We start from the raw sequence: 115,343 nt of genomic DNA on the forward strand, positions 1-115,343 counted from the left end.
CGGCCGGCAAATACCTGGGCGAAGGTTTCCATCGCGCGGGCGGCGTGCCATCGGTCATGCATGAACTGCAAAAAGCCGGGCGCCTGCACGAAGACTGCGCCACGGTCAGCGGCAAGACGATCGGCGAAATCGTCAGCTGCAGTCTGACCAGCAACGCTGACGTGATCTATCCCTTCGAGACCCCTCTCAAACATCGCGCGGGCTTCATCGTTCTCAGCGGTAACTTCTTCGATAGCGCAATCATGAAAATGTCGGTGGTCGGCGAGGCGTTCCGCAAGACCTATCTATCCGAGCCAGGCGCAGAAAACAGCTTTGAAGCACGGGCAATTGTGTTCGAAGGACCGGAGGACTATCACGCCCGAATCGACGACCCGGCGCTGGAAATCGACGAGCGTTGCATCCTGGTGATTCGTGGTGCCGGCACCGTGGGCTACCCCGGTAGCGCCGAAGTGGTGAACATGGCGCCACCGGCAGCACTGATCAAGCAAGGCATCGACTCTCTGCCGTGCCTGGGCGACGGTCGCCAGAGCGGCACCTCGGCCAGCCCTTCGATCCTCAACATGTCTCCGGAAGCCGCTGTCGGCGGAGGTTTGGCGCTGCTGAAAACCAACGACCGCCTGCGTGTGGACCTCAACGCAAGATCGGTAAACCTGCTGGTCGACGAAGCCGAAATGGCCCGCCGTCGCGCCGAGTGGACGCCCAACATCCCCGCGTCCCAAACGCCCTGGCAAGAGCTGTACCGGCAATTGGTTGGACAGTTATCGACGGGCGGATGCCTGGAGCCGGCCACCCTTCATATGCGGGTCATCGCTCGAAGTGGCGGCGAGCCGCGTCATTCGCACTGACAGCTTTTGCGCAGCCCTGCTATTTCGGCCGGGCAGAATCTGCTGATCGATGGCGGCGCGATTCGCTCAAGTCAGTAGGTCCGCCGCTGCGCATCGCTCCTCGAGCAAACGCACGAACATGGTCAGGCTTTGCGACACCGTCCCCCGGCGCCACACCAGCCAGGTTCGCAAATAGCGAAAGGACTCAGACAACGGCCACACACTCACGGTGGTGCAGCCCGGCATGCTTTCGAGCATGCTGCGCGGCATCAGCGCCAGGCCAGCCCCGGAGCTGACACAGGCCAGCATGCCGTGATAGGACTCCATTTCGAAAATCTTGCCGGGCACTGCGGCGTCCTTGGCGAACCAGCTTTCAAAGTGGTGGCGATAAGAGCAATTGGAACGAAAGGCGTAGATGTTTTCGCCGTTCACGTCTTGCGCGCGGTGGATCGGGGCATGGTTGAGCGGCGCGATCAGCACCATCTCTTCCTCGAAGGCCGGCACGCCCTCCAGTGCCGGGTGCAGCACCGGCCCGTCGACAAACGCAGCGGCCAATCGACCCGAGAGCACGCCGTCGATCATGGTTCCGGAAGGACCGGTGGACAAGGCCAGCTCGACTTTGGCGTGCTTCTGGTTATAGGCGGCCAACAGCCCAGGAATACGCACCGCCGCCGTGCTCTCCAGCGAACCGAGGGGAAACGATCCTTGCGGCTCTTCCCCGGCAACCGTCGTGCGGGCCTCCTGGACCAGGTCGAGGATGCGTCGGGCATAGTCGAGAAAACTCCAACCGGCCGGCGACAGCCGCAGGCGGCTTTTCTCGCGGATAAACAGGTCCACGCCCAGATCCTGCTCCAGTTGCTTGATCCGCGTCGTCAGGTTCGACGGCACCCGATGGATATGCTGAGCGGCCACGCTGATGCTGCCGTGCTCGGCGACAGCTTTGAAAATTTCGAGCTGAACCAGATCCAAGTCATTCTCCAAACGTGAACGGTACGATCAGTATTATTCAGTTTCCAGAAAACAAATGCCACCGTAGTCTGAACCCATCCCCACCCCGCAGGACGGTGCCATGACCCATGTTTCCAGCCTCACCCATGCCATTTCGATCAACCCCGCCAACGGCGAGCAGATCGGCCACTACCCTTTTGAATCCGATGCGGCGCTGCAATCCGCACTGTCACGCGCTGCGGCCGGGTTTCGTGCCTGGCGCGGCACACCGGTGGCGCAACGCGCGCAACGGCTGATCGCCCTGGCCAGCGTCTTGCGCAACAACGCAGAAGCGATGGCAACCATGATCACCCTGGAGATGGGGAAGCCGATCAGTCAGGCCCGTGGCGAAATCGAAAAGTGTGCGCAGCTCTGCGAATGGTACGCCGAGCACGGCCCGGCCATGCTCAACGCTGAACCGACACTGGTTGAGGGCGGGAAAGCGCGCATTGAATACCGCCCGCTCGGCCCGATTCTCGCGGTAATGCCATGGAACTTCCCGATCTGGCAGGTACTACGTGGCGCCGTTCCGGTACTGCTCGCCGGCAACACCTACGTGCTCAAACACGCACCAAACGTGATGGGCAGCGCTTACCTGTTGCTGGATGCCTTCAAGCAAGCCGAATTCCCTGAAGGGGTTTTCGAAGTCATCAACGTCACGCCGGACGGCGTTTCCACGGCGATCAAAGATTCACGCATTGCAGCGGTGACCCTCACCGGCAGCGTGCGGGCCGGCATGGCCATCGGCGCGCAGGCCGGTGCAGTGTTGAAAAAATGTGTATTGGAGCTCGGTGGTTCCGACCCTTTTATCGTGCTCAACGATGCCGACCTCGACGATGCGGTGAAAGCCGCCGTCATTGGCCGTTATCAAAACACCGGGCAAGTCTGCGCAGCGGCCAAACGCCTGATTGTCGAGCAAGGCATCGTCGAGGAGTTCACACGCAAGTTCGTCGAAGCCACGCGCAAACTGGTAGTCGGTGATCCACTCGCCGCCACCACGTACGTCGGCCCGATGGCCCGCTTTGATCTGCGTGATGAACTGGATCAACAAGTGCGCGATACCCTGGAAGAAGGCGCGACATTGTTGCTGGGTGGCAAGAAAGCAGAAGGCCCCGGCAACTTCTACGAGCCAACGGTTTTCGCTGATGTCACCGACCAGATGACCTCGTTCAAGCAGGAACTGTTTGGCCCGGTCGCGTCGATCATCACCGCACGCGATGCCGCCCACGCGCTGGAATTGGCAAATGACAGTGAATTCGGCCTCGCTGCGACTATCTACACCGGCAACGTAGAACGTGCCCAACAGATGGCCGGCGAACTGGAAACCGGTGGCGTATTCATCAACGGTTACTGCGCCTCCGATCCGCGCGTCACCTTCGGCGGCGTGAAGAAGAGCGGTTTTGGTCGCGAGCTTTCGCACTTCGGCGTGCGGGAATTCTGCAACGCGCAGACGGTGTGGCTGGATCGTCACTAAGTGCAGGGATGAAGCCTTGAAAGCTGGCTACAGGTGAATTTTGTGGCGCCTTCAAGGCATAAAAAAGCTGCCGCTTCATAAGCGGCAGCTGATGGTTTATCGGCTGGAGGTTCGCTGCGGGACTGAGCAAAACCAAGGCATGACCATTCTTCAAAAGCGCAGGATTTACTCAAGAAGCGCCTTGGACAACTCACGGACATGCACGCCAACCACTCTGGCCGCCTTCGACAGCGGATGCTGGTGGGTAAACGCCAAGGCAATCGTCCGTTTGATCTCCGGCCTGGTGATTCGCACGGCATCGAGCAACCCGCGTTCGACATCGTCCTGCACCGCCAGAAAAGGCAGGATGGTGAACGCTCCGCCTGTCGTCGCCACATCCTTCATTGCGTTCAGCGTGTCGACTTCGATAGCCACGTTCAACGAGAGCTGATGTTTGCGCGCCAACTGGTCCAGGGTGGTCCGTAACCCGTTGGGGCGAGAAGGCAGGATCAGCGGAAAATCCGCCAACGCAGCAAACTCGATCGATTGCTTGAGCCCATTGAGGCTTCCCGCTTTACCCACCAGGTACGTATCAACGACGCCCAGGGTTTCTTCGTCACGCGCGTTGGATATGCCGTAGCGATTAACGACTATCAGGTCCAGCGCACCTGCTGCCAGTTGCTCATCAAGATCACCGCTGAAGCCCTCGACCACATGCAGGCGGACGCCGGGGGCATGGGTTTGCAGCTTGGTGAACAGCATGGGCAGCAACCTTCTCGACATCGACGGCAGCACACCGATGTGCACCGTCCCTGCCGGCACGCCTGAGGACTCCCTGACCAACGTTTCCAGGCGCTCGGCCTGAGCGAGCAGCAAACGAATCTCCGGTAGCACAAGCCGCCCAAAATCCGAGACGACCAGACCACGCCCAGTGCGCACGAATAGCTGATCGCCCCACTCGACCTCCAGTTGCGCCAGTTGCCGGCTGACCAGCGACTGAGCGGTGCCCAGCGCCACTGCGGTTCGGGAAATAGACCCGAGCTCGTCCATCAGCAACACGCTTTGTAGCTGTTTCAGATTCATCAACCTCGCCCTCAGCGCCCTCTTCCAGTGCTCGAAACATAAACGACAGCCTTGCATCAAGCCATCACTATTTGATGTATCTGATATCGCCTTTATGACACTTCCAGATGGGTATGGCGCTCCCTAGACTCGTATCAGACCTGAAGCCAACGAGAGCCCCCATGGCCCATAACAATAAAATCAGCCCGGCAGCGTTATCGCTGTTCGACCCGTCCAGCGTCGCCGTCATCGGCGCATCCGAAGACCCGAACAAAGTCGGCGGACGGCCCATCCATTACATGCTCAAGTTGGGTTACGCCGGCACAATCCTGCCGATCAACCCCAAGCGCGAGTCGGTTCAAGGCCTGCGCTGCTATCCCGATCTGGGTGCGCTGGATACCGTTCCCGAGGCAGCAATCATTGCCGTCTCGGGCACTGCGGCGGTGGAAGCGATCAAGGCGTGCGCCCGTTTGGGTGTGAAGACGGCAGTGGTCATGGCTTCCGGGTTTGCCGAGACCGGCGAAAGCGGTCGCCAGTTGCAGAATGAACTGGTGGACTTCGCATGCCATCACGGCATGCGTCTGATCGGCCCCAACGCCCAAGGATTTGCCAATTTCGCCAACGGCGCGGTGCTGAATTTCAGCACCATGTTCATGGAAGTGGCGCCCACCGACGGACCTATCGCCATTGTCAGCCAAAGCGGTGCGGCGAGCGTCATGCCGTACGCGATGTTGCGTGAGCAGGGTTATGGCGTTCGCTACCTGGCAGCCACTGGCAACGACGCTGACCTGGGCGTGTCGGAGCTGACTCGCGTCCTCGTGGACGACCCGCAGATCCGCCTGATTCTGGTGTACGTGGAAACGGTTTCGAACCCGATGCTGCTCGCGGAGGCGGCACACATCGCTCGTCAAAACGGCTGCCACATCGTGCTGCTCAAAGGCGGCGTGAGTAACAAGGGCGCTGCTGCCGCCGCGTCCCACACCGGGGCCATGGTGGGCCAGGATGGCGCCCTCGATGCGTTTCTCGACAAGCATGGAATCTGGCGTGCACACGATATCCACGAACTGGTCAACGCAGCACCGCTGTACCTGAGCGGTTTTGCTCCGGGTGCTGGTCGAGCGGTCGTGATGAGTCACAGCGGTGCAGTGGGTGTGCTGTGCGCTGATGCCGCCGAACGTGTCGGCCTGCCGCTGACCGAGCTGGCGCCGCCAACCCTGGAACGCCTGAAAGGTCTGATTCCTGACTTCGCCAGCGCCGCAAATCCGCTGGACCTCACCGCCGCCCTGCTCGGCAACGGCGGGATGTTTCCTGCCGTTCTCGATGTGCTTGGCCAAGACCCGGAAGCGGACATGTTTCTCATCGGGATCCCCGTGGCAGGCCCTGGCTACGATGTGCCGGGGCTGGCTCAGACCACTGCGAGGTTCATGCAACACACCGGCAAACCCGTGGTAATGACCGCGCCTCAAGCGGATGTCCGGGCGCAATTCCAGCAAGCCGGAGTGCCGGCATTCCGCAACGAAAGCGAAGCGGTAGCGGCGCTTCGTCAGTACGCCCGGCATTGCCAATGGCAAGGCTCGCCACTCCCCGCACCCACGGCAACAACCGTGAACGCCTGCGCCGGCCTGCTTGATGAGGCAGACAGCCTGGCCCTCCTGGCAAACGCCGGGGTGCCGGTCGTCGAGCATCGGGTTTGCCATGACGCGGATAGCGCGGCCCGTATCGCCGCTGATTTCGGCGGGCGCATCGTCATCAAAGGCTGCGCTGCGCAGGTTCCCCACAAGAGCGAGCACGGTCTGGTTCATCTCAACCTCGCCGACCCGCAAGCGGTTCAGGACGCGGCGCATCGTTGCCTGGGCGCCCTGGACACGCTGGGTGTTCCCCACGGCCGGCTGATCGTCGCGCGCTCGGTCAAAGGGCTGCATGAATTCATGCTTGGCGTCGTCGTAGATCCATTGTTCGGCCCGCTGGTCGTGATCGGTGAAGGGGGAACCCTGGTCGAGATCCGCAAGGACACCGTTTCGCTGCTCGCCCCGTTCACTGAGGCACAAGCGCTGGAAGCGATCGATCAACTGCGCATTGCCCCGGTACTCAAGGGCGCACGCGGTCAACCACCACTCGACGCCAAGGCCCTGGCCCGGGCAGCGGTGGCGCTGGGTGATTTCGCCCTGCAACACCAGGCAAACCTGCTGAGCGTCGACGTCAACCCGGTCATGGTCATGGCCGAAGGCGTAGTAGCGGTCGACGCCGTTATCGAATATCGGGAGGCACCATGAGCATCAGTCATATCGATCAACAGCGCAGCGTCCTGGTTGAAATCGAGAATCAGGTGGCGCTGGTCACGCTCAACCGCCCCGCCAACCTGAACGCAGTGAATCAAAACCTGCGCAGCGCATTGATCACGGCGCTGACACAACTCAATGACGACCCGGCTGTTAAAGCGGTCGTTCTGACGGGTGCCGGTGACCGGGCGTTTTGTGCGGGTCAGGATCTGGAAGAAGCCAGCGCGGTCGACTGGAAGCAGATTGCGCCTTGGCTGAACGCGCAACGCGCCATGTACCAGGCCGTACGCGACCTGGACAAACCCTGCGTGGTCGCCATCAACGGCGTCGCCGCTGGCGCAGGCATGCAACTCGCGCTGTGTGGCGACTGGCGGGTTGCCACGCCGGACGCCCGCATCGGTCAGCCTGAAGTGAAAGCGGGCCTGGCGAGCATCGTCGGCTCCTACTTGCTCTCTTTGCATGTCGGCCTGACCCATAACGCGCAACTGTCCCTGTCCGGCGAACTCATCAACGGCCAGCGCGCTCACGAGATCGGGCTGGTGACAGAGCTTGCGTCAGACGTCCTGGGTGCAGCCATCGTCCGCGCACACTCGCTGGCGCAGCTACCCGCGACGGCCATCCGCCTGTCCAAACAACGCTTCCGGGCGCTCACTCAACCCGGTTTCGACGACGCCTGTACCGCCGGCATCCGCGCCCAACTCGAATGCTATGCCAGCGGTGAGCCACAGACCTTGATGAGCGCGTTTCTCGACGCCCGTGCACGCAAAGGAAATACACCATGACTGCCTATCAACATCACCTGATCAACGGACGCTGGACGCCCGCACAATCCGCCGACAGCACTCGCGTCTACGACTCGGCGAGCGAAGCCGGGCTGGGCCAGGTCGCCCATGGCACATCATCGGAAATCGACCTCGCCGTCGAGGCCGCAAAAAATGCCTTTGCCTCGTGGTCAACGCTGCCTGTCAGCACACGGGCTGACTTCGTGCGCGGCATCGCCAATCAACTGGAAGAACACGTTGCTCAGCTTGCGCAGGGGATCGCCGCCGAGGTCGGCATGCCGCTCAAGCTGTCGCAGCGCATACAGGTGCAGGCACCGATTCTGGCGTGGCGGGCGACGGCTGATCTGGCGGTCGATTGCCTGACGGATGCCCAGGTCGGCAACTCCACCATCACCCATGTCCCGGTCGGCGTCGTCGGTGCTATCACCCCGTGGAACTACCCGTTGCACCAGATCACCGGCAAGGTCGCCGCGGCATTGGTCGCCGGTTGCACCGTGGTCCTCAAACCGTCGGAACTGGCGCCTTGCACAGCACGTGCACTGGGTGAAGCCGCGCTGGCCGCCTGCCTGCCCAACGGGGTGCTGAACATTGTTCTGGGCGACGCGGCGACCGGCCAGGCTTTGGTCGATCATCCAGACATCGCGCTGCTCTCATTTACCGGTTCCACCGCTGTGGGCCGACGTATCGCCGCCTCGGCAGGCCAGGCACTGAAGCGGGTTTCACTGGAGTTGGGTGGCAAATCAGCCTGCATCGCGACAGCGGATGCCCCTGCCGAAAACGTCGTACGCCACGTGGTCGCGTCATGCTTTCTGAACTCGGGCCAGTCGTGCAACTCGCTGACTCGCTTGCTCGTCCCCGTCGAGTTGTATGACACCTACCGTGCCTTGCTGGCTGACGCGGTGACTCGCCTGACGCTAGGCGACCCCATGGAGGCGACCACGCGCATGGGGCCCCTGGTGTCTGCGGCGCATCGGGACCGTGTTCACGCCATGATCACTGATAGCGAATCCCAGGGTTTTGACCTGATTGCCGGCGGCAGCCAAGCGCCAGTGCCGGCGACCGGTTACTACATTGCGCCGACTATTTTCGGCCGCGTTCCGCCTCAATCGGCACTGGCACAGCAGGAAGTGTTTGGCCCTGTACTCAGCGTGACCACCTATGAAAGCGAACAGCAGGCCGTCGAGATTGCCAACGGCACAGCGTATGGCCTGGCCGGCGCGGTGTGGGCGGCCGATACCGATCACGCCCTGAGCCTCGCCCTTCAACTGCGCGCCGGTCAGGTCGACGTCAATGGCGCGCCCTATAACCCGGCAGCGCCGTTCGGTGGCTTTGGTGATTCCGGCCTTGGTCGTGAGGGCGGTACGTACGGAATCGAGGAGTTTGTGGAAATACGCGCCATTCAAATGCCCGTCGCCAGCACGAGGGAAAAATCATGAATTTCAATCAGATCGAACTCAGCCGTTTCGGCGCTCAAGAGCACGTTGCCGTCGTGACCCTGATGCGCCCCGAGAAAATGAATGCACTGACCAAGGTGATGGAGGCAGAGCTGCGCGAAGCGTTCGCTCAACTGGATCGCGACGACACCGTTCGCGTCATCGTATTGACCGGCAACGGTCGTGCATTCTGCGCCGGCATGGACATCGATGAACTTGAGGTGCTGCCACCCGACGACATCAGTGAAATGGCCTGGATGCGCGCCTATGACATGAACCGTCGCGCCGACTACCAAAGCCGTTACTCGTATTTCCCCGGCGTCCGCAAACCCGTCATCAGCGCAATCAACGGCGCCGCCGCCGGCTTGGGGTTGGTACTGGCGCTGTACAGCGACATGCGTTTCGCCAGTGAAACCGCGGTGTTTTCCACGGCTTTCGCCAAACGCGGGTTGATTGCCGAACACGGCATTGCCTGGCTGTTGCCGCGCATTGTCGGGCCAGGGCACGCCGCGGATTTGTTGCTTTCGTCACGCAAGGTGTCGGCGCAGGAAGCACTGAGCATGGGCCTGGTCGAACGCCTGTTTGCTGCGGACGCCCTGCTGGATCAGACCCTGAAATACGCCGAAGAACTGGCCCTCAATGTCTCGCCCCGCTCTGTACGCGTCATCAAACAGCAGTTGGGCGAGTCGCCTTTCCAGACACTCACCGAGTCCATCGCCCAGGCCAACCGGGAGATGTTCCTGAGCATCCAGAGCGATGACTTCAAGGAAGGCGTGGCGCATTTCATGGAACGACGACCGGCACGCTTTAGCGGCACCTGATTTATCCAGACAACCTTCAGAGCTGCCACAATCGCCAGAGTACAGCCGCTTCGACTGCTCGCTGGCGATCACAGGGCATTGATATCACGAGCACTCCATAAAAATAACAAGGAGTCAGCGATGACTATCCTCAATACCGCAGAACAGCACATCGGCGTACAGGACCCTGCCCTCGCCGAATCAACGTTCAAGAAAATCATGTGGCGGTTCATGCCGCTGTTGTTCCTTTGCTATGTCGTCAGTTACCTGGACAGGATCAACGTCGGCTTTGCCAAGCTGACCATGCTCAACGATTTGTCCTTCAGCAATGCGGTCTACGGCCTGGGCGCCGGTGTTTTCTTCATTGGCTACTTCTTCGCTGAAGTGCCCAGCAACATGATCCTGCACCGCGTCGGCGCGCGACGCTGGATCGCCCGGATCATGATCACCTGGTCGCTCATCTCGGCTGCGACTGCACTGGTTCAGACGCCGATGCAGTTCTACATCGCCCGGTTTTTCCTGGGCATCGCCGAAGCAGGCTTTTTCCCCGGCATCGTGCTCTATCTCACCCTTTGGTTTCCGGCCCATCGCCGGGGCAAGATGGTCGCGCTGCTGATGGCGGGCAATCCGGTGTCCGGCATCCTCAGCGGCCTGGTGTCGGGCTACATCATGCACACCATGAACGCGGTCCATGGGCTGGCCGGCTGGCAATGGCTGTTCATTATCGAAGCCGCACCGGCACTGATACTGGGTTTTGTCGTGATGTTCTTTCTCACCGACAAAGTCGACGACGCTCATTGGCTGAGCAAAGAACAACGCGCCTTGGTTGCCGAAGAAATCAGCCAGGACAACCGCTCCAAAACCCACAGCTCGGTGCGTCAAGGATTGCTCGGCGGTCGGGTCTGGCTGATGTGCGCCATTCTGTTCCTGCTCGTGATGGGCACCAGCACCATTGGCTTCTGGCAGCCAAGCATCATCAGCAACTCCGGCATTACCGACCCGCGAACGATCGGGATCATTTCGGCGGTGCCCTATCTGGCGGCACTGCTGGGCATGTACCTGGCCGGTAAAAGCTCTGATCGCCATCGGGAGCGCCGTTGGCATGCAATCATTCCGCTGTTGGTGGCCGTGCCTGGTTTTCTGATTTGCGCGTTCTTCCCGTTGACACCCTGGCTGGCCATTACCGGTCTGATCATCGCGACTGCCGGGATCATCACCTCACTGCCCATGTTCTGGGCGCTGCCGACCTCGTTTCTGGGCGGTGCAGGTGCGGCGGCCGGAATTGCGCTGATTAACTCCACGGGCAATCTGGCCAGCTTCGCCGGCCCTGCAATGCACGGTTACCTGAAGGACCTGACGCAATCGATGACCACAGGGTTGGTCATTGTCGCGGGCTGCGTGTTCGTCTCGGCCATGATCATCCTGGTGTTCGTACCGGCGAAAATGGTCAACCGATAGTCACCACTTCCCGTTGTACCCCCCCTCGCAGCTTCTGACGGCAATCCAACAGAAGCTGCGTCAAAGGATCAAAGATCGAGGTGATAACCGTGAACAGCACATTCAGGATCGATGCAGTAGACGCCGTGCCGACAAACGAGCGGGAAGCCGAATATTTCGAGTACAGCAAAGCGGCGAATCCGATCAGCGCCAAGCTCATTACCCGCGTTCCCTACCACAACTTTCCAGCGTCACTCTGTGCCACTGGCCCCTCGCGGATCGTGCCGCTGGACCTGAGCGAAGCACTGGGCTGTGAAGGGCCGGCAACCGGGCCCGGGCTTTGTGCAAACTTCATCCGCCTCAATGCGGGCGATAACCTTACGCTCCAGCCCAACGCCACCTCGCAGGTTTTTTATGTGATTGCCGGCGCAGGCGAAGTCACCCAGGGCGAGCACACCCTTGAATGGTCCAAGGGCTGCTTCATCGCACTGCCAGGTCTTCTGGACGCCCGTTTCAGCGCGACCGAGGATGCCCGTCTCTACTACGTGCATGACGAACCACTGCTGCGTTATCTCGGCGTGACCCGCAGCATCGATCGGTTCATGCCTACGTTGTATCCGGCGCATACAGCCAACGCGAAGCTGCGTGAAGCGGCCGATGACCCGCGCGCGCAAGACCGCAGCCGTATCAGCATTTTGTTGGCTAATCGCAATTTTCCTCAAACCCGAACCGTGACCCATGTGCTCTGGGCAATGTATGGAATCTTGCCTGCCGGCTCGATCCAGAAGCCTCACCGGCATCAGTCCATTGCGCTGGATTTCATCATCGACTGCCCGGCAGGTTGCTACTCACTGGTGGGCACCGAGCTGGATGCCGATGGCCAGATACGTAACCCGGTTCGTGTGGATTGGGCCCCGGGGTTGGCTTTTGTAACGCCACCTGGCTACTGGCACGCCCACTTCAACGAGTCGGATCAGGAAGCGTTCCTGATCCCGATCCAGGACGCGGGGCTGCAGACGCATCTTCGCTCACTGGATATTCGCTTCAGCTGATACAGGTTGTTCATTGCCCCCGCTCGCCCTGCACGAGCGGGGGCAACACCGGTTTAATCACCTGAAAGCCGGGTTACTTGAAAACGGGCACGCTGGCTGACCCGCTCGGCTTTTTCAGGTATTCACGCAGCCGTGCACCGATCTCGGCAATTTTCGCCTCCCCCGCCCGCAAGGCTTGCGGGTTGGTATGCACCGAGTAACTTCCCAGCGCGAGATCATAAGGATGTGGCTGCGCGGAGCCGATCACGAAGACCGTTTCCTTGTGCATGGCCTTGAGCGTAACGGTGCCGCTACCGGGTTCGAAAACGACCATTTCTCCCGCCATGACCAGCTCCGGAGCGCAAAGCGAGCCGCGACTGACACTCAACCACAACGACTCATGACCCGTGGGCGGCACATAACTCCAGGATTCTCCGGCAGGTAGCGTGACCAGCAGGTAGTTCATGCCGGCGGGAGCGCGAACCGGGCTTTGGACACCCTGGTATGCACCTAGAATCACACGCGCCGGCCCCACTTCTGGCATCACGCCTGACTCCAGGTATTGGCTATCGACACTGGCGTTTTCCAGTGCCGGCGGGAGTGCAACCCACAGTTGAAAACCCTGAATGCGCTTCGATGTACCGACCGACATTTCCTTGCCATGCCAGACCCCGCCACCGGCGCGCATCCATTCGACACCACCATAGTCAATCATCCCCGAACCCGAATCCGCCTCCTCAAAACGCAAATTCCCTTCGGTAATGACGGTGACCGTGGCGATGCCGGAATGCGGATGCATCTGCATGCCGTTGATGAACGAGCTCTCGCCTTCAAACAGGTCAAGGAACACAAAAGGCTTGAGCAGTTGGCCGAGGTCTGAGGGGCTCATCAACCGGACAATCGCGCCATGCCCATTGCCGGTGGTGCGGTAACGGATGGCCCGCTGGGTAACGGTTTCTTGTGTAGCGAACTGAGGCTGTTGCTTTAAAGACATCTTGATGACTCGAAGTTGGAAGCCTTTCGGCCCGATGCTCCAGACAATAGGCCCGGAACGATTACTTGATAAACCGGTACAATTGGATTGCACTCGTCCACCAGCATCAGGAATTACTCGCCATGCTCGACCTCAATGACATCGCCATGTTTGTGCAGGTAGTACGTTGCGGCAGCTTTGCAGAAGCCGCGCGACAGCTGGGCATGCCCCCCAATACCGTGAGTCGGCGCATCCAGCAGCTCGAAACGCAGCTCGGCACTCGGCTGATGCAGCGCTCCACTCGCAAGCTCACGCTCACCAGTGCCGGCCTTGGCTTTCATGAGCGTTGCGTGGGCGCTGTCGATGGCCTGCTTGAAGCGGGACAGGCGTTGATGACGGGCAGTCACGAGCCCAGTGGTCGGGTGCGCGTGGCGGCCCCGGCTGACTTTTTCGACTTTTTTCAGATGCAATGGGTGACGGAGTTTCTGACCGCGCATCCGCGCGTGCGACTCGACTTTGTGCTCAGCGACGCGAAGGCCGACCTGATCGCCGAGCAGATCGACGTCGCCTTTCGTGGCGGCCCCTTGCGCGATTCAGGCTATGTCGGTCGTCAGATCCTTGACCCGCGCAGCGTCGGGATGGTCGCCAGCCCCGCCTACCTCGCGGCGCGCGGTTCACCCCGCACGCTGCAAGACCTGGTAAACCACGATTGTGTGATCTCGGCGCATGCAGGCGGCCATGCCACTTGGCGCTTGGTCGGCCCGAACGGTGAGGAAGAAGTGCAAGTGAGCGGACGCTTCAGCGGCAATACCGCCCAGGCGTTGCGCAAGGCCGCCGTCGCGGGCCTCGGCATCGCGCTGCTGCCGCCGGTGATGGCCAAGCTTGAAGTGGAGGCCGGCGCACTGGTCCCGGTGTTGCCTCAATACCAGCCCAACGGTTACGGCCTGAACGTGCTGTATCCGAGCCGCCGACAGTTGCCGCTGGCGGTATCAGCGTTCATCGAGTTGGTCATCCAGAAGATGAATGCGGCCGACTCTTCGCCTGAGCATCAGTAACGGCACCCATTGCAGGCAACCCGTCACGGCAGTGCCAGGCCTCTACACCTCGCGATAAAGAATCATGCCCGCGTGGTACAGAATCCCGTCGCGGAAGTCGCCATCAGCCGTGAACCCGGTGTCATCGACGTACTCGATGTGGTCACCTTCCAGCCAATACCGCCCCTGGTAGGCACTCGCCTTCCGGCCCCGGGCTTCATCGTATCGGCCACCCGGCAAGAGCTCATGGCGGATGAGCCCGTCTGCCGTGACCCACATACCGACGTACTTGTCCTGATCAGCGGATTTTTTTACCGTCATGTTCAAGTCCTCGGTTCAGTACGCGCTGGCAGTCGGGCGGACAATCAGCTCACTGACGTCCACATCGGCAGGCTGTTCGATGGCGTAAGCGATAGCGCGAGCGACGGCCATTGCCGGGATGGCGATCTTGCGGAACTCGCGCATCTCGGCACGCCCGCCTTCATCGGAAATGCTCTCGGCCAGCTCGGACTCGGTTACGCCGGGTGAAATCACCGTGACACGAATGTCCCCGCCGACCTCCTGACGCAATCCCTCAGATATGGCGCGCACTGCAAACTTCGTCGCGCAGTAGACCGACGCCGTTGGGCTGACGGTGTAGGCGCCAATCGATGCAATGTTGATGAACTGGCCTGATTTCTGTTTTTGCATCAACGGCAAACCTGCCGCGATACCGTGCAAGACGCCGCGAATATTGACGTCGATCATCTGATCCCATTCCGAGACCTTCAGCGCCTCGAGTTTCGACAGCGGCATGACCCCGGCGTTATTGACGAATACGTCGACCCGGCCATGCAGGTTCAACGCAAAATCCACGAACGCTTGTACGTCGGTCAGACGGGTGACATCCAATGCCTGGAAGTGGGCACTTCCCCCGCTGGAATTGATCTGCGCGCAGAGTATTTCGAGGCGCTCCGTACGACGTGCCCCGAGCACGACATGTGCACCGCTACTGGCCAACAGGCGCGCTGTCGCCTCGCCTATTCCGCTGCTCGCGCCCGTAATCAGAACGACTTTTTTCGAGATATTCGACATGACCCTAATCCCTCACTTGAGTGGCTGGTGACGCGAGAGCGGTGTCTCGCTGCCAGTCCAGATTAGGGATAACGGTGGGCAGCCAGTTAGTCAGATCCTTCTGACAACTTGCCTGATCCTGTCGGGATAACAGGCTGCGACTTACCGGTTCAACGACGGCGAGCGTCGAGGCTGAAGCGACCGGCACCGAAGGCCACGACCTGCAACAGGCCACCAGCCATCGCGATGTTCTTGAAGAAGTGGATGAACTGGTTTTGATCGCCCAGTGCGTTATGGAAAGCCAGTGCGGTAAATACGCTGAACACGGCCAGTACAGCGGCAACGGTGCGAGTGCGGTAACCGGCGATCAGTGCCAGGCCACCACCGACTTCGACAATGATCGCCAACGCCAGCGCCAGTTCCGGAAGCGGAAGACCCACGGAGCTGATGTAGCCGACCATCATCGCGGGAGCGGCCAGTTTCGAAAAACCGGAGAGAATGAAGATTGCGCTGAGCAGTACGCGGCCGATCAACGAAGCCGAGGCTTGGGTCACGTCGCGGCGGCTCTGTTCAGAGCCGGTGGAATGAGCGATGTTTGCAGAAGTAGTCATGAGGTATTTCCTTCAAAGTTTGTGCGACTCGCCATGAATCGCTGCTGTGAAGAAATTTTGCGTCTTGTCCTCTCATCTGAATAGCCGACTAATTTAGATCATTAGATTCGAATAAATAGGCAAGTAATTCACCCCATCAACAGGGAGTTCAATCGTGCAAATCGTTGAGCGAACCTCTGCAACAGGCCTGGAATCGCACATTCGCGGTCAGCGCCTGGCCGCCTCCGAGGATGTATTTTCCAACGATGTGCTGGTGCAGATCTTTACCCGGGAAAGGATCGAACAGAGCTTTGTCGTTCCCGCCGTGGCTGAACCGCTGATTGTCTGGGTGCTGTGCGGGAGCGCCACCATTGAAGAACGGGAGCCCGGCAAAGAGTGGCTGGCGAGTGAGGTGACAAAGGGTGATTTTTTCCTGACCACCAGTGCTGTGCCCTACGAAATGCGCTGGCACGTGAACAGTGCGGAGCCCTTCGTGGTGATGCACATTTACCTCGGTCTGCCATTGCTTGAACGTGCAATCCAGGAAACCCACAAAGAGGTCACCGGTGCGATTTGCCTGCGGGAAATATCCGGCGGTCGAGATGAAGCGCTGTCAGTGCTGTTCGAACAATTCAGAGTTGAACTGACTACCCAGGGAGAATCCAGCCCCCTGCTGATGCAAGGCATCGCCCAGTGCATCGCCGTGCATCTGGCGCGCCGGTACCTTGATACGCAAGCGGACAACATCGTGCAGCGCAACGCCCTGCCGGCCTTCAAGCTCAAGCGTGTGCTGAACGCGATGGAGAGGTCATTGAGTGAGGCGTTTTGTCTGGGTGACCTGGCCGACGAAGCCGGCATGAGCGAGTACCACTTCAGCCGCCTGTTCAAACGCGCCACGGGGCTTTCACCCTCGCGCTACTTCATCAGGTTGAGAATGACCAAAGCCAGGCAACTGCTGATTGAAACCGACATGAGCATCATCGATGCCGGACTGGAAGTCGGGTACAGCAGCGCCAGCCATTTCTCTCAAGCGTTCAAACGGGAAGTCGGCGTCCTGCCCAGTCACTACCGCAAATGAAAAACGCGACACGGCGTGCACCGTGCCGCAGGTACAACCGCCCTATCAACCGCCCACGGGAATGCTCATGCCGCCATCGGCCATGACCACCGAGCCGACAATGAAACTGGCGCGCTCGGAGGCCAGGAATGCCACGATTTCGGCGATCTCCCCGGGCGAGGCGGCACGGCCAATGGGGGCGGATTTCCCGTGCTCTTGCAGGAAACCCGGGCCGTCTTCCATGAAGTGATTGAGCAGATTGGTGACCACGTCACCCACGCCAATCGCGTTGACCCGGATACCGTGTTCTATCGCTTCCAGCGCCTGGGTCCGGGTCAACTGCGCCAGTGCCCCTTTCGACGCGGTGTAGGCCGCGATACCGGGGAAGGCAAAGTAAGAGGCATAGGAGGCAATGTTGACGATAGCGCCTGACTTTTTCTTCATCATTTCTTTCGCCGCTTCGCGGGAATGGAGAAATGCGCCCGTCACGTTTGTCTCCATCTGCCAGCTCCAGTCCTCGCGGGTCATCTCGACCAGAGGCTTGTAGATGATCCGTCCCGCATTATTGACCAGCACATCGAGCGTGCCGAAGTGTTGAACGGCCAGTGCAACAGCCTGTTCAGCCGAGCCATCGACCGTGATATCCGCCACCAAAGGCACCAGCCCCGGGCGCTCAAGTGCATTCACTTCAGGGTTGATGTCTTCGGCTATGATCCTGGCGCCACGGGCATGAAACAGCTCGACGATGGCACGGCCGATACCGCTGGCGGCGCCCGTCACAATCACGACTTTGCCGGCGATCTCGTTGGGGGTAGGAATGAAATCAGTCATCTTGTTTCTCCTGTTAAGAGCGCAGCTGAATAATTCCAGCCGCTGCGCATACGCCTGAACGTATGGGGGTGTCGCAATCGACGACTCAACTGTCGCCGATTGCGACCCGCCACTCTTTAGGAGCCTTGCTCACCCTGTCGGGGCTTTGCGCTTATCTGTCTGGCGTTTCAGTTTCCCTGAGGGTCGGGTTGAAACCGCAAGCCGGGCAGGCAATCCAGGCTGATGAAACGGTTAGCAATACCGGGATAATATTGATCATTACGTTCGAGGAAACACGCATGATTTCTGATCCCGGAACACCGACACTGGACCAACTGCGCGTGTTCCTGACGGTCGTTGAAGTTGGCAGTTTTGCAGCGGCTGCCAGAAAGCTGCATCGAGCCACTTCGGTCATCAGCTACTCGATTGCCAACCTGGAAATGCAGCTCGGCGTGTCGCTGTTTGACCGTCAGACCACACGCAAGCCGCAGCTCACCGACGCCGGCCGCACCGTTCTGGCCGAAGCCCGGACCATCGCCAATGGCATTCATGGTTTACGTGCCAAAGTGAAAGGGCTGCTTCAGGGGCTTGAAGCCGAAGTCCACGTGGTGCTCGATGTGATGCTTCCCCCGGAGCGCGTGGTCGACGCACTCAAATCCTTTCGCGAAGAATTCCCTACGGTTGCCCTGCACTTGCATATGGAAGCGCTCGGCGCCGTCACGGAACTGGTGATCAACCGTGGTGCTATCGTCGGCGTCAGTGGGCCGATGAACGAAGGCATCGACGGTATCGAAAGAATTGGCGTCGGCAGCGTGGAGCTGATTCCGGTGGCAGCCCCGAATCATCCACTGGCTTCAAGCGACTCGAATGTGCCCGGTGCCGGGCGAGAGTTCACGCAACTGGTGCTGTCCGATCGCTCGCTTCTGACCAAAGGCAAGGATTTCGCCGTGCTCAGTAACCGCACCTGGCGCCTGGCGGACCTGGGTGCCAAGCACATGCTGCTGCGTGAAGGCATCGGTTGGGGGAACATGCCGTTGCCGATGGTCCAGGAAGATCTGGAGAGCGGCCGGCTTGTGCAATTGAACATACCGGAATACAAAAGCGGCCAATATACCTTCGACGTAATCTACCGTACGGATCTGCCACCGGGCCCTGCGGCAAGGTGGTTGATCGACCGGTTCGTACAACAAGGCTCGGTGCTGGATAGCGCCGCTTGAGGACGATTTCGCCCTGCCTGCATCAGCTCTCGAACGGATGCTGGCAGGGCTGCGTGAAACCATTGCCCATGACGACCACTTGCTCGCTGCTGCAAGCGCCATCTTCGACGGCCTGCTCGACGAATTTGTGAAAGAGGAACAACCCGATGAGTAAGGTTTCCACATTGGAAGTTGACGAGAATCTGTCGAGGCCTCAGCCGGTCAGTTTGCGTGAGGCGTTCTGGTTCTGGCTAAAGCTCGGCTTCATCAGTTTCGGCGGGCCGGCAGGACAGATCTCGATCATGCACCAGGAGTTGGTAGAACGGCGGCGCTGGATTTCGGAGCGCAGATTTTTGCATGCCCTCAACTACTGCATGTTGCTGCCCGGGCCTGAGGCTCAGCAGTTGGCGACCTACATTGGCTGGCTGATGCATCGGACATGGGGAGGAGTCATTGCGGGGGCACTGTTTGTGTTGCCCTCGCTGTTCATCCTGATTGCGTTGTCGTGGATGTACATCGCGTTCGGCGATATACCCGTGGTGGCCGGGCTCTTCTATGGGATAAAGCCCGCCGTGACGGCCATCGTGGTGCAAGCGGCACACAGGATCGGCTCTCGGGCACTGAAGAACTATTGGCTGTGGGCGATAGCGGCGGCGTCATTTACCGCGATCTTCGCATTCAACGTTCCATTCCCGCTGATCGTGCTGAGCGCCGCTTTGATCGGCTATGTCGGAGGGCGCCTGGCGCCCGAGAAGTTCAGGACCGGGGGCCATGGTTCCGCCAAAAAATCCTTCGGGCCAGCCTTGATCGATGACGACACCCCCACCCCTGAGCATGCCCGTTTTAACTGGCTGAAACTGGCGTCGCTCGCACTTATCGGCGCCACGCTCTGGGCATTGCCGATGGGCATCTTGACCCTCCTCTTCGGCTGGGAAGGCACCTTGACTCAAATGAGCTGGTTCTTTACCAAAGCCGCGTTGCTGACCTTTGGCGGTGCGTATGCCGTGCTTCCGTATGTCTACCAGGGCGCGGTCGGACACTATGGCTGGCTGACCCCGACACAAATGATCGACGGGCTGGCCCTGGGGGAAACCACACCGGGGCCGCTGATCATGGTCGTGGCCTTCGTCGGCTTTGTCGGCGCCTATGTCTCGCAAGTGTTCGGAGCCGATCAGGTGTTTCTGGCCGGGGCCGTGGCGGCCTCGCTGGTGACCTGGTTCACCTTCCTGCCCTCGTTCCTGTTCATCCTCGCGGGTGGCCCGCTGGTGGAGTCGACCCACAACGAACTCAAGTTCACGGCACCGCTTACCGCCATAACAGCCGCCGTGGTTGGAGTGATCCTCAATCTGGCGTGTTTTTTCGGCTATCACGTGCTTTGGCCAACAGGCTTCAGCGGCAACCTCGACTGGCCCTCCGCGCTGATCGCGATTGCGGCGGCGGTTGCCTTGTTCCGCTTCAAGCGGGGTGTCATTCAGGTGTTGATGGCCTGCGCGCTCGTCGGTTTGACCGTGCATCTGTTGCGTTAGCCTGGTGCAAGGAATGCGAGGGTGAATAGCATAAATGGCCTTCACCCACGCCCTGAACAGACTAAACCCGAAATTGCTGCATCAGCCCCTGCTGATGGTTGGCCAGGCGGTTCAGCGCCTGGCTCACCTGGGCCGATTCCTCGGCCTGCCCCGACAGGGATTCGGTGACATCGCGGATGGTCGCCACGTTGGTATTGATCTCTTCGGCCACGGCGCTCTGCTCCTCGGCGGCGCTGGCAATCTGCAGGTTCATGTCGGAGATGACCGATACCGATTCGCCGATTCGACGCAAGGCGGCGACCGCCTGTTCGACGTGTACGACGCTGCCCTGTGCTTGCTGGTAGCTGCTGTTCATTGAACTGGCGACTTCGCGGGTCCCCTTCTGCAAACCTTCGATGACCTGACGGATTTCCTCCACCGAGTCCTGGGTCCGCTTGGCCAGGTTGCGCACCTCGTCGGCAACCACCGCAAAGCCGCGCCCGGCTTCACCGGCACGCGCAGCTTCGATGGCGGCATTGAGGGCGAGCAAGTTGGTCTGCTCGGCGATGCTGCGGATCACCTCAAGCACCAACCCAATCTGTTCACTGTTGGCCGCCAGACCTTCGACCTGCGCCATGGCACTGCTCATGTCGCGCGCCAGGGCATCGATGGCGCTGGTGGTGTGGCCAATGATGCCGAGGCCTTCGCGGGTGGCGAGATCGGCACCACGCGCCGCTTCAGCGGCCTGCGCCGCGCTGCGGGCGACATCCTGGGCGGTGGCGCTCATCTCGTTGGAGGCCGTGGCCACCTGGTCCACTTCGCGATATTGCTGCTGCATGCCGGAGCTGGTCTGGCTGGCGATCGCCGCGGACTGATCGGCGGTGCTGCGGGCGTCCTGCACCGAGCGTTTCACGTCGGCAATCACCGGTTGCAGCTTGTCGAGGAAGCGGTTGAACCAGCCGGCCAGTTCGCCCAGCTCGTCCTTGCGCGAGTAGTCGAGGCGACGGGTCAAGTCGCCTTCACCGCTGGCAATGTCCTTGAGCATGCTGGCGACCCCAAGGATCGGTCGGGTCACGCCACGCGCGGTCAGCCACACCAGGAGCAGACCGGCGATGGCGGCGGCTATTCCGAGCAGCAGTTCCAGCCAGGTTCCCTGGGAGTTGCGCACGTCCAGATCGTTCTGCAAGGCCATGGCAGGCGCCAGCAGGGTCGTCATGGGCACGTCCAGCAACACGGCCCAGGGCTTGGCATCTGGAATGGGTTGCAGCGGTGCCAGCACCTGCAAGTGGTGGTTCGTCTGCTGCTCATGTCCTTGCCCCTGACGTTGCAAGTCCAGCAGCTCGGCCGCTTCGCCTGGGTAGGCCTTGGACAGGCTCTGGCCGAGCAGGCCGGCGTCCACGCTGTGACCGGCCAGCAAGCCGGCCGGGCTGAGGATACTGATGGCGCCCTGCCCCTGATAAAGGCCCTGACTGCCCGCCGTCGCCAACTGCTGAAGATTGCTCAGGCTGATGTCCATGCCGACCACCGCGATCATGCGACCGTTCTCGATCACCGGAAAGGTCAACGTGGTGATCAGCGTCTTCTGCCCGGAAGCGTCATCAAAGTAGGGATTCAACAAGCAGGGTTTAAGGCTTTGCTTGGGGCAGTTGAACCAGGTATTGAAAGGGCTGCCGTCGAGCATGGGCGTGGCGTCGCTGATCATGTCTTCGGTCACCGCCAGGGTGTTCAGGCTTGCACCGCGCTGCGCCCAGTAAGTGGCGAAACGGCCTTGTTCGTTACTGCCCGTTTCGGCACGGCCGGCAAAGGCGGAATCGTCACCGCCCAGCGCATCCGGTTCGAACACCAGGTAGAGGCTGAGCAGTTGCGGGTTGGCCTGCAACGCCTCTTTGATCTGCTGGTTGAGCGAATCACGCAGGGCCTGGCCGTCCAGATTCAGTTTCTGCGCCTGGCGCCGCTGGCGCATTACTTCGCGGGATAAGTTCAGGCCATCCTGGTAGGCCGACATGAAGTAACGCTGGATGGTCAACGCCTGAACCTTGCCCTCCCCTTGCATGCGTTCGCGGGCCGACGCTTCGAGCATCTGCGCACTGCTCGCCTTGACCAGCGTGGTCCCGGCCCCCATGCGGTAGAGCGAGATGCCGATGAGCATGGCAACGATAGCCACCAGACAGAAGCCGGTCAGCAAGGTGATCTTCCATTGGATGGAAAGTCGGTCAAGAGGCATTGAAGCAGTCCTTGTGCGGAGATACTGGTTGAGGTCCGACGATGCGCGCATTGACGGCGGAACCCGACGGCAACGTGGATCGGGTCAGCTCAGCAAGCAGTACTGGCCCCCTGACATCAATCACCAGCACTTTTCACGCCAAAGACATAAAATCCTTAAATTACAATTACTTAATAAGAAAATTGGAACCTCCTCGCCGCAGACAGAGGGCCCCTGTGTAAAATTTTGCGACAGACTATCTCTACTTGAATCACTACCTGACCAACCTCCACATGCGCGGCTTGCGAGACAAGGCGGCAACGGACATGGCAGCGAGAGCCAGAGCTGGCCCCCGCTGCTTGCAGTCAATGTCAGCGCTTGAGTTTGCGCTTGTTGCGGTATTGGTCGATAACCACTGCGACCACGATGATCAAGCCCTTGATGATGTCCTGGATGTAGGCATCGACCCCGACGAAAGTGAACCCGCTGGCCATCACCCCAAGGATCAGTGCGCCGATGACCGTGCCGGTGATGCGCCCCACCCCGCCCGCCAGGCTGGTGCCGCCGATGACCGCTGCGGCAATCGCATCCAGTTCATAGGACATGCCCATCCCGGCCTGCCCGGTGGCGGCACGGGCCGAAGCCACCACGCCCGCCAGCCCCGCCAGCAACCCGGCGATGCTGTAGACGATGACCAGATGGCGTTTGACGTTAATACCCGACGTGCGCGCAGCCTGCATGTTGCCGCCGATGGCGTAGGTGTATTTGCCGTACTTGGTGTAGCGCAGCGCGATGTGGAAGATCACCGCCACCACCAGGAAAATGATCACCGGCATCGCACCGTGACCAATCGCCGTGTAGGAATCCGACAGCATGCTCACTGGCTGGCCTTCGGTGTAGTAACGCGCCAGGCCACGGGCCGAGACCATCATGCCCAGGGTGGCAATGAACGGAGGAATCCCGGTGATGGCAATGATGCTGCCGTTGATTGCCCCCGCCAACAGCCCGACGCCGAGCCCGACAATCACTGGAATCCACACCGGCAAGTCAGTCAGCGACGGGAATACCGCCCGAGTGAAATCCGAGGTCTGCGCCAGGCTGGCAGCGATCATCGCCGACAAGGCCAGCACCGAGCCCGACGACAGGTCGATGCCGGTGGTGATGATCACCTGGGTCACGCCAATCGCCAGCAGGCCGATGATCGACACTTGCAGGATCATCAACACCAACCGCTGGGAGTTCATCAGGAAGCTCTGGTCGCGCACGATCCAGCCGAACATTTCAAATACCAGGCCGATCCCGATCAGCACCAGGAAGATGCTCAGCTCGGTCGGAAAGCGCCGGCGACTCTTGGCCGGTGCCGCTGCCGGTTTGTTTTCCAGTATCGCGTTCATAGCCACTCACCTTTCTATTGCGTCATCGACGGCGGCCGTAGCCACCACCCGCATCATTAATGAACCGAGGACATGCCCGAGGCCAGTTGCATCACTCGTTCCTGAGTCGCTTCGCTGCGGTCGAGGGTGCCCATCAGTTCGCCCTCGTGCATGACCATCACCCGGTCGCTCATGCCGAGCACTTCCGGCAGTTCCGAGGAAATCATGATCACCGCCATGCCTTCGCCTGCGAGGTAGGAGATGAGTCGGTAAATCTCGGCCTTGGCGCCGACATCGATACCGCGGGTCGGCTCGTCGAGAATCAGGATTCGTGGGTTGGTCATCAGCCAGCGCGCCAACAAGGCCTTCTGCTGATTGCCGCCGGACAAGGTGTCGATGCACTGCTCCAGTGAAGGGGTTTTCACCCGCAGCTTCTTGCACATGTCTTCGCACAACACCCGCAAGGCTTTCTGCTGAATGAAGCCGTGGCCGGCGTAGTGCGGCAGCACCGCCATTTCCATGTTCTCCAGTACCGAAAGGCATGGGAACAGGCCGCTGAGCTTGCGATCCTCGGTCAACAGTGCGAAACCCTTCTCGATCGCCATGTGCGGATCGCTGATGCGCACCACTTCGCCATCGAGGCGAATCTCGCCACTGTCGCTCGGGGTAATGCCGAAAATCGCTTCGGCCACGTTGGTCCGTCCGGAGCCCATCAACCCGGCAATGCCAAGGATCTCCCCGGCATGCAGGTCGAAAGAGACGCCTTTGAAGATGCCATCCAGCTTGAGGTCGCGCACCGACAGCAACAGATCGCCAATCGGCTCGTCGCGCACCGGAAACAACTGGCTCAACTCACGACCGACCATCATCGAAATCAGGCTGTCGCTGTCCATGCTGTCGGCCCGCTGCAGGCCTATGTAGGCGCCATCGCGGAACACCGCCACTTCATCGGCGATAGCGAACACTTCGTTCATTTTGTGGGTGATATAGATGATGCCTTTGCCCTGGCTTTTCAGGTCGGCAATGATCGAAAACAGGTGGGCGACCTCCTTGTCGGTGATGGCCGAAGTCGGTTCGTCCATGATCAGGATATCGGAGTCATAGGACACGGCTTTGGCGATCTCGACCATCTGCCGCTCGGCGATGCTCAGGTTGCCGACCAGCTCTTCGGGGTCGAGGTTGATCCGCAGGCGCTCCAGCAATTTCGCCGTGCAGCGGTGCATTTCCCGGTGGTCGATCATGTGGAAGCCGTTGAGCTGCTCACGACCGATCCAGATGTTTTCGGCGATGCTCATGTGCGGCATCAGGTTGAGTTCCTGGTGGATCATTGCGATCCCGGCCTGAAGCGCCGCCAGCGGCGTTTCAAACACCACCGGCTTGCCCCGCAGGCGCAGTTCGCCGGCGTCTGGCTGGTAGATGCCGGCGATGATTTTCATCAGGGTGGACTTGCCAGCGCCATTTTCGCCCATGAGCGCCAGCACGGAACCGGGGCGCACCCGCAGCTGCACATCGGACAACGCCACTACACCGGGAAAACCCTTGCTGACGTTGACGATCTCCAGCAGGTACGGCTCATCGACAGGTGTTGCAGTGGGCTGGGCACCTTTCAAAGGGGTGCTCGAAGCAGTCGCTGAAGCGAACATGATCAGGTACTCCATCAGCAAGGTCGCGCTCGCCACCTTGCGTACTTATTGTTGTTATTGAACGGACGGACTATTTGAACTGGTCAACGTTTTGCGGTGTGATCAGGCGGAACGGCACCCAGACAGCCGACTCGACCGGCTCGTTTTTCGCCATTCTCACTGCAGTATCGATGGAACCGTCGGCCTGCCCCTTGGCATCCTGAAACACCGAAGCCGCCAGCGAGCCTTTCTTCACGGCATTCAAACCGTCCGGCGTACCATCGACACCCGCAATCAACACACTGCCTTTTTCGACGCCCGCCTGTTGCAGGGCCATCGCGGCGCCAATGGCCATTTCGTCGTTGTTGGAGACGATCGCGTCAAACTTGCGGCCCTGGGTCAGCCAGTCGTTGACCAGGGTCATGCCTTTATCCCGCAGCCAGATACCGCTCTGCTCTTGCTCGATTTTGATGTTCGGGTATTTGGCCAGTACTTCCTTGACGCCCTTGGTGCGATTGGTGGTGGAGTTGTTCGCGAGGTCGCCCAGCAAAATCACAATATCGCCCTTGCCGCCCATCTTGTCCGCCAGGTACTGCATTTGCATTTCACCGGCCTCCAGGTCGTTGGAAGCGACAGTCACCACACCTTTGGGCAGGTTCAGGTCATCGGGGCGGCGGTTGACGTAGACCAGCGGAATACCGGCCTTCACGGCGGCTTCAGTGATTTTTTTGGTTGCGGCCGTATCCACCGGGTTGACCACGATGGCATCGACTTTCTGGCTGATAAAGCTTTCGACCTGGCTCAGTTGCTTGACCACGTCGCTGCGGGCATCTTCGAATTGCAGCTGGACGCCGTCGGGGTAGGACTTGGCTTTCTTGTCCATGGATTCACGCAGGTAGGTCAGCCAGGTGTCATCGAACTGGGACATGCTGACGCCGATCTTCACATCGGCCAGCACAGCGCCGCTGGCGACCATCAGGGACAGGGCAAGTGAGGCAAAACGGATCTTGGTCTTCATGAAAAGTCTTTCTCCACATTCTTGTTGGTTTTATGGATGAGGCGTGACGATTTCAGTAAGCGGACAAGCAGGAAAAGTGTTGAAACATAACGCGAGGCAGCTCGCTGGAAATGACTTTATTGGAAAATATTTTCTATATCAACCAATTTTAGAATTTTATTCTGATTTTATTCCATGGCTTTCGAACGGGCTCAACTCCACCGCTTGATGGCGCTTGAAACTCAGCCGCGCGGCGTCTAGCACACGGGTGGTCGCCAGTGCATCACGGGCGTCCACAGGCAGTGGGCCACCGCTCTGCAACGCGGTTTGTAGCTGTAAATAGAACTGATTCCAACAGCCCCGCTCGGAGGGAACCCGTTCGCGCTCTTCGCCCTGCTCGAACCAGCCCCAGCGTCGGTGCTCCTCCACGCCCCAGCGTTCGCCTTCGGTTTTAGGCGAGAGCCCGGCAAGCGCCGACGCCTCCTGCCCGTCCAGACCATCGACGCTGTAACAGCCTTGTGTGCCGGTCACCCGAAAGCGCGGGCCGGGGGTGTTTTGCAGGCAACTGCCACCCAGGTGCGAGGTCACACCGCTGGCGTGAGTCAGGGACATAAAAAAGCCGTTATCGAACGTCTGGCCTTTCTCTAGGTAATCCAGTTCGGCATAGACCCGTGTCACCGGACCGAACAGCAACAACGCCTGATCCACCAGATGGCTGCCCAGATCCCGCAGGAAGCCGCCGCCACTGCCGTTGTTCACCGACTGCGGCGAGTAGCGCTCGATCCGCGACTCAAAACGGGTGACCTGGCCCAGCGCGCCGGACTCGATAAGTTTGCGTACGGTGAGGAAATCCGAATCCCAGCGCCGATTCTGATAGACGCTGAGCCGCACACCCTGGCGCTCGGCCATGGTAATCAGGGTTTGTGCCTGTTGCGCATCGGCAGCAAACGGCTTGTCGCTGACCACTGCCACGCCGTACTCAATGCCGTCGAGCACCAGTGCCGGGCGGCCCTTGAGTGGTGTCGACACCACCAACACATCGATTCCGGCTTCCACCAATTGGCCGATGCTGTCGAAGGCTGGCACGCCGGGATGCTCCGCGGCCAGCAATTGTCGGCGCTCGGGGGAGCGGGTAACCACGCCCACGAAGGTCGCCGTTGGCAAACTGCTGATCAGCGGAGCATGGAAAAACCGGCCGCCATGGCCGTAACCGACAAGTCCGATGCGCATACACGTATTTCCCCTGAAAGAACGTGGACCCTGTGGGAGCGGGCTTGCTCGCGAAGGCGGTGTGTCAGGCACCATCTTTGTCGACTGAAGGACCGCTTTCGCGAGCAAGCCCGCTCCCACAGGTATTGCGGTTAGCCGTAGAAGCGGGGGCGATCAGGGAGTGCGACGTTGACGATCGCCCCGCTGTTTTGCGCTTCGATGCACGCATCAGCGGCGACAGCGGCAGCAAAGCCATCCCACGCCGAAGGCCCACCCACCTGCCCGGCCCTTACACCATCAATGAACGCCTGCAACTCGACGTCGTACGCCGCGATGAAGCGATCCTTCCAGTCCATCAGAATCGCGTTGGACAACTTCGCCCCGCTGCGCAATTGAACCTGGGACGGCTCCGGCAGTTTGGCGATGCCGGTCTCCCCCACCACTTCGCACTGGATGTCGTAGCCGTACTGGCAATTGACGAAAACTTCCACGTCGATGCGTGTGCCCTTGGCGGTTTCCAGCAGAACGATCTGCGGGTCTTTCAAATGCGCGAGGGCCTTGCTGCTTTTGCGCGGGAACACCACCTGCACCGAAACGTAATCGTCGTCGAGCAACCAGCGCAGCACGTCCAGCTCATGGATCAGCGTGTCGGTGATCGCCATGTCGGTCTTGTAGTTCTCGCCCACCGTGGGGTTACGGTGAGCGCAATGCAGCATCAACGGTTCGCCGATCTGGCCACTGTCGATCACTGATTTCAACGCGCGATACCCTTCATCGTACGGACGCATGAAACCGACCTGCACCAGCCGCTTGCCATGGGCCACTTCGGCCTCGACGATCTTGCGGCAGCCTTCGGCGGTGACCGCCAGCGGTTTCTCGCAGAACACCGGTTTGCCCGCGGCAATCGCTGCCAATACGAACTCTTCGTGGCTCGGCCCCCAGGAGGTGACGAGGATCGCTTCGACTTCCGGCGCCTTGATCAGCGCATGACCGTCGGGATAGACCTCGGCAGTCAGTTTCAGATCGGAAACGACCTTGGCCGCTTGCTGCAAATTGATGTCGGTGACCGCGACCACCTGACTGTTGAGCAAGGTCTGGCTGCAACGACGGATGTGGTCCTGGCCGATGGCCCCGGTGCCGATGACGCCAAGCTTCAAAGACATATAAACACTCCTGTTTGTTCGTTTCAGGGCAATCAGTACTGACGGGCCTTGGCCAGTCGTTCGTTCAGGGTCTTGGCCACCGCATCGGTGCGGGCGCTGGTGGAGACTTGCGCCACGCCGACCCGCCACCAGGACAGGTAGCCGTGAATCATGGTTTTGGGCAGGACCTTGATATCGATCAGGGTCGACACGGTCTGCAAGCGCGCATCCGCCAATGCGGCGTGCAACTCTTCAACGGTGTTCACTTTGTAGGTCTTGCAGCCATAGGCCGCCGCGCTCATGGCGAAATCCACCGGCACAAAACCGCCGTCGAGCTTGCCGGTTTGCGGGTTGCGGTAACGGAACTCGGTAGCGAAGCTGTCCATGCCGTTGCCCATCTGCAGGTTGTTGATGCAGCCGAAGGTCATGTTGTCGAGCAGCACCACGTTGATCTTGCGTCGCTCCTGAATCGAGGTCGCCAATTCCGAGTGCAACATCATGTAGGAGCCATCGCCCACCAGCGCATAGACCTCGCGCTCAGGCTCGGCGAGTTTCACCCCCAATGCGGCATTGATCTCATAGCCCATGCACGAATATCCGTACTCGACGTGATAGGTGTTCACGCCTTTGCTGCGCCAGCTGCGCTGCAAGTCACCCGGCAGGCTGCCGGCGGCGGCAACGATCACCGCGTCATCCGCGAGGGTTTCATTGAGCACGCCGAGTACGCGGCTCTGGGTCAGGCACGAGCCGGTCAACTCGATGAATTCGCGCAACACTGCCGGGTCCAGGTGATCGTTGATTTCCGGGGTGAAGTCCTGGGTCTGGTATTCGATCTGATAAAGGCGATCGACTTCCTCATCCAGCTGCGCCCTGGCTTGACGGGGTTGATCACCCCAACCGGAGCGGTAGTCGCCCAGCGCTTCGGCCAGCGCCTGCAAACCGGTCCGGGCGTCCGCCAGTAGTTGCACGCCGTCGAGCTTCAGAGCATCGCACGGGCTGATATTGAGGTTGAGGAATTGCACTTCAGGGTGCTGGAACAAGGATTTCGACGCGGTAGTGAAGTCGCTGTAACGAGTTCCGATACCGATGATCAGATCTGCATCCCTGGCCAGCAGGTTCGCAGCCAAACAGCCGGTCTCACCGATGCCGCCGACGTTCAGGGCATGGCTGGAGACCACCGCGCTTTTGCCGGCCTGGGTTTCGGCAAAGGGAATGTCGAAGCGCTCGGCAAAGGCCTGTAACGCCGCGTTGGCGCCAGAGTATTTAACTCCGCCGCCGCAGATGATCAGCGGTTTGCGCTTGCCTTTGAACAACGCCACGGCATCGTCGAGCATCGCTTCGGTCGCCGGACGGCGCTCGATGCGGTGCACGCGTTTTTGCAGGAAGTAATCGGGGTAGTCGTAGGCTTCGGCTTGCACGTCTTGCGGTAAGGCCAGGGTTACCGCACCGGTTTCAGCGGGGTCGGTGAGCACGCGCATGGCGTGAATCGCGGCGGTCATCAGTTGCTCGGGACGGTTGATGCGATCCCAGTATTTGCTCACGGCCTTGAACGCATCGTTGGTGCTGATGCTCAGGTCGTGGAACTGCTCGATCTGTTGCAGCACCGGGTCTGGCTGGCGGCAGGCGTAGACATCACCCGGCAACAACAGCAAGGGAATGCGGTTGGCTGTCGCGGTGGCGGCAGCGGTCAGCATGTTCGCCGCGCCTGGCCCCACCGACGAAGTACAGGCGTAGATCTTGCGTCGCAGATGCTGCTTGGCGAACCCGATGGCGGCGTGGGCCATGCCTTGTTCGTTGCGGCCCTGATGGACGATCAGGTCGCCGCTGTCCTGCTCCAGGGCTTGCCCCAGACCCAGCACGTTGCCGTGGCCGAAGATGGTAAATATCCCGGCGACGAATTTGCTCTGAACCCCATCGACCTCGATGTACTGGTTATCGAGGAATTTCACCAGGGCCTGAGCCATGGTCAGTCTTGTAGTGGTCATGCTTGCACCTTTTTGTGAATGCAATCCGATCCCTGTGGGAGCGGGCTTGCTCGCGAAAGCGGCGGCACATTCAATATTTATGTCGCCTGACACACCTCTTTCGCGAGCAAGCCCGCTCCCACATTGGACCTCCATTAGGCTGACGAACGATGTCAGCCCAGGGATTTTTGCAGGTGATCCATGCTCGCGCCGATCGCCTGCTCGATATCCACCAGCCCATGCACGCTGTCGGCAAACGGTTCGAACGACAGGTAGCCGCTGTAGCCGCTGCCGAGCAAGGTCTCGATCTGCACCGCGTTGCCGAGAATGTCGCCCTCGCCCACCAGCACCCGATGGCCATCGCGGATGGTCGTCAACGGCGCTTCGGTATCCTCGACGCCGGAGATGTGCACCAGCCCGGTCAACTCAGGGAAAAACTCCTGTTCACCGGCCAGGTGATGATGAAAGGTGTCGTGCACCAGACGGAACACATCCAGCCCGCCGATGGCCTTGATCGCATCGACCGCCGTGCGTTTGCGCCGCAACGAACAGTCTTCGAAGCCCAGCGGTTCGATGAAACCGAGGATGCCGTGATCGCGCAGGATCGGCGCCAGCTGACTCAACGCCGTGCGCAGGCCCGAAGCGCGTTCGGCCTCGCTGCGCGGATCGGCCCGGTCGTTCAACGGGCACATGACCAACCCCTGCGCGCCACAATCACGTGCGTAAGCGGCGAGTTTCAACGCCTGCGCACGGCGCTCGTCATTCCACACATCAAACGGATACAACGCGTTGATCGACAGCACGGTGACGCCTTGGGCCGCACACAATTCCCGGACGTGCCCGGGCGCGGTCCCGTCCTCTATCTCGATGCCCTTGAGGTCGTTGCGGATTTCAATGGCGTCGGCCTTGAGGGTCACCGCCAACTCGATGAACGCAGGCAGGGACAAGCGTGGGGCGACCATACGGTTCAAGGCGAAACGCAGCGGTTTGCTCATTATTGTTGTTCTCCGCACAGGTGAATTATTTGGCCGTCGGCATGCTGAATTCCGGGCCCTTGGCGATGCTGTCGGGCCAGCGCTGCATCACGCTTTTATAGCGGCTGTAGAAGCGGATGCCTTCCTCGCCGTAGGCATGGTGGTCGCCGAACAGCGAGCGCTTCCAGCCGCCGAACGAATGCCAGGCCATGGGTACCGGAATCGGCACGTTGATGCCGACCATGCCGACCTTGATGCTGCGCGCAAAGGCACGAGCAATCCCGCCGTCGCTGGTAAAACACGACACGCCGTTGCCGAACTCATGGGCGTTGATCAGGGCCACGGCACTGGCGAAATCCGGCACGCGAACGATGCCCAGCACCGGCCCGAAAATTTCCTGCTGGTAGATGCTCATCCCGGTCGTGACGTTGTCGAACAGCGTCGCGCCGACAAAGAAGCCATTCTCGGCACCCGGCACCTTGAAGTTGCGCCCGTCAACGATCAGTTGCGCGCCCTGGGCCACGCCCTGATCGATGAAGCCTTCAACCTTGGCCTTGTGTTCGGCGGTGACCAATGGCCCCATGTCGGTGTCACCCTGCAGGCCATTGCCGACTTTCAACTGATCGATGCGCGGTAGCAGTTTGGCAATCAGCCGGTCCCCCACATCACCGACTGCCACGGCAATCGAAATCGCCATGCAGCGCTCACCGGCCGAACCATAAGCGGCGCCGATCAGGGCATCCGCCGCTTGATCCAGATCCGCATCGGGCATGACGATCATGTGGTTCTTCGCCCCGCCCAGCGCCTGTACACGCTTGCCACGCGAGGTCGCCTGCTGGTGGATGTACTCAGCGATCGGCGTTGAACCGACAAACGAAATCGCTTCGATGTCCGGGTGTTGCAGCAAGGCGTCGACCGCCGTCTTGTCACCCTGGACCACATTGAACACACCGTCCGGCAAACCGGCTTCGGTCAGCAGGCGGGCCATCAGCAAACTGGCGGACGGATCGCGCTCGGACGGCTTGAGGATGAAGCAGTTACCCGTGACCAGCGCCAGCGGGATCATCCACAGCGGCACCATCACCGGGAAGTTGAACGGTGTAACCCCGGCGCAAACACCGAGCGGCTGACGCAGGTTCCAGTTGTCGATGCCGCCGCCAATGTTGTCGCTGAACTCGGTTTTCAGCAGGTTCGGCGCACCGCAGGCGTATTCGACGATTTCGATGCCACGGGTGACTTCACCCTTGGCGTCGGAGAAGACCTTGCCGTGTTCGCGGCTGATGATTTCCGCCAGCTCATCGTGATGGCGGTCGAGCAGTTCCTTGAACTTGAACATCACCCGCGAACGCCGCAGGGAAGATTGCTCGGACCAGGCCGGGAAGGCTTTCAGGGCCGAGGCGACAGCCTGGTCCACGGTCTTCTGGCTGGCCAGCACGACCCGCGCCTGAACGCTGCCGGTGGCCGGGTTGAAGACGTTGCTGAACCTTTCACTGCCGCTGTCTTGCACCTGACCATCGATGTAATGACCTACAACCTGGGCGTCGCTCATTGTGCTTGTTCTCCGTGCAGAAGTTGGAATTCAGAGATCCAGCAGCCAGCTGTGCTGCGGATCGTTATGGAATTGCCAGACGCGTTTCGGGCCCGCCATCACGTTCAGGTAATACGACTCGTAGCCGTACGGCACACTGACCGGGTGATAACCCTTGGGCACGACCACAAGGTCGTTGTTTTCCACGGCCATGGCCTGATCGATGCTGCGATCGTCGGTGTAGACCCGTTGGAACACGAAGCCCTGGGGCGGGTTGATCTGGTGGTAATAGGTTTCTTCGAGAAAGCTCTGGTGCGGCAGATCGTCGGTGTCGTGCTTGTGCGGCGGGTAGCTCGACGAGTGCCCCGAAGGCGTGCGCACTTCCACCACCAGCAGCGAATGGGCCGGCTCGGTGTCCGGCAGGATGTCGCAGACGTAACGGGTATTGGCGCCCTTGCCGCGCACGCTGCGTTTCATGGTCTCGGGTTTGATCAGCCGTGGGCCGAGGTTCTCGGTTGGCGCACCGGGCGCCGCGCAAACGGCGATCTGCACATCACTCAACGCGACAATCCGGGCCTGACTGCCGGGCGGCAAGTACGCGGCGAACGGGGATTTGTCTTCAAACACCGACTGACGATCCCCAAGGTTGTCCCAGTCGAACACGCCCTGCCCCGGCGTTTCACCCTTGATGCCGACCCGCCCGCTGAGCAGCACCAGGCACAATTCCTTGTCACCGGCAGAGACCGGCAGGGTTTCGCCGAGGCTCAAGCGGTAAGCGGCGAAACCGACGTATTCAAGCTCACCTTTGCCCAACTCGACCATGGTCCGGCCACGGGCATTGCTTTTGACCAGCAGGCTCATCGTGCCGTCCTCTCGTCGAGCAGCGCACGCAAGGTGTCGAAGCCTTTTTTGGCATAGACGTAACTCGGGGCCACCGCCGGGTCCTGCTCGGCCTCGACCACCAGCCAGCCCTGGTAATCGGCCGCCAGCAGCACGTCGAGCAGTTCGGCGAAGTCGATGTCGCCATCTCCCGGCACGGTGAAGGTGCCGTTGATGATGCAGTCCGGGAAGCTCCACAGATTGTTGCGCGCCAACTGCACTACCGGTTTGCGCACGTCCTTGAAATGCACGTGGCAAATGCGTGAGATGTGTTTGCGCAGCACCTGCAAGGGTTCACCGCCCCCCATGTAGCAATGACCCGAATCGAACAGCAGGCCAACTTCACTGCCGGTCAACGTCATCAGGGTGTCGATGTCCGACGGGGATTCGACGTAGGCGCCCATATGGTGGTGATACGCCAGGCGTACACCCTGCGACAGGGTGAAGCGCGCCAGCTCGGTCAGTTTGTCAGCGTATTCCTGCCACGCCTGTTCGGTGTGAAAACGCGGGCGTTCGACCAGAGGAATACGTTGCCCTTGAATGGAATCGGCGACTTCACCGTAAACCAGCACCTTGGCGCCGTTCTTCGCCAGCAGCTCGACATGGCTGGCAATGGCGTCGATTTCCTCAGCCACGGAGCGGCGTGCCAGGCGACTGGAATACCAGCCGGACACCAGCGCCAGGTCATACGGGCGCAGTACATCGCCAACGCCTTTGGCGTCCTTGGGGAATTTGCCGTTGAGTTCGAAGCCTTCGTAGCCGATCTCCTTGCCTTCGCCGAGGGCGGTGCTCAGCGGCGTCTCGCCACCGAGGGACGGCAGGTCGTCGTTGCTCCAGGAGATCGGGTTGATGCCAATTCGGATAGCGGGCATGGCTGCACCTTTTATTGTTTTCTGAATTTCCGTTGAATCTGAGGCCGCCTTCGCGGGCAAGCCTCGCTCCTACGGGAAGCTACGGTGATCTGTAGGAGCGAGGCTTGCCCGCGAACAACGATAACGCGGTGTCGCGTCAAGCCCGGGCGGTGCGCCAGGCATCGATCAATTCGACAAACGTGCCCTGCACCTGTCGAATCAGCGCCTCGTCGTCGATTTCCCCGGCCAGCCACGCACGGCTTGGCTCCTGGAAAATAGTTCGCCCCACGGCAAAACCGCGACAGGTCCGGCTCTGGCTCGCCTGTTGAAACCCTTCGGCCAATGTCGCCGCCGGGGCATTCAAGCCCAGCAACACCACGCCTCGGCAGTACGGATCGCGCTCCTGGATCAGCTCGTCGAGTTGCTTCCACTCCTCGGCGCTCTGGGCTTCGATCTTCCACCACGCCGGGTAGATGCCCAGGTTGTAGAGGCGCTTGAGCGCGCGATACAACACGTCCGGGTGCGTCGAGGGATGATCCTTGGGCGGGATGATTTCCAGCAGCAGTTCATGACCGCTGACTTGCGACGCCTGGTACAAACCCTTGATCTGCGCTTCCTGCTCCAGGCGTAGCATTGGCTCGTCGTCCGGGTGAAATTGCACCAGGCATTTGATGATTTGCTCTTGCGGCCAGGCAATCAGGTTGCTGCCGATCGAACGCCCGTGTTCGAAGGCCAGTGGACGGGAGTTTTGTATCTCGACCGGCCGCGCCACCCACCAGCCACGACCGGTGGCCGCGTTCAGCGAGTCCTGGCCGAAACGCTGGTCCGCCAGCAGCCCGACATCGGCCTCGATGCCCTGCTCGCGCAAATCGCTTTCGACCCGCTCCACGGCTTTGATAAAGAGCTGTTTGAGTTCGCTGATGACGCCGAGGTCGCGACCGCCCTTTTGCGCCAGTTCCACCAGTTGCCAGCGATGGTCGAAGGCAAAGATGAACAGTTGCTTCCACGGCTTGCGCGACACACTGACCTGATGCAGGCGTTGCAACGTGGCGTCCTGATCCGGCCGGGTAATCGGCACCGGACTGTTGAACAGGTAATCGAGCTCGGCACGGGTCGGCATCGCCGGGGCGCAGGCATGGCGTGACACCACCAGGCCACCGCAGGCATTGGCCAACCGGCAGCAATGCTCGTCGCTGGCATCCTCCAGCCAACCGCTGAGGAAGCCGGCCATAAAGGCATCACCGGCCCCCAGCACGTTCAGCACTTCGACCCGCACACCGGGATAAATCGCGCCATCTTCCAGACGCTCCGGGATCATCCCGTGAATCACCGTGCAGCCTTGCGGACCGAGTTTGACCACCAGGGTCGCGTCGCTCAATCGACGGACGTTGCGCAGCGCGGTGAGCAAGTCCTCGGAACCACCGGCAATCAGAAACTCTTCTTCGGTGCCGACAATAAGATCGAAACGCGGGAGGATTTTCTGCACATGCTGACTGACGTTCTGGTCGGCAATGAACCGGGTTTCGCCGTCGGCCTTGCCGGCAAGCCCCCACAGGACCGGGCGGTAGTCGATGTCCAGAACCCGTTTGACGTTGTGTTTTTCGGCGTAGTCCAGCGCCTGGATACTCGCCTTGTAGACGCCGTCGGTGGAGAAATGCGTGCCGGTGATCAGCAAGGCTTTGCTGGAGGCGATAAAGGCTTCGCTGATGTCTTCGGCCCGTAGCGCCATGTCGGCGCAGTTTTCGCGATAGAACACCAAAGGAAAGGTCTCGCGGTCCTTGAGGCCGAGCAACACCATCGCCGTCAGGTGCTCCGGATCAACGTTGATACCGCTGGTGTCGCAGCCTTCGCGGGCCAGGGATTCGACCAGGAAACGTCCCATGTGGTCGTCCCCTACCCGGCTCAGCATCGCCGACTTGAGCCCCAACCGGGCGGTGCCGAAAGCGATGTTGGCGGACGATCCACCGAGGTACTTGGCGAAGCTGCTCACATCCTCCAACCGCGCCCCGACTTGCTGCGCATAGAGGTCGACACCCAGTCGCCCCAGGCAAATCAGATCCAATTGGCGTCCACTGGCAAAACGAGTCTGGCCCATGCTGGCTCCTGTTATTTTTATCAGCCTGTGTTCAGGACGATGACCGTGCCGAACACTCTTGGTGGATGCAGACTAAAACGACCGGGACCGAATAATCAATAATTATTCCAAATAATTTTTACGTGGAATATTTTTTCCAATAAGCTTCATTACAAGCACTCCAGACGCGGTGCATCGTTTCAGCAAGCCTCACACTACTGCAAGCTCATGATTTTGTTCGGGCCTACCCTGTAGACTGCGCACAGCCAACCTATTGTCCTGGGACGCGGTGAAACATCGTCGCTAGTAAGAACAAGCCAAGAACAAGCCAGAAGGATTCCTTATGTCCCGCACCGATCAGCCGGATACGACCGAGAGCACGCCCGAGAGCGATCTTGTCAGCCCCCCGATCAATGCCGAGCGCCTGCTGCAGCTGATCACCAATGAATACGAAAGCCTGCCGCGCCAGCTCAAACGCATTGCCAGTTACATGAGCCAGCAGAGCGACCGGATCATGGTCGACCGCATCAGCGACATCGCTCGCGAGTGCGAAGTGCACCCGTCGGCCATCGTGCGGTTTTCCCAGCGTTTCGGCTTCAGCGGTTTCAGCGAAATGCAGGCACTGTTCCGCGAGGCGTATACCCACAAAACCACGCCGGTACAGAACTACCAGCAGCGCATTCGCAGCATGATCGCCAACAAGTCGCAGAAAGCCAGCGGCGGCGACCTGGCGCGCGAGTGCATCGACGCGACCCTGTCGGGCATCGAGCGACTGGGGCTGGAACTCGATGACCAGGCCTTCGACAAGGCCGTGGACCTGGTGGTCAACGCCGACAACATCTACGTGGTCGGCGTGCGTCGTTCGTTCGCGGTAGCCGATTACCTGGTCTACAACCTGCAACACACCAACAAGCGCATTCATTTGGTGTCTGGGCTCGGCGGCAGCTACCGCGAGCAGATGCGCAGCGTACGCGCCAATGACCTGGTGATCGCCATCAGCTTCACGCCATACGGCAAGGAAACCCAGCACTGCCTGCGCATCGCCCAGCATCATCAGGCGAAAACCCTGATCATCACCGACAGCAATCTCTCGCCCCTGGCCAAGCGCGCCAACACCCTGCTGCTGGTCAACGAAGGCAGTTCGTTTGCGTTCCGTTCATTGAGTGCGACCCTGTGCCTGTGTCAGGCGCTGTTTATCGCCGTGGCCTATCGACTGGAGTTGAAGGTCGATGAGATTCACGAACAGGTCGGGTTCGACGACTGACCCGGACACAGGTGTTACGGTTCCGTATACGGCGACTCAGCGATCGCGTGTAAATATTTATTCTAAAAATTGAAACAAGAGAATATTTATTCTATAAATTGGATCTCTGAAAACAAGAATCCAAAGGATCCTGTCATGCGCGAACTCGGAATCGGACTTATCGGCACGGGTTTCATGGGCCGTGCCCATGCCTTGGCCTTTCGCAACGTCAGTGCGGCATTCGAACTGCCCTTCACGCTTCGCCTCGCCGCCCTGGCCGACGCCGATCCCGTTCGTGCGCAAGCATGCGCCACTGCCTGGGGCTTTGAGCAGGCCCATGGCGACTGGCAGCAATTGATCGACGACCCCAAGGTCAACCTGATCGCCATCACCACCCCCAACCATCTGCACTACCCGATGGCCATGGCCGCTCTTGCCGCCGGCAAGGCGGTGTACTGCGAAAAACCGCTGGCGGTGAACCTTGAACAGGCGAATGCCATGCACGTGGCGGCCAAGGATGCCGGCGTGGTCACCCGTGTCGGCTACAACTACCAGCACAACCCGATCATTGGCCTGGCACGTGAATTGATTCTGAGCGGCGAACTCGGCGAGATCATCAGTTTTCAAGGCGAATTCAGCGAAGATTTCATGGCCGATCCAGCGTCCCCCTGGTCGTGGCGCTGTGAGGCCGGGCATGCCGGCGGGGCATTGGCGGATCTGGGCAGTCACTTGCTCGCCATGGCGCGCCATCTGTTGGGTAATGTCGAAGCGGTGTGCGCCGACTCCCAGACTGTGCACCGCCAGCGCCCGGTCACGGCCGGTAGCCAGGATCAACGCAGCATTGCTGTTGACGATCACGCCCATGCCTTGCTGCGCTTTGCCAGCGGCGCCCGTGGCACCTTCAGCAGCAGTTGGCTCAAGCACGGCTACAAGAATCATCTGAGCTTCGAGATCAGCGGTACCCGAGGCACCCTGGCGTTCGATCAGGAACGCTTGAATGAGTTACGCCTGTGCCGCGCCGGCCAGGACGGTTTCCAGCGTTTACTCGCCGGACCGGACTTGCCCGGTTACGCAGCGTTCAGTCCAGCGCCAGGGCATCAGTTGGGCTACAACGAGTTGAAGACGCTGGAAGTGCATGAGCTGATCATGGCCTTGGCCGGCCACGGACAAGCCGGCACCGATTTCGAGCAAGCCTTTGAAGTGGAGCGACTGGCGACGGCGATTCGACTGGCGGCGCGGGAACAGCGCTGGGTCAACATCAGCGAGGTCTGATCGCAATAGGCGTTGAAGAACGCCAATTCCTGTGGGAGCGAGCCTGTTCGCTCCCACAATTGTTCTGCGTGCTGCGGGCGTTTTGCGACCGGCGCAGACAATCACCCGCGCTAAACTCCGACATCATCAAACTTTCCCCGCCAATCGCTCCGGCCACCTTCACGCCAGCATCAAGCCCCCCGGATGATCAGGACTGCTGCCCAATCCTGTCAGCGTGGATAATCCTGCGACTCATGGGCTTTCACCGAACCACGAGGCACTATTCCTCGTGGACCTCAGACTCATTACTGGCCAACGAACGTCTTTCACATGATCAACGAGAACAAAGGCATACAGTCCGTCGAGCGCGCGATGATGATCCTTGAAACCATCGCGGCGGCAGGGGGCGAAATCCGCTTGGTGGACCTTGCGGCGCAATCCGGCCTGCACAAGAGCACCTTGCACGGCCTGCTCAATACACTGGCCGCCATGGGCTACATTGCCCGCCGTGGCACTCACTATGCGTTGGGTTTGCGCCTGCGCGAAATCGCTCAACCGTTGAGCGACGCCGATGCGTTGCTGCGTGAAGCCTTTGCCCCTGCGCTGCGCATGCTGGCCGAACGCAGTGGTGAAACCTGTTTCCTCGCAGCGCCCTGTGGCACCCGCGAATACCTCTACATGGATGCCCTGGAAGGCAGCGGCAACTTGCGCGTTGCAAGCCCGCGCGGGCGTCGCGCCGGGCTGACCACCTCGGCCATCGGTAAAATATTCCTGGCCTTTGACGAGGACCTGCGCCGCAGTCTGCGTCGAGCGGACTTGCTGCCTGCGGAACTGGAAATCGAGTTGGCCGGTATCGTCACCCATGGCTACGCGTTAGACCTTGAAGAAGCCGAGCCGGGGCTTAACTGCGTCGCCCTGCCCCTGCGCTTGCAAGGTCGCGTGGTGGCGGCGCTCGGTGTTGCCGCGCCCGCCTCACGCTTGCCCAAGACAGCGTTGTGCACGTTGGCGAACCACGCCATGCGCGAAATGTTCGACATGCTCAAACTTTAACCGCCAATGGCCTGGGGCATATTCCCTTGAAAAGCAATCGTCGGGATCATCGCGTTCCTGTCGTTTTATTCAATGGAGTCCCGAATGTTTGAGCAATTGTCCCAGCAGGTCATTAACCGTGCACAAGCGCAGGCGCGTGATCAAGGCTTCGCCGTCTGCATCAGCGTGGTCGACGATGCCGGACTTCTGCGCCATTTCGTGCGCATGGATGACGCTGTGCCAGGCGCCATCGATGTTTCGCTGAAGAAAGCACGCACGGCTGCGTTGTTTCGCACCGACAGCGCCGAACTGGGTATGGAAGCGCAACCGGGCGGAGCCATTTACTCGCTGGAGGCTACCAACGGCGGCCTGATCAGCTTTGGCGGTGGCGTGGTGTTGCGTGATGAACACGGCAAGGTCATCGGCGCCGTTGGCGTTGCCGGGGCGACCGTCGAGGCGGATCAGGTGATTGCCCTGCAGGCAGCGGGTCGTCCATGAACCCGACCACGCAACGTATTCACCCTGGCGTGGTGGCGCTGGCGGTGACCGCTTTCGCTATCGGAATGGCCGAGTTCATTGTCGTCGGCATTCTCCCGGCTATCGCCTCTGACCTCGACATCCCACTGGCGCGCGCGGGAAGCCTGGTCGGGCTGTACGCATTGGCGCTGGCACTGGGCACACCGCTGACCGTTCTGGCACTGGCGCGCCTGCCGCGCAAACCGGTGCTGCTGGCGTTGATTGCGGTGTTTCTGGGCGGGAATCTGCTGGCAGCGCTCTCCACCGATTACCCTTGGTTACTGGCAGGACGCATCATCACCGCGCTTGCTCATGGCAGCTTTTTTGCCATTGGTGCCACCGTCGCCGCCAGCCTGGCGCCAAAGGGACAGGCAAGCAAAGCCATTGCCGTGATGTTCGCCGGCCTGACGCTGGCGATGGTCATCGGTGTGCCGATTGGCAGCATCCTGGGTAACGCGATGGGGTGGCGGCTGCCATTTTATGCGGTCGCGCTGCTGGCTGCCCTGGCCTTGATAGCCAGTGCGCGGTGGTTGCCGAACGTACCGACACCGCCGTCGGGCAAAGCTCTCACTCAGCTGGCGGCACTCAGGCACCCGGCCATTCTGGCGATGATGGCCGTGACCGTGCTGGGTTTTGGTTCAAGCTTTGCCGCCTTCACCTTTATCACCCCGATCCTCACCGACATCAGCGGCTTTTCCACCGCGACCGCCAGTTTGTTGTTGGTCGTATTCGGCGCTGCGACCCTGGTCGGCAATCTGGTCGGGGGCCGACTCGCGGCCACGATGGGCTGGCAATCGGCGCTGCGAATGATCTTTGTGCTACTGACACTCGTGCTGGCGGCGGTCGCACTGCTGCTGCCCTATCAACTGCCGATGGTAGTGATGCTGTTTTTCTGGGGCGCGCTGGCGTTCGGTCTCTCTCCCGCCGCCCAGGCCGGCATGCTGGCCACCGCCGAACGCTATACCCCGCACGCCGTGGCGTTCGCTTCGGCGCTGAACATTTCGGCCTTCAACCTCGGTATAGCCTTGGGCGAAACCAGCGGCAGTGCCCTGGTCGCCAATGGGCAAATGGCTCTCACGCCCTGGGCTGGTGTTGTGACCGTGATCCTTGCGCAGTTGCCGCTGATCTGGCTGCTGTCGCTCAACCGAAAAGACTCGCTTGAGCAATTTGCATAGTGCAATGGCGAACACCACAAAAGCAGAAGCCCGGCTTGCCGGCGATGGCGTCCTGAAGATCGCTATCGCCGGCAAGCCGGGCTCCTACAGTGGTGTGTTGCTCAAGCCTCGTGCATCAACAGCACTTTGGCCCGGCCTTGCTTCCGTAACGCGCTTCCTGGCGTTCCCGGAAGAACACCTCGTAACTCATCACCGGTTTGTCCGGATGTTTGGTCTGCATATGCTCGACGTAAGTATCGTAGTCGGGCATGCCGACCATCAGGCGCGCGGCCTGACCGAGGTATTTACCGAGGCGACTCAGGTCATTGAACATGCTGCACTCCTCGATCACGCATTCGGCAGGGCCTGGAATGGCGCTTCTTTATCCGTGCGCTCCTTGGTTCCCCACGCGGCAATGCCGACCTTGAGGGCAAAGAACAGGATGCTGAACACCACCAACAGGAACAGCGCGGTCAACGTCGCATTGGTGTAGGCGTTGTAGATCACGTGCTGCATCTGCTCGATGCTCTTGGCCGGAGCGAGTACCTGACCGTTGGCCAAGGCGTCGCTGTACTTCTTGGCCAGCGCGAGGAAGCCGATGGCCGGGTTGGCGTCGAACAGCTTGATGAAGCCGGCGGTGGTGGTGCAGATCAGCAGCCAGACCGCTGGCAGCATGGTCACCCAGACGTAGCGCTGGCGCTTCATTTTGATCAGCACAACCGTCGCCAACATCAGCGCGATACCGGCCAGCATCTGGTTGGAGATGCCGAACAGCGGCCACAAGGTGTTGATGCCACCCAGCGGATCGATCACGCCTTGATAGAGCAAGTAACCCCACATCGCCACACAACCGGCGGTGGCGATCAGGTTGGCGGTCCAGGATTCGGTGCGTTTCAGCGCCGGCACGAAGGAGCCGAGCAAATCCTGCAACATGAAGCGACCGGCACGGGTACCGGCATCGACTGCGGTCAGGATGAACAGCGCTTCAAACAGGATCGCAAAGTGGTACCAGAACGCCATGGTGTTTTCACCCGGCAGGACGTGGTGCAGGATCTGCGCGATACCGACCGCCAGGGTCGGTGCACCGCCGGCACGGGCCAGGATGGTGGTTTCACCGATGTCCTTGGCCACTGCTTGCAGCGCTTCCGGGGTAATTGCAAAGCCCCAGCTGCTGACGGTCTGCGCAACCGAAACAGCATCCGCGCCGACAATCGCCGCTGGGCTGTTCATGGCGAAGTACACGCCCGGATCGATCACCGATGCCGCAACCATGGCCATGATGGCGACGAAGGATTCCATCAGCATGCCGCCGTAACCGATGTAGCGGGCATGACCTTCACTGGCGAGCAGCTTCGGCGTGGTGCCGGAAGCGATCAGCGAGTGGAAACCCGATACCGCGCCACAGGCAATGGTGATGAACAGGAACGGGAACATACCGCCCTTCCACACCGGACCGGTGCCATCGATGAACTGGGTCAGTGCCGGCATTCTCAGCTCGGGCATGGTGATCAGAATGCCGATCGCCAATGCCACAATGGTGCCGATTTTCAGGAACGTGGAGAGGTAGTCACGCGGTGCCAGAATCAACCACACCGGCAGTACCGCGGCAACGAAACCGTAGCCGATCAGCATCCAGGTGATTTGAATGCCGGTGAAGGTGAAGGCCTTGGCCCACACTGGGTCAGCGGCAATCTGCCCGCCCAGCCAGATCGAGCCCAGCAGCAGGAACACGCCGATGATCGAGATTTCACCGATGCGACCCGGACGGATGTAGCGCATGTAGATGCCCATGAACATCGCGATCGGGATGGTCGCCATCACGGTGAACATGCCCCAAGGGCTTTCGGCCAGGGCTTTGACCACGATCAGCGCCAGCACCGCGAGGATGATGATCATGATCAGGAAGCAGCCGAACAGCGCGATGGTGCCGGGGATGCGGCCCATTTCTTCGCGGACCATATCGCCCAGGGAGCGACCGTTGCGGCGGGTGGACATGAACAGGACCATGAAGTCCTGAACCGCACCGGCCAGCACCACGCCGGCGATCAGCCAAAGCGTGCCGGGCAGATAGCCCATCTGCGCCGCCAACACCGGACCGACCAGCGGGCCTGCGCCGGCGATGGCTGCGAAGTGGTGACCAAAGAGTACGTGCTTGTTGGTCGGAACGTAGTCCAGACCATCGTTATTGAGTACGGCGGGAGTGGCTCGATTGGGGTCCAGTTGCATCACCTTGTTGGCGATGAACAGGCTGTAATAGCGGTATGCGACGAGGTAGATGGCGACGGCTGCGACTACGATCCAGAGGGCGTTGATCGCTTCGCCGCGGCGCAGGGCCACGACACTCAGCGCAAACGCTCCCAGAACAGCCACGGCAAACCAGGCGAGGTGTTTAGCCAGACGGGGCATAGCGTGTCTCCTGCCGACAGCTTGTGACTGCGGCGGTAATTTTTATAATTGTGTCCGCTGTGCGGAGCTGGCCCAATATCCGCGCATGCCGTCTACAAATAAATCCGCGTTACTACGTACGCGCCCTCTACGTAGTTCTACGTAGAAACTGTAAAACCTGTAGGAGCCGGCTTGCTGGCGATCCAGGCGACGCGGTGTATCAGTCACGCCGCCATCGCCAGCAAGCCGGCTCCTACAATTCGGCGTTGTCCGGTCATTCCGTCCAGCAGCGCTACTGGACGTGCGCATCTTTGGCATATGATGCCGGCCTTCGCCTTCCCCCGATCCGGACAGGAGCCCAGATGCAGCTCAAACACAAAATCGTCGCGCTCGGGATTCTGCCGCTGGTGTTGGCGATCGCTGTCATCTGCGGGCTGGTGATTTCCCTGAACCGCCAGGTGGGTGATCAACAGGCGCAATTGATCGAAGACAGCATCCTGGCGAGCAAGCGCGCCGAACTGAAAAACTACGTGGAAATGGCGCAAAGCCTGATCGCGCCGCTGTACGACGACGGCCACGGTGATGAGCACGCCCAGCAACGCGTGCTGGAAGAACTGCGCAAACTCAGCTTTGGCATCAATGGCTACTTCTTCGTGTACGACCGCGAAGGTCGCAGCCTGATGCACGCGCGGCAGTCGGAACTGGTCGGCCAATACCTGTGGGACATGAAGGACCCGCACGGCCTGCCGGTGATTCAGGCTTTGCTCAAAAGTGCGCAATCGGGCGAAGGCTTTCAACGCTACGCCTGGAACAAGCCGTCTTCCGGTCAGGTAACCGACAAGCTCGCCTACGTGGTGATGCTGGATCGCTGGGGCTGGATGCTCGGCACCGGCATTTACCTTGAGGACGTCGAACGCGCGACCCAACAGGCGCGTGACGAGGTGGCCCAGGGCATCCGCAAAACCATGCTGGCGATTGCCGCCGTGGCGCTCGTGGCGGTGCTGTTCGTGTTTGCCAGCGGCATGACACTGAACGTCAGCGAGCACCGTCTGGCCGACAAAAAACTGCAACGCCTGACCCAGCGAATCGTCAGTTTGCAGGAGGAAGAACGCTCGCGGGTTTCCCGTGAACTGCACGACGGCATCAGTCAGGTGCTCGTCTCCATCAAGTTCCAGTTCGAACTTGCCAGCCATGTGCTGGAGAATGGACAAGACAAGGGTTTGAGTATTTTAAGAGAGGCCACGGAACGACTCGGCGAAGCGATTGGCGAGGTGCGCAGCCTCTCCCACGACCTGCGCTCATCCTTGCTCGACACCCTGGGGCTGTCGGCGGCCATCGGTCAACTTGCCGAGGAATTCGAGCAACGCAGCGGCCTCACCGTGACCTATAACGACAACGAATTCGACTGCCATCTGGTCGATGGCGCGGCGGTTTCGTTGTTTCGCATTGTGCAGGAAGGCCTGACCAACATTGAACGCCATGCACAGGCAAAAAACGTTTCCATCAACCTGCACGGTTCTGAAGAATCCATCCGGCTGACGGTGATCGATGACGGTATCGGCTTCAACGTCGCCCAGGTCGAACGTGGCCATGCCGGCATCGGCCTGCGTAATATCCGTGAGCGTGTCGAGCACTTTGGCGGCCGGTTCGAGCTGATCTCGGTGCCGGGAAGAAGTGAGCTGGACGTGCTGCTGCCCATGAAAATGCCCGGCACAAAACGCTGATCAGACAATAAGAGTGAATGCCCGTGATAAACCTGCCCTCCCCGATCCGCGTCGCCCTGGTCGACGATCACTCCCTGGTTCGCGACGGGATCAAGGCGCTGCTGTCCGTCATGCCCCCGCTGGAAGTGGTGGGTGAAGCCGAGAATGGCGCGGACGCCATCGAGATGGTCGGACGCTGCCAGCCTGACCTGCTGCTGGTCGACATCAGCCTCAAGGACATGAACGGGCTGGAGCTGACCCGGTTGCTGCGCAGCCAGTACCCGTCGCTCAAAGTGCTGGTGCTGAGCATGTACGACAATTATGAATACGTGAGCGAGTCCGTGCGTTCGGGTGCCAGCGGCTATGTGCTGAAGAACGCGCCGTCACGGGAAATCATCGCCGCCATCGAAGCCATTGCCAGCGGCGGCACGTTCTACAGCGCGGAAATTGCCCAGCGGCTCATTGCTGATAAAAGTACCGACAACGAGCTGACGCCGCGTGAAAGCCAGGTGTTGTACAAAATGGCCCAGGGGATGAACAACAAGGAAATGGCCCGTGACCTCGACATCAGCGTGCGCACGGTTGAAACCCATCGCCTGAGCATCCGCCGCAAACTCAACATCGACAAACCGGCGGCGCTGGTCAAATACGCCATCGACCACGGGATCATTTCCCCATAAACCTGCTGAACACTCCCCCCTGTAGGAGCCGGCTTGCTGGCGATGGCGGAGTGTCAGCAAAAAACAGGTTGGCTGACCCACCGCTATCGCCAGCAAGCCGGCTCCTACAGGATGGGTGTCGTTGCCGATTTTTTATCTGAGCCACCGGAGACACCTGTGCCACCGTTGACCACCCGCGAGATTTACCAGCTATTGCGCGACGCCGCCCTGGAGGTTCGTCCCCTGCGGCTGATCGGCGAACCTTCCGCATCCGGCCTGGTGCAAGTCGACATCGAGGGTTGGCAGCTGACCCTCGACATCAACGACAACCACTTGCGCCGCTGCCAACGCTGCCTGAGCCCGGACGGCCGCGAGGGCCTGTTCGACAATTGGCAACGTTACGGCACCGACCCGGTCAGTCTGCTCAGCACCTGGGAACTGGCACAGATTGAACGCCTGCTGACCGAGTTCAAAAACGCGGTTTGACCGCCTTCCAGTCCGGTTTGTAACGCTGCATCTGCTTTACGTCATCGCGCTGGCGGATGCCGCAGGTCAGGTATTGGTCATGCAGCTTGCCCAGTTGATCGTGATCCAGTTCAAGACCCAACCCCGGGGCGCGAGTGATTTTCACGCAGCCATCGACGATCGGCAGCTTGCCGCCCTTGATCACCTCTTCATCCGGCTCCTGCCACGGGTAATGCGTGTCGCAGGCGTAATCCAGATTGGGCACCGCGGCCGCAACATGCGCCATCGCCATCAGGCTGATGCCCAGGTGCGAGTTGGAGTGCATCGACACGCCAAGACCAAAGGTGTCGCACATTTTCGCCAGCGCCTGCGTGTCGCGCAGCCCGCCCCAGTAATGGTGATCGGCGAGGACAATCTGCACGCTGTTCAACGCCACGCTACGCCGGAACTCGTCGAAATCGGTGACCACCATGTTAGTCGCCAGCGGCAGCCCGGTGCGTTTGTGCAACTCGGCCATGCCGTCGAGGCCCGGTGTCGGGTCTTCGTAATATTGCAGGTCATCGCCCAGCAATTCAGCCATGCGAATCGACGTTTCCAATGACCAGTTGCCATTCGGGTCAATGCGCAGCGGGTAACCGGGGAAGGCCTTTTTCAGCGCCTTGATGCACGACACTTCGTGCTCCGGCGGCAGCGTGCCGGCCTTGAGTTTGATGCTCTTGAAGCCGTAGGCCTCGATCATCCGCCGTGCCTGGGCAACGATCTGCTCTTCGTTCAGCGCCTCGCCCCAATTGTCCGGTTTGTAGGGTGAATCGACATGCTGCGCGTACTTGAAAAACAGGTAGGCGCTAAACGGAATCTCGTCGCGAATCGCCCCGCCCAGCAAGTCCACCAACGGCACGTTCAACGAATGCGCCTGCAAATCCAGGAACGCCACTTCGAACGCCGAATACGCATTGCTCACCGCTTTGCTGGCATGGGAGCCCGGTGCCAGTTCCGCGCCGGCAATGCTCGCCGGTTTGTGCGCCGCCACGGTGGCCTGGACGATGCGCCGCAGTTGATTGAGGTCGAACGGATCGAGACCGATCAATTGCGATTGCAGTTGCTGCTGGATCAACAGCGCCGGCGCATCGCCGTAACTTTCACCGAGACCGATGTAGCCATTGTCGCTCTCGATCTCGATGATCGAACGCAGCGCGAACGGCTCGTGAATCCCGCTGGCGTTGAGCAGCGGCGGATCACGGAAAGCGATGGGGGTGACGGTGACTCGTTTGATTTTCAAGAGGCTGCTCCCTTTGGACCTGAGCTCAAGGCTTGATGACTGACTGATTTTTCTGACGCTGCGATGTCGGCAGGTTGGCCGCTCAGCGCACGAACGGGATCACCACGCGGGGCGGTGCGGGCAAAGAAGATCACCACCGCCGCCACCAGCGAGGTGGCCGCCAGCCCGTAGAGACCGCCCTCGATGGAGCCGGTTTTCTGTTCGAGGAAACCGAACGCTGTCGGGGCGACGAAGCCGCCAAGGTTGCCGATGGAGTTGATCAACGCGATCACCGCCGCGGCGATGCGCGCATCCAGATAGCCCTGTGGTATAGGCCAGAACAGTGCCGAGGCGGCCTTGAAACCAATCGCGGCAAAACAGATGGCGACGAAGGCGAAGACAGGCCCGCCAGTGGTGGACATGAACATGCCGAACGCAGCGATCACCAGGGTCAAGGCGACCCAGGCCTGCTGGTATTTCCATTTGCTGGCCATGGCGGCGAAGCCGTACATCGCGACAATGGAAATGATCCACGGAATCGAGTTGAACAGGCCGACCTGGAAGTCGCCGAGGTTGCCCATTTTCTTGATCATGCTCGGCAGCCAGAACGTCGCGCCGTAGATGGTCAGGGCAATGGAAAAGTAGATGGAACAGAACAGTGCGATCTGCTTGTCGGCGAGCAATTTGAACATCGACGGCTTGACCGTCTGCGTGGCTTCGCGGGCCTGCTGTTCGAGGGCGATGGCGCCCACCAGTGCGTCCTTTTCTTCCTCGCTCAGCCAATTCGCCTGGCGTGGATGGGACTGCAACCAGAACCAGACAAACCCGCAGAGCACGATCGAGGCGAAGCCTTCGATCAGGAACATCCACTGCCAGCCGTGCAGGCTGAAACCGCTGACATGCAACAGCGCACCGGACACCGGCCCGGAAATCACCGAGGCAATGGCCGAGCCGCTGAGGAAGATCGCCATGGCCTTGCCGCGTTCGGTCGACGGCAACCATTGGGTGAAGTAATAAATGATGCCAGGGAAGAAACCGGCTTCGGCCGCGCCGAGGATGAAGCGCAGCACATAGAAACTGGTTTCGCCGCGCACGAACGCCATGGCCATGGCCGCTGCGCCCCAGGTGAACATGATGCGCGTCAGCCAGGCGCGGGCGCCGTAGCGTTGCAGCAGCAGGTTGGAGGGGACTTCGAAGATTGCGTAACCGATGAAGAACAGCCCGGCACCGAGGCCATAGGCCGCGGCGCCAATGCCGAGGTCGGTTTCCATGTGACTGCGCACGAAGCCGATGTTGACCCGGTCGATGTAATTGACGATGAACATCACCACGAACAGCGGCAGCACATGGCGCTTCACCTTGGCCGCTGCGCGGGCGAGCACAGTTGGATCGGGCGGACTCTGGAGGGTATTCAAGGGGGCGACTCCCGTTCATTGTTTTTTTAGGGACGCGCCGATCATGGACGCCGACATTGATCCCGTCTAATCTAACTTGGCATTCGATTGATACCTGGATTAGATCAATGTTCGAACTGACCCAACTGCGCTGCTTCACCACGGTGGCCACCGAACTGAACTTCCGGCGCGCCGCCGAACGGTTGAACATGACCCAGCCGCCGCTCAGCCGACAGATTCAGCTGCTGGAACATCACCTGGGCGTCGAGCTGTTCACCCGCACCACCCGCAGCGTCGCCCTGACCGCCGCCGGCCGCGCCTTCTTCATCGAAGCGCAGAACCTGCTCGAACGTGCCCAGCAAGCCGCCGCCACCGCCCGGCGTTTTGCCGAGGGCGATATCGGCACGGTCAACATCAGTTTTGTCGGCAGCGCGGTGTATGAATTCCTGCCCAAGGTCATCGCCGAAGCCCGCCTCAAGCAACCGCACGTGAAAATCGACCTGTCGGAGATGAATACCTACCAACAGCACGAAGCCCTGCGCGCCCGCCGTATCGACCTGGGCATCGTCCGCGCGCCGTTGCTGGAACCGGGATATGCCACCGAGTGCCTGGTGCGCGAGCCGTTTGTCCTGGCCGTGCCCAGCCATCATCGATTGGCCAGCGCCGAAACCGTGTCGGTCAAAGACCTCGATGCTCAACCGTTTCTAATGTACTCCCACGCCGCCTACCCACCGTTCAACGAACTGCTGACCGGCATGCTGCGCTCGGCCCGCGTCGCCCCGGAATACGTGCAGTGGCTGGGCTCGTCGCTGACCATTCTGGCGCTGGTCAACGCCGGCATGGGCCTGGCGCTGGTGCCGCGGTGCGCCAGCAGCGTGGTGTTCAAGAACGTGGTGTTTCGCGATATCGACCTGGGGGAAGGTGTGCAGAGCGAGTTGCATCTGATCTGGCGCGAGAACAATGACAACCCGGCGTTTGCGATGTTGCTGGAAGGGATTCGCACGGCTGTTCGTGAAGGCTGGGGGTTGTGAGGGCTGAGCTGATTTCGTCGGTGTTTGTGCTGCCGTCTTCGCGGGCAAGCCTCGCTCCTACGGGTTTGAGTTGAAACACAATTTTGTGAACGACACCAACCCTGTAGGAGCGTGCGATGCGGCGACCCGACTTGCCCGCGAAGACATTTGTGTTATCGCCATCGCCGGCAATCCTTGCACCTGAAGATGTAGCGGTGAAGGTACGTCTGTCGGACACACGAAGTCGCCGGTAAATATGCACTCCTGCCCCGTGAACCTTGTTTCAACTCCCCAGTCTTACAGCGGCGCCAATTCCTCCCCTAACCGCTGCCATCTCTTCAGAGCTGTCCCTCCATGCGCCAAACCGCCCACGCCTTGCGCTTGACTTCGCTGTGCCTGTTTACCTTGCTTTCCATTACCACCCGCCCCGCCCACGCCGGCGCGGAACGGCAACTGGTGGAAGCCATCAACGATTACCGCGCCCACCCGCAGCGCTGCGAGCGGCGTCCAGCCCAACGCTTGGCACCGCTGGCGCTGAAATCGAATCTGGCCTTGCCGGTCGGCTACGGCGGCGGCTTGCGGGACCGGTTGAAAGCGTCCGGTTATCAGGCTGTGACCGTGCGCAGCCTGCGCGTGGTCGGCGCGCAAGATGCCGAAGAGGCCTTCGACCTGCTGCAGAGCGATTACTGCTCGGCATTGCTGGATAGCCAATACGCCGATATCGGCGTCAGCCGCAGCCGCAGCGAATGGCAAGTGGTGCTGGCGCGGCCGGTGCTGGACAGCCAGATGAGCGACAAGCGAGCCGTCAGCCAGGCGTTGCTCGCCCAGGTCAACGCCGCGCGGGCAAAACCGCGCCTCTGCGGGCGCCAGCGCTTTGCCGCCGCCCGACCACTGGCCTGGAATGCCAGCCTCGGGGCAGCGGCACAGGGCCACAGCAAGGCAATGGCCTACGGGAATTACTTCGCACACCGCGATCCCGACGGCGATATGCCTGCCGACCGGGCGCGGGCTGCCGGATTCCGTGGCCGCCAGATCGGCGAAAACATTGCCGCAGGCCAAGGCTCACCGAGCAAGGCAATGGCAGGCTGGCTCGCCAGCCCCGGACATTGCGCCAACCTGATGAGCCCGTTGTTCACCCAAGTGGGAGCCGCCTACGCGACGGACGCGCGCAGTGACCAAGGGGTTTACTGGACGATGTTGTTTGGAGCGCCTTGAGGCCGGTCACACCATGGCCAGCGTGATGCATCACGCTGGCCGCCGCACCGCCCTCACCTTCCCGCTGCCACCGCCGCCGCAGAAGAACTGATCGCCGCCATCGGACTCAAGTCCCGACACGCCGACTCCGGTCGGCATCTTGACGCTGTGCAGCACTTCCCCGGTTTTGGCATCCACGCGGCGCAGCTCGCTTTCATCCCCTTCCCACGTTCCGTGCCACAGTTGCCCGTCCACCCAAGTCACGCCGGTAACGAAGCGGTTGGACTCGATCGTGCGCAAAATCGCGCCGGTCTCGGGGTCGATCTGGTGGATCTTCCGGTCGCGATAGCGGCCGACCCACAGCGTCCCCTCAGCCCAGGTCAGCCCGGAGTCGTTGCCGCCACCCGGTGCCGGGATGGTGTTGATCACTTTGCCGGTCTGCGGGTCGATTTTCTGGATGCGGTCGGCGGCGATCTGGAACAGGTGCTGGCCGTCGAAGGCCGTGCCTGCATCGGCGCTGACGTCGATTGAACGCAGGGTCTTGCCGCTGGCCGGGTCGAGGGCGATGAGTTTTTCGCCACTGGCAAACCAGACGCGCTCACCGTCCCAGGTCACGCCATGCACGCTGTCGACACCGGCGAACGGGCCATATTCGCGGAGGATTTCTGCGGTTGAGTGTTTCATCTCGGTTACCTCTTCAAGGGTTCGTGGCGTTCATCCTAGTCACTCGGCAGTGGCGCCGGGAGTAACAAGGTCGTCGCGAAACCCGGTACCGGCGGGGTCATCCAGCGCCGCGCCCGGCCACGTCCGAATGGCTGCACTTTGCCCGCCGCCGCCAGCGCGTCGAGTGTGCGCTGCACCGTGCGCTGGCTGGTGTCGAGCGCCAACGCCAGCGCCGAACTCGACCAGGATTCGCCGTCGGCGAGCAAGGCAAACAGCGCCGCGTGTCGTTCTTCGACCGGTTGCGCCAACACCACTACGTCAGATGAAACCAGCGCCACCAGCGCAAACCCGCGTTGAGTGGCGATGACGCCCGCCAAGGGTTTCAGCGCCGCACGCAAGCGCCCGACTTCGACACGCAAGCGCGCTCGATGAGACTCGTCCGACAGCTTCAGGCGGAACGCCCGGCGGATCAGGGTTTCCCTCGATACGTCCGCCGGCCACGCTTCGGCCAACGCCCGAGCGAGGGTGAACAACACCGGGCGCCTGGCGAGGGAAACCGACATGCCAACGCCACGCACGGCATAACGGCAGGCGTCCACCACCAACGCGGTCGACCCGAGCACGGCTTCAACTTCATCCAGCCACAACGGTCGCTCTTCGCCATGGGCGATCAGGCGCGCCGCCGGGGAATTCAGGACGTTAACGGCGTTTTCGACTTCGCCGATAAGCGCCGGGACACCCGCCTCGCGTGCGACATGTTCGGCCCTCGCCAGGGCAAGCCGGGCTGTTTGCGATTGCAGGCGGCGGATGGCAATCCCCGCCACCACCAATTCATGGGCGGCGCGCAGCACCGGCGGCAACGGTGCGGGATCCAGCGCGGCCAACAGAACGTCCGCCTCGTCGAGCCGACCGATCAGCACCCATCGCCGAATCTGCAAGTACCGCGCGTGAGCGGCGTTCACTCGATCTCCATGGGCCTCAAGCGTCAGGCGTGCCGTTTCGAGCGCCTTCACTGGCCAGCCCAGGTCACGCGAAGCCAGCGCAATTTCGGCCTCGGCCACCACGCAGCGCGCCCGTGCCAACGGCTCTTTCGGCCCGAATGCGCGCGCGGCGCTTTTCACCAGCGCTTTCGCCCGAACCAGATCGCCGAGCTGCGCCATGGCGATGCCGCGCAACGCGAGCGCGGGCGCATCGTCACGCAACGCCACCCGGTCAAGCGCACCAAGCGGATCACCCGCCGCGAGTGCCCGCGCTGCGGCGGTGATCAATGAGTCCATAAAAGTAGCGCCACGGTTGTCGCCCCTGCCGTTCGATAACCCTGGTTAGTCTAGTCACGCGGCAGCTGAGTAAGGGGCGGGATTGTTTGCGTTTGTAAGGGCCTCATCGCCGGCAAGCCGGTCTCGCTCCCACAGGGATTGCGGGGCTTGCACAAAACAGGCGGGAGATTCTATGTTGCAGGCCAACCCTGCATCATCAAACGTCAAGTTTGCCAGGAGTCATGCCATGAACACGTATCAGCCTTTGGATTGCGATCTGCACGACTATCTCGAGATTGCCTGCCTGCGCGGTTATCGACTGCATATCGAGTTGATGGATGGCACAAGCCTGACGGCCAAAGCGCTGACGACACGGACGTCCAGCGACAAAGAAGAGTTTCTCTGCGTTGAAACGGCAGGCGGCCCACAGGAGATCCGTCTGGATCAGCTGCTGGCCGTGACGCCGCTGGACGACAATGCGCAGTTTGGACGCGTGGTGCTTCAGGGCGCGAACTGCTCGTTCTAGCACTCGGTGTGCCGGCCCCTCAATTCGGCTCTGTGAAACGCAAAAAGCCCCGCCCTCTCAATGAGGACGAGGCTTTTCGGCAGCCGCCGTTCAATCGGCGTTCAGCAGCACCGCGTCGTGCAGCTGCGTTTGCCGTAACGTGCTTCCTGACGCTCGCGAAAGAATGCTGAATAGCTCATGACCGGCTGGTCCGGATGATTCAGCTTCATCTGCGCGACGTAGTTGTCGTAATCCGGAACGCCCACCATCAGGCGCGTGCTCTGGCTGAGGAACCTGGCGGCAAGCTGCAGTTTGCGGAACATGGCAAAAGCCTCTTTGTGGTGTTGGACGACCTCATCAAACCGCACTCATGTATCTGCATTGTGTCCGCGATCGGGGAATTTGTATGTTCAAGTGGCTGAACGAACCCGACAAACCGCCCCCTCGATCACAGAACCAGCCTGCGGTAATCCGCCAGCACACTGCTCAGATAGGCGTTGAAACGCCCCGCCGCCGCGCCATCGATCACGCGATGATCCCAACTCAGGCTCAACGGCAGCATGTTGCGCGTCACAACCTGCCCGCCCTCCAGCGCAAGTCGCTCCGTGCTTTTGCCCACCCCGAGAATCGCGACCTCCGGCGCATTGATGATCGGCGTGAAATACGTCCCGCCAATGCCGCCCAACGACGAGATTGAAAAGCAGCCGCCACTCATCTCGGCAGCGCTCAACTTGCCCGCCCGCGCCTTTTCAGCCAGCGCCGACATTTCCCGGGCAATCGCCAGCACCCCTTTCTGATCGACGTCCTTGATGACGGGGACGACCAACCCTTCGGGTGTATCGGCGGCAAAACCGATGTGGCAATAACCCTTTAACACCAGTTCGTCGCCATTGAGGCTGGCATTGAACTCCGGGAATTTTTTCAACGCGCCCGCACAGGCTTTCATCAACAACGCCAGCAACGTCAACTTGACCCCGCTGCCGGCCTTTTCCTTGTTCACCTGCACGCGGAACTGTTCGAGTTGCGTGATATCCGCGTCGTCGTGATTGGTCACGTGGGGAATCATCAGCCAATTGCGATGCAGGTTGGCCCCGCTGATTTTTCGGATGCGCGACAGTGGCCGGGTTTCCACCGGCCCGTACTTGGCAAAATCCACCACCGGCCAGGGCAGCAATCCGCCCAACGGCTGGGCACGGGTTTCAGTGACCGTCAGTGCGCCTTTCACATGGGCCAACACGTCGTCCTTGGTGATGCGGCGACGCAGGCCCGTGCCCTGAATGGCTTTGAGCGAAACACCCAGTTCTCGAGAGAACTTGCGAACCGACGGCGATGCCAGCGGCAAGTCCGTTGGCGGATCAACCGCTTCGATGAGCAACGCCGGCGAGGCAATCGGCTGAGGCTCTATGACCGTTGCAACGGGCTCGATGCGGGGTGCAGGCGCCGCCGATAGTCCTTCACTCTCGATAAAGGCAATCGGCGATCCCTCGCTGACTTTGTCATCCAGACTGACCACCAACGATTGCAACACGCCCGTGTGCGGCGATGGAATTTCCATGGACGCCTTGTCCGTCTCGACAATGATCAGGGTCTGCCCTTCGACCACCGCATCGCCCGCCTTGACCGGTATTTCGATGACACCGACATCCTTGGCATCGCCGATGTCGGGCATTCGCACTTCATGCACATTCTTCATGACCATTTCCTGAAAATTCGACTCGACCTGAAGCCCGGCTTCAAGCGTCCCAAGGCGCGATGGCGTCAACATCAATCCCGTAGCGCGCAATCGCTTCGGCACACACGCCGGCATCGAGGCGCCCGTCCTGAACCAGTGACGTCAGGGCGCTCAAGACGATCTGATGGCGGTCCACTTCGAAAAACGCGCGCAACCGGCTGCGGGTATCACTGCGGCCGAAACCGTCGGTGCCGAGCACCGTGTAACGCGCCGGCACGTAGCTGGCGATCAGTTGGGGCAAGGCGCGCACGTAATCGGTGCTGGCAATGATCGGTGCCTTGTCGTTGAGCGATTCCTGAACGTGGCTGCGCCGCGCCGGTTGTCCCGGATGCAGGCGGTTCCAGCGCTCCACTTCACGGGCCTCGCGGGCCAGCTCGGTGAAGCTGGTGACGCTCCAGACCTCGCTGTCGATGTTCCAGTCGCTGGCCAGCAACTCGGCCGCCGCGATCACTTCAAGCAGGATCGCGCCGGAACCCAGCAACTGAACGCTGCCGCGTGCGTCCTCGACTTCATGTCGGGCGAACAGGTACATGCCCTTGATAATTGCCTGTTCGACGCCCTCGGGCAGGTTGGGCTGCGGGTAGTTTTCGTTCATCAGCGTGACGTAGTAGAACTCGTCGACCTGACGCTCCAGCATCTGGCGCATGCCGTGATCGAGGATCACCGCGAACTCACCGGCGAACGCCGGATCGTAGGCCCGGCAGTTGGGCACCATCGCCGCCATCAGGTGACTGTTGCCGTCCTGGTGCTGCAAACCTTCGCCACCCAGCGTCGTGCGCCCCGCCGTGGCGCCGAGCAGAAACCCGCGCGCCCGCTGGTCCGCCGCCGCCCAAATCAAATCGCCGATACGCTGGAAGCCGAACATCGAGTAGTAGATGTAGAACGGCAACATCGGCAGGCCATGCACCGAATAGCTGGTCGCGGCAGCCACCCAGGAACTGATCGCCCCGGCCTCGCTGATGCCCTCTTCGAGAATCTGCCCGTCGAGGGCTTCGCGATAGCTCAGGATCGAACCGATGTCCTCCGGCTCATAACGCTGGCCCACGCTGGAATAAATCCCGATCTGCTTGAACAGGCTGGCCATGCCGAACGTGCGCGCTTCATCGGCCACGATCGGCACGATGCGCGGCCCCAGTTGTTTATCCCGGAGCAAACCACTGAGCATCCGCACAAACGCCATGGTGGTGGACATTTCCTTGCCTTCGGCGGCAATGGCGAACCCCGCGTAACTGTTGACGTCGGGCACGGCCAAGGGCGTCGACGTGGTGGGCCGCGACGGCATATAGCCGCCCAATGCCCGGCGACGTTCGTGCAGGTAGCGCATTTCGGCGCTGTCGTCGTCGGGTTTGAAGAAGCTCAGCGAGGTCGCCTGTTCATCGGTCAACGGCAAATTGAAACGGTTACGGAAGGCGATCAACGCATCCTTGTCGAGCTTCTTCTGCTGGTGCACGGTCATCTTGCCCTGCCCGGCATCGCCCATGCCGAAGCCTTTCTTGGTCTGCGCCAGAATCACCGTGGGTTTTCTGCCCTCGCGCATCGCGCTTTGGTAGGCGGCGAAAATCTTCACCACGTCGTGGCCACCGCGTTTGAGGCGGTCGATCTGTTCATCGGTCAGGCCCTGGGCCAGATGAGCCAGTGCCTCGTTCTGGCCAAAGAACTGATCGCGGTTGAAACGCCCGTCCTTGGCAGCGAACGTCTGGAACTGGCCATCGACCGTGGCGGACAGGGCCTTGACCAGCGCGCCGTCGTGATCCCGGGCAAACAGTCCGTCCCAGTCAGAGCCCCAGACCAGTTTGATAACGTTCCAGCCGGCCCCACCGAACAGCGCTTCCAGCTCGTCGATGATGCGACCGTTGCCCCGCACCGGACCGTCCAGACGCTGAAGGTTGCAGTTGACCACCCACACCAGATTATCCAGCCCTTCGCGTGCCGCCAGCGTCAGGGCCGACATGCTTTCCGGCTCATCCATTTCACCGTCGCCGAACACCCCCCAAACGGTGCGCCCGGCGGTGTCTTGCAGGCCACGGTGTTCCAGGTAACGCATGAAACGCGCCTGGTAGATCGAGCTGATCGGACCGATGCCCATCGAGCCGGTCGGGAACTGCCAGAAGTCCGGCATCAACCACGGGTGCGGATAACTCGACAGGCCCCGGGCGCCATTGGCGCGTGCCCCGATCTCTTGCCGGTAATGCTGCAAGTCCTTCTCTTCGAGGCGGCCTTCCAGAAAAGCCCGTGCATAGACCCCCGGCGCCGAGTGCGGCTGGTAGAACACCAGATCGCCGCCACTGGTTTCAGTGCGCGCCCTGAAGAAGTGGTTGAAGCCCACCTCAAACAAATCGGCGGCGCTCGCATAACTGGCGATGTGGCCGCCGAGTTCCCCGTAGGCCTGGTTGGCTCTCGCCACCATGACCAACGCGTTCCAGCGCATGATCGAGGCCAGGCGTTCTTCGAGCGCCAGATCCCCCGGGAACACCGGCTGCTGCTCAACGCTGATGGTATTGATGTAGGGCGTGCCGTGACGGGGCCGCCAATTCATCTCGCAGGTGCTGGCCAGCGTCACCAGCATGTCCATGATCTGCCGGGCCTGCCCGGCGCCGCCGTGGGCGATGACCGATAGCAAGGCATCGCGCCATTCAGCGATTTCCTCGGCATCTTCCGTGGTCTGGCCGGGTAACTGGGCATGAAGATCGGACGGGTTCATGGGCATCTCCTGCAAAAGGCTGATTCGTTATCAATGCGCGGTGGAGGGTTTGCTCGGGCCAGGCTTTTGACCTGCTCGACCGCTTCGATGACGGAGCGCTCGGTCCGGGCATCCCGGGCTATCGGGTAAATATTGATTCTGCGCTTGGGCAAATCGCGTAAAAAGCGCTTATCCAGCTCGCCAGCCACGACAAGGCAGTAATCACAGGTGGATGTGTGCGCTTCAAACATTCCTGCGGTCATCGGCGCGACATCGACCTGCATCAGTGCAATGTTTTCAAAGCAACTGAAACTGTGGTGAATCAACTCTAGATGTTCACTGCCCAGTCCAGCAGTGATCACCACAATGCGCGTGCCACTTGAGGGCTCGCGCATCCATTTCCTGGCGTTATTACGACGGTCGGCAGATCGGCTCATAGGCGTTGCCTTTCTTATTGGGTGTGTTTGATTGAGCGGACGAAGACATCCGCTAAATGACGTAGCGCTCCTGCAGCACGCTTTTCGCCAGGCTCCGGGTCGCCAACAAAACGGCTTCCACCTGTCGATCCATCGCCGCATGGGTTGAGGCGACGGTTCCCAGGTCGACGACGCGCAGCGAGTGACCGCAGACGGATCCCAGCCAGGTCAGGCCCGGCACCGTGCCGACTTCGACGTCCAGTAAAAAGCTGCTTTTGCACACGCCGCGCAGCAATTGGCGGGCATCGCACGCTTGCTCGGGGCTGGACCCGACCCGCAACCAGTCGAGCATCAATGCCCTGCATTGCTTGACGGCCAGGTAAGCCACCTGATCCCAGTCGTCGATGGCCACGTGCAGCTGGTCGATCATGTATTTGGGCAATGCGGCACTGGTCACGATGACCACCCCGGCATCCGCCGAGGGTTCCTTGATCCAGACGGCGGATTGCGATATCGCATGCATGGCGCTACTCCTGGCGATTGAACGTTGTCCCCTTTCCTGTAGGAGCCGGCTTGCCGGCGATGAGGCCCGTGGGTTTTGCATCGATCTCAAGGCCGCCATCGCCAGCAAGCCGGCTCCTACAAGGGTTTGGTGACTGACACGAAAATGTGAACAACACAATCCACAGTAGGAGACGGCTTGCCGGCGATGGGGCCCGTGAGTTCTGCATCGATTTCGAGGCCGCCATCGCCGGCAAGCCGGTTCCTACAAGGGTTCGGTGACTGACACGTAAATGTGAACAACACAATCCACTGTAGGAGCCGGCTTGCTGGCGATGGGGCCCGTGGGTTTTGCATCGATTTCAAGGCCGCCATCGCCGGCAAGCCGGCTCCTACAGGTTTGTGATCAGCCGTTACGGAACAGGAAGCTGTAGGCATTCAGCGCAGGCACCCCGCCCAAGTGTGCGTAAAGCACTTTCGAGCCTTCAGGGAACTCGCCACGGCGAACCATTTCGATCATCCCGTGCATGGATTTCCCTTCGTACACCGGGTCGGTCAGCACGCCTTCAAGTCTGCCGCACAGGCGGATGGCTTCCAGCGTGCCGTCGTTGGGCAAGCCGTATTCCGGATAGGCGAACCGTGTGTCGAGCACCACATCCTCCTCGGTGATTTCGCGCCCCAGCTCCACCAGTTCAGCGGTGTGTCGGGCGATCCGCAGGATCTGTGCCTTGGTTTTTTCCGGTTTGGCCGAAGCGTCGATACCGATGACATTCTTCGAACGGCCGTCGGCGGCAAACCCGACCACCATGCCCGCCTGGGTGCTGCCGGTCACCGAGCAAACCACGATGTAATCGAACTTGAAGCCGAGTTCTTTTTCCTGCTGGCGGACTTCCTCGGCGAAACCGACGAAGCCGAGACCGCCATACGGATGCTCGGAACAGCCCGCCGGGATCGGAAACGGTTTGCCGCCGCGCTCCACCACATCGTTCATCGCCTTTTCCCAGCTGGGGCGAATGCCGATGTCGAACCCGGCGGCGTCCAGTCGTACATCCGCGCCCATGATGCGAGACATCTCGATGTTGCCAACGCGGTCATACACGGCATCGGAGTAGTTCACCCAGTTTTCCTGGACCAGCACGCACTTCATGCCCAGGTGTGCGGCAACGGCAGCGACCTGGCGGGTCTGGTTCGACTGGATCCCGCCAATGGACACGAGGGTGTCGCAGCCCTGCTCGATGGCTTCGGGAATCAGGTATTCAAGCTTGCGCGTCTTGTTGCCACCGAAGGCCAGGCCACTGTTGCAGTCTTCACGTTTGGCATACAGCTCGACCTTGCCGCCCAGGTGTTCGCTGAGGCGTTTCAAGGGGGTGATGGGCGAAGGACCGAAGGTCAACGGATAGCGTTTGAAACGATTCAGGTTCATGACTCTGCTCCTTGATTATTGGATATCCAAGCGCCAGACCGAAAGGCAAACAGGCTGCATTCCAGGTTCTTTCAGAGGGGCTTCGATGAGTTCAATATTAAGAACAAAGCCAAAAATATGTGTTGCAAGTTTCAATGCATTAAAGAAACATAAATCACCACCTATAACTTCAAACAACTTTTTATTGCGTAGAAAGCCATATGAACGCAACAAATACTCACAAGAAAACCGGCACACCCAGCCCGGAGCCACACCCGCTGGACCGCACCGACCGCGCCATTCTCAAGGCGCTGCAACGCGACGCTTCCATCTCCAATGTGGCGCTCGCCGAGAAGGTCAAACTGAGTGCGCCGGCGTGTTTGCGCCGCGTGGAACGCCTCAAACAGGCGGGTTTGATCAAGGGCATCGTCGCGTTGCTGGACAATGACGCGCTGGATGCGGGCATGGTGGTGTTGATCGGCGTGGTGCTGGACCGCTCGACGCCGGAATCCTTCGCTGCCTTCGAAGCGGCGGCGCAAAAGGTTTCCGGCTGCATGGAATGCCATGTGGTGACGGGGGAATTCGACTACTTCATGTTGATACGAACCAAGGACAGCAACAGTTTCAACCGCCTGCACGCGGAGCAATTGTTGTACCTGCCCGGTGTGCGGCAGATTCGTTCGTTCATGGGCTTGCGCCAGGTGGTCTCGACGCCGCAGATACCTCTTTGATGGCCCGTGTCAGCCGCGCAACTTGCGCGGTGACCGGGCCCGATCCCGCTTTATTGACCCGGTTTGGCCACCGCCACGCGCCACACCTTGTTACCGACATCGTCCGCCACCAGCAGAGCACCGCTCTGATCAAGCGCTACGCCCACCGGACGCCCTTGCGCCTCGCCGTCGGCATTGAGGAAACCGGTGAGGAAGTCCACCGGCAAACCTGAAGGCTTACCGTCGCTGAACGGGATGAACACCACCTTGTAGCCGGCCTGCGGATTGCGGTTCCACGAGCCGTGTTCGCCAATGAACACGCCATTGGCGAAAGCGCTGGGCATGCCGCGCGAGTCAGAGAACGCCAGGCCCAGCGGTGCGACGTGGGTGCCCAACGCGTAATCCGGGGCGATGGCCTGGGCCACCTTGTCCGGGCGCGGCGGCTCAACCCGGGTGTCGACGTGGTTGCCGTAGTAACTCCATGGCCAGCCGTAAAACGCGCCGTCTTTTACCGACGTCAGGTAATCCGGCACCAGGTCGCTGCCGATTTCGTCGCGCTCATTGACCACGGTCCACAACTGGTTCGAACCGGGTTTCCAGGCCAGGCCGTTGGGGTTGCGCAGACCGCTGGCAAACAGACGTTTGTCTGCGCTTTTAACGTCAACTTCCCAGATGGCCGCCCGCCCTTCTTCGGCCGCCAGACCGTTTTCGCCAACGTTGCTGTTGGAGCCCACGGTGACGTAAAGCTTGGTGCCCTCAGGGTTGGCGAGCACGTTCTTGGTCCAGTGGTGATTGATACCGGCAGGCAGATCGGTGACTTTCACCGGCGTCGCGGTGATCTCGGTTTGCCCCTCGCTGTAAGGCACCTTGACCAGGGCGTCGGCGTTGGCGATGAACAGCTCGTTGCCCACCAACGCCATGCCGAAGGGTGACGTCAGTCCACTCATGAACACCGTGCGCAGTTCAGCGTGACCGTCACCGTCGGCATCGCGCAGCAAAGTGATTCGATTGGCGCTGGGCGCATCGGCGCCGACACGGCCCATCACAAAACCTATCGCGGTGCGCCGCGCCCAGGCCAGCGGACCGCTGCCACCGTCAGTGGCGCCTTCAGGCATCGGCGGGTGATTGCTTTCGGCGACCAACAGATCGCCATTGGGCAATCTGTAGATCCAGCGCGGGTGGTCGAGGTTTTCGGCCAGGGCCGTCACCGTGAAACCGGCGGGCGCTTTCGGCTTGTCGCTGCCGGCCCAGCCGATGGCCTTGGACACCTTCAACGTCGGGATCAGCGTGGTCGTGGGCTCAGGCAACTGCGGGCTCGGGCCGACACTGGCCTGCGGCGGCAGTTTGGAAGATTCACCACACGCGGTGAGCAACGCGGCAGCGGTCATCAAGAGCGCCAGTCGGCGGGAGACAGTCATGGTTCGAACCTCGCAATGGCCATCCGTGGGCCAATTCAGGAATAGGCAAAATCCCGTCGAGTATCGCGGCGCCGATTCGTTTCAAACACCGCGCCCGCCACAAATCAATTTTGCCTGAATCGCACGAATGCAAACGTCCAATGCCGGGCACTATCCCTGACAACGACGCAACCCTTGTAGGAGCCGGCTTGCCGGCGATGGGCCCCGAGAGTTTTGCATCGATTTCAAGACCGCCATCGCCAGCAAGCCGGCTCCTACAAGGGTTTGGTGGCGGGCACGAAAAAGGTGAACAACACGATCCACTGTAGGAGCCGGCTTGCCGGCGATGGGGCCCGTAGGATTTGCATCGATTTCAAGACCGTCATCGCCGGCAAACCGGCTCCTACAAGGGTTTGGTGACAGGCACGGGAAAGGTGAGCAACACGATCCACTGTAGGAGCCGGCTTGCTGGCGATGGGGTCCGTGGGTTTTGCATCGATTTCAAGGCCGCCATCGCCGGCAAGCCGGCTCCTACAAGGGTTTGGTGACAGGCACGGGAAAGGTGAACAACACGATCCACTGTAGGAGCCGGCTTGCTGGCGATGAGGCCCGTAAGGTTTGCAGCGATTTCAAGACCGCCATCGCCGGCAAGCCGGCTCCTACAAGGGTTTGGTGGCGGGCACGAAAAAGGTGAACACCACAATCCACTGTAGGAGCCGGCTTGCTGGCGATGGGGCCCGCAAGGTTTGCATCGATTTCAAGGCCGTCATCGCCAGCAGTCAGGCGGGATTCAGCAGTGCCTCGCGCAGCAGCCTGGCCGCCGGCGAGTCCGGGACGCCTTTGCGCGACACCAGTTCATAGGGTTCGCTGCGTGAGGTGATCGGCAGCGGCAGCGTGGTGGTGAAGCCGTAGCCGGAGCAGAACTTCGCTACGTCGGTCGACACCAGTGCGACGAGAGTCGGGTTTTCCTGGAGCAGCGACAGAGTGGCGAAGGCCGAGGTGGTTTCCAGCAAATGCACCGGGAAACGCAGGTCGGCCTCATGAAACTCCCGCTCCAGCAGCAGGCGCATCGGCATGTTGGCGCGATAGACGACCCAGCGGTAATCCACCAGGTCTTTCAACGACAACTGGCGGGCATAGGCGAACGGATGCTGGGTGCTGGCGATCACCGCCAGGGTTTCCTCGACGAAGGTCGAGCTCTCATACAAGTAGGGGGTGGTGCTGATGGTGGTACGGCAGATCGCCAGGTCCAGGCGCCCGGCATCGAGCTGGCTGAGCAGCGCGGCGCTGGTGTCTTCGACAATCTCGATGGACAGCTTCGGGTTGTCGGCGATCACCCGGCTGATCGCCGTGGTTAGCAGCGGCACGGCGCCCATGATGGTGCCGACCGACACGCGTCCGCCCTCGCCGCTCATGATGCCGATGATCTCTTCGCGCAGGTGCGCAAGGTCAGTCTGGATCAACCGCGCGTACCGGATGACCGAACGCCCGGCGTCGTTCGGCTCAAGCCCGCGGTTAGTGCGGGTGAACAGCGCAGTGCCGAAAGTGGTTTCAATTTCTTGCAGCGCCTTGCTCGCGCCGGGCTGGGTCAGCGCGACCTGTTTGGCCGCGCCCAGCAACGAGCCGTGCTCATCCAGGGCGATCAGCAAACGGAGCTGCTTGACGTGCAGGCGGGACATGATCGAGTTCAGTGAGGGCGTCATCAGGGTTAACTAAAAGTTATAGAGGTATCGAAAGTTGTCAGTATCGAGGCTGGCCAAGACGGCCCTATAGTCCACCCCACAGCCAGGCAATGCAATGGGTTTGACCAGAGCGCGAAAGCCCTCCTGCCCCAGACCGGTTGCAACAATAACAATCCTGTATAACTTGTGGTGAATCATGTCACTCATCAATTACGTCACCAAAATCCAGTTCGGCTACGACAGCCTGCAGCACCTGGCCGCCGAAGCCGAGCGCGCCGGCATCACCCGTCCGCTGATCGTCACCGACGTCGGCGTGCGCAATGCCGGCATCGTCGACAAAGTCATCGCCGCCCTCGGTAGTGACCGCGCACCGACAATTTTCGACGCCACCCCGCCCAATCCGAATGAGCACGCCGTGCGTGAAGCCGTGGCCCAATACCACCTCGGCGAGTGCAACGGCATCATCGCTGTCGGTGGCGGTTCATCGATCGATCTGGCCAAGGGCGTCGCGGTCTGCGCCACCCACGACGGTCCTCTGCAAAGCTTCGCGGTGATTGAAGGTGGACTGGATCGCATCACCTCGGCCACCGCGCCGCTGATTGCGGTTCCGACCACAGCCGGCACCGGTAGCGAGGTGGGTCGCGGCGCCATCCTGATCCTCGACGATGGTCGCAAGGTCGGCGTTATCTCCCCCTATGTCGTGCCGCGCGTGGCCATCTGCGATCCGGAGTTGACCCTCGGTCTGCCGCCCATGCTCACCGCCGCCACCGGCATGGACGCTATCGCGCATTGCATCGAAACGTTCATGGCCCCGGCCTTCAACCCTGCCGCAGACGGCATCGCCCTCGACGGCCTGTGGCGCGCCTGGGAACACATCGAACGAGCGACCGCCGAACCCGGTGATCGCGAAGCGCGGATGAACATGATGAGCGCGTCCATGCAAGGCGCGCTGGCCTTCCAGAAAGGACTGGGCTGCGTGCACAGCCTTTCCCACGCCTTGGGCGGCATCAATCCGAAACTGCACCACGGCACTTTGAACGCGATTTTTCTACCGGCGGTCGTGCACTTCAACGCCAACGCCCCGACCGTCCGTGACGAGCGCAAACTGGAACGACTGCGCCATGCCATGGGCCTTGAGGCCGACGCGAACATCGGCGCAGCCATCGAAGACATGACCAAACGCCTGGGCCTGCCGACCCGCCTGAGCCAGATCGGCGTCGATGAAAGCCTGTTCGCCGGCATCGTCGAGGGCGCGTTGCACGATCACAGCCACAAGACCAATCCGCGCGAAGCATCCTCGGCGGACTATCTGTCGATGCTCGAACAATCGCTGTAAGCAGCCGCTGCCCAACAACAATAAATCAGGAGGCAACCGCGTCGTCGGCAACGCCGACGGCAGCGGAACAATCATGAAGCCCACCGTCCTTATCGAACGGCAAGACGCCATTGCCATCGTCACCCTCAGTCATCCGGGAAAGATGAACGCCCTGACCCTGTCCATGTGGCAAGACCTGGGTGACGTCATGACCGAACTGTCCGCCGACCTCAGCGTGCGCTGCGTGGTGTTGCGCGGTGCGGGCGAACAGGCCTTTGCCGCCGGCGCCGATGTCGGCGAGTTTCCGAGCGTGCGCGCCAACCAGGCGCAAGCCCGACACTATGCCGAAATCACTTCAGCGGCGATGCGCGCGGTTGTCGACTGCCCGCACCCGGTGATCGCGATGATCCACGGCGTGTGCGTCGGCGGCGGTCTGGAAATTGCCGCGCTCTGCGACCTGCGCATCTGTGGCACGTCCAGCCGCTTCGGCGCGCCGGTCGGCAAGCTCGGGCTGGTCATGTCCTATGACGAAATGGCCGGGCTGGTGGCGCTGGCGGGACGCTCGACGACCCTGGAGATTCTCCTTGAAGGCCGCATTCTCGACGCCAACGACGCCTACGTGAAAAACCTCGTGACCCGCGTCGTACCGGATGCCGAAGTCGAATCCGAAACCCTCGCCACCGCCAAACGCATCACTAACGGCGCCCCGCTCGTCGCCCGCTGGCATCGCCAGGCGGCACGGCAACTGGAAGCGGGCATCGCCCCCACCGTCGAGCAGATCGACAGCAGTTACGCCTGCTACGACACCGACGATTTTCAGATCGGCCTGAACGCGTTCATCGCCAAAGCCAAACCACAATTCGAGGGTAAATAACATGGGACCGCTGACAGGAATGCGCGTGGTAGAACTGGCTCACATCATGTCCGGCCCGGTGTGCGGCATGATGCTGGCCGACATGGGCGCTGACGTGGTGAAGGTCGAGAAAGTCCCGGACGGTGATGATTCGCGTCGCTTCTCGCCGATCATGGCCAGCGGTGAATCCGCTTCGTTCATGGTGGTCAACCGCAACAAGCGCGGGATCGGCCTGAACCTGAAAACCGAGGGCGGCCGCGACGTTCTGCGCCGCCTGCTGATGGACGCCGACGTGGTCACGGAAAACTACCGCGCCGGCACCATGGAAAAATTCGGCCTCGGTTACGAAACCCTGAAAACCCTCAACCCCGGGCTGATCTACTGCGCGATTTCCGGTTACGGCCGCAGCGGGCCGTTCGGCGAAAAAGGCGGTTTCGACCTGATCGCCCAAGGCATGAGCGGCATGATGAGCATGACCGGTGAAGCCGGGCGTGAGCCGGTCAAGGCCGGTTCGCCGGTGGCCGACATCAACTCCGGCATCCTCGCCGCCCTCGGCATCTGCGCTGCGTATGCCGCGAAACAGAAAACCGGCCTTGGGCAGATGGTCGACACCTCACTGTTCGAAGCCGGCCTGCAACAAATGTACTGGCCAGCAGCGGCGTATTTCGCCGACGGCACCATCCTGCCAAAAATGGGTTCGGCCAACTCCACCAGCGCGCCGTACCAGGTGTTCCGCACGGCGGATGGCTGGATCAACATCGGCGCCGCCAACCAGGCCAACTACGAACGACTGGTCGAGGCGCTGGCCGTTCCGCAATTGAAAGCCGACCCACGTTTCGCCAGCAACGCCTTGCGCATGGAGCATCGCCTGGCGCTGGTGGAAATCCTCAACGAAGTGCTGGTCGCACGCACCACGGATGAATGGATGGTGTTGTTCGACAGCCTCGGCCTGCCTGCCGGGCCGGTCCTCGACATCGCCGCCGCGCTGGCCCACCCGCAAACCAAGGCACGCGGCATGGTCGTCGAGACCGAACACCCGACCGAAGGCCGGGTGCGCGGCATGGGCTTGCCGATTCACTTCTCCGACATGGACAACGCCGCGCCACCGACCAGCCGCCCTGCACCGCTGCTCGGCGAGCACACCCGCGAAGTGCTGAAGGAAAGCGGTTATGCGGAAAACGAAATCGACGAGTTGATTCGAACCCAGGCGGTGGTCGCACTCGCCTCCTGAACCGAACTGTGTGGGAGCGAGCCTGCTCGCGATGGACGTTAACGAAAACGCGTTTTTGGCTGGATAAACGCGGCGCCCTCAGGTCCATCGCGAGCAGGCTCGCTCCCACAAGGAGCAGCGTTCGCGTTGCTTTTTAGAACAACTACAACAAAAACAATAGGTGAACATCATGAGCCGTATCTTGACCGAGTCCGTCAGCCGCCGATCCTTTCTAGTGTCTGCCGGCGTCACCGTGGGTGGTGCTTTCGCCGCCAACCTGCTGCCTTCCAGCGTCTTCGCCGCGACCAAACCCATCGTGCTGCGCTACACCAGCAGCCTGCCCGACACCCATCCGCTGAACCAACAGATGAAGGCCGCCTCGCTAGCGATCAAGGCCGAAACCAACGGTGCAGTGGACTTGCAGGTGTACGCCAACGGCGCCATGGGCGGCGACACCGACATGCTGTCCCAGGTGCGCGCCGGGGCAATCGATTTCATTCCACTGCCGGGTGCGATTCTCTCGACGCTGGTGCCGGCCATGTCGATTGAAAGCATGCCGTTTGCGTTCAAGGACTACGACAGTGTCTGGGCCGCGCTGGACGGCAAGCTGGGCGAATACGTGCGCGCCAAGACCGAGAAGGTCGGCCTGATCCCGATGGAAAAAGTCTGGAACAACGGCTTCCGCCAGATCACCAGCTCGACGCGGCCGATCAACACGCCGCAAGACCTCGCCGGGTTCAAACTGCGCGTCTTGGTCAGCCCGCTGTGGACGTCGATGTTCAGCGCCCTGGGCGCCTCGCCGACCGGCATCAGCATCAACGAAACCTACTCGGCCTTGCAGACCAAAGTGGTCGACGGCCAGGAAAACCCGCTGGTGGTGGTCGAGTCCGCACGCTTCTATGAAGTGCAGAAATATTGCTCGATGACCGACCACATCTGGGGCGGTTTCTGGATCGTCGCCTCGGGCAAGACCTTCCCGAAACTGCCGGCGGACGTGCAGGAAATCGTCTCCCGGCAGATCAACGCCGCCGCGCTGGTTCAGCGCCAACAGGTGATCGACCTCAACTCCAGCCTGGAGCCGTCGCTGACCGCCCACGGCATCACCTTCAACAAAGTCGACCGCACACTGTTCAGGACAGACCTGCAATCGAAAGGCTTCTACACCCAATGGAAGGATAAGTACGGCCCGGAAGCCTGGAGCTTGCTTGAGCAATACGCGGGTCAACTGTCCTAAGCCGGAGACAAAGTCATGAAAAATGAACTGCCAATGACGGATGTTGCTCCCGCTGAAGGACTCAGCCCACACCAAACCACGTTTCGTCTCGGCCGCGCGCTGGACACCGGTCTGCGCTGGCTGACCGAGGGCAGCGCGGCGTTGCTGGTGGTCATCGAAGTCACGCTGCTGTTCTGCAACGTGTTCTCGCGTTATGTGCTCAACCAGCCGATTGTCTGGGGCGACGAACTGGCTTCGCTGCTGTTCCTGTGGCTGGCGATGCTCGGTTCGGTGGTGGCGATGCGACGCGGCGAGCACATGCGGCTGACCTCGTTCATCTCGCGGCTGCCCGTGGAAAAACGGGCGTTCATCGACACCCTGGGCGCGGTGATCGTCATCACCTTCATCGGGCTGCTGTTTACCCCGGCCTGGGAGTACGTCAGCGACGAGTGGATCATCACCACCGCCGCCCTCGAAATCCCCAACGCCTTTCGTGTGTCCGCCATCGCCGTCGGCCTGAGCCTGATGTTGATGACCTGCGTCGCCCGGCTGTTGACCAGCGCACGGTTGATCGACTTCTCGGTCTCGGTGGCGATGCTCGCATCCCTCGGCGCGTTGTTGTGGGTGGCCGAAGGCTCGATGTTGCTGATGGGCAACTGGAACCTGGTGATCTTCTTCATGGTCGGCGTGATGGCGATGATCGTCATCGGCGTCCCCATCATGGTCGCATTCGGCCTGGCCACGGTGGCGTACCTGTCGACCATGACCAGCACACCACTCACGCTGGTGGTGGGGCGGATGGACGAAGGCATGGCGAGCCTGATCCTGCTGGCCATCCCGCTGTTCGTGTTTTTGGGTGCGCTGATCGAAGCCATGGGCATGGCGCGGGCGATGATCCGTTTCCTGTGCTCGCTGATCGGCCATGTGCGCGGCGGTTTGTCGTATGTGCTGATCGGCGCCATTTACCTGATCTCCGGCATTTCCGGCTCGAAAGCGGCTGACATGGCCGCCATCGCTCCGGCGCTGTTTCCGGAAATGAAGAAGCGCGGCGAGGACGAAAACGAACTGGTGGCGATGCTTAACGCCTCCGGGGCGATGTCGGAAACCATTCCGCCAAGCCTGGTGCTGATCACCATCGGTTCGGTGACCGGCGTGTCGATTTCCGCACTGTTCACCGGCGGTTTCATGCCGGCGGTGGTGGGCGCGATTGCAATGGCAGCCGTCATCTGGTGGAAGAACCGCAAAGGTGAGGCCTCCACCGGCAAACGCGCCTCGGGCAAGGAAATCGGCCACTCGCTGCTGCTCGCGATCCCTGCGCTGGCCCTGCCCTTCGTGATCCGCACTGCGGTGGTCGAAGGCGTCGCCACCGCGACCGAAGTCGCCGCCATCGGCGTGGCTTACACCTTCATCGTCGGTCTGCTGTGTTACCGCTGCTTCGACTGGCGCCGCTTGTACCCGATTCTGGTCAGCACCGCGTCGTTGTCCGGCGCGATCCTGATCATCATCGGCAGCGCCACCGCCATGGCCTGGGCGCTGACCCAGTCGGGCTTTTCGCACCAGTTGGCGCAAGTGATGGCGACTGTTCCGGGGGGCGCGATGGGCTTCCTGATCATCTCCGCCGTGGCGTTCATCCTGCTCGGCAGCTTCCTGGAAGGCATCCCGGCCATCGTGCTGTTCGGCCCGCTGCTGTTCCCGATTGCCAAAGCCATGGGCATCAACGACGTGCATTACGCCATGGTCGCGATCTTCGCCATGGGCCTGGGCTTGTTCGCCCCGCCATTCGGCGTCGGTTTCTACGCCGCGTGCGCCATCGCCAAGGTCGACCCAAGTGGCGCCATGCGCCGGGTCTGGCCGTATCTCGGCGCCCTGGTCGTCGCGCTGGCGGTGCTGATCGCCGTGCCGTGGATTTCCATCGGTTTCCTGCCGTCTGCCTGAATCAACCTTTGACTGTCAGCACTCAAACACGAGGTTTTGTATGAATTTCTCCACTCTGCACCCAGGCTCCGCCACCGAGCGCCCACTGATCGTCGACAAACAACGCACCATTTCGTTTCTGGGCGAAGACTTGCGCATCTACGCCACGCCGCGCCTGGTCGACGACATTGAGCAGACTTGCCTCGATTACCTGCTGACCTTCCTCGACGAGGGTGAAAACACCGTGGGGGCGGCGGTCGATATCCGTCACGTCGGCGCCACGCTGCTGGGCATGTCGGTGAACATTGTCGCCACAGTCACTCGCATTGAAGGTCGCAGCGTCACCTTCAATGTCGAGGTGCGCGATGACGTCGAGCTGGTGGCGACAGCAGCGCATACCCGTGTGGTGGTGAACGTCGCCAAACTGCGCAGCCGCGTCCAGGCCAAAGCCGAGGCAGCGGCCGCCGGCGACGTCGAAGACGGCGTGCTCAGCCCTTCGCAATTCTCCGCGTCGCGCTGAGTCAGGGTCGCCGTCATGATCACCCTTCACGAACGCAACGGCATGCCGAACCTGGCGGCCGGGGATGCGCTGCCGGTCGTCGATGCCCATCACCATTTGTGGGACTTGGGCAACGGGCGCTATCCGTGGTTGCAGGACGAGTATCACGAGGAATTCTTCCTCGGCGACTATCACAGCCTGTGCCGTGATTTCCTGCCGGAACAGTTCCTCGCCCTGACCGAAAATCAACGCTTGGTCGGCACGGTGCACGTCGAGGCCGAGCGTGCGCGCGACGAGCAAGTCGCCGAGACACGCTGGCTGGAACAGGTGAACGCCCGTTACGGCTTCCCGAATGCCATCGTTGCCCATGCCTGGTTCGATCGCGAAGACAGTGCAGAGATTCTCGCCGCTCAAGCCGCCAGGCCGCTGGTGAAAGGCATCCGTTCAAAACCGGTGACTTCGGCATCGCCGGACGTATCGGTGGCCGGTGCCAAGGGCACCATGCAGGACCCGAATTGGCTGGAAGGCTTTTCGCGGCTGGCCGAGCACGATCTGTCGTGGGACCTGCGGGTGCCGCCGTGGCATTTGGTCGAAGCGGCGGAAGTGGCGGCGATGTTTCCGCAGATCCGCATCGCGCTCAACCACACCGGTTTCGCCTGGGACCGCAGCCCACAAGGCATGGCGCGCTGGCGCAAAGGCCTGGAAGCGTTGGCCTTGCAGCCGAACGTGCACATCAAGCTGTCGGAGTTCGGGCTTAAAGATTCGCCCTGGAATTATGACGACAACCGGATTGTGGTCCTGACCGCGCTGGAAATCTTCGGCCCCGAGCGCTGCATGTTTGCCAGCAATTTTCCGGTGGCCGGGCTGCGCGCCTCCTACGACACGATTGCCGATGGCATGGCCGCGATGCTCGCCCCCATGGGGCGTGCGGTGCAGGAAGCGGTGTTCGCCGGCAACGCCCGACGCTTTTATCGATTGGAGGAGCAGCATGGATAACCTGTCGGCCATCGACTGGCGCGCACGTTTTCTGGCCAGCGGCGACGATGCGGATTTGCCCATCGTCGACGCGCATCAACACTATTTCGATATCGAAACCCATTACTACCCATGGCTGAACGACCGCCCGTTGCGACCGTTTCGTTATGGCGACTACTCGTCGATCTGCCGCAATTTCCTGCCGGCCGACTATCACCGGCTGACCGGCCGCCATCACGTGGTGCAGACGGTCGTGATCGAGGGTGAGTGGGACCCGGCGACACCGGCCGATGAAGTGCGGTTTGTCGAATCGCTGGCGAAAACCGAGTCCACCCTGGGCGCCATGGTCGCGCAGGCCTGGCTGGATCGTGAAGACGCTTTTGATCTGCTGCGCCTGTACGGCGATCACCCATTGGTGCGCGGCATACGCCACAAACCGGCAGTGACCAGCCGTGAGGCCTGGCGCGAAGATTTTGTCGCCCCCGGTTCTATGCGCGATCCGCGCTGGCGCGAGGGATACGCACAACTGGCCGAAAACGGCCTGCACTTCGAATTGCAGGCGCCGTGGTGGCATCTGCCGGAAGCCGCCGAGCTGGCGCGGGATTTTCCCGACGTATCCATCGTGGTCAATCACACCGCACTGCCCGCCGACCGCTCCGAAGAAGGTCTGGCCGGCTGGCGTGAAAACCTCGCCCTGCTGGCACGGGAACCGAACGTCGTGCTGAAGATTTCCGGCATCTGCATTCCCGGCCAGGCGTGGCCGGTCGAGGCGAATCGCGTGGTGGTGAACGACGCGATATCGATTTTCGACGTCAGCCGCTGCGCGTTTGCCAGCAATTACCCGGTCGATGGCGTAGTGAACAGCCTCAGCGAAGTGTTCGACGGTTTCAAAACCATTGTCCGGGACCGCTCTCTCGAAGATCGGCTTGCGCTGTTTCATGACAACGCCCGACGCATCTACCGGCTCGCTTGACCCGATTTGAACAGCTCATCAGGAGTCCAACATGTTTGAAGTTTCAGGCCACAACTACATCGCCGGCACGCGCTCGGCCAACGGCACGAGCACCCTGCAAAGCCACGACGCCAGCACTGGCGAAGCACTGCCCTATCGCTTCCATCAGGCGACAACCGAGGAAGTGAATGCCGCTGCAGAAGCCGCGGCCACGGCGTACCCGACTTTCCGTAACCTGTCAGCCGCCCGCCGCGCCGGGTTCCTCGATGCCATCGCCGCAGAACTCGATGCACTGGATGACACGTTCATCGCCCTAGTGTGCCAGGAAACCGCCCTGCCCGCCGGGCGCATTCAAGGTGAACGGGCACGCACCAGCGGCCAGATGCGCCTGTTCGCCACGATGCTGCGCCGGGGTGATTTCTACGGTGCGCGCATCGACCGTGCGCTGCCGGACCGTCAGCCACTGCCGCGTCCCGACCTGCGTCAGTACCGCACTGGGCTCGGTCCGGTCGCCGTGTTCGGCGCCAGCAACTTTCCGCTGGCCTTCTCCACTGCCGGCGGCGACACCGCTTCCGCCCTCGCCGCCGGTTGCCCGGTGGTGTTCAAGGCCCACAGCGGCCACATGGCAACTGCCGATTACGTCGCCGATGCGATCACCCGTGCAGCGCGCAAAACCGGAATGCCCGCAGGCGTGTTCAACCTGCTCTACGGCAGCGTCGGCGAAGCGCTGGTCAAGCATCCGGCCATTCAGGCGGTCGGCTTCACCGGTTCGTTGCGTGGCGGTCGCGCCTTGTGTGACATGGCGGCGGCGCGCCCTCAGCCGATCCCGGTGTTCGCCGAGATGAGCAGCATCAACCCGGTGTTGCTGATGCCCGAAGCACTCAAGGCACGCGGTGAAAAAATCGCCGCCGAGCTGAGCGCTTCCGTGGTGTTGGGTGCGGGCCAGTTCTGCACCAATCCCGGTTTGGTGCTGGGCATTCGTTCGGCGGAATTCACGGCTTTCCTCGACCGGTTTACCGGATTGATGAGCGAACAACCGGCGCAAACGATGCTCAACGCCGGCGCCTTGAAAAGCTATTGCCATGGCCTCGACAACCTGCGCGCTCACCTCGGCATCACGCACCTGGCCGGCAGCGAGCAACAGGGCAATCAGGCACGGCCACAAGTGTTCAAGGCCGATGCGAGCCTGCTGATCAATGGCGATGAGTTGCTTCAGGAAGAAGTGTTCGGCCCGACCACCCTCGTCGTTGAAGTCGCCGACCACACCGAGTTGATGCAGGCATTGCACGGTTTGCGCGGGCAGTTGACCGCCACGCTGATTACCGAGGATTCGGAGCTCGATACCCTCGGCGATGTACTGGCCCTGCTGGAACAGAAAGTCGGGCGCGTGCTGTTCAACGGTTATCCCACTGGCGTGGAAGTCTGCGACGCCATGGTGCATGGCGGCCCTTACCCGGCGACGTCGGATGCACGCGGCACCTCGGTCGGAACCTTGGCGATCGATCGTTTCCTGCGGCCGGTGTGTTACCAGAATTGCCCCGACAGCCTGTTGCCGGAGGCCCTGAAAAACAGCAACCCGCTGGACATCGCCCGACTGGTTGACGGCGTCAGCAGCCGCGATGCGCTGTAAGTCACACGGCTTCAACTAACACCCACGTTTAGCGACAACTTCCGCGCCTGTTGAACTACAGGCGTCGGATTCGCTCGTCCCGAAAACCGCAACACCCACACAACAACAAAAACAGAGGAAGTCTCATGCAAGTCCAACGTCACCCGAAACAACACCTGTGCAAACTGATGCTGGCCGTGTCCGCCGCCGTGATGATCAACATTGCAGGTGCTCAATTGGCCTTTGCCGAAACCACTCCCACCGCGACGACCGCGCCGATGCAATGCCCCACTGAAGCCACACCGCGCTACACCAAAACCCCCACCGGTTACCTCATGGTCCTGCGCACGGGCGACAACGCGTTCAAGGAGCTGACCAAACTGGCCATCGCCGAGAAAATCCCCAGCGCGTCCATCACCGGTATCGGCTTCGGCAACGTCAAGTTCGGTTTCTGGAACAAGGACAAGAAGGACTTCGACGCCAAGCTCTTGAACGGTGTCGAGATGGCGAGCATCACCGGCTCGGTCGCGTGGAAAAACGATCAGCCTTCGATCCATATGCACGGCGTGGCCGGTGACGCCACGTTCCAGGCGTATGGCGGCCACATCCTCGACTTCGAAGTCACCACCGGCTCGATGGAAATCACCGTGATCGTTCACCAGCGTCGCCTTGAGCGCGGCATTGACCCATGCATCGGCGCCAACGTGCTGGGTATCTGATCCAGGCATCACGCTCCCGCCTGTCATGGCGGGAGCCACCCTCCTGAATTCAAAAACTACAAAAAAAAGGGGCGATTTACATGAGCAACAAGAACACCGTTGTAACCCTGGCGCTGGGCGCCATTGCACTGAGCACCCAGGCCCACGCCGATTTCCTGAGTGACAGCAAGGCAACCCTGGGGATGAGGAATTTCTACTTCAACAACGACAACCGCGACGGCCCGGCCGCGCCGTCGAAAACCGAGGAATGGGCGCAGGGTTTCATGCTCGACTTCAAGTCGGGTTACACCGACGGCATGGTCGGCTTTGGTGTCGATGCGCTCGGGCTGATGGGGATCACGCTGGACAGCGGCAAAGGACGCCACGTCGGCAGCAGCATGATTCCGTCGGACAGCGACAACAGCGCCGTCGATGAATGGAGCCGGCTGGGGTTGACCGGCAAGGTCAAGGTCTCGAAAACCGAGCTGCGCCTGGGCACGCTGATGCCGAAACTGCCGATCCTGGTGTCCAACGACGGGCGCCTGCTGCCACAGACATTCGACGGCGGCCAGATCACTTCCAGCGAGTTCAAGGACCTGACCCTCACAGGTGGTCGCATCGAACATGCGACGGGCCGTGGCTCAAGCGACCGGACAGGCCTGGCGGCCACCGGCGGCACCCGTGAAAGCAACGCCTTCGACTTCGCTGGCGGCGACTGGAAAATCACCAAGGACCTGACCGCCCAGTATTACTACGCCAACCTCGATAACTATTACACCCAGCAGTTTTTCGGCCTGTTGCACACGCTGGCGATCTCGGACAATCAATCGCTGAAAACCGACCTGCGCTACTTCAAGACCGATTCGTCCGGTGCCAACAGTTCGGGCACCTCAGGCTACCGAATCAGCGGCTACACCGAAGGCGCCGATGGCGAAATCGACAACCGGACCTGGAGCGCCGCACTGATCTACACCGTCGGTGCCCATGCACTCACCGCCGGTTATCAAAGCGTTTCCAGCGGAAGCAACTTCACCCAGCTCAGCCAGGGCAACCTGCCCGATAAAGGTGCCGGCGGCGCCAGCCTGTACCTGTACACCGACCGCCTGATCCAGACCTTCACCCGCGCGGGCGAACGCACGTCTTTCGGTCAGTATGCGTATGACTTTGGCGGTGTGGGTGTGCCTGGTTTGAAGGCTTCGGTCATCTACCTCAGCGGCGATAACATCAAGACCGTCACCGGCGACACCCAGAAGGAATGGGAACGGGATTTCGGCCTGGACTACACGATTCAATCCGGCGCGCTCAAAGGAGTCGGGTTTGGCTGGCGCAACGGCAAGTCCAACAGCGAAGCGAGCCGTGATCAGGATCAGAACCGTTTGATCGTGAACTACAGCATTCCGCTGCTTTAACGTGTACCGGTTCGCAGGGATGCGACCGCTTATAGTATCGAGCGAATGGTGCCGCCCTCGACGCGCATGGCCATGCCATTGAGCGCCGGTGACGCCGCCAGGTGCAGCACGCTGCAGGCCACTTCTTCAGGCTCGATCATGCGCCGGATCAACGACGTCGGTTCGGTATCGTCAAAGTAATCGTGGACCACCTGCTGCGGGGTGATGCCTTTCTCGGCAGCGATTTCGCGGTGGTAACGCTTGACCGCCTCGGTGTAGGTCGGCCCCGGCAGGATCGAGTTGACCCGCACGGCGGTGCCTTTGGTGAGTTCGGCCAACGCTCTGGAAATCCCCAGCAGGCAGGTTTTCATCGCGCCGTAATGAACCATCCATGGCTGTGGCTTGACCGCGGATTCACTGCTGATAAACACAATCGAACCGTGCCCGCGTTCGAGCATCTGCTTCATGACCAGCCGCGTCATGCGCACACCGCTCATGACATTGACGTTGAAGTAATGAAACCACTGGGCGTCGTCCGTTTCGAAAAAGTCCCGGACTTCGAAGATGCCGACATTGTTGATCAGGAAATCAATCGGCCCGGACTCAAGGGCCAAGGCCACCAGACGTTCCGCCGCGCCTTCCTGGGTCAAGTCTGCCACCAGGCCTTTGCTGCGTTCACCCAGTTCTGCGACGGCTGCGTCGACCTCTTCCGCCAGCAGCCCGCTGATGACCACGTTGGCACCTTCAAGGATGAAACGCTGGGCAATGGCCTTGCCGATCCCCGTCGCGCCGCCGGTGATCAGCGCGGTTTTTCCAGTCAGTTGATAGTCCATGAACACCCCTGGTTTGTTGTTATACGGACAATCATGCCCCAGGCCTGGCGTGAAGACTTTCAAGGGTTGCTGAAGACTGATTCAGCAAAAAACCGAAACCGCGGGGTTGTGTTGCAATCAGGGCGAGGTCAACTGCGGCCCGATTCGTTCCAGCAGAAAATCAATAAACACCCGTACGCGATGGGGCAATTGCTGTCCCGGGCCGATGAACACGGCGTGAATCGCTTCGGTTTCACCACTGTCGAATGCCTCCAGCAGCGGTATCAGGCGTCCCGCTTCGATGTCGGCGCTGATGTGGAAATTCGCCAGCCGGGCGATCCCTAATCCGGCCAGCGCCGACTGACGCATGCTCTCGCCGTCACTGAGCAGGACATTGCCCTTGGGCTCGATTTCGATACGTTGACCGTCAGCGCCGCGAAAAACCCAGGCCTGGGAATGGCGATGAAAACCAAAACTGAGGCGGTTATGCCGCTGCAACTCCTCCAGGGTTTTCGGCTGCCCCCAGCGGGCGAGGTAACCCGGTGAGGCCACGGTGATCTTGCGGCTTTCACCCAAACGGCGCTGAACCAGGCTCGACTCTCTCATCGGGCCGGTGCGGATCGCGACGTCCGCGCGTCGCTCCAGCAGGTCCACCACGGTGTCGGTCAGCTCGACGTTCAGTGTGATGTCCGGGTAGGCCGCAAGAAAATCCGGCAGCAGCGGCAGCAGGCAATGCAGACCGAACGGCAGGTTGGCGTTGACCTGAATCAGCCCGCTGGGCCGGGTCACGTTGGCGATATCTCGCTCGGCGGAATCGATCAGTTCAAGAATCCGCAGGCATTCGTTGTTGAACCGCTCGCCTTCCGCCGTGAGCTCCAGACGCCGCGTCGAACGATGCAACAAGCGCGCACCCAAGCGCGCCTCAAGTCGCGCAATCAGTTTGCTGACCGCCGAGGGCGACATGTCCAGGCGTCGTGCGGCTTCAGAGAAGGTGCCTGCGTTGACGACCCGGGTGAACACTTCCATCTCGCCGGAGCGGTTGATGTCTTTGATCGTTAGCATGAACTTGATTCACAGATACTTGTAGTTCCAGCAGTCTAGCTCATATACGGAGTGGGTCGTATCGTGACCGGATTCCTTGACCAGGAATACCTGCGCCTTCCATTTAATGCGAGGCCGGGCATAACTCAAAGATGCAAGGGAGATAATCCATTGAAAATTTTCGTTACCGGCGTGACCGGTTACATCGGCGGTTCCGTGGCCAAATACCTGGTGGATGCGGGCCATGAAGTCAGCGGCCTGGTGCGTAACCCGGAACACCGCGCAGCGTTGCAGGCACTGGGCATCACCCCGGTACTCGGCACCCTCGATGATGCTTATATTCTCAGCGAACAGGCGCGCGCTGCCGACGCGGTGGTCAACGCCGCCAACTCCGACCATCGTGCTTCGGTGGAAACGTTTATCAGCGCCCTGAGCGGCAGCGGAAAAGTGCTGTTGCACACCTCGGGTTCGAGCGTGGTCGGTGATGATGCTCGCGGCGCCTATGAACGCCCGGATATCTTCACCGATGAAACGCCGTTCACACCGATGGACATCCGCAAGGACCGGGTCGAGATCAATCAGCTGGTGCGTAATGCCGGCGTTGAGCTGGGTATTCGCAGCATCGTGTTCTGCCCGACCATGATTTATGGCGAGACGTTGGGCGTGCCGGCGAAAAGCGATCAACTGCCGAAACTGTTCGCTCAATCGCGCAAGTATGGCGCGGGAGCTTATATGGGGGCCGGGGTGCATCGCTGGTCCAACGTGCACATCGAGGACCTGGCGGAGTTGTATCGTCTGGCTATCGAGAAGGCGCCTTCTGCTTCGTTATTCTTTGCCGAGAATGGCGAGGCTTCGTTTATCGAGATTGCGACGTCGATCAGCAAGTCGTTGGGTTTTGGCGGGGCGATTCAGAGCTGGCCGGCGGATGAGGCGATTGCCGAGCTGGGGGATTGGGCGCGCTTTGCCATTGGTTCGAATAGCCGTGTGCGTGCGGTCAATGCTCGTGTGTTGCTGGGCTGGGCGCCGAAGCGGGAGTCGATTCAGCAGTGGATCGAGACTAGCGGTGTGCAGTGGTGATTGTTCGCTTTATGTTGTGATGCTTTTAGTTGTGTATATATCCGTTTCTTCGGTAACGGCGGCTTTTGGTTTCGCCCTTACGGCGAGTCACTTGGAAGAGCCCCAAGTAACCAAGGGCTCTTGCCCCTTTCGTTCGGTGCCTCGCTGTGGCTCGCCATGCCCTCGCTCCGGTCCTGCTCCGTGGGCACGCCGCCATCGGCCATCCATGGCCGGGGGCGGCTAACCCGGCATCCATGCCGGGTTGCCCACTGCGCAGAACCTCCACTCGGCCTCTCGAGGGGGCGCTCAGATCAAAAGCTGAAGGCGAGCTAACGCTCGACCTGATGAGTGGTGAGAAGCGAAAGCGTACGCGATTCCCTGTAGGAGCCGGCTTGCTGGCGATGGCGGTGGAACAGTCAACGTGTGTATTGGCTGGACAGACGCTATCGCCAGCAAGCAGGCTCCTACAGGGGGAACGCGTAAATGTCCGAAATTAGTGTGGCCACCACAGTACGGGAGTGTACGTACGGTTGAAGAGCCAGATCGGCTGGCAGGCCACCTCGCATTGCTGTTGCCGTAGTCGTCCCCCCTCGAAAGGCGCGCACGTTACGGATTTCCTGTAGGAGCCGGCTTGCTGGCGATAGCGGTGGATCAGTCAACGTATGTATTGGCTGGACAGACGCTATCGCCAGCAAGCCGGCTCCTACAGTTGATCGTATTTATCCAAACGCATACGCATTTCCCTTGTAGGAGCCAGCTTGCTGGCGATGGACGTCAACGATAACGCGGGCTGTCTGAATGAACGCGTTGTCCGGTCGTTTTTCGCGGGCAAGCCTCGCTCCTACAGGGAATCGTGTGCGCTTTTGATTCCCACCACTCATCAGGCCGAGCGTTAGCTCGCCTTCCGCTTTTGATCTTGAGGTACACGCCCCCTCGAGAGGCCGAGCGCAGGTTCTTCGTAGTGGGCAACCCGGCATGGATGCCGGGTTAGCCGCGCACGGCCAGGGATGGCCGATCGCGGCGGGCCCACGGAGCAGGACCGGAGCGAGGGCATGCCGAGCCATGGCGAGGCACCGAACGAAAGGGGCAAGAGCCCTTGGTTACTTGGGGCTCTTCCAAGTGACTCGCTGTAAAAGCGAAACCATTAGCGGCCGTTATCGCAGAAACGGATATGTACACAAACACCAAGCAAAAAAAAACGTGCAACCAGCGCGCTCGTCAATGAACACCCCGGTCACACGTACAGGCCCATAACGCCCAAAGGGAAAAACCTCAGGCGACCTCACCAAAAGCCGCCTCAATCAGTCAGCAAAAAACCGCAATCAACCCAGCACTTCCAGCGCCACACTTTCAATCCCGGCCGCATCAAGCCGGTAATGCCGATAAAGATGAGTCGGCGGCGCAATCAGGCTGTACTCGTCGTAAATGCCATGCCGCCGCACTTTGACCCCAACGCCCTCTTCCGCAATCACCTCACACACCGCCCCACCCAAGCCGCCGATGATGTTGTGCTCTTCCACCGTCAGAATCGCCCGGCTATTGCGCGCCGCAGTCAGCACCGCCTCACGGTCCAACGGCTTGATGGTCGTCATGTCGATCACCCCCACCGAACGCCCTGCGGCATTCAACGCCCGAGCTGCTTCAAGGGCCGGGTGAACCGTGGAGCCGGTGGCAATAATCGTCAGTTCATCGCCCGTCAAGTGCACAGTGGCTTTGCCGAAGACAAAGTCCGGAACGGTGTCATACACCACCGGATCACGCCCGCGCTGAATGCGGAAATAGATCGGTTGCGGGTAGTTGGCCGACGCCAGAATGGCCGCCTTGAGCTGATTGCCGTCCGCCGGAGCGACCACTGTGATGTCGGCAATCGAACGCATGATCGCCAGGTCTTCAGTGGCATGGTGCGAGGTGCCGTAAAAGCCCAGGGAAATCCCCGCATGGTGACCGATCAAACGTACCGGCAACGCGGAGTACGCCACGTCCATGCGGATCTGCTCGCAGCACAGCAACGGCAGAAACGAGGCAAACGTCGCCACAAACGGCTTCATGCCCACCGCCGCCATGCCGGCTGCCGCCGACACCATGTTTTGCTCGGAAATCCCGAATTGCACGAAGCGCTCCGGGTGCAGCTGCGCAAATTTCGACAGGCCGTTGGAGTACTGCAAGTCAGCGGTGCCGGCGACAATCGGCTCGCCCTGCTCGACCAGTTCGATCAGCGCATCGGACAAGGCATTCAAGCTGGGTGTCTGGCTGTTCAGTTCCCGGTACTGCCAGGAGTTGTTCGACAGAGGTGCGGTATTCATGAGTTAAATCACCTTGCTTTTGATTTCGTCGATAGCACGTTGCGCATCTTTCGGATCGAGATAACCGAGGTGCCAGCCAGGCTCGGTTTCCATGTAGGAAACGCCCTTGCCTTTCACCGTGTTGGCGATGATGCAGACCGGCTGCGTGCGAGTGGTATCAGCCTTGAGGCGACGCAACAGGCGGGTGACCGCCGCCAGGTCATGCCCGTCGACCACGTGGGTTTCCCAACCGAAGGCGATCCATTTGTCCGCCAGCGGTTCGATGCCGATGACGTCGTCGACATTGCCGTCGAGCTGGTAGCCGTTACGGTCGATGATCGCCACCAGGTTGTGGACTTTATGGTGAGCCGCTCCCAGCGCCGCTTCCCAGACCTGCCCTTCCTGCATTTCACCGTCGCCGAGCATCACGTAGGTGGTGAACGACTTGCCGAGCATGCGCCCGGCCAATGCCATGCCCAGGCCGCCGGACAAGGCGTGCCCGATGGAACCGGAGGAGAAATCCACGCCCGGCACTTTGCGCATGTCGGGGTGATCGCCCAGCGGGTTACCGAGGCGCGTGTAGTTATCGAGGATCTCTTTCGCAAAGAAGCCCCACTCCACCAGCACCGGAAACAGGCCGACCGCCGCATGCCCCTTGCCCATCATGAAGCGGTCTCGATCAGGCCATTTCGGTTCGCCAAACCGCAAGTCCATCACGTCGTAATACAGCGCGGCGAACAACTCGGCGGCGGAAAAAACCGAGGTGTAGTGACCGACCTTGGCGATCTCGATCAGCCGGATGGTTTCCAGGCGAATGAACTGGGCTTTTTCCCGCAGGCGAGCCAGTTCAGTGGCGGTCAGTTCGAACGCGCGATCACCTTCGCGCAGGTCCTGTCTTGTCAAATCAGTCATGTGTAGTGTCCAGGCGCATTACCAAAGTTGCGGCCACATCCGGGACGTGGCCGTACACACGCACGCAATCGCGACAAGGCGATTACTGCGCTTTCAAACGCGGTGTCATGTAGTCGTTCAGACGGGGCATGACCTGCTGCGCCGTCAGCTCCATCGAGCGCCGCCACAGTGCTTCGTCATCCCACTCGTGGAAGGCGGTCATCAAGGTGCCGAACGGCCCGGTCTGCTCACTGAACGCGACCAGTTGTTCGGTCACGGAATTCACGTCGCCGTAAATCACCATTTCCTTGATGCAGTGATCGACCGTCACTTCCGCATCGGTCATGTCGGGGCGGGTCTTGAAGATCTTGGTGTAGTTGTTGGAGGACAGGTTATCGATCATGTAATCGAAGTAACGGCGCAAGGTGCAGCTGTCTTGCGCCAGGTAGTCTTCGGCTTGGGCCTGGGAGTCGGCGACGAACACCGAACGGGCCACGCGCCAGTTGTTCGCATCGGCCTTGACCCCGGCACTTTCGGCGCCCTGGCAGTAAGCCAGCCAATGGGAGGCCACGGTCGCCGTCGGGTTGAAGTTGGCCGACATCAGGTCCCAGTCTTTGGCCCCGGCCAGTTTCGCCGTTCCGGAAAACGGGCTCATGGCCGTGGTTGCAACCCGTGGGAACGGCTTCTGGAACGGCGTCGGCATGTAACCGATTTCCAGCTCGTGATTCACCGAGTCCTTGAGGCTGACCTGGAAGTGCTCCGAGGAAAACTCGTAAGGGGCACTTGAGTTCCAGATGGCGCGGATCATCTCGTAGCATTCGACCATCATCTGCCCACGGTCCTTGCCGTTGCTGCCGAACACCTCGAAATCCGAGGCCAGGCCGCCCGGGCCGATGCCCATGATGAAACGGCCCTTGGACATGTGATCGAACATCGCGGCGTCGGCGGCAATCCGCGCCGGAAAATGATGCGGCAGGTTCAGCACCCCGGTGCACAATTTCATGCGCCGGGTCAGCGGAATCAGGGCGGACATGAATTGCAGGGCATTGGTCACCGGCTCCGTGCGTTGCGAGGTGTGCTCGCCGACCCAAAGCTCATCAAAACCGACGGCGTCGGCGTGGACGGCGCAGGCAATATCCTGATCGTACATCTCGTGATAATCCCAGCCCTTGTGATGAAGGGGCTGCATGAACATGGCAAGTTTCATGTCGTTCTCCTGCTGTTTTCAGTGACCGGTGCGCTGCTTGATTTCTATGCGCAGCACACCGCTTTCAGGACGTGCGCTCGTTTTGCAGGCGTGCCAGTGCCGGCGCTGCAAGTCGCAACGTTCAAGGGATGCGTTCAATTTTTCGCGGCGATCGGCTTGAGCAAGCGCAATCAGCCGCGCCTTTTCAACTGCCGTGCAGTAACCAGCCGCCGTCCACCAACAGATCGATACCCGTCACGTAGGAGGCCAGTGGCGACACCAGAAACAGCACCGCATTGGCGATCTCGAAGGGCTCTGCCGGCCGCCCCAGTGCAATGTTGTTCAACACGTTGTTCTGTCGGTGTTGCGCCAGCAGCTCCGGCTCCAGATTGCCTGGCGTTGCCGTCAGCCCGGGGGATACCGAGTTGACGCGAATGTTGAAGGCGCTCAGGTCCTTGGCCAGGCTTCGTGTCATCGCCAGCACCGCGCCTTTTGACGCGTCGTAGGTGCAGTGATTGGCCATCGGCCGGTGACCGCAAATCGACGACAGATTGACGATCGCCCCGGCACTCGCCTGTTTGCGCATCTGCCGTTGAGCGGCCTGTGCCCCCAGAAACACCGCACGCGTATTGATGGCGTGGAGTTCATCCCAGAAACCTGGATCAATGTCGTCAACGGCCTTGAGCGGATAAACGCCTGCGTTGTTGATCCAGATATCGAGGCGGCCGTATCGCTCGATGGCAGTGTCTGCCAGGCCCTGGATGTCGGCGGGACGACAGACGTCGGTGGCCAGGAACGAAACGGCAAAACCGGCTTCGATCAGTTCATGGCAACGCTCCGGCGCCAGGCTGCCGATCAGCACGTTGGCCCCGGCTTCGGCCAGCCGTTGGCTGATGGCGAACCCGATGCCACTGCCACCGCCGGTGACGACGGCGGTTTTACCGCGCAAGTCGAGCAACTCGGCAAAGGGCCGGTAAGGTAGCGGTTGATACGGGGTAGACATGATGGAGCTCCTCAGTGACAGCCCGTTATCAAGCGGTGGCCAGGGTCATGATGGTGTCGGGCGCGATCTGCGGTCGGTGCAAAATCCCTTGGGAACAACCGCGTGCCATGACCATCACTCGATGGGACAAACCGATGACTTCTTCAAGGTCAGAGCTCACGACAATCACCGACACGCCGGTCTTCGACAGTTCGATGATCAACTCGTAAATCGCCGCCCGCGCACCCATGTCGATGCCCCGGGTCGGCTCATCGAGAATGATCACTTTCGGGTTGCGCGCGATCCATTTCGCGATGACCACTTTCTGCTGATTGCCGCCCGACAACTTGTCGAGCATCTGTTCCGCCACGCCCTTGATCCCCAGTGTCGCAATGCGCTCCTGGGCAAACGCCAGCACCCGCTGATTGGCCATGACGCCGCAGGAGCTCAGGCTGTCGAGATTGCAGTAGGCAAGGTTTTCGGCAATGGTCTGGCTCAGCACCACACCTTCGGACTTGCGGTCTTCGGGGATCAGCACCACGCCGGCACGGATCGCCGCCAGCACGTTGTTGGCCGGCAGGTGCCGGTCACCCAGCATCACCTTGCCGTGATTCACCGCACTCAACCCGGCAATCGCCTGAACCAGCTCCGTGCGGCCGGCGCCGACGATGCCCGCGATGCCGAAGACTTCGCCGGCCTTCACCGAAAACGAAATGTCGTGGAAGCGCCCGGCCTTGTCCGACAGCTGTTCGACATTCAACACCACCTCTTCGCGAGGCGCTGGCAGCTGCGGAAACAAGCGCTCGATCGAACGTCCGACCATCTGCGACACCAGCACGCTGACATCGGCCGTTCCGGTTTCGTGGCGAGCAATGAGGTGGCCATCGCGCATGACCACCACCTTGTCGGCGATCCTGGCAATCTCCTCCATCCGATGGCTGATGTAGATGAAAGAAACGCCCTCTTTCTTCAACTCTTCGATCTGCCTGAACAACAGGTCGGTCTCTTCCTTGCCCAGCGCCGCCGTCGGTTCGTCGAGGATCAGCAGCCGCGAATTGAACGTCAGTGCCCGGGCAATCTCCACCAGTTGCTGCGCGGCGATTTTCAACTGGCGCACAGGGGTGTCCGGCGAGATATCGAGGCCCAGTCGACGCAGCTGTTTTTCTGTCTCGCGGTACATGTGCTTGCGGTCGATGATCCCGTCCCGGGTCGGTAGATGGCCGAGAAAAACGTTCTCGGCCACGCTCAGGTCAGGCAGCAGATGGATCTCCTGATGAATCATGTTGATCCCCAGGGCAATCGCCGCCCCCGGACCGGTCGGTGCATAGGGCTGGCCGGCGAGGAACATCGTGCCTTTGGACGGCGTCAGCGCTCCGGCGACGATGGAGGAAAAGGTCGATTTGCCCGCACCGTTTTCCCCCAGCAGCGCCACCACTTCCCCGTAACCGATATCGAGACTGATGTCCTCCAGCACCTTGACCGAGTTGAAGGATTTTCCGATGTTGCAGGCGCTGAACAGCGGCGCCTGATCGCTGGTGATCGCTTTCATGACGTGCCCTCCTTCGCCGATCTCAAGGATGTTGCTCAAGGAAAGCCGCGACGTTTTCCCGGGTGGTGACGAAGGCCGGCAGCAGCTGGGTCTTCTCGACCGGTTTGCCTTGTTGCAGATTCACCGCAGTGCGCAAGGCTGTACGACCCATTTCCACCGCTTGCTGGGTGATGGTCATGTCCAGTTTGCCGTCGCGGATGGCTTCCAGCGCCGACGGCAAACCGTCGTAGCCGAACACCCAGACCTTGTGATCGATGTTGGCGACTTTGACCGCCTGGGCGGCACCGAGCGCCGGGGCATCGGAACGCCCGATGAAGACGTTGATCTTCGGGTTCTTCTGCAGCATGTCCTGGGCGACTTTGAAGCCGTTGTCCTGTAGCCAGTCGGTAGGCTTCTGGTCGACGATTTTCATCTCCGGCGCCTGGGACAGCACCGCGTTCAGGCCCTTGGCCCGAGCCACTTCCGTCGAGTCGCCCAAGGTGCCCTGGAGCAGGCCGATTTCAGCCTTGCCCCCGGTCAGCGCGATCATCTGCCGGGCCAGCTCACCCGCTGCCGCCAGGTTATCGGTGGAGATGTAGGCATCGCATTCGACGTTCTTCGGGAAATTGTCGATGCAGATCACCGGCACACCCTGCTGGCGCGCCAGCCGCACCGGCACGGCCGACGCCGCGCTGCCCGTGGCGGTATAGAGCAGCACATCGATGCCCTTGCTCAACATGTCCTGAATCTGGCTGACCTGGCGGGCGGGATCGGCCTGTGCGTCGGCCACCAGCACGTTCTTGATGCCCAGGGTCTTGGCCTGTTCCATGACGCCGTCACGGACCATCAGGTAGAACACCCATTGCAGGCTCGGGATCGACATCCCGACAGTGATTTGTTCCGCCGGTTTACTCTCGGCGTGAACACCGGCCGACATCATGCAGGTCAACAGCGGCAGCCACAGAAAGCGCCGCGAAAATGCGTGGAGGTTCATGTCTTTATCCTTTTTATTGTGTGTTGGACGGTTCGACCACAGGGGGTTCAGTCAGCTTTGCGCTTGAGCAGATCGAGCATCACCGCGAAGGCAATCACCGCGCCGATGACCACTTGCTGGACGAAGGGAGAGATGCCGGCCAGGTTCAAGCCGTTGCGCAAAACGCCGATGATCAGTACGCCGACAATCGTGCCGACCACGCTGCCGGCGCCGCCCTTGAGGCTGCCGCCACCGATGACCACCGCCGCGATCACATCCAGCTCATAACCGACACCGGCGCCCGCTCCGGCTGTGTCCAGGCGCGAGGTCATGATGATTCCGCCCAGAGCGGCGCAAATGCCCGAGATGATGTAGACGGCACTGGTGTAGCCCTTGACGCGGATGCCGGCGAGCTTGGCCACCTTGCTGCTGCCGCCGATGGCGTACAGGCTGCGGCCGGGGACGGTGAACTTGAGAACGAACCAGAACACCAGGGCCAGCACGATGAAGCAGGTCACGGTCAGCGACAGCACACCGCCGTAGCGAATCACCGAGAGGTTGCTGAACCACTCCGGAAAACCGCTGACTTGCGCGCCGTCAGTAACCATGTAGGCCAGCCCGCGAGCGATGGACATCATTGCCAGCGTCGCAATGAAAGACGGCAACCCTGCCCTGACCACCATCAACGCCGTGGTTGAACCACACGCCGCACCGGCAGCGATCGCACCGAGCATGGCGACCCACATCGGCAAGCCGAGCACCTGTTCGAGCCAGCTCATGACCATGATCGCCACCGCGAGCACCGCGCCCACGGACAGGTCGATACCGCCGATGAGAATCACCAGCGTCATGCCCAGCGCCATGATGCCGAGCACGGTGACTTGATCCAGTACGTTGAGCAGGTTACTCAACGTCAGAAAACTATCGGTGAAGACTGTTAATACCGTGCATAACAATAAAAGGCCGATCATCGGGCCTGCGACATTGGTGTCCAGTCCGATCCACTTGGGAATGGACCCGGACAGTCTCGATTTCACCAGCAACTGATTATTCATACCCACATCCACTTCTTATCTAATTGTTATAAGACCGAGCAAGACACAACGACTGTTTAAATCCCAAGTTCCCTGTAACGCCCGCCCATATACAGAAGCGGCTCTTCCAGAGGTTGCGTAATCACATCAATGACGTTGCCGACAAATATGGTGTGTGTACCGTGTTCGATTTCCTGCACCACTTCGCAAAAGATCGCAGCCTGCGCGTCGACCAGGTAACGAATGCCGTGCATGCCGGTCTGCCACTCGCCCGCAACAAAGCGCTGCTCGCGCAGGTCCGGCTGACTGAAAATCTTGCAGATCGGTTCGTGGTTGTTTTGCAGCATGTTCACGCAGAACAGCCCGGAGCGTTTGATCACGGGTGAGGCGCTGGCGCTTCGGTTGATGCAAATCAGCGCCGACGCGGGGTCCATCGACACCGAAGAAAAAGCGGTGGCCGCCAGACCATGGGGGTGGCCGTCATCATCGAGTGTGGTGATCAGGGTTATGGAGGAGGCGAAGCGACCCATCGCCAATTTGAATTGGCCGGCCAGATCAATCGCTGGGGCGGCCTCTTGATATTGAACACGCATACATAAACCCTCTTCTTATTGTGACTCATCAAGCGCAGGCATTCATTATTAACAATCACCCAGCATTTTCTATTCACTTTTAAAAAATTGACTTTTCAACTATTCCGAAAGGTGAAGCCAACAACAAACTCATTTGAATTACCTTCACAAGTGCCCTGAAACGCCCGCCCCAAGGGGCTCTCATGTTTATGGCCGTACTTATCAACGCCGCCGACAATATGGCTTTAACTGAATAATCGGCCGATACTTCATGAACAACTAACAAGAAACTTCCGCGAGACGAACTGCCATGGTTGATCGATTACAGGACATGCGAATGTTTCGCCTGGTCGTGCAGACCGGGTCACTTTCAACCGCCGGGCGACAAATGGGCCTGTCGCCAGCGGCCATGAGTGGCCGGCTCAAGGCGATGGAGGAGTTCTATGGTTTGCGCTTGCTCAAGCGCAACACCCGCAGCCTGAGCCCCACCGCCGAAGGGCAGTTGCTGTTTGAGAACGCCCTGAAAATTCTCGAACAGGTTGATGCGCTCGACAGCGTCATCAAAAACGGTCAAAGCGACCTGCTGGGCACCATCGGCCTGACCTGCCCGACCGACCTGGGTCGGCAGTGGGTCAGCCAATTGGTCGATGCGTTTATCCGCGAAAACCCGCATGTCAGCATCCGCCTGTTTTTCACTGACCGGATACTGGACTTCGTCGAGTCCGGCTCGGACATCGCGATCCGTTTCGGCGACCTGCCGGACAGCTCGCTGATCGCCCGCAGCCTGGGTGTGGACCGGCAAATGGTCTGCTGTTCGCCGCAGTACCTTGAACAACACGGCACGCCCCTGCACCCCGAAGACCTGCATCAACACAACTGCCTGGTGCAACTGCGTGCCGACTTTGCACTGGATCGCTGGAAGTTCATCAACAAGGGCGTGCCGACCACGATTCAGGTCAAGGGCAACCGGCTGGCCAACGACGGCTTTACCCTGCGCCAGTGGGCGGTTCAAGGCTTGGGAATTATCTGGAAGTCGGTCTGGGAGGTGGCGGAGGACATTCAGGCCAAGCGGCTGGTGCCGCTGCTGGAAGACTATCAATGCCCTACCACGGGGTTCCATTTACTCACCGAAGGCGGAAAGAAATTGCCGCCACGGGTCAGATCCTTCGTGGAGTTTGCCGTTCAGTACTTCAAGCACCTCGACACCGCGTCGCGACACATTCTGAGCCCGACGCCCGACGCCATCGTGCTCAGGGAAGCGAAACCGCCTGCAGATCGGCAAATACCGGCTTGAGGTTTGTCAGCATCCGCTCATAGGCCTTGCGCATGCCGGCATAGAACGCCTGTTTCGAAACGTCGGGCAAGGTCAGGGTTTCGTCCGGACGCGGCCAATCAGTGGCGGTCTGCTGCAAATCAGCGAACACCCCGGCACCGTGCCCCGCCAACATCGCTGCGCCGAGCACACCGTACTCGGCGGCCGGAGGTTTGCGATAAGGCAGGCCCAGCACGTCGGCCTTGATCTGGTTAAACAGCTGGCTGCCGGACCCGCCGCCCAGACTGAATACATCAACCGGATCGACAACGATCTGCATGTCTTTCATGCACCCGAGAAAACGCGCGTATTCGTAGGCAATCGACTCCAGCATCGCCCGGTATTGGTCGCTGCGGTCGTGGGTCCAGTCGAGACCGACGAAGGCGCCGGCCAGCGAGGCATCGAACGGTGCATGGCGCCCGCCGAGATGGGGCAAGAACAATAATTTATTGCGCTCGGCCAACGGCACGGCGGCGCGCTGTTCGAGTTGTTGGCATTCGACGCCATCGAGACCGAACCGATTGAGGCTGATGCCGGCCCCACCGACGTAGGCCATCGAATAAAACAGCTCGGGGATGCAATGCCGGAACGTGGTGAGGGTGTTGTGCTGGGAGTCGACCGCATAGTGGTCGAGCAACGTCGCCAACACTGAACCGGTGCCGGCAATGTCGAACAGTTGCCCCGGCGTGAAGGCCCTGGTGCCCAGCAACGAGGCGGCGATATCCCCACAGCCGGCATAAATCGGTGTGCCGGCCAACAGTCCGCAAACGCTCGACGCACTGGGGCCGACCGAGCCGATGCGATCCCAGGGTTTTACCAGCGTGGGCAGCCGGTCGGCCTCAAGGCCGAATGCCTCAATGAGCGAAGTGTTCCATTGCATCGCCTGGCTGTCGGCAAAACTGTTGAAGCCCAGGTAGGTGTAATCCATGAACGCGGCATCGCTGTTCAAGTCGGCCATGCGCCCCGCCACATACGCGGCCGGCATGATGATCTTGCTGATCTTGCGATAGGTGTGTGGTTGCTCCTCGCGCCAATACAGCCATTTCGCCGCGTGATTGGCACTCACCGGGCCACCCGAGCATTGGATGATCTGTGGCTCGCAGGTCTTCAGTCGCGGGACCTGATTGGCGCAACGCAGATCCAGCCACGAGTCATAAGGCGTGGTCGCCTCCCAGTCCCGGCCGATGGTGGAAATCCCGGCCATCTGTCCGCAAATCGCTAGGCCGCCAACGTCCGCGAGCTGGAAGTCGGACTGACTCAAGGCATCCTTTATCGCCAACAGGACCGAGGCATACAGTTCGTCAGGGCTCTGTTCGAACACCTGACGCGCAGGATTCAACAAACGTGTGGGGCGACTGGCGGCGCCCAGGTTGCGGCCGTTTTCGTCCATGACAACGACTCGAGTGCTTGAGGTGCCCATGTCCACCCCAACCAGCAATGCTCGACTCTTCAAGGGTTGGCGCTCGCACAATTCAGCGGTGATTGTTATGCAGACAGAATACTGTCATCAAACACCCTGCGCATTAACTGCCACTGTCCGTGCGAAAAAGCCTGAGCGCCGGTGGTCAGCGGCGACGGCGCAAAATTTCACCGCCGCCTCTTGCAGGCAGTTCTCAATCCTTGAATTGCGTCAGTTGCTGGTTCAAAGACCCGGCCTGATCGCGTAATTGCAGCGACTGATCGAGCAGGCTACGGATCGCGTGATCGTTCTGCTCGGAGATCCGGCTGACACCCTGGATGGCGACGGATAATTGCTCACCGGTGGCGGCCTGGCTTTGGGTCTGGCGCGCCACTTCGCTGATGCGCGTCAGAATGTCCTGGGCATGCTGGCGAATCTGATCAACACCTTGCGCCGAGGTGGTCAGTTGCACCACGCCCAGACGCACCGCTTCGCCGACTTGCTGGACGTTGGCAACGGTGTTGCGCACATCCGAACCGATGGCGCCGATCATCTCGCCGATTTCACCGGTCGAGCGGCTGGTGCGTTCTGCCAGTTGCCGCACTTCGTCCGCCACCACGGCGAAACCACGACCTTGCTCGCCTGCCCGTGCGGCTTCGATTGCAGCGTTCAGGGCCAGGAGGTTGGTCTGGTCGGCGATGCTGCGAATCACCGCGATGATCCCGGCAATCTGCTGCGAGCGTTTTTCCAGGTCGCCCACAGTGCCGGCAACGTCGTCCATGGTCTGGTCGATGTGGGTGATCCCGGCCAGGGTCTGGTTCATATCGCCGGAGATATGCTTGGTCAGCTCTTCGGTGTTGCGCGCCAGTTGCTCCACGTCTTCGGCTTGCTGCGACATCTCGGTGACCGAGTGCGCCAGCGCGGTGACGCCGCTGGCCATTTCTTCGGTCGCGGTGTGCTGCGACGTCGCCCGGTCGGCAACGGCCTGAGTGGTATCGCCCAGGTGATTGGAGATCTGCATCAGGGCGCCGCTGCTGTGGCGAATCGACCCCACCAGATCCCCCAGGCGCTGGATAAACTGGTTGAACGCGCCCGCCAGTTTGCCGGTTTCATCGCCGCTGCGTTGTTCAAATCGCAGGCCCAATTCGCCGCCCCAGGCCTGGATGCCGACCGTCAGGCCGGACAGCGGACGAATGTGCCACGCCAGCAAATGCCAGAGCACGATAGCCAATGCCAACAGCGCCACCAGGCCGATGACGACGGCGGTCCAGAGGAACTGATTGATGCCCGCCATGGCTTCGGCCAGCGGGTACGCCACCATCAGCGCCCAAGTGTTCGGGGCTTTGCCGATGCGCACCGGTTGCAGCACATAACCCCAGCCATCGCGCTGGAAGTCATACGGCTGACCGGCCTTGATCGCCTCTTTGGCAGCTGTCGGCAAATCGTCGGCCGGCTGGCTCAAACGCTTCGCATCAGGGTGGCTGGCGTACAGGCCGTTGCTCGAAACCAGAGCGCCATAACCTTTGTAGGCATCGATTTTCGCCAGTTGGCGATTGATGCTTTCAAGCGGGATATCGACACCCGCCACACCCAGGGCTTTGCCGCCCTGCAACAGCGGCGCCATGATCGACACCATCATGACTTTCTGGCCGCTGCCCGTGCTGTAGGCAAACGGTTCGGAAGCCCACGGCTGACGGCTGTGCAGCGGCTGATAGTAGTACTGGTTATCGGCATTTTCCGGGGCATAACCGCTGAGCGCTTCCGATTTCACCGAGCCACTCGCACGGTTCCAGTAGGTCAGGTAACGGCCGGTGGCGTCGTGATTCGGCTGGTTGGCGAATTCGCTGTCCTTGCCATCGAAGGCGTTGGTTTCCCAATACTGCCCCAGGCCCAAAAGTTGCGGATTGGCTTCAAACAGTTGGCGGGTCACGGCATCGGCGGTCTTGCGATCAACGTGCTGTTGCTGCATGGCCGTTGCGACACTGGCCAGCGATTCGGCGACGGTAAAACCGACACCCAGTTCGACTTCCACTTCCTTGGCATTGGCCTTGACGACCGTGTCGACCAGCGCGGCGGTTTCTTTGACGGAGGAGCCATAAGCGATATAGGCGATGGAGCCCAACAGCAGCGCCATGACGACGACGGTCCCGATCAGGGCCGTCCAGAACAGCTTGAAGTGCAGAGAGCGATTAGGCATGGACATTCTCAAGTGCGCGATTCGTCAACCAGCACGGAGCGCCCAACGGTGTGAATGCAGCCCTGCTGGCAAATTATTTATAGTTGATATTATTTTGCCACTATATAGAAGCGCGCTCTGCCGGTGCAACTTGAATGACCGCGAGGTCACAAGCCTTGCACGGCATCACTCGGAAACGGCGATCTGGTTTCGGCCACGGGCCTTGGCTCGATACAGGGCCTTATCGGCGTTGTTCATCAAGCTGTGCAAATCAAGGTCGGAGGCGTCCATCGACGCGACACCGAGGCTGGCCGTTATGCAATGCACCGGCCCGGTCATCAATTCGGCAATCGAGCGGATGAGTTGCTCGGCAATGTTCAGGGTCTCTTCAATCGAGGTGTCCGGGAGCAGAATGGCGAACTCCTCTCCCCCCAGCCTGCCGTAGACATCCGTTTCACGAAACGAGGTGCTGATGACCAGGCCCATCTGACTCAGCACCTGATCCCCGACCTGATGGCCATAGGTGTCGTTGATGTGTTTGAAGTGATCCATATCCAGCATCACGGCGCACAGCGGCAGCTGATTGTTTTTGCAGTAACTGTGCAACTGCTGGGCGTGCTCGAAAAAAGCCCGGCGATTCCTCAGGCCGGTGAGTTCATCGGTCTGCGCGGCAAGATTGGAAATGCGGTGCGCCTGTTCCATTTCACGGGTCAATCGAAAGGCGGTTTCCACCGCATCGGAGAGTTTGCGGGTAGCGCTGGCCACGAATGAGGCGAACACCAGCACCGCCAGTGCCATGCCGACTTGCATCGCTGACGGCTGGAACAACAGCCATATCGTGCACGGCAACAACACCAGGCCAATGGACACCAACGTCATGTATCGGTAGGCCGAATAGCAGGACACCGCACTGACCGACATCCCGACGGTAAAAAGCATGACCAGTGACTGAGCCAGAATATCGTCCGGGGGCATCAATGCCAGCGCGCCTGCGCCCCAGATACCGGCAGATAACACCAGCGTGCTCCAGTATTTCCACTCCCATTGCTCAGGCGTGCGCGTACTTTTGTCGCTGCGGAAATAGGCGATGAACATCGAGACGCGCAATGAGGTCGACGCCGTCAGAATGCCCATCCACCAAAAAATGACGTGGTGATCGAAGCGCTCCCAACACAGCAGGCACAGCATGATCGCCGCCAGGACACTGCCCGGGATCGCCGTCACCGACTGATGGAACAACTGGTGCAGGCGATCAGTGCGTACCTGCGCTGCTATCAAAGCATCCGGGTCATACCGGGGTCCGAGTCCTTCCATTTGATCCGCCTGATCATGATGCTTCGTCAAAGAAGTATTGTGGCACCCAGCCAGTAGCGCAAACAACCGAGGCCTTGAAATGTTTCCGGGCGCCAGATTGAAAGAGTACGTCTATCACGCCCCAACACTCGCCCTATTAGCTGACTTCCCGACTCAGGTCTAACCTTAGTCTGCGCTGGCGCCATAAGCCGGCCGGATTAGCGCTGAAAAGGAGACAGGAATGAGCCCGAAGCTTGACTAGGCCACCCGTGGGCCACCGCGCAGGCAACCTGATTGCCGCTGTTCAGAATTCCCGTGTGGTCACCACAATCAGTTGATCCAACTGCTGGCCCTGCAGCCTATGTCCTTGATTCCGCTCGTTGCTATTTAACGCCCGCCCCGGGCCCGATAGCCGGATGAACACGACCAAAGGTAGCTCGCACATGGCAAACGAATCGAAATGCCCGTTCAATCATGCCGCAGGCGGTGGCACCACCAACCGTGACTGGTGGCCGAACCAACTGAATCTGAAGATCCTGCACCAGCACTCGTCCCTGTCAGACCCCATGGACGAGGGCTTCAACTACGCCGAAGCGTTCAAAAAACTCGACTTTGCGGCGGTCAAGCGCGACCTGACTGCACTGATGACCGACTCACAAGACTGGTGGCCAGCAGACTTCGGTCACTATGGGCCGCTGTTCATCCGCATGGCCTGGCACGCCGCCGGCACATACCGCACCGGTGATGGTCGGGGCGGTGCCGGTTCCGGTCAACAGCGCTTTGCCCCGCTCAACAGCTGGCCGGACAACGTCAGCCTCGACAAGGCGCGCCGGCTGCTGTGGCCGATCAAGCAAAAGTATGGCAACAACATTTCCTGGGCCGACCTGATCGTCCTCACCGGTAACGTCGCGCTGGAGTCGATGGGCTTCAAGACCTTTGGTTTTTCCGGTGGCCGCGCGGACGTCTGGGAACCCGATGAAGACGTTTATTGGGGCTCGGAAAACAAATGGCTGGGCGGTGACGTTCGCTACGACAAAGCGCAAAAACCCGTGCAAGCACCCGGCGATGTTCCACTGGTGGCCGAGCCCGGGAGAAATGAAGACAGCCGTACCGATGAGGGGCGCAATCTGGAAAACCCATTGGCCGCCGTGCAGATGGGCCTGATCTATGTGAACCCTGAAGGTCCGGAAGGCAATCCCGATCCCGTCGCTTCGGCCCTGGACATCCGCGAAACGTTCGGCCGCATGGCCATGAACGACGAAGAAACCGTGGCCCTGATCGCGGGCGGCCACGCCTTCGGTAAAACCCACGGCGCCGGCCCTGCCGACAACGTCGGTGCCGAGCCGGAAGCCGCCGGCCTCGAAGCCCAGGGCCTTGGCTGGAAAAACAGCTTCGGCACCGGTAAAGGCCCGGACACCATCACCAGCGGGCTGGAAGTGACCTGGACCACCACACCCACCCGGTGGAGCAACAACTACCTGGAAAACCTGTTCGGCTTCGAGTGGGAGTTGAGCAAAAGCCCGGCAGGCGCGAACCAGTGGGTGGCAAAAAACGGCGCCGGGGCCGGCACCATTCCGGATGCACACGACCCGTCCAAGCGGCGTAACCCGACCATGCTCACCTCGGACCTGGCGCTGCGCTTCGACCCGATCTATGAACCGATTGCCCGGCGCTTCCTGGCCAATCCGGATCAGTTGGCCGATGCCTTCGCCCGCGCCTGGTTCAAGCTGATCCACCGCGACATGGGCCCGCTCTCGCGCTACCTCGGCCCGGAAATGCCCAAGGAAGAACTGTTGTGGCAAGACCCGATTCCGCCGGTCGACCATGCCTTGGTCAACGACAGTGACGTCGCAGCACTCAAGAGCAAAATCCTTGCCTCTGGCCTGAGTGTCTCGCAGCTGGTATCAACGGCCTGGGCGGCGGCGTCGAGCTTCCGTGGCTCCGACAAACGTGGCGGCGCCAACGGTGGACGCCTGCGACTGGCGCCACAGAAATCCTGGCAAGCCAACCAGCCCGAACAACTGGCGAGCGTGCTGGCGAAACTGGAAAGCATTCAGCGTGAGTTCAACAACAGCGGCAAGAAAATCTCGCTGGCGGACCTGATCGTGCTGGCCGGCAGCGCCGGTGTCGAACAAGCCGCAAAAAATGCCGGTCACAGCGTGACGGTGCCGTTCACACCGGGACGGACAGACGCCTCGCAAGAGCAGACGGACGTCGAATCCTTCGGCTTCCTCGAACCCATCGCCGATGGTTTCCGCAACTACCTGAAAACCCGCTACCGCGTAACGGCCGAGCACCTGTTGATCGACAAGGCGCAACAACTGACCCTCAGCGCACCGGAAATGACTGTGCTCGTGGGCGGCTTGCGGGTGTTGAACACCAACGTCGGACAAACCCGACATGGCGTGTTCACCCAGCAACCGGAGGCGTTGACCAACGACTTCTTCAAAAACCTGCTGGACATGGGGGTGGAATGGAAGCCGGTGTCGGACGCCAATCAGGAGTTCGAAGGGCGCGATCGCAAAACCGGCCAAGTGAAATGGACCGGGACGCGGGTCGATCTGGTCTTCGGCTCGAATGCGCAACTGCGGGCCTTGGCCGAGCTGTATGCCAGCAGTGATGCGAAGGAGAAATTCGTCAAAGACTTCGTAGCGGCGTGGACGAAGGTGATGAACCTGGATCGTTTTGACCTGTAGGAGTCAGCTTGCTGGCGAAGCGGTGGCGGCCGTGAGGACGCCATCGCCGGCAAGTCTCAGGGTTCATCGACGGATTCTTGTAAAGAAATGGTACCGCTGAAACAACAACGCCTCCCAAGTGGAGGCGTTGTGCTTGTTGCGCATTGAAGGAAGGAATCAGGTCGGAGAGATCGTGGCCAAGGCACCGATCAAAATGGTTAACAGCAGAAATCCACCCAGAAAAATGGCCATCTTGGGCATGGGGCCTCCTACATGATGAGTTTGCGGTTCAGTGGCTACCGCGACTGCGGACCGTGCGGCCATTGTGGGGCGCGGGCCGAGTACATGACAGACGCAGATAGCGCAGAAAAATACGGATCAGAGCAAAACCCCAGGCGAGTCCGGCGTCTCGAAAAATCACAGAAAACCCCGACACCGAAACCCATAACGCAAAGACCTCGGAGAGATTGCTGAATCCTGTTCAAAACACCTTTGCGCAATCAGGCGTTCTGCTCGGGAGGGCTGGCAACGATACTGATGCCCTCAAGGTTGACCGCTCAAACAAGGTGGCGAAGGTGGCAAGTGGATTGCCCGACTGAACGTTCCAGTGCCCACCCCGTCCGGCCAGCCATAAAACGACAGCGCCCGAGGCTCCTGATGTGGAGCTCGGGCGGCAGGTTCAGCTTGATGTGACAGAGGCGCGGTGGTTATGCCTCAGCGAGGTTTTCCTTTTTCTCAAGCCAATCGATCATCAACTCGCCCCAGGCGATATCGGCCTGCATGGCGTCTTTGGCTTTGGCCGAGTCACGGGTACGCAAGCCGTCCAGCACTTCGAAATGCTTGTGTTTGGCGCTGGCCAACTCTCGCTTGGGCACCTCGGCATGAAACCGGCTCAGCAGCGGCCCCATGATGACCCACATGTTTTCCAGGGTTTTCGACACCACGGGCATGCGCGCCGCAGAGATCAAACCGAAGTGGAACTCGCGGTTGAGCAGCGCCGCCTGTTTGTAGTCGACCGAAACCGCCTTCTGGAACGCGTCCTGAATGGCTTCGAGTTTCTCCAGTTCCGGCTGGGTGATCCGCTGGGCCGCCACGCCGGCCGCCTCGCCTTCCAGCAAATGGCGGATCAACTGGATTTCACGCAGCTGGCTGACCGTCAGCTCCGGCACATAGATCGAGGTCGCCGCTTTCATGTCCAGCGCATGGTCACTGACCAGACGGAAAATCGCTTCCCGCACGGGGGTGATCGACACACCGAATTCCTCGGCCAGCGTACTGATACGCAGCCGGTCACCAGGTTGGTACTGCCCGTCCATCAACGCGGTGCGAATAATGGAATACACCCGTTCGCTCAAGTTGCCTTTATCAATGGGCTTATGCACGGTCACGGTTACTCGATCTCCAGGTTCAATGAAGGTGCGCCGGCTCGGCAGATTGACTGACCTGCAGGCCTCAAGCGCGAATAACGCATGATACATCATCGGTTTTCCACCGCTACTGCGTCTGGATTCACCACCGTGTTGACTCACGCTCACATTGAGGATATATCATGCATCACAACAAAATCACAAAGGAACATGGCAATGCCTATCACCGGTAAAACCCGGGTCGTGGTTCATCTCACCTACCCTGCCAAACACCTGCGCACCCCGGAATTTTTCAACCCGCTGCTGGAACGTCTCGGCCACGACGGCGTGTTGGTGCCCTGGGAAGTCTCACCGGCCAACCTCGCCACGGCGTGGGAAGGTTTGCGCGGGATTGAAAACCTGGCGGGGGTGATTGTCACCGTGCCGCACAAGCTTGAGGTGGCGAAATTGTGCGATGAGCTCAAAGGCACGGCCAGCCTGTTGCAAGTGTGCAACGTCGCCAAACGCCTGCCTGACGGCCGTTTCAGCGGGCGTATGTTCGATGGCGACGGATTTGTCGCTGGCCTGAAAAAGCAGGGCCATGACCTGAGCAACAAACGCGTTTTATTGCTCGGTGCGGGGGGCGCAGCAACGGGCATTGCTCACGCACTGCTCGCCGAGCCTCTTCAAGAGTTGGTGATCAGCAACCGCACGCCGGCCAAGGCTGAAGCGCTGGCTCATGAACTGCGGCAGATGTTCCCCGGTCGGCAGGTCAGCGCCGGCCTCGCCGACGCGACGGGTTTCGATGTGGTGATCAACGGCACCGCGCTGGGCCTCAAAGCCGAGGACCCGCTGCCGCTGCCTGTCGAAACCCTAGCCCCCGGCACGGTGGTCGGTGAAGTGGTGATGAACCCGGACATCACCCCGCTGCTGAGCGCCGCCGCCGAGCGTGGCTGCGTCATTCATAAAGGTGCGCACATGATCACCGGCCAGATCGATCTGCTGGCCGAGTTTCTGTTTTCCAGATCGGGCGTGTGATGCGCCCGCCTCCCCTGCATAAGGAAAGACCATGAAAAAGACTGCAATCGTGACTGGCGGCGGCTCCGGCATCGGCCTGGCCACTGCTCAACGTCTGCACGCGGACGGTTATGAGGTGTTCACCGTGGGGCTCGGCGAACCCGAGCAACGGGTCGAGGGCATTCATTACCGGGAACTGGACGTGACCGACGACGAAGCGGTCAGCGGCTTCTTCGAGCCGTTCGAGCGCATCGACGCCATCGTCAATGCCGCCGGCATCATTGACCACAACCGCGAGTGGGCGCTGGAAGGCTTCAGCCGCGTAATGGACGTCAACCTCACCGCCGTAATGCGCATCACCAACGCGGCCCTGCCCGGCCTGAAAGCCGCGCGCGGGGCGGTGGTCAATTTCGCCTCGATGCTGGCGATTTTCGGTTCCGCCAAGACCCCGGCCTATGCATCGAGCAAAGCGGCCATTTCCGAACTGACCCGCTGCATGGCCGTGGCCTGGGCGACCGATGGCGTGCGGGCCAATGCCGTGGCGCCGGGCTGGATCATGACCAACCTGTCGCGCCGAGCGTTCGAGGACCCGACGCGATCCGAAGGGATCATGGCGCGTATCCCGATGAAGAGCTGGGGGGAGCCGGAAGACGTGGCCAACGTAATCGCCTTCCTGGTGTCGGACAACGCGCGTTACGTGACGGGGGCAACCTTGCCGGTCGATGGCGGTTATTCGATCGCCTGAGGTCATCTCGTCGCTTGAGCGCTTGACCGTTCAAATACATGATATATCATGCATCACAACAAGACCGAGACCCCGGCAGCCTGTCGCCGAGTCCTCGAATAACAATAAGCAGTGAAGTGAGAGGTTCTGAATGAATCTGGTTTTCGGCTCGCCCGGACGGTATGTCCAAGGCACTGAAGTGCTCGCCCAGGCGGGCACTTATCTGGCGCACTGCGGACGCCAGGCCGTGGTGGTCATCGACAGTTATGTGCTGGGCCTGATCCGGCAACGCCTCGATGCCACCTGTGCGCAATACGGCGTCGAGTTGCACTACATCACCTTCGACGGCGAGATCACCGCCGACGGCATCGCCGGCCTGAGAGCGGCGGCCGCAGAGGTCGGGTTCGACATGATCCTGGCCGTCGGTGGCGGCAAGTGCATCGACGCCGGCAAGGCTCTCGCCCACACCTCGGGTCGTGCGCTGATCACCATGCCGACCGTGGCCTCCAACGATGCACCCACGTCGAAAAACTACGTGGTCTACGACGCCCACCATCAACTGAGCGAAGTCGGCCACTTGCTGGTCAGCCCGCGCTATGTGCTGGTGGACACCGCGTTGATCGCCCAGGCACCGCGTCAGTTCTTGCTCGCGGGGATTGCCGATGCGCTGACTAAAAAATTCGAAGCCGAGCAGTGCTACAAGTCCGGTGGCGTGAACATGTTTGGTGCCCGCCCGGCACTGTCAGGGTTGGTGCTCGCCCGCGAGTGCTATCACATCATTCGCCAATACGCCGAACCCGCGCTGGCGCAGGCCGGTACCGGCGAGGTCACGGTCGCCTTCGACCACCTGATTGAAGCGGTGCTGTTGATGAGCGGCCTGGGGTTCGAAAGCGGAGGTTTGTCCATTGCCCACGCGATGACCCGTGGCCTGTCGAAAATCCCCGGCGCGCAACAGCAGGTCCACGGTTTCCAGGTGGCCTACGGCTTGCTCGTGCAGCTGGTACTGGAAGATCGCGACGCCGAACTCATGGGCGACATGTTGAGCTTCTATCAACGCATCGGCCTGCCCCGCAACTTGACCGAACTGGGCGTACTCAACATCGATGATTCGGTGTTGATGCAAGTGGCCGAGCCCACCCTGAAAGCGCCTCACGCTCGCAATTTTCTCTCGGTATCGGGCGACGCACTGACGTGTGACGAACTGATCGGGGCGATGCGCGCGCTGGAAGGCCTGACCCACTGAGCACCGACTCAAAAGCGCCGTTGAACCCACCACTATCCGGGTGAAGTTCAAACCCCGCCGCTGAGATTCAACTTCAACAAATTCATGCCTGTGATTGGAGGTAGAGATGTCTGCACCCCGCAAAACACTCGAACAGTGGAAAGCCAGCAATTTTGTGCCGTCCGCCGAGACCGTGAGGATGTTGAAAGACCGGGCGAAATTCGTCCGCCTGGAAACGATCCGCCTGATTGAAATCGCCAAGACCGGCCACTACACCTCGGTGTTTTCCGCCGCCGAATTGTTCTCGGCGCTGTACTACGACGTGATGACCATTCGCCCCGACGAACCGAAATGGCCGGGCCGCGACCGCTTCTTGATGGGCAAGGGCCACGCTGCCGTGGGCCAGTTCCCGATCCTGGCGGACCTTGGCGTGTTCCCCAAGGAGTGGCTCGATGAATACACGCGCCTGGGCAGCCCTTTGGGCGATCACCCTGACATGCGCAAAGTGCCCGGCATCGACTTCTCTTCCGGCTCCATCGGCCACGCTCTCTCCGGCGGCCTGGGCATGTGCCTGGCGCAGCGTTTCACCGGCGAAGTCTACGACGTGTTCGTCATGCTCGGAGACGGCGAAATGCAGGAAGGCCAGGTCTGGGAAGCCGCAATGAGCGCCGCTCATCACAAAGCCCGGCACCTGATCGCGATTGTCGACCGCAACGGCTTCCAGCTCGACGGCTCGGTCGACGACGTGATCGGCATCGAACCGCTGGACGAAAAATGGCGCGCGTTCGGTTGGGAAGTGCACGTCATCGACGGCCACAACATTGCCGAAGTGACTGAAACCCTGCGCCGTGTCAAAGCCGATGAAACCCGCGACAAGCCGGTGTGCATCATCGCCAAAACCGTCAAGGGCAAAGGCGTTTCCTACATGGAAACCGAACCCGGCTGGCACCTCGGTTACCTCGACCCGGAAGACGCCAAACGCGCTATCGCTGAAATTGAAGCCATGGAGATCTGAACATGAATGCCCCTCTTTCCCCCAATTCCTGGCAGTACCGTGGCCTTAACGCGCTCAACCCCGGCCTGTCGTATTTGTCCGATGCGCTGATTGAACTGACCGAGGCCGGGTATCCGGTGATGGCCGGTTCCGCCGACCTGCAGTACTCCAACGGCCTGAACAAATTCGCCAGCCGCTACCCCGAGCGCTACCTGCAATTCGGTATCTCGGAGCAGAACATGGTCACGGCCGCCGCCGGTCTGGCCACGTGTGGGGTGATGCCGTTCGTGGCGACCTTTGCCTCGTTCCTAGGTTTGTTGTGCTGCGAACAGATCCGCATGGACGTCGCCTACTCGGCGCAACCGGTGCGCCTGATCGGGCACCACACCGGCATTTCCCTGGGCTTCTATGGCACCTCGCACCACGCCACCGAAGACATCGCCACCATGCGCTCGATCGCTGATCTGGCGGTGGTGTCGCCGGCGGACGGCGCGCAACTGGTCGCAGCGATCAAAGCCTCGGCCACCTACGACAAGCCGGTGTATTTCCGCATTGGTCGCGGTCGCGATCCGATCGTTTACGAAGACGGCGTGACCTTCGAATTCGGCAAGGCTCATGAACACTTCGAAGGCGAGGAACTGACCATCATCGCCTGCGGCATCACCGTACATCCGGCACTGGCGGCGGCTCGCAAAATGAATGCCGAAGGGCGTTCGGTGGGCGTGATCGACATGGCGTCGATCAAGCCGATCGACCGTGACGCCATCCTGCGCGCCGCTGCACGCAGCAAACGCATGATGACCGTCGAAGAGCACAACGTGCTTGGTGGCCTGGGCGCTGCGGTGGCCGAAGTGCTGGCGGATGAAGGCGTCGGCGTGAAACTCAAGCGCCACGGCATCTACGACGAGTACAGCCTGATCGCACCGCCGACGCACTTGTACGAGCACTACAAACTGGATGCCGCCGGCATCGAGGAAGTAGCGCTGGCGCATCTGCGCGCCTGATCCGCGGACGCCACCTGTAGGAGCCGGCTTGCCGGCGATGAAATCACCACGGTGCACCTGACACACCGCGGTGCCTGGATCGCCAGCAAGCTGGCTCCTACAAGGTTTTGCATTCAGGGACATCTCGTTTTTTCAGGGAGCTTTACGCAACTCATCGTTACCCACCACATCCCGTGGTTCATGAAACATCTCGGAGCCAACAATGAATAACATCACCGAGACCATGCCCGACTACTCGATCGGGCAGGCCAAAACACGTACCACCTTGCGCAGAAAGTCATTGATGGCCACCGGCGTCGGCAACCTGCTGGAATGGTTCGACTGGACGATCTATACCGTCGCGTCGGTGTACATCGCGGCGGCACTCTTCGACAAAAGCAACGCCACTTCTGCCCTCCTCAACACGCTGGCGGTGTTTGCCGCCGGGTTCCTGTTACGGCCGATTGGCGGCATCTTCTTTGGCATCCTTGCCGACAGACTCGGCAGGCGCATGGTGCTGCTCAGCACCATGCTGCTGATGGCCAGCGCCAGTTTGCTGATTGCGTTCATCCCCTCGTATGACGCAATCGGCAGCTGGGCGTCGGCGCTCCTGCTGTTGGCCAGGCTGGTACAGGGCTTTGCCCACGGTGGAGAAACCACCACCTCTTACGCCTACATCGCTGAAATCGCTCCGCCGAAACGTCGCGGGTTGTGGTCGAGCACGGTGTTTCTCGCGGTGGGTTGCGGATCGTTGCTGGCGACGTTTTACATGGCCTTGCTGACGTCGTTGCTGTCGGTCAGTGAAATGCAGGAATGGGGCTGGCGTATCCCCTTCGCCACCGGTGGCCTGTTAGCGGTGGTTGCCTTGTGGCTGCGTCGCAACATGATGGAAAGCGAGCACAGCCCAAGTGCCGGTGGTATGTGCGAAGAACCGGCGTGGAGTCGCGGCACAATCATTCAGCACGGCGTTCGGTTGTTTCTGTATGAAGCGGGCGCCACGTTGACGTATTACACGTGGGTGACTTCGGCGTCGATCTACGCCATCAGTGTCAAGGGCATGGACCCGCGTAGTGCATTCACCATGAGTTGCATTGCTCAGGTCATTTACCTGGTGTTTTTGCCGATTTCGGGTTGGATCTCGGATCAGTGGGGACGCAAGATTTCGGCGCTGATTTCGTTGCTCGGGATCGCCGCGACGCTGTTCCCGCTGTGGGGGATGATTTCCAGTGAACCGTGGACGTTGATGGTGGCGCAGACGGCTGGATTGTTGTTGGTGGGCTTTATCACCGGTTGTAAACCGGCTTCGATTTCGGAGCAGATTCCGACCCGTTATCGCACACGGATGTTTGGGGTTTGCATTTCTTTGGGGGTGGCGGTGTTTGGGGGGACGGCTTCGTACCTGACGACCTGGTTGTACTCGGAGAATATTGGGTGGATGTTCAACATTTACTTGATTGTGGTTGCGGTGATTGCCAGTGCTGTGGTGCTGATGTGGAAGAATAACCATGGGGTGCCGATTGACAAGGTCTGACTTGGGGTTGGGGGTTTATCCGTTTCTTCGGTAACGGCGGCTATTGGTTTCGCCCTTACGGCGAGTCACTTGGAAGAGCCCCAAGTAACCAAGGGCTCTTGCCCCTTTCGTTCGGTGGCTCGCTAAGGCTCGCCATGCCCTCGCTCCGGTCCTGCTCCGTGGGCCCGCCGCCATCGGCCATCCATGGCCGGGGGCGGCTAACCCGGCATCCATGCCGGGTTGCCCACTACGCAGAACCTCCACTCGGCCTCTCGAGGGGGCGCTCAGATCAAAAGCGGAAGGCGAGCTAACGCTCGGCCTGATGAGTGGTGGGAATCAAAAGCGTACGCGATTCCCTGTAGGAGCCGGCTTGCCGGCGAAAGGCGTGTGGGCAACGCGTTCATTCAGACAGCCCGCGTTATCGTTGACGTCCATCGCCAGCAAGCTGGCTCCTACAAGGGAAATGCATGTGCGTTTGGATAAATACGATCAACTGTAGGAGCCGGCTTGCTGGCGATGGCGGTGGGTCAGTCGAGAAATAAGTTGGCGGACCCACCGCTATCGCCAGCAAGCCGGCTCCTACAGGGGGATGCGTACGAACAAAGAGCCAGGTCGGCTGGCAGGCCGCCTCGCTTTTGCTTTTGCTTGGTTTTTGATTTTGATCTGCCCCGTCGGGAGGCCGAGTGGAGGTTCTGCGCAGTGGGCACCGCGGCAAGGATGCCGCGGTAGCCGCCCCCGGCCAGGGATGGCCGATGGCGGCGGGCCCACGGAGCAGGACCGGAGCGAGGGCATGCCGAGCCTAGGCGAGGCACCGTACGTCAGGGGCAAAGCCTTTTGGTTCCTTTTCGGCGTTTGGAAAAGGGACTCGCCGTAAGGGCGAAACCACAAGCGGCCGTTACCGAAGAAACGGATATGTACACAATCCCCCTACCCACCCAACACATTCACCAACGTCGCCTGATTCTGCCACTGCGCCGTCTTGACCTGGGACAACGCATTCTGCGCCGCCAACTGCACCCGCTGCGCCTGCAGCACATCCAGAAACGGCGTCTCCCCCGCCTGCCACGCCCGTTGAATCTGCACGGCGGCCGAACTGGCCTGACTCGCCGCACTGGCCAGAAACGTCTGGCGCTCGACATTACGTTGCGCAGCAGCCAGTGCCGACTCCACCTCGGACACCGCCACCAACACGGTGCGCCGATAACTCAACAATGCCTGCCGCGCTTCCGCGTCCCGCAAATCAACCACATTACGTCGACGGCCACCATCGAGCACCGGCACGCTGGCATTCAAACCCACGAGCCAGAACGTCGAACTGGCCAGGTTCGCCGCGCTCACACCATCAATCAAAGACCCCAGTGCAGCTGACAGACTCAAGCGCGGCAACAGATCCGCCTTGGCCACGCCGACCCGCGCATAGGCCGCGATCAAGCGAGCTTCCGCAGCACGGATATCAGGCCGGCGGCGCAACAGATCGGCCGGGGTTCCGGCCTCCAGCAACGACACCGTGGAAACCTGCACCGGACTGTCCCTGAACTGCTGATACAAACCCTCGGTCGGCTGGGCCAGCAGCACCGACAACCGATGCAGCGAACGCTGCCAGTTCAATTGCAGCGCCGGCACCTGAGCAGCGGTAGAGTCCGACTGCGAACGTGCACGCAACACATCCGCCTCCGGCGTGTCCCCGGCCGCATACAACTGCTCGGTCAGTTGCAAGGTCTGCGCCTGACTGGCAGCACTTTGCTTGACGATCGCCAGGCGTTCCTCCAGGCCGCGCGCCTCGGCATAGGCCTGGACCACCTCAGTGATCAACGCTACCCGCACGCCCCGCGCCTCTTCCTCGGTCGCGTTGAGGTCCGCGTCGGCAGCCCGCACGCCTTCGCGGATGCGTCCGAACAGATCGATTTCCCAGGCAGCACTCAACCCGACCGAGGTCGGCTCGGTGATCAGCGAATCCGTGAAACCGGCCTGATCGGCCGAGATCCGCTGACGCGCCGCGCTCGCCCCGAGATCGACCTGTGGGCTGCCCGACGCCGCGCTGATGTTGCGCAGCGCACGCCCGGCATCGATACGCGCCAGGGCAATCTGCAGGTCAAGGTTTTGTCCCAGGGCGCGCTCGACCAGACGGTCCAGCAGCGGGTCCTGATAACGCGTCCACCAGTTGTCGGTAACGCTCGCCGGACGTGCCGTTTGCGCGTTGACGAAACGCTCGACCGACACGTCGGACGGCGGTGGCATCACCGGCGAAGCACAGGCGCTCAACAGCGCCGCTCCCAGCATCAGGCCTGGAGCACGAAGCAAGTTATTCATGGGCCACGCCCTGTTCAGAATGAATGGATTGAGCCTTGGCCTGACGCTCGCCACCCGCGAGGCGGCGGATCAGCACATAAAAGACCGGGGTGAACAACAGACCAAACAACGTGACGCCGATCATCCCGAAGAACACCGCCGAACCCACGGCCTGGCGCATTTCGGAACCCGCGCCCTCGGACATCACCAGCGGCAACACACCCAGCACGAAAGCCAGAGAGGTCATCAGGATCGGCCGCAAGCGTAGACGACACGCCTCAACCACGGCATCGACAATGCCCTGCCCTTCCTTCTCCTGCTGACGCGCCACTTCGACGATCAAAATCGCGTTCTTCGCCGCCAGTCCCACCAGCACGATGAAACCGATCTGGGTCAGGATGTTGATATCGAGCCCCATCAGCCGTACGCCTCCGGCAGCTGCCAGCAAGCACATCGGCACGATCAACAGGATCGCCAGCGGCAGACTCCAGCTGCCGTACTGCGCCGCCAGCACCAGGTAGACGAAGATCACGCACAGCGGGAACACCAACAACCCCATGTTGCCGGCCGTGGTCTGCTGGTAGCTGAGGTCGGTCCACTGATAAGTGATACCCGCCGGCAGCGTCTCTTGAGCCAGGCGTTCCATGGTCTTGATCCCGAACTCGGAGCCCAGCCCCGGCAACGTATCACCGTTGATTTCCGCGGTCGGGAACAGGTTGTAGCGCGGGAATCGCTCCACACCCAGCGCTTCATGCAGACGTGTCACGCTGGCAATCGGCACCATCTGACCGGCATCGTTACGCACCTTGACCCGTGCCAGATCCTCCGGCGTGACGCGGTACGGCAGGTCAGCCTGCGCCGTTACGCGATAAGTCCGCCCGACGAGGTTGAAGTCGTTGATGTACGACGAACCAAAGTAGGTTTCGATGGCCTGGTTGATCTGGCTGCTCGGTACGCCGAGCATTTCCGCCCGTTCGCGGTCCAGTTCAACGAACACCTGCGGCGTGCGGGCCGAGAACGGCGAGTACACGCCGGTCATGCCTTGGGTGGCGTTGGCGGCGGCAATCAGGTTATCGGTCGCTTTGGCCAGGGCTTCGGTGCCCAGCCCGGCAGTGTCCTGCAAACGCATGGAGAAACCACCGGTGCTGCCCAAGCCTTGAACCGGCGGTGGCGTGGCAACAATCACCGTCGCACCGCTGACCACTTTCAAACGTTCACGCAAGTCTTCGGCAATCCTGTCCGAGGTAAGCCCATGGACCTTGCGCTCGGACCACGGCTGGAACACCGGCGCCAGACCGGCCGAGTTCGAGGAACTGGTGCCGGTCACCATCGAAAACCCGGAGAACGTCGGTACGCGATCCACTCCCGGCACCTGCAGGGCAATTGCCTCGATCTGCTGCGAGATTTGGTTGGTGCGCTCCAGCGATGCACCATCGGGCAGTTGCACGATGACCACCAGGTAGCCGCGATCCTGAACCGGGATGAAACCCTTGGGCGTCGACACCAACAGGTATGCGGTCGCGGCGATCAGCACCGCGTAGATCGCCAGCATCAACGGTGTTCTGGCCACCAGGCCGCGTACGCTGCCGGCATAACTCGAAGAGAGTTTCAGGAAGCCACGGTTGAAGCCATCGGCCGCCCGTTTGAGCACGCCTGTTTTTGCGGCGTGATGCGCTTGTGGTTCATGCCGGCGCAGGATCATCGCCGCCAGGGCGGGAGACAACGTGACCGAGTTGAACAGCGAGATCGCGGTGGCCACCGCAATCGTGATCCCGAACTGGCGGAAGAACTCACCCGAGATCCCCGGAATGAACGCAGTCGGAATGAACACCGCACACAACACCAGGGTAATGGCGATCAACGCACCACCGATTTCCTGCATGGTGACGATGGTCGCTTCCAGCGGACTCTTGCCATCGGCCAGATGCCGCTCGACGTTTTCCACCACCACGATGGCGTTGTCGACCACGATGCCCACGGCCAACACCAGCCCGAAGAGGGTCAGGTTGTTGATCGAATAACCGAGCATTGCCATGACCGCGAAGGTGCCCACCAGCGACACCGGAATGGCCAGGATCGGAATGATCGACGGCCGCCAGCCTTGCAGGAAAACCATGATCACCAGCACCACGAGGATGACCGCCTCGTAAATGGTCTTGCCCAGCTCGCCGATGCTGTCGGCAATGAACGCCGTCGGGTTGTAACCGATGCTGTATTCGATGCCCTCCGGGAAGTCCTTGCCGATTTTCTCCATGGTCTCTTCGACCACTTTCATCGTCGCCAGGGCGTTGGCGCCCGGACGTTGCAGCACTTGCAGGCCGATGGCCGGGTTGCGCAAGTAATAGGTGTTGTTGACGTACGCCAGCCCGGCGATTTCCGTGCGCGCCACATCCTTGAGCCGCACCAGACGCCCGGCAGTTCCCGACTTGAGAACGATGTTGTCGAAGTCGGCCGGCTCTTTCAGGCGGCCCTCGAAGATCAGGTTCGGCTGAAACGCCTGGGACGCCACTGGCGGCTGGGCGATCACCCCGCCGGCCACCTGGGTGTTTTGCGAACGCACGGCCGCGATGATGTCGGCGGGTGTCAGGTTGAACGCCGCCACACGCTCCGGATCGAGCCAGATGCGCATCGAGTACTCGCGTGCGCCGAGCGGGTTGATGTCGCCGACACCGTCGATACGCTTGAGCACATCGGCGACGTTGCGGATCGCGAAGTTGGAGACGTACAGCTGATCGTAAGTACCCTTGGGCGAGGAGATGAAAATCGTCGACAACTGCGTCGGCGATGATTTGCGCACCGTCACGCCACTGCGCTGCACTGGCTCCGGCAAGCGCGGCGTGGCCAGCGCCACACGGTTCTGCACCAGCACCTGGGCCTTGTCGACATCGGTGCCGCTCTTGAAGGTCACGGTCAGGTTGAGGCTGCCATCGGAGGTCGCCTGGCTGTACATGTAGAGCATGTCTTCAACGCCGTTGACCTCCTGCTCGATCGGGATTGCCAGGGTCTCGGCGACCGTTTGCGCCGAGGCACCGGGATAGGTCGCGGTGACCACCACGGTGGGCGGCGCGATGTCCGGGTACTCGGAAGTCGGCAAGACCAGATAGGCCAGGCCACCGATAATCATCAGGACGATCGACAGCACAATCGCCAATACCGGCTGTTCGATGGATGTACGGCCCAGGCTCATAACGGCGCCTCCTCGTTGCCCGTGGTTTTCGCGGCCTGGGCCAGCGAGCGATCCTCGGCCATGGCCGTATCACCGGCCCGCACGCGTTGCAGGCCATCGACAATCACCCGGTCCTGCGCCTGCAATCCGCTGGCGATTTCGCGCAAACCGTCATGCAGTTTGCCGAGCGTCACCGGGCGCACTTCGACCTTGTTCTGCGCATTCAGCACGTAGACGACTTTGCGGGTCGCATCGACGCTGATCGCAGTGTCCGGCAGAAGGAGCGCCGGGTACGGTGCCTGACTGGAGAACTGCACCCGGCCAAATTGCCCTGGGCTCAGTTGCAGGTTCTGATTGCTGACCCGGGCTCGCTGCCGCAAGGTCCCGGTCGATGGATCGAGGCGGTTGTCGATGAAGTCCATGCGTCCGGTCATGCTCGGCTCGGCTTCGCCGGGCAAGGCAATGCGCACCTGACTCTGTTTGCCGGCGGCGTTCGCCTGGCGACGGTATTTGAGGTAGCTCTGTTCATCGATATCAAAGTAGATATCAATCGGGTCAATCGAGACGATGGTGGTCAGCAACGTGGCGCTGCTGTTGCCGCCATTCACCAGGTTGCCTTCACTGATCAGCTTGCGGCTGATCCGCCCGCTCATGGGCGCGGTGATGCGGGTGAATTCCAGGTCCAGCTTCGCTGCGCTCAACGCGCCTTCGGCACTGAGGACTTCGGCCTGTGCCGCCTGACGCGCTTGCAAGCGCTGGTCGTAGAGGCTGCGGGCGATGGTTTTGGACTCGATCAAGACGTTGGCGCGGGCGAACTCCTGCTCGGCGAGGGCCAGTTGCGAGCGTACTTGCGCCAGCTTGCCTTGCGCCTGGATCACGGCGGCCTGGAACGAGCGCGAATCAATCACGAACAACAAATCGCCCTTCTTGACGATGGCCCCATCCTGAAACGCGACTTTCTCCAGATAGCCGCTGACCCGCGAACGAACTTCCACCGAATCGGTGGCCTCGAAGCGCCCGGTAAAACTGTCCCAGTCGGTGATCACCGACTTGACCGGCTGACTGACCGTAACGCTCGGTGCCGCCGGCGCGCTGCTGGCCTTTTCCGGACCGCATCCGCTCAAGGCAGCCACCAGCGCAAGGCTGATCGCGGACAACGCCGCGCCTTTTATTACTTTTGATTTGACTGGGGATGCTGCCGGTTTCCCCGTGGTGTGCAAGTTCACTGTTGTGCTCTCCGAAGTGGGTAAAACTAAAACATCAGTTCATTTATCCAGAACTGGTTTAATCAACTTCCGACAGCGCGCTCATCCAGTGTTTTATTGCGCTCGACAAAAGCACCCGACTCTTCTGCGTGAACTGCGAAAGATCCAGAAATAGCAGCCACGGTGGCAAACAAGGCAACGATTTTTTTGAAATAAGTCATGATGGAAAATCTCGGTAGTGATCAGGATGGAAAGGATTTTCCAGCACCACCCACCGAAGATAAACCGCAGGAATACGAAAACAATATTGACTAAAAGACACGAACGAACGCTCTAACACGAGGATCACACAAGCACCATCGCACCGATCCGACATCACGGGACAATGACTTGTGAAGCGCATTCACTGATGATTGGGCGATTGCCAATTATGGAGGCAGGACTAATAACAATAAGATTAAAAGCAGGCAGGGATAATTAACTTTCAATAAAAGGAGATGACCTGGCGGCCATCCCCCCGAAACTATCAGCGATTAATACCTCCCAGACAGAGGTATTTGATCTCAAGATAATCCTCGATGCCGTACTTGGAACCTTCACGGCCAAGTCCTGACGATTTGACGCCACCGAACGGCGCCACTTCCGTAGAGATCAACCCTTCGTTGATCCCGACAATGCCGCACTCCAGCGCCTCAGCCACGCGCATGATCCGGCCGATATCGCGGCTGTAGAAATACGCGGCCAAACCAAACTCGGTGTCGTTGGCCATTTCGATGGCTTGCGCCTCGGTGCTGAAACGGAACAACGGCGCCACCGGGCCGAAGGTTTCCTCACGAAACACTTTCGATTCGCGCGGCACATTCACCAGGATCGTCGGCCGGTAGAAACTGCCCCCCAGCGGATGACGCTCGCCACCGGTCAACACCGACGCACCACGCTCGACGGCATCGGCGACATGCTCCTCGGCCTTGCGCACCGCGTTGTCGTCGATCAACGGACCGATCGTCACGCCGTCTTCAAAGCCGTCGCCAATTTTGAGCGCTTCGACGGCGGTTTTCAGCTTGGCCGCAAACGCCTCATAGATGCCGTCCTGCACCAGCAAGCGATTGGCGCAGACGCAGGTCTGCCCGGCGTTGCGGTACTTGGACGCCAGCGCCCCCTGCACTGCCGCATCGAGATCGGCGTCGTCGAACACGATGAAGGGCGCGTTGCCACCGAGTTCCATGCTGGTCTTTTTGATCGTGGGTGCGCATTGGGCCAAGAGTGTTGCGCCGACCTCGGTGCTGCCGGTAAACGACAGTTTGCGCACATCCGGGTTGGAGGTCAGCTCGCCACCGATTTCACTGCCCGGTCCGGTGATCACGTTGCACACGCCGGCAGGCAGGCCGGCACGTTCGGCCAGCACGGCAATCGCGATCGCCGAAAACGGCGTCTGGCTGGCCGGACGCAACACACCGGTGCACCCCGCCGCCCAGCCCGGCCCAGCCTTGCGGGTGATCATCGCGGACGGGAAATTCCACGGGGTAATCGCTGCAAACACGCCGATGGGTTCTTTCTGCACGATGATGCGGCTGTTCGGCGAGTGCGAAGCGATGGTGTCGCCGTAAACACGCTTGCCCTCCTCCGCGAACCACTCGATGAACGACGCGGCGTAGGTGATCTCGCCGCGACTCTCGGCCAACGGTTTGCCTTGTTCCGCGGTCATGATCCGCGCGAGGTCTT

General features: G+C 60.7%; 95 protein-coding genes and 4 pseudogenes (2 of these 99 running past the window's edge). 45 read left to right on the forward strand and 54 right to left on the reverse strand.

What is annotated here, in order from left to right; all coding sequences use genetic code 11:
• On the forward strand, window positions 1-845 hold the 3' portion of the coding sequence (locus IB245_RS19065; RefSeq protein WP_192228343.1) for an IlvD/Edd family dehydratase. Its footprint begins 943 nt before the window's first position; the window shows 845 of its 1,788 coding nt (coding positions 944-1,788); its start codon lies beyond the left edge, outside the window; it ends in the stop codon at window positions 843-845.
• 66 nt (window positions 846-911) lie between these two features.
• On the opposite strand, the gene ptrR is transcribed toward IB245_RS19065, so the two are convergent.
• Window positions 912-1,793 (reverse strand): putrescine utilization regulator PtrR, encoded by an 882-nt coding sequence (gene ptrR / locus IB245_RS19070; protein WP_008039073.1) that lies wholly within the window; start codon window positions 1,791-1,793, stop codon window positions 912-914.
• Window positions 1,794-1,893: 100 nt separating this feature from the next.
• Between ptrR and IB245_RS19075 the strand changes: the two genes are divergently transcribed.
• Window positions 1,894-3,285 (forward strand): aldehyde dehydrogenase family protein, encoded by a 1,392-nt coding sequence (locus IB245_RS19075; protein WP_192228344.1) that lies wholly within the window; start codon window positions 1,894-1,896, stop codon window positions 3,283-3,285.
• A gap of 165 nt (window positions 3,286-3,450) precedes the next feature.
• Here IB245_RS19075 and IB245_RS19080 read toward each other — a convergent pair whose 3' ends face one another.
• Window positions 3,451-4,347, reverse strand: a complete 897-nt coding sequence (locus IB245_RS19080; protein ID WP_192228345.1) for a LysR family transcriptional regulator — start codon at window positions 4,345-4,347, stop codon at window positions 3,451-3,453.
• Between the two features lie 161 nt (window positions 4,348-4,508).
• Between IB245_RS19080 and IB245_RS19085 the strand changes: the two genes are divergently transcribed.
• The 6 genes from IB245_RS19085 to IB245_RS19110 all read left to right on the forward strand — a co-directional run bounded on the left by IB245_RS19085 (window position 4,509) and on the right by IB245_RS19110 (window position 12,109).
• A complete protein-coding gene (locus IB245_RS19085) occupies window positions 4,509-6,599 on the forward strand; it encodes an acetate--CoA ligase family protein (protein WP_192228346.1) in 2,091 nt (696 codons plus the stop codon).
• The gene (locus tag IB245_RS19090; RefSeq protein ID WP_192228347.1) at window positions 6,596-7,387 is read left to right on the forward strand and encodes an enoyl-CoA hydratase/isomerase family protein; all 792 of its coding nucleotides are present in this window, start codon (window positions 6,596-6,598) and stop codon (window positions 7,385-7,387) included. Before IB245_RS19085 ends, IB245_RS19090 begins: the two co-directional genes overlap by 4 nt.
• Window positions 7,384-8,823, forward strand: a complete 1,440-nt coding sequence (locus IB245_RS19095; protein ID WP_192228348.1) for an aldehyde dehydrogenase family protein — start codon at window positions 7,384-7,386, stop codon at window positions 8,821-8,823. The genes IB245_RS19090 and IB245_RS19095 overlap by 4 nt, the downstream gene beginning before the upstream one ends.
• Window positions 8,820-9,641, forward strand: a complete 822-nt coding sequence (locus tag IB245_RS19100; protein ID WP_192228349.1) for an enoyl-CoA hydratase — start codon at window positions 8,820-8,822, stop codon at window positions 9,639-9,641. Before IB245_RS19095 ends, IB245_RS19100 begins: the two co-directional genes overlap by 4 nt.
• Window positions 9,642-9,761: 120 nt before the next feature.
• Complete coding sequence (locus IB245_RS19105) at window positions 9,762-11,078, forward strand: MFS transporter (protein WP_192228350.1); 1,317 nt, start codon at window positions 9,762-9,764, stop codon at window positions 11,076-11,078.
• 89 nt (window positions 11,079-11,167) lie between these two features.
• Window positions 11,168-12,109 carry a cupin gene (locus IB245_RS19110; RefSeq protein ID WP_192228351.1) on the forward strand — a complete coding sequence of 314 codons (942 nt, stop codon included), beginning with the start codon at window positions 11,168-11,170 and terminating at the stop codon, window positions 12,107-12,109.
• Window positions 12,110-12,182: 73 nt separating this feature from the next.
• On the opposite strand, the gene IB245_RS19115 is transcribed toward IB245_RS19110, so the two are convergent.
• Window positions 12,183-13,082, reverse strand: a complete 900-nt coding sequence (locus IB245_RS19115) for a pirin family protein (RefSeq protein WP_192228352.1) — start codon at window positions 13,080-13,082, stop codon at window positions 12,183-12,185.
• A gap of 122 nt (window positions 13,083-13,204) precedes the next feature.
• On the opposite strand from IB245_RS19115, the gene IB245_RS19120 reads away from it, so the two are divergent.
• Entirely contained in the window at window positions 13,205-14,116 is a 912-nt protein-coding gene (locus IB245_RS19120; protein ID WP_192228353.1) for a LysR family transcriptional regulator, read from the forward strand.
• A gap of 42 nt (window positions 14,117-14,158) precedes the next feature.
• Here the strand turns inward: IB245_RS19120 and IB245_RS19125 are convergent, their stop codons facing one another.
• The 3 genes from IB245_RS19125 to IB245_RS19135 all read right to left on the reverse strand — a co-directional run bounded on the left by IB245_RS19125 (window position 14,159) and on the right by IB245_RS19135 (window position 15,759).
• Window positions 14,159-14,416 (reverse strand): Atu4866 domain-containing protein, encoded by a 258-nt coding sequence (locus IB245_RS19125; RefSeq protein WP_008039090.1) that lies wholly within the window; start codon window positions 14,414-14,416, stop codon window positions 14,159-14,161.
• 15 nt (window positions 14,417-14,431) lie between these two features.
• The gene (locus tag IB245_RS19130; RefSeq protein WP_192228354.1) at window positions 14,432-15,169 is read right to left on the reverse strand and encodes an SDR family oxidoreductase; all 738 of its coding nucleotides are present in this window, start codon (window positions 15,167-15,169) and stop codon (window positions 14,432-14,434) included.
• A gap of 149 nt (window positions 15,170-15,318) precedes the next feature.
• Window positions 15,319-15,759: a DoxX family protein gene (locus IB245_RS19135; RefSeq protein WP_008024732.1), complete on the reverse strand. Its 441-nt coding sequence runs from the start codon at window positions 15,757-15,759 to the stop codon at window positions 15,319-15,321.
• A gap of 154 nt (window positions 15,760-15,913) precedes the next feature.
• On the opposite strand from IB245_RS19135, the gene IB245_RS19140 reads away from it, so the two are divergent.
• Window positions 15,914-16,816 carry a helix-turn-helix domain-containing protein gene (locus IB245_RS19140; RefSeq protein WP_008024731.1) on the forward strand — a complete coding sequence of 301 codons (903 nt, stop codon included), beginning with the start codon at window positions 15,914-15,916 and terminating at the stop codon, window positions 16,814-16,816.
• A gap of 45 nt (window positions 16,817-16,861) precedes the next feature.
• Here IB245_RS19140 and IB245_RS19145 read toward each other — a convergent pair whose 3' ends face one another.
• Complete coding sequence (locus IB245_RS19145; protein ID WP_192228355.1) at window positions 16,862-17,626, reverse strand: SDR family NAD(P)-dependent oxidoreductase; 765 nt, start codon at window positions 17,624-17,626, stop codon at window positions 16,862-16,864.
• A 278-nt stretch (window positions 17,627-17,904) separates the two neighbouring features.
• Between IB245_RS19145 and IB245_RS19150 the strand changes: the two genes are divergently transcribed.
• From IB245_RS19150 to chrA, 3 genes and pseudogenes are all read left to right on the forward strand, one after another.
• Complete coding sequence (locus IB245_RS19150; protein WP_008024727.1) at window positions 17,905-18,822, forward strand: LysR family transcriptional regulator; 918 nt, start codon at window positions 17,905-17,907, stop codon at window positions 18,820-18,822.
• 19 nt (window positions 18,823-18,841) lie between these two features.
• A pseudogene (locus IB245_RS19155) lies at window positions 18,842-18,976 on the forward strand (chromate resistance protein); the annotation flags it as partial.
• Entirely contained in the window at window positions 18,969-20,327 is a 1,359-nt protein-coding gene (chrA, locus tag IB245_RS19160; protein WP_192228356.1) for a chromate efflux transporter, read from the forward strand. The pseudogene IB245_RS19155 and the gene chrA, both read left to right, overlap by 8 nt.
• A 61-nt stretch (window positions 20,328-20,388) precedes the next feature.
• Here chrA and IB245_RS29400 read toward each other — a convergent pair whose 3' ends face one another.
• From IB245_RS29400 to IB245_RS19220, 13 genes and pseudogenes are all read right to left on the reverse strand, one after another.
• Complete coding sequence (locus IB245_RS29400) at window positions 20,389-21,144, reverse strand: methyl-accepting chemotaxis protein (RefSeq protein WP_411736698.1); 756 nt, start codon at window positions 21,142-21,144, stop codon at window positions 20,389-20,391.
• 102 nt (window positions 21,145-21,246) lie between these two features.
• Window positions 21,247-22,581: pseudogene (locus IB245_RS29405) on the reverse strand (HAMP domain-containing protein); the annotation flags it as partial.
• A gap of 299 nt (window positions 22,582-22,880) precedes the next feature.
• Window positions 22,881-23,903, reverse strand: coding sequence for an ABC transporter permease (locus IB245_RS19170; RefSeq protein ID WP_008039101.1), 1,023 nt, complete (start codon window positions 23,901-23,903; stop codon window positions 22,881-22,883).
• A 56-nt stretch (window positions 23,904-23,959) separates the two neighbouring features.
• Complete coding sequence (locus IB245_RS19175; protein ID WP_008039108.1) at window positions 23,960-25,525, reverse strand: sugar ABC transporter ATP-binding protein; 1,566 nt, start codon at window positions 25,523-25,525, stop codon at window positions 23,960-23,962.
• A 70-nt stretch (window positions 25,526-25,595) separates the two neighbouring features.
• Window positions 25,596-26,522, reverse strand: a complete 927-nt coding sequence (locus IB245_RS19180) for a sugar ABC transporter substrate-binding protein (protein ID WP_008039109.1) — start codon at window positions 26,520-26,522, stop codon at window positions 25,596-25,598.
• Between the two features lie 156 nt (window positions 26,523-26,678).
• Entirely contained in the window at window positions 26,679-27,731 is a 1,053-nt protein-coding gene (locus tag IB245_RS19185) for a Gfo/Idh/MocA family protein (RefSeq protein WP_192228358.1), read from the reverse strand.
• A gap of 131 nt (window positions 27,732-27,862) precedes the next feature.
• The gene (locus tag IB245_RS19190; protein WP_008039111.1) at window positions 27,863-28,873 is read right to left on the reverse strand and encodes a Gfo/Idh/MocA family protein; all 1,011 of its coding nucleotides are present in this window, start codon (window positions 28,871-28,873) and stop codon (window positions 27,863-27,865) included.
• 32 nt (window positions 28,874-28,905) lie between these two features.
• Complete coding sequence (iolD, locus tag IB245_RS19195; RefSeq protein ID WP_192228359.1) at window positions 28,906-30,837, reverse strand: 3D-(3,5/4)-trihydroxycyclohexane-1,2-dione acylhydrolase (decyclizing); 1,932 nt, start codon at window positions 30,835-30,837, stop codon at window positions 28,906-28,908.
• A gap of 152 nt (window positions 30,838-30,989) precedes the next feature.
• Window positions 30,990-31,811, reverse strand: coding sequence for a TIM barrel protein (locus IB245_RS19200; protein WP_192228360.1), 822 nt, complete (start codon window positions 31,809-31,811; stop codon window positions 30,990-30,992).
• Between the two features lie 25 nt (window positions 31,812-31,836).
• Window positions 31,837-33,339, reverse strand: a complete 1,503-nt coding sequence (locus tag IB245_RS19205) for a CoA-acylating methylmalonate-semialdehyde dehydrogenase (RefSeq protein ID WP_192228361.1) — start codon at window positions 33,337-33,339, stop codon at window positions 31,837-31,839.
• Window positions 33,340-33,369: 30 nt separating this feature from the next.
• Window positions 33,370-34,179 carry a 5-deoxy-glucuronate isomerase gene (gene iolB, locus IB245_RS19210; RefSeq protein WP_008039118.1) on the reverse strand — a complete coding sequence of 270 codons (810 nt, stop codon included), beginning with the start codon at window positions 34,177-34,179 and terminating at the stop codon, window positions 33,370-33,372.
• Complete coding sequence (gene iolE / locus IB245_RS19215) at window positions 34,176-35,069, reverse strand: myo-inosose-2 dehydratase (protein ID WP_008039119.1); 894 nt, start codon at window positions 35,067-35,069, stop codon at window positions 34,176-34,178. The genes iolB and iolE overlap by 4 nt, the downstream gene beginning before the upstream one ends.
• Before the next feature lie 136 nt (window positions 35,070-35,205).
• Entirely contained in the window at window positions 35,206-37,143 is a 1,938-nt protein-coding gene (locus tag IB245_RS19220) for a bifunctional 5-dehydro-2-deoxygluconokinase/5-dehydro-2-deoxyphosphogluconate aldolase (RefSeq protein ID WP_192228362.1), read from the reverse strand.
• Between the two features lie 322 nt (window positions 37,144-37,465).
• Between IB245_RS19220 and IB245_RS19225 the strand changes: the two genes are divergently transcribed.
• The 5 genes from IB245_RS19225 to IB245_RS19245 all read left to right on the forward strand — a co-directional run bounded on the left by IB245_RS19225 (window position 37,466) and on the right by IB245_RS19245 (window position 42,336).
• Window positions 37,466-38,386 carry a MurR/RpiR family transcriptional regulator gene (locus IB245_RS19225; protein WP_008039123.1) on the forward strand — a complete coding sequence of 307 codons (921 nt, stop codon included), beginning with the start codon at window positions 37,466-37,468 and terminating at the stop codon, window positions 38,384-38,386.
• Between the two features lie 135 nt (window positions 38,387-38,521).
• On the forward strand, window positions 38,522-39,637 hold the full coding sequence (locus IB245_RS19230; RefSeq protein ID WP_192228363.1) for a Gfo/Idh/MocA family protein: 1,116 nt from the start codon (window positions 38,522-38,524) through the stop codon (window positions 39,635-39,637).
• Between the two features lie 309 nt (window positions 39,638-39,946).
• Window positions 39,947-40,666: an IclR family transcriptional regulator gene (locus IB245_RS19235; RefSeq protein WP_192228364.1), complete on the forward strand. Its 720-nt coding sequence runs from the start codon at window positions 39,947-39,949 to the stop codon at window positions 40,664-40,666.
• Window positions 40,667-40,750: 84 nt separating this feature from the next.
• Window positions 40,751-41,143 carry a GlcG/HbpS family heme-binding protein gene (locus IB245_RS19240; protein WP_008039127.1) on the forward strand — a complete coding sequence of 131 codons (393 nt, stop codon included), beginning with the start codon at window positions 40,751-40,753 and terminating at the stop codon, window positions 41,141-41,143.
• Window positions 41,140-42,336, forward strand: coding sequence for an MFS transporter (locus IB245_RS19245; RefSeq protein ID WP_192228365.1), 1,197 nt, complete (start codon window positions 41,140-41,142; stop codon window positions 42,334-42,336). The genes IB245_RS19240 and IB245_RS19245 overlap by 4 nt, the downstream gene beginning before the upstream one ends.
• A gap of 115 nt (window positions 42,337-42,451) precedes the next feature.
• On the opposite strand, the gene IB245_RS19250 is transcribed toward IB245_RS19245, so the two are convergent.
• Together IB245_RS19250 and IB245_RS19255 are read right to left on the reverse strand one after the other, a co-directional pair.
• Window positions 42,452-42,649 (reverse strand): YbdD/YjiX family protein, encoded by a 198-nt coding sequence (locus IB245_RS19250; protein ID WP_007900300.1) that lies wholly within the window; start codon window positions 42,647-42,649, stop codon window positions 42,452-42,454.
• A 14-nt stretch (window positions 42,650-42,663) separates the two neighbouring features.
• The gene (locus IB245_RS19255) at window positions 42,664-44,721 is read right to left on the reverse strand and encodes a carbon starvation CstA family protein (RefSeq protein ID WP_008024713.1); all 2,058 of its coding nucleotides are present in this window, start codon (window positions 44,719-44,721) and stop codon (window positions 42,664-42,666) included.
• A 341-nt stretch (window positions 44,722-45,062) separates the two neighbouring features.
• On the opposite strand from IB245_RS19255, the gene IB245_RS19260 reads away from it, so the two are divergent.
• From IB245_RS19260 to IB245_RS19270, 3 genes are all read left to right on the forward strand, one after another.
• Window positions 45,063-46,424, forward strand: coding sequence for a cache domain-containing protein (locus IB245_RS19260; RefSeq protein WP_192228366.1), 1,362 nt, complete (start codon window positions 45,063-45,065; stop codon window positions 46,422-46,424).
• 26 nt (window positions 46,425-46,450) lie between these two features.
• Entirely contained in the window at window positions 46,451-47,083 is a 633-nt protein-coding gene (locus tag IB245_RS19265; protein ID WP_192228417.1) for a response regulator, read from the forward strand.
• Window positions 47,084-47,239: 156 nt separating this feature from the next.
• Window positions 47,240-47,548 carry a hypothetical protein gene (locus tag IB245_RS19270; RefSeq protein WP_192228367.1) on the forward strand — a complete coding sequence of 103 codons (309 nt, stop codon included), beginning with the start codon at window positions 47,240-47,242 and terminating at the stop codon, window positions 47,546-47,548.
• Here the strand turns inward: IB245_RS19270 and IB245_RS19275 are convergent.
• Together IB245_RS19275 and IB245_RS19280 are read right to left on the reverse strand one after the other, a co-directional pair.
• Window positions 47,532-48,806 carry a glucarate dehydratase family protein gene (locus tag IB245_RS19275; protein WP_008033863.1) on the reverse strand — a complete coding sequence of 425 codons (1,275 nt, stop codon included), beginning with the start codon at window positions 48,804-48,806 and terminating at the stop codon, window positions 47,532-47,534. The two genes, IB245_RS19270 and IB245_RS19275, sit on opposite strands and share 17 nt — an antisense overlap.
• Window positions 48,803-50,200 (reverse strand): MFS transporter, encoded by a 1,398-nt coding sequence (locus tag IB245_RS19280; protein WP_192228368.1) that lies wholly within the window; start codon window positions 50,198-50,200, stop codon window positions 48,803-48,805. Before IB245_RS19280 ends, IB245_RS19275 begins: the two co-directional genes overlap by 4 nt.
• A gap of 107 nt (window positions 50,201-50,307) precedes the next feature.
• Between IB245_RS19280 and IB245_RS19285 the strand changes: the two genes are divergently transcribed.
• The gene (locus IB245_RS19285; protein WP_008033861.1) at window positions 50,308-51,210 is read left to right on the forward strand and encodes a LysR substrate-binding domain-containing protein; all 903 of its coding nucleotides are present in this window, start codon (window positions 50,308-50,310) and stop codon (window positions 51,208-51,210) included.
• A gap of 333 nt (window positions 51,211-51,543) precedes the next feature.
• Window positions 51,544-52,404, forward strand: a complete 861-nt coding sequence (locus tag IB245_RS19290; RefSeq protein ID WP_192228369.1) for a CAP domain-containing protein — start codon at window positions 51,544-51,546, stop codon at window positions 52,402-52,404.
• 30 nt (window positions 52,405-52,434) lie between these two features.
• Here IB245_RS19290 and IB245_RS19295 read toward each other — a convergent pair whose 3' ends face one another.
• Entirely contained in the window at window positions 52,435-53,067 is a 633-nt protein-coding gene (locus IB245_RS19295; protein WP_192228370.1) for a glutaminyl-peptide cyclotransferase, read from the reverse strand.
• Between the two features lie 35 nt (window positions 53,068-53,102).
• Entirely contained in the window at window positions 53,103-54,323 is a 1,221-nt protein-coding gene (locus IB245_RS19300; protein WP_192228371.1) for a helix-turn-helix domain-containing protein, read from the reverse strand.
• Between the two features lie 226 nt (window positions 54,324-54,549).
• On the opposite strand from IB245_RS19300, the gene IB245_RS19305 reads away from it, so the two are divergent.
• Window positions 54,550-54,828: a Rho-binding antiterminator gene (locus IB245_RS19305; protein WP_008036366.1), complete on the forward strand. Its 279-nt coding sequence runs from the start codon at window positions 54,550-54,552 to the stop codon at window positions 54,826-54,828.
• 101 nt (window positions 54,829-54,929) lie between these two features.
• On the opposite strand, the gene IB245_RS19310 is transcribed toward IB245_RS19305, so the two are convergent.
• The 6 genes from IB245_RS19310 to IB245_RS19335 all read right to left on the reverse strand — a co-directional run bounded on the left by IB245_RS19310 (window position 54,930) and on the right by IB245_RS19335 (window position 61,559).
• Window positions 54,930-55,130, reverse strand: a complete 201-nt coding sequence (locus IB245_RS19310) for a YbdD/YjiX family protein (protein ID WP_008033844.1) — start codon at window positions 55,128-55,130, stop codon at window positions 54,930-54,932.
• Between the two features lie 125 nt (window positions 55,131-55,255).
• Window positions 55,256-56,500: a dihydrolipoyllysine-residue acetyltransferase gene (locus IB245_RS19315; protein WP_192228372.1), complete on the reverse strand. Its 1,245-nt coding sequence runs from the start codon at window positions 56,498-56,500 to the stop codon at window positions 55,256-55,258.
• A 40-nt stretch (window positions 56,501-56,540) separates the two neighbouring features.
• Entirely contained in the window at window positions 56,541-59,240 is a 2,700-nt protein-coding gene (gene mdeB, locus IB245_RS19320; RefSeq protein ID WP_192228373.1) for an alpha-ketoglutarate dehydrogenase, read from the reverse strand.
• A complete protein-coding gene (locus IB245_RS19325; protein WP_225609925.1) occupies window positions 59,237-59,656 on the reverse strand; it encodes a hypothetical protein in 420 nt (139 codons plus the stop codon). Before IB245_RS19325 ends, mdeB begins: the two co-directional genes overlap by 4 nt.
• A 52-nt stretch (window positions 59,657-59,708) precedes the next feature.
• Window positions 59,709-60,158, reverse strand: a complete 450-nt coding sequence (locus IB245_RS19330) for a hypothetical protein (protein WP_008036370.1) — start codon at window positions 60,156-60,158, stop codon at window positions 59,709-59,711.
• A 384-nt stretch (window positions 60,159-60,542) separates the two neighbouring features.
• Window positions 60,543-61,559, reverse strand: a complete 1,017-nt coding sequence (locus IB245_RS19335) for a 1-aminocyclopropane-1-carboxylate deaminase (RefSeq protein WP_008045265.1) — start codon at window positions 61,557-61,559, stop codon at window positions 60,543-60,545.
• Between the two features lie 200 nt (window positions 61,560-61,759).
• Here IB245_RS19335 and IB245_RS19340 point away from each other — a divergent pair, with 200 nt between their 5' ends.
• Window positions 61,760-62,269, forward strand: a complete 510-nt coding sequence (locus tag IB245_RS19340) for an Lrp/AsnC family transcriptional regulator (protein ID WP_192228374.1) — start codon at window positions 61,760-61,762, stop codon at window positions 62,267-62,269.
• Between the two features lie 50 nt (window positions 62,270-62,319).
• Here the strand turns inward: IB245_RS19340 and IB245_RS19345 are convergent, their stop codons facing one another.
• Complete coding sequence (locus tag IB245_RS19345; RefSeq protein ID WP_192228375.1) at window positions 62,320-63,666, reverse strand: PQQ-dependent sugar dehydrogenase; 1,347 nt, start codon at window positions 63,664-63,666, stop codon at window positions 62,320-62,322.
• A gap of 758 nt (window positions 63,667-64,424) precedes the next feature.
• The gene (locus IB245_RS19350; RefSeq protein WP_008033815.1) at window positions 64,425-65,348 is read right to left on the reverse strand and encodes a LysR family transcriptional regulator; all 924 of its coding nucleotides are present in this window, start codon (window positions 65,346-65,348) and stop codon (window positions 64,425-64,427) included.
• 175 nt (window positions 65,349-65,523) lie between these two features.
• Between IB245_RS19350 and IB245_RS19355 the strand changes: the two genes are divergently transcribed.
• The 11 genes from IB245_RS19355 (at window position 65,524) to IB245_RS19405 (ending at window position 77,974) form a co-directional block, all read left to right on the forward strand.
• The gene (locus tag IB245_RS19355; RefSeq protein WP_008043085.1) at window positions 65,524-66,663 is read left to right on the forward strand and encodes an iron-containing alcohol dehydrogenase; all 1,140 of its coding nucleotides are present in this window, start codon (window positions 65,524-65,526) and stop codon (window positions 66,661-66,663) included.
• A gap of 73 nt (window positions 66,664-66,736) precedes the next feature.
• The gene (locus IB245_RS19360; protein WP_192228376.1) at window positions 66,737-67,516 is read left to right on the forward strand and encodes an enoyl-CoA hydratase-related protein; all 780 of its coding nucleotides are present in this window, start codon (window positions 66,737-66,739) and stop codon (window positions 67,514-67,516) included.
• 1 nt (window position 67,517) lies between these two features.
• On the forward strand, window positions 67,518-68,726 hold the full coding sequence (locus tag IB245_RS19365) for a CaiB/BaiF CoA transferase family protein (protein ID WP_008033811.1): 1,209 nt from the start codon (window positions 67,518-67,520) through the stop codon (window positions 68,724-68,726).
• 169 nt (window positions 68,727-68,895) lie between these two features.
• Complete coding sequence (locus IB245_RS19370) at window positions 68,896-69,939, forward strand: TRAP transporter substrate-binding protein (RefSeq protein ID WP_008033809.1); 1,044 nt, start codon at window positions 68,896-68,898, stop codon at window positions 69,937-69,939.
• A gap of 15 nt (window positions 69,940-69,954) precedes the next feature.
• A complete protein-coding gene (locus tag IB245_RS19375) occupies window positions 69,955-71,853 on the forward strand; it encodes a TRAP transporter large permease subunit (RefSeq protein WP_008033807.1) in 1,899 nt (632 codons plus the stop codon).
• A gap of 40 nt (window positions 71,854-71,893) precedes the next feature.
• The gene (locus IB245_RS19380; protein ID WP_008033805.1) at window positions 71,894-72,352 is read left to right on the forward strand and encodes a thioesterase family protein; all 459 of its coding nucleotides are present in this window, start codon (window positions 71,894-71,896) and stop codon (window positions 72,350-72,352) included.
• Between the two features lie 15 nt (window positions 72,353-72,367).
• A complete protein-coding gene (locus IB245_RS19385) occupies window positions 72,368-73,327 on the forward strand; it encodes an amidohydrolase family protein (protein WP_192228377.1) in 960 nt (319 codons plus the stop codon).
• The gene (locus IB245_RS19390) at window positions 73,320-74,279 is read left to right on the forward strand and encodes an amidohydrolase family protein (RefSeq protein WP_192228378.1); all 960 of its coding nucleotides are present in this window, start codon (window positions 73,320-73,322) and stop codon (window positions 74,277-74,279) included. Before IB245_RS19385 ends, IB245_RS19390 begins: the two co-directional genes overlap by 8 nt.
• A 31-nt stretch (window positions 74,280-74,310) precedes the next feature.
• Window positions 74,311-75,888, forward strand: a complete 1,578-nt coding sequence (locus tag IB245_RS19395; protein WP_192228379.1) for an aldehyde dehydrogenase (NADP(+)) — start codon at window positions 74,311-74,313, stop codon at window positions 75,886-75,888.
• Between the two features lie 125 nt (window positions 75,889-76,013).
• Complete coding sequence (locus IB245_RS19400; protein ID WP_192228380.1) at window positions 76,014-76,586, forward strand: PPC domain-containing DNA-binding protein; 573 nt, start codon at window positions 76,014-76,016, stop codon at window positions 76,584-76,586.
• Between the two features lie 80 nt (window positions 76,587-76,666).
• On the forward strand, window positions 76,667-77,974 hold the full coding sequence (locus tag IB245_RS19405) for an OprD family porin (protein ID WP_192228381.1): 1,308 nt from the start codon (window positions 76,667-76,669) through the stop codon (window positions 77,972-77,974).
• A 29-nt stretch (window positions 77,975-78,003) separates the two neighbouring features.
• On the opposite strand, the gene IB245_RS19410 is transcribed toward IB245_RS19405, so the two are convergent.
• Together IB245_RS19410 and IB245_RS19415 are read right to left on the reverse strand one after the other, a co-directional pair.
• Window positions 78,004-78,786: an SDR family NAD(P)-dependent oxidoreductase gene (locus tag IB245_RS19410; RefSeq protein WP_008043101.1), complete on the reverse strand. Its 783-nt coding sequence runs from the start codon at window positions 78,784-78,786 to the stop codon at window positions 78,004-78,006.
• Between the two features lie 117 nt (window positions 78,787-78,903).
• The gene (locus tag IB245_RS19415; protein WP_192228382.1) at window positions 78,904-79,827 is read right to left on the reverse strand and encodes a LysR family transcriptional regulator; all 924 of its coding nucleotides are present in this window, start codon (window positions 79,825-79,827) and stop codon (window positions 78,904-78,906) included.
• A gap of 150 nt (window positions 79,828-79,977) precedes the next feature.
• Here IB245_RS19415 and IB245_RS19420 point away from each other — a divergent pair, with 150 nt between their 5' ends.
• Window positions 79,978-80,883: an NAD-dependent epimerase/dehydratase family protein gene (locus tag IB245_RS19420; RefSeq protein ID WP_008035828.1), complete on the forward strand. Its 906-nt coding sequence runs from the start codon at window positions 79,978-79,980 to the stop codon at window positions 80,881-80,883.
• A gap of 1,301 nt (window positions 80,884-82,184) precedes the next feature.
• On the opposite strand, the gene IB245_RS19425 is transcribed toward IB245_RS19420, so the two are convergent.
• The 8 genes from IB245_RS19425 to IB245_RS19460 form a co-directional block, all read right to left on the reverse strand.
• Window positions 82,185-83,165, reverse strand: a complete 981-nt coding sequence (locus IB245_RS19425; protein ID WP_192228383.1) for a transketolase family protein — start codon at window positions 83,163-83,165, stop codon at window positions 82,185-82,187.
• A gap of 3 nt (window positions 83,166-83,168) precedes the next feature.
• A complete protein-coding gene (locus tag IB245_RS19430; RefSeq protein ID WP_192228384.1) occupies window positions 83,169-84,056 on the reverse strand; it encodes a transketolase in 888 nt (295 codons plus the stop codon).
• Window positions 84,057-84,138: 82 nt separating this feature from the next.
• On the reverse strand, window positions 84,139-85,242 hold the full coding sequence (locus tag IB245_RS19435) for an LLM class flavin-dependent oxidoreductase (protein WP_192228385.1): 1,104 nt from the start codon (window positions 85,240-85,242) through the stop codon (window positions 84,139-84,141).
• 184 nt (window positions 85,243-85,426) lie between these two features.
• Complete coding sequence (locus IB245_RS19440; protein WP_192228386.1) at window positions 85,427-86,224, reverse strand: SDR family NAD(P)-dependent oxidoreductase; 798 nt, start codon at window positions 86,222-86,224, stop codon at window positions 85,427-85,429.
• 28 nt (window positions 86,225-86,252) lie between these two features.
• Window positions 86,253-87,752 carry a sugar ABC transporter ATP-binding protein gene (locus IB245_RS19445; protein WP_192228387.1) on the reverse strand — a complete coding sequence of 500 codons (1,500 nt, stop codon included), beginning with the start codon at window positions 87,750-87,752 and terminating at the stop codon, window positions 86,253-86,255.
• Between the two features lie 22 nt (window positions 87,753-87,774).
• A complete protein-coding gene (locus tag IB245_RS19450; RefSeq protein WP_192228388.1) occupies window positions 87,775-88,725 on the reverse strand; it encodes a sugar ABC transporter substrate-binding protein in 951 nt (316 codons plus the stop codon).
• Between the two features lie 47 nt (window positions 88,726-88,772).
• Window positions 88,773-89,759 (reverse strand): ABC transporter permease, encoded by a 987-nt coding sequence (locus IB245_RS19455; protein WP_008033226.1) that lies wholly within the window; start codon window positions 89,757-89,759, stop codon window positions 88,773-88,775.
• A gap of 56 nt (window positions 89,760-89,815) precedes the next feature.
• Window positions 89,816-90,331: a flavin reductase family protein gene (locus tag IB245_RS19460; protein WP_192228389.1), complete on the reverse strand. Its 516-nt coding sequence runs from the start codon at window positions 90,329-90,331 to the stop codon at window positions 89,816-89,818.
• A 289-nt stretch (window positions 90,332-90,620) separates the two neighbouring features.
• On the opposite strand from IB245_RS19460, the gene IB245_RS19465 reads away from it, so the two are divergent.
• The gene (locus IB245_RS19465) at window positions 90,621-91,604 is read left to right on the forward strand and encodes a LysR family transcriptional regulator (RefSeq protein WP_263864902.1); all 984 of its coding nucleotides are present in this window, start codon (window positions 90,621-90,623) and stop codon (window positions 91,602-91,604) included.
• On the opposite strand, the gene IB245_RS19470 is transcribed toward IB245_RS19465, so the two are convergent.
• From IB245_RS19470 to IB245_RS19480, 4 genes and pseudogenes are all read right to left on the reverse strand, one after another.
• Complete coding sequence (locus IB245_RS19470; RefSeq protein ID WP_318652975.1) at window positions 91,561-93,048, reverse strand: xylulokinase; 1,488 nt, start codon at window positions 93,046-93,048, stop codon at window positions 91,561-91,563. The genes IB245_RS19465 and IB245_RS19470 overlap by 44 nt on opposite strands.
• Before the next feature lie 187 nt (window positions 93,049-93,235).
• Window positions 93,236-93,772, reverse strand: a pseudogene (locus tag IB245_RS29410) (methyl-accepting chemotaxis protein); the annotation flags it as partial.
• Between the two features lie 324 nt (window positions 93,773-94,096).
• Window positions 94,097-95,224: pseudogene (locus tag IB245_RS29415) on the reverse strand (cache domain-containing protein); the annotation flags it as partial.
• A 159-nt stretch (window positions 95,225-95,383) separates the two neighbouring features.
• On the reverse strand, window positions 95,384-96,511 hold the full coding sequence (locus IB245_RS19480) for a sensor domain-containing diguanylate cyclase (RefSeq protein ID WP_008042064.1): 1,128 nt from the start codon (window positions 96,509-96,511) through the stop codon (window positions 95,384-95,386).
• 422 nt (window positions 96,512-96,933) lie between these two features.
• Here IB245_RS19480 and katG point away from each other — a divergent pair, with 422 nt between their 5' ends.
• Window positions 96,934-99,186: a catalase/peroxidase HPI gene (gene katG, locus IB245_RS19485; RefSeq protein WP_192228392.1), complete on the forward strand. Its 2,253-nt coding sequence runs from the start codon at window positions 96,934-96,936 to the stop codon at window positions 99,184-99,186.
• A gap of 686 nt (window positions 99,187-99,872) precedes the next feature.
• On the opposite strand, the gene IB245_RS19490 is transcribed toward katG, so the two are convergent.
• Window positions 99,873-100,553, reverse strand: a complete 681-nt coding sequence (locus IB245_RS19490) for a GntR family transcriptional regulator (RefSeq protein WP_032829125.1) — start codon at window positions 100,551-100,553, stop codon at window positions 99,873-99,875.
• Between the two features lie 195 nt (window positions 100,554-100,748).
• On the opposite strand from IB245_RS19490, the gene IB245_RS19495 reads away from it, so the two are divergent.
• The 6 genes from IB245_RS19495 to IB245_RS19520 all read left to right on the forward strand — a co-directional run bounded on the left by IB245_RS19495 (window position 100,749) and on the right by IB245_RS19520 (window position 106,982).
• Window positions 100,749-101,549, forward strand: a complete 801-nt coding sequence (locus IB245_RS19495) for a shikimate dehydrogenase family protein (RefSeq protein WP_192228393.1) — start codon at window positions 100,749-100,751, stop codon at window positions 101,547-101,549.
• Window positions 101,550-101,580: 31 nt separating this feature from the next.
• Window positions 101,581-102,273 (forward strand): SDR family NAD(P)-dependent oxidoreductase, encoded by a 693-nt coding sequence (locus IB245_RS19500; RefSeq protein ID WP_008033971.1) that lies wholly within the window; start codon window positions 101,581-101,583, stop codon window positions 102,271-102,273.
• Between the two features lie 130 nt (window positions 102,274-102,403).
• On the forward strand, window positions 102,404-103,495 hold the full coding sequence (locus IB245_RS19505; protein WP_192228394.1) for a glycerol dehydrogenase: 1,092 nt from the start codon (window positions 102,404-102,406) through the stop codon (window positions 103,493-103,495).
• Window positions 103,496-103,601: 106 nt separating this feature from the next.
• Entirely contained in the window at window positions 103,602-104,489 is an 888-nt protein-coding gene (locus tag IB245_RS19510; protein ID WP_192228395.1) for a transketolase, read from the forward strand.
• A 2-nt stretch (window positions 104,490-104,491) separates the two neighbouring features.
• Window positions 104,492-105,472, forward strand: a complete 981-nt coding sequence (locus IB245_RS19515) for a transketolase family protein (RefSeq protein WP_008033976.1) — start codon at window positions 104,492-104,494, stop codon at window positions 105,470-105,472.
• A gap of 202 nt (window positions 105,473-105,674) precedes the next feature.
• Entirely contained in the window at window positions 105,675-106,982 is a 1,308-nt protein-coding gene (locus IB245_RS19520; RefSeq protein ID WP_192228396.1) for an MFS transporter, read from the forward strand.
• Between the two features lie 906 nt (window positions 106,983-107,888).
• On the opposite strand, the gene IB245_RS19525 is transcribed toward IB245_RS19520, so the two are convergent.
• The 5 genes from IB245_RS19525 to gabD all read right to left on the reverse strand — a co-directional run.
• The gene (locus IB245_RS19525; RefSeq protein ID WP_192228397.1) at window positions 107,889-109,271 is read right to left on the reverse strand and encodes an efflux transporter outer membrane subunit; all 1,383 of its coding nucleotides are present in this window, start codon (window positions 109,269-109,271) and stop codon (window positions 107,889-107,891) included.
• Window positions 109,264-112,437: an efflux RND transporter permease subunit gene (locus tag IB245_RS19530; protein ID WP_192228398.1), complete on the reverse strand. Its 3,174-nt coding sequence runs from the start codon at window positions 112,435-112,437 to the stop codon at window positions 109,264-109,266. Before IB245_RS19530 ends, IB245_RS19525 begins: the two co-directional genes overlap by 8 nt.
• Window positions 112,434-113,642 (reverse strand): efflux RND transporter periplasmic adaptor subunit, encoded by a 1,209-nt coding sequence (locus tag IB245_RS19535; RefSeq protein WP_411736631.1) that lies wholly within the window; start codon window positions 113,640-113,642, stop codon window positions 112,434-112,436. The genes IB245_RS19530 and IB245_RS19535 overlap by 4 nt, the downstream gene beginning before the upstream one ends.
• Before the next feature lie 62 nt (window positions 113,643-113,704).
• Window positions 113,705-113,842, reverse strand: a complete 138-nt coding sequence (locus tag IB245_RS19540) for a hypothetical protein (RefSeq protein ID WP_192228399.1) — start codon at window positions 113,840-113,842, stop codon at window positions 113,705-113,707.
• 305 nt (window positions 113,843-114,147) lie between these two features.
• Window positions 114,148-115,343, reverse strand: partial view of an NADP-dependent succinate-semialdehyde dehydrogenase gene (gabD, locus tag IB245_RS19545; RefSeq protein ID WP_192228400.1) — the 3' portion only. 283 nt of this gene lie beyond the right edge of the window; the window shows 1,196 of its 1,479 coding nt (coding positions 284-1,479); its start codon lies beyond the right edge, outside the window — the gene reads right to left on this strand; its stop codon occupies window positions 114,148-114,150.

Source organism: Pseudomonas sp. PDM02, from assembly GCF_014852285.1.
Classification (GTDB): domain Bacteria; phylum Pseudomonadota; class Gammaproteobacteria; order Pseudomonadales; family Pseudomonadaceae; genus Aquipseudomonas; species Aquipseudomonas migulae.

Coding starts and splice junctions, on each gene's coding strand:
- IB245_RS19075 (WP_192228344.1), top strand. CDS start 1,894: ATGACCCATGTTTCCAGCCTCACCCATGCCATTTCGATCAACCCCGCC.
- IB245_RS19080 (WP_192228345.1), bottom strand. CDS start 4,347: ATGAATCTGAAACAGCTACAAAGCGTGTTGCTGATGGACGAGCTCGGG.
- IB245_RS19085 (WP_192228346.1), top strand. CDS start 4,509: ATGGCCCATAACAATAAAATCAGCCCGGCAGCGTTATCGCTGTTCGAC.
- IB245_RS19090 (WP_192228347.1), top strand. CDS start 6,596: ATGAGCATCAGTCATATCGATCAACAGCGCAGCGTCCTGGTTGAAATC.
- IB245_RS19095 (WP_192228348.1), top strand. CDS start 7,384: ATGACTGCCTATCAACATCACCTGATCAACGGACGCTGGACGCCCGCA.
- IB245_RS19100 (WP_192228349.1), top strand. CDS start 8,820: ATGAATTTCAATCAGATCGAACTCAGCCGTTTCGGCGCTCAAGAGCAC.
- IB245_RS19105 (WP_192228350.1), top strand. CDS start 9,762: ATGACTATCCTCAATACCGCAGAACAGCACATCGGCGTACAGGACCCT.
- IB245_RS19115 (WP_192228352.1), bottom strand. CDS start 13,082: ATGTCTTTAAAGCAACAGCCTCAGTTCGCTACACAAGAAACCGTTACC.
- IB245_RS19120 (WP_192228353.1), top strand. CDS start 13,205: ATGCTCGACCTCAATGACATCGCCATGTTTGTGCAGGTAGTACGTTGC.
- IB245_RS19125 (WP_008039090.1), bottom strand. CDS start 14,416: ATGACGGTAAAAAAATCCGCTGATCAGGACAAGTACGTCGGTATGTGG.
- IB245_RS19130 (WP_192228354.1), bottom strand. CDS start 15,169: ATGTCGAATATCTCGAAAAAAGTCGTTCTGATTACGGGCGCGAGCAGC.
- IB245_RS19135 (WP_008024732.1), bottom strand. CDS start 15,759: ATGACTACTTCTGCAAACATCGCTCATTCCACCGGCTCTGAACAGAGC.
- IB245_RS19145 (WP_192228355.1), bottom strand. CDS start 17,626: ATGACTGATTTCATTCCTACCCCCAACGAGATCGCCGGCAAAGTCGTG.
- IB245_RS19150 (WP_008024727.1), top strand. CDS start 17,905: ATGATTTCTGATCCCGGAACACCGACACTGGACCAACTGCGCGTGTTC.
- chrA (WP_192228356.1), top strand. CDS start 18,969: ATGAGTAAGGTTTCCACATTGGAAGTTGACGAGAATCTGTCGAGGCCT.
- IB245_RS29400 (WP_411736698.1), bottom strand. CDS start 21,144: ATGCAGCAGCAATATCGCGAAGTGGACCAGGTGGCCACGGCCTCCAAC.
- IB245_RS19170 (WP_008039101.1), bottom strand. CDS start 23,903: ATGAACGCGATACTGGAAAACAAACCGGCAGCGGCACCGGCCAAGAGT.
- IB245_RS19175 (WP_008039108.1), bottom strand. CDS start 25,525: ATGTTCGCTTCAGCGACTGCTTCGAGCACCCCTTTGAAAGGTGCCCAG.
- IB245_RS19180 (WP_008039109.1), bottom strand. CDS start 26,522: ATGAAGACCAAGATCCGTTTTGCCTCACTTGCCCTGTCCCTGATGGTC.
- IB245_RS19185 (WP_192228358.1), bottom strand. CDS start 27,731: ATGCGCATCGGACTTGTCGGTTACGGCCATGGCGGCCGGTTTTTCCAT.
- IB245_RS19190 (WP_008039111.1), bottom strand. CDS start 28,873: ATGTCTTTGAAGCTTGGCGTCATCGGCACCGGGGCCATCGGCCAGGAC.
- iolD (WP_192228359.1), bottom strand. CDS start 30,837: ATGACCACTACAAGACTGACCATGGCTCAGGCCCTGGTGAAATTCCTC.
- IB245_RS19200 (WP_192228360.1), bottom strand. CDS start 31,811: ATGAGCAAACCGCTGCGTTTCGCCTTGAACCGTATGGTCGCCCCACGC.
- IB245_RS19205 (WP_192228361.1), bottom strand. CDS start 33,339: ATGAGCGACGCCCAGGTTGTAGGTCATTACATCGATGGTCAGGTGCAA.
- iolB (WP_008039118.1), bottom strand. CDS start 34,179: ATGAGCCTGCTGGTCAAAAGCAATGCCCGTGGCCGGACCATGGTCGAG.
- iolE (WP_008039119.1), bottom strand. CDS start 35,069: ATGCCCGCTATCCGAATTGGCATCAACCCGATCTCCTGGAGCAACGAC.
- IB245_RS19220 (WP_192228362.1), bottom strand. CDS start 37,143: ATGGGCCAGACTCGTTTTGCCAGTGGACGCCAATTGGATCTGATTTGC.
- IB245_RS19225 (WP_008039123.1), top strand. CDS start 37,466: ATGTCCCGCACCGATCAGCCGGATACGACCGAGAGCACGCCCGAGAGC.
- IB245_RS19230 (WP_192228363.1), top strand. CDS start 38,522: ATGCGCGAACTCGGAATCGGACTTATCGGCACGGGTTTCATGGGCCGT.
- IB245_RS19235 (WP_192228364.1), top strand. CDS start 39,947: ATGATCAACGAGAACAAAGGCATACAGTCCGTCGAGCGCGCGATGATG.
- IB245_RS19240 (WP_008039127.1), top strand. CDS start 40,751: ATGTTTGAGCAATTGTCCCAGCAGGTCATTAACCGTGCACAAGCGCAG.
- IB245_RS19245 (WP_192228365.1), top strand. CDS start 41,140: ATGAACCCGACCACGCAACGTATTCACCCTGGCGTGGTGGCGCTGGCG.
- IB245_RS19250 (WP_007900300.1), bottom strand. CDS start 42,649: ATGTTCAATGACCTGAGTCGCCTCGGTAAATACCTCGGTCAGGCCGCG.
- IB245_RS19255 (WP_008024713.1), bottom strand. CDS start 44,721: ATGCCCCGTCTGGCTAAACACCTCGCCTGGTTTGCCGTGGCTGTTCTG.
- IB245_RS19260 (WP_192228366.1), top strand. CDS start 45,063: ATGCAGCTCAAACACAAAATCGTCGCGCTCGGGATTCTGCCGCTGGTG.
- IB245_RS19285 (WP_008033861.1), top strand. CDS start 50,308: ATGTTCGAACTGACCCAACTGCGCTGCTTCACCACGGTGGCCACCGAA.
- IB245_RS19290 (WP_192228369.1), top strand. CDS start 51,544: ATGCGCCAAACCGCCCACGCCTTGCGCTTGACTTCGCTGTGCCTGTTT.
- IB245_RS19295 (WP_192228370.1), bottom strand. CDS start 53,067: ATGAAACACTCAACCGCAGAAATCCTCCGCGAATATGGCCCGTTCGCC.
- IB245_RS19300 (WP_192228371.1), bottom strand. CDS start 54,323: ATGGACTCATTGATCACCGCCGCAGCGCGGGCACTCGCGGCGGGTGAT.
- IB245_RS19305 (WP_008036366.1), top strand. CDS start 54,550: ATGAACACGTATCAGCCTTTGGATTGCGATCTGCACGACTATCTCGAG.
- IB245_RS19310 (WP_008033844.1), bottom strand. CDS start 55,130: ATGTTCCGCAAACTGCAGCTTGCCGCCAGGTTCCTCAGCCAGAGCACG.
- IB245_RS19315 (WP_192228372.1), bottom strand. CDS start 56,500: ATGAAGAATGTGCATGAAGTGCGAATGCCCGACATCGGCGATGCCAAG.
- mdeB (WP_192228373.1), bottom strand. CDS start 59,240: ATGAACCCGTCCGATCTTCATGCCCAGTTACCCGGCCAGACCACGGAA.
- IB245_RS19325 (WP_225609925.1), bottom strand. CDS start 59,656: ATGAGCCGATCTGCCGACCGTCGTAATAACGCCAGGAAATGGATGCGC.
- IB245_RS19330 (WP_008036370.1), bottom strand. CDS start 60,158: ATGCATGCGATATCGCAATCCGCCGTCTGGATCAAGGAACCCTCGGCG.
- IB245_RS19335 (WP_008045265.1), bottom strand. CDS start 61,559: ATGAACCTGAATCGTTTCAAACGCTATCCGTTGACCTTCGGTCCTTCG.
- IB245_RS19340 (WP_192228374.1), top strand. CDS start 61,760: ATGAACGCAACAAATACTCACAAGAAAACCGGCACACCCAGCCCGGAG.
- IB245_RS19345 (WP_192228375.1), bottom strand. CDS start 63,666: ATGACTGTCTCCCGCCGACTGGCGCTCTTGATGACCGCTGCCGCGTTG.
- IB245_RS19350 (WP_008033815.1), bottom strand. CDS start 65,348: ATGACGCCCTCACTGAACTCGATCATGTCCCGCCTGCACGTCAAGCAG.
- IB245_RS19355 (WP_008043085.1), top strand. CDS start 65,524: ATGTCACTCATCAATTACGTCACCAAAATCCAGTTCGGCTACGACAGC.
- IB245_RS19360 (WP_192228376.1), top strand. CDS start 66,737: ATGAAGCCCACCGTCCTTATCGAACGGCAAGACGCCATTGCCATCGTC.
- IB245_RS19365 (WP_008033811.1), top strand. CDS start 67,518: ATGGGACCGCTGACAGGAATGCGCGTGGTAGAACTGGCTCACATCATG.
- IB245_RS19370 (WP_008033809.1), top strand. CDS start 68,896: ATGAGCCGTATCTTGACCGAGTCCGTCAGCCGCCGATCCTTTCTAGTG.
- IB245_RS19375 (WP_008033807.1), top strand. CDS start 69,955: ATGAAAAATGAACTGCCAATGACGGATGTTGCTCCCGCTGAAGGACTC.
- IB245_RS19380 (WP_008033805.1), top strand. CDS start 71,894: ATGAATTTCTCCACTCTGCACCCAGGCTCCGCCACCGAGCGCCCACTG.
- IB245_RS19385 (WP_192228377.1), top strand. CDS start 72,368: ATGATCACCCTTCACGAACGCAACGGCATGCCGAACCTGGCGGCCGGG.
- IB245_RS19390 (WP_192228378.1), top strand. CDS start 73,320: ATGGATAACCTGTCGGCCATCGACTGGCGCGCACGTTTTCTGGCCAGC.
- IB245_RS19395 (WP_192228379.1), top strand. CDS start 74,311: ATGTTTGAAGTTTCAGGCCACAACTACATCGCCGGCACGCGCTCGGCC.
- IB245_RS19400 (WP_192228380.1), top strand. CDS start 76,014: ATGCAAGTCCAACGTCACCCGAAACAACACCTGTGCAAACTGATGCTG.
- IB245_RS19405 (WP_192228381.1), top strand. CDS start 76,667: ATGAGCAACAAGAACACCGTTGTAACCCTGGCGCTGGGCGCCATTGCA.
- IB245_RS19410 (WP_008043101.1), bottom strand. CDS start 78,786: ATGGACTATCAACTGACTGGAAAAACCGCGCTGATCACCGGCGGCGCG.
- IB245_RS19415 (WP_192228382.1), bottom strand. CDS start 79,827: ATGCTAACGATCAAAGACATCAACCGCTCCGGCGAGATGGAAGTGTTC.
- IB245_RS19425 (WP_192228383.1), bottom strand. CDS start 83,165: ATGAATACCGCACCTCTGTCGAACAACTCCTGGCAGTACCGGGAACTG.
- IB245_RS19430 (WP_192228384.1), bottom strand. CDS start 84,056: ATGACTGATTTGACAAGACAGGACCTGCGCGAAGGTGATCGCGCGTTC.
- IB245_RS19435 (WP_192228385.1), bottom strand. CDS start 85,242: ATGAAACTTGCCATGTTCATGCAGCCCCTTCATCACAAGGGCTGGGAT.
- IB245_RS19440 (WP_192228386.1), bottom strand. CDS start 86,224: ATGTCTACCCCGTATCAACCGCTACCTTACCGGCCCTTTGCCGAGTTG.
- IB245_RS19445 (WP_192228387.1), bottom strand. CDS start 87,752: ATGAAAGCGATCACCAGCGATCAGGCGCCGCTGTTCAGCGCCTGCAAC.
- IB245_RS19450 (WP_192228388.1), bottom strand. CDS start 88,725: ATGAACCTCCACGCATTTTCGCGGCGCTTTCTGTGGCTGCCGCTGTTG.
- IB245_RS19455 (WP_008033226.1), bottom strand. CDS start 89,759: ATGAATAATCAGTTGCTGGTGAAATCGAGACTGTCCGGGTCCATTCCC.
- IB245_RS19460 (WP_192228389.1), bottom strand. CDS start 90,331: ATGCGTGTTCAATATCAAGAGGCCGCCCCAGCGATTGATCTGGCCGGC.
- IB245_RS19465 (WP_263864902.1), top strand. CDS start 90,621: ATGGTTGATCGATTACAGGACATGCGAATGTTTCGCCTGGTCGTGCAG.
- IB245_RS19480 (WP_008042064.1), bottom strand. CDS start 96,511: ATGGAAGGACTCGGACCCCGGTATGACCCGGATGCTTTGATAGCAGCG.
- katG (WP_192228392.1), top strand. CDS start 96,934: ATGGCAAACGAATCGAAATGCCCGTTCAATCATGCCGCAGGCGGTGGC.
- IB245_RS19495 (WP_192228393.1), top strand. CDS start 100,749: ATGCCTATCACCGGTAAAACCCGGGTCGTGGTTCATCTCACCTACCCT.
- IB245_RS19500 (WP_008033971.1), top strand. CDS start 101,581: ATGAAAAAGACTGCAATCGTGACTGGCGGCGGCTCCGGCATCGGCCTG.
- IB245_RS19505 (WP_192228394.1), top strand. CDS start 102,404: ATGAATCTGGTTTTCGGCTCGCCCGGACGGTATGTCCAAGGCACTGAA.
- IB245_RS19510 (WP_192228395.1), top strand. CDS start 103,602: ATGTCTGCACCCCGCAAAACACTCGAACAGTGGAAAGCCAGCAATTTT.
- IB245_RS19515 (WP_008033976.1), top strand. CDS start 104,492: ATGAATGCCCCTCTTTCCCCCAATTCCTGGCAGTACCGTGGCCTTAAC.
- IB245_RS19520 (WP_192228396.1), top strand. CDS start 105,675: ATGAATAACATCACCGAGACCATGCCCGACTACTCGATCGGGCAGGCC.
- IB245_RS19525 (WP_192228397.1), bottom strand. CDS start 109,271: ATGAATAACTTGCTTCGTGCTCCAGGCCTGATGCTGGGAGCGGCGCTG.
- IB245_RS19530 (WP_192228398.1), bottom strand. CDS start 112,437: ATGAGCCTGGGCCGTACATCCATCGAACAGCCGGTATTGGCGATTGTG.
- IB245_RS19540 (WP_192228399.1), bottom strand. CDS start 113,842: ATGACTTATTTCAAAAAAATCGTTGCCTTGTTTGCCACCGTGGCTGCT.